This is a genomic window from Stagnihabitans sp. (assembly GCF_964946895.1).
On record NZ_CBBQHX010000007.1, the window covers coordinates 1 to 111,747 of the forward strand.

At 61.8% G+C, this 111,747-nt stretch carries 110 protein-coding genes, 1 tRNA gene and 2 pseudogenes (1 of these 113 only partly in view); 41 read left to right on the forward strand and 72 right to left on the reverse strand.

All coding sequences use genetic code 11. The annotated features are described in order from the left end of the window. Positions 1–9: 9 nt before the first annotated feature. The 3 genes from AC1Y2B_RS06130 to AC1Y2B_RS06140 all read right to left on the reverse strand — a co-directional run bounded on the left by AC1Y2B_RS06130 (position 10) and on the right by AC1Y2B_RS06140 (position 1,473). Positions 10–204 carry a hypothetical protein gene (locus tag AC1Y2B_RS06130; RefSeq protein ID WP_482252183.1) on the reverse strand — a complete coding sequence of 65 codons (195 nt, stop codon included), beginning with the start codon at positions 202–204 and terminating at the stop codon, positions 10–12. A gap of 206 nt (positions 205–410) precedes the next feature. Continuing rightward, complete coding sequence (locus tag AC1Y2B_RS06135; protein ID WP_482252184.1) at positions 411–596, reverse strand: hypothetical protein; 186 nt, start codon at positions 594–596, stop codon at positions 411–413. A 268-nt stretch (positions 597–864) separates the two neighbouring features. Continuing rightward, a complete protein-coding gene (locus AC1Y2B_RS06140; RefSeq protein WP_482252185.1) occupies positions 865–1,473 on the reverse strand; it encodes a L,D-transpeptidase in 609 nt (202 codons plus the stop codon). A gap of 189 nt (positions 1,474–1,662) precedes the next feature. Here AC1Y2B_RS06140 and dalA point away from each other — a divergent pair, with 189 nt between their 5' ends. After that, the gene (gene dalA, locus AC1Y2B_RS06145; protein WP_482252186.1) at positions 1,663–2,178 is read left to right on the forward strand and encodes a divisome-associated lipoprotein DalA; all 516 of its coding nucleotides are present in this window, start codon (positions 1,663–1,665) and stop codon (positions 2,176–2,178) included. 56 nt (positions 2,179–2,234) lie between these two features. Here the strand turns inward: dalA and AC1Y2B_RS06150 are convergent, their stop codons facing one another. The 7 genes from AC1Y2B_RS06150 to hslO form a co-directional block, all read right to left on the reverse strand. Continuing rightward, positions 2,235–2,735: a L,D-transpeptidase family protein gene (locus AC1Y2B_RS06150; RefSeq protein WP_482252187.1), complete on the reverse strand. Its 501-nt coding sequence runs from the start codon at positions 2,733–2,735 to the stop codon at positions 2,235–2,237. Positions 2,736–2,808: 73 nt separating this feature from the next. After that, positions 2,809–4,029 (reverse strand): class I SAM-dependent RNA methyltransferase, encoded by a 1,221-nt coding sequence (locus tag AC1Y2B_RS06155; protein ID WP_482252188.1) that lies wholly within the window; start codon positions 4,027–4,029, stop codon positions 2,809–2,811. After that, the gene (locus AC1Y2B_RS06160; protein ID WP_482252336.1) at positions 4,026–5,858 is read right to left on the reverse strand and encodes an ABC transporter ATP-binding protein; all 1,833 of its coding nucleotides are present in this window, start codon (positions 5,856–5,858) and stop codon (positions 4,026–4,028) included. The genes AC1Y2B_RS06155 and AC1Y2B_RS06160 overlap by 4 nt, the downstream gene beginning before the upstream one ends. After that, positions 5,858–7,711 carry an ABC transporter ATP-binding protein gene (locus AC1Y2B_RS06165; protein ID WP_482252189.1) on the reverse strand — a complete coding sequence of 618 codons (1,854 nt, stop codon included), beginning with the start codon at positions 7,709–7,711 and terminating at the stop codon, positions 5,858–5,860. The genes AC1Y2B_RS06160 and AC1Y2B_RS06165 overlap by 1 nt, the downstream gene beginning before the upstream one ends. A gap of 59 nt (positions 7,712–7,770) precedes the next feature. Then, positions 7,771–8,913, reverse strand: a complete 1,143-nt coding sequence (locus tag AC1Y2B_RS06170; RefSeq protein ID WP_482252190.1) for a CCA tRNA nucleotidyltransferase — start codon at positions 8,911–8,913, stop codon at positions 7,771–7,773. Beyond that, positions 8,910–9,500 (reverse strand): CoA pyrophosphatase, encoded by a 591-nt coding sequence (locus tag AC1Y2B_RS06175; protein WP_482252191.1) that lies wholly within the window; start codon positions 9,498–9,500, stop codon positions 8,910–8,912. Before AC1Y2B_RS06175 ends, AC1Y2B_RS06170 begins: the two co-directional genes overlap by 4 nt. Next, complete coding sequence (gene hslO, locus AC1Y2B_RS06180) at positions 9,493–10,488, reverse strand: Hsp33 family molecular chaperone HslO (RefSeq protein ID WP_482252192.1); 996 nt, start codon at positions 10,486–10,488, stop codon at positions 9,493–9,495. The genes AC1Y2B_RS06175 and hslO overlap by 8 nt, the downstream gene beginning before the upstream one ends. Before the next feature lie 76 nt (positions 10,489–10,564). Here hslO and AC1Y2B_RS06185 point away from each other — a divergent pair, with 76 nt between their 5' ends. Beyond that, on the forward strand, positions 10,565–11,014 hold the full coding sequence (locus tag AC1Y2B_RS06185; protein WP_482252193.1) for an NUDIX domain-containing protein: 450 nt from the start codon (positions 10,565–10,567) through the stop codon (positions 11,012–11,014). Here AC1Y2B_RS06185 and AC1Y2B_RS06190 read toward each other — a convergent pair. Beyond that, positions 11,011–12,273, reverse strand: coding sequence for a PP2C family protein-serine/threonine phosphatase (locus AC1Y2B_RS06190; RefSeq protein WP_482252337.1), 1,263 nt, complete (start codon positions 12,271–12,273; stop codon positions 11,011–11,013). The two genes, AC1Y2B_RS06185 and AC1Y2B_RS06190, sit on opposite strands and share 4 nt — an antisense overlap. Before the next feature lie 178 nt (positions 12,274–12,451). Here AC1Y2B_RS06190 and AC1Y2B_RS06195 point away from each other — a divergent pair, with 178 nt between their 5' ends. Beyond that, positions 12,452–12,781, forward strand: coding sequence for an Hpt domain-containing protein (locus AC1Y2B_RS06195; RefSeq protein WP_482252194.1), 330 nt, complete (start codon positions 12,452–12,454; stop codon positions 12,779–12,781). A 79-nt stretch (positions 12,782–12,860) separates the two neighbouring features. Then, the gene (locus AC1Y2B_RS06200) at positions 12,861–14,093 is read left to right on the forward strand and encodes an argininosuccinate synthase (RefSeq protein WP_482252195.1); all 1,233 of its coding nucleotides are present in this window, start codon (positions 12,861–12,863) and stop codon (positions 14,091–14,093) included. Positions 14,094–14,169: 76 nt separating this feature from the next. Here AC1Y2B_RS06200 and AC1Y2B_RS06205 read toward each other — a convergent pair whose 3' ends face one another. Then, on the reverse strand, positions 14,170–14,904 hold the full coding sequence (locus tag AC1Y2B_RS06205) for a sulfotransferase-like domain-containing protein (RefSeq protein ID WP_482252196.1): 735 nt from the start codon (positions 14,902–14,904) through the stop codon (positions 14,170–14,172). Positions 14,905–14,980: 76 nt separating this feature from the next. Beyond that, the gene (locus AC1Y2B_RS06210; RefSeq protein WP_482252197.1) at positions 14,981–15,877 is read right to left on the reverse strand and encodes a D-amino acid aminotransferase; all 897 of its coding nucleotides are present in this window, start codon (positions 15,875–15,877) and stop codon (positions 14,981–14,983) included. 109 nt (positions 15,878–15,986) lie between these two features. Here AC1Y2B_RS06210 and mutS point away from each other — a divergent pair, with 109 nt between their 5' ends. Next, a complete protein-coding gene (gene mutS, locus AC1Y2B_RS06215; protein WP_482252338.1) occupies positions 15,987–18,569 on the forward strand; it encodes a DNA mismatch repair protein MutS in 2,583 nt (860 codons plus the stop codon). 40 nt (positions 18,570–18,609) lie between these two features. Here the strand turns inward: mutS and AC1Y2B_RS06220 are convergent, their stop codons facing one another. Both AC1Y2B_RS06220 and hrcA read right to left on the reverse strand, forming a co-directional pair. Beyond that, on the reverse strand, positions 18,610–19,143 hold the full coding sequence (locus AC1Y2B_RS06220) for a nucleotide exchange factor GrpE (RefSeq protein ID WP_482252198.1): 534 nt from the start codon (positions 19,141–19,143) through the stop codon (positions 18,610–18,612). Positions 19,144–19,162: 19 nt separating this feature from the next. Next, positions 19,163–20,233, reverse strand: a complete 1,071-nt coding sequence (hrcA, locus tag AC1Y2B_RS06225; RefSeq protein WP_482252199.1) for a heat-inducible transcriptional repressor HrcA — start codon at positions 20,231–20,233, stop codon at positions 19,163–19,165. A gap of 105 nt (positions 20,234–20,338) precedes the next feature. On the opposite strand from hrcA, the gene rph reads away from it, so the two are divergent. The 4 genes from rph to hemW are packed head-to-tail and all read left to right on the forward strand — an operon-like array spanning position 20,339 to position 23,191. Next, the gene (gene rph / locus AC1Y2B_RS06230) at positions 20,339–21,052 is read left to right on the forward strand and encodes a ribonuclease PH (protein WP_482252200.1); all 714 of its coding nucleotides are present in this window, start codon (positions 20,339–20,341) and stop codon (positions 21,050–21,052) included. Further along, positions 21,052–21,660, forward strand: coding sequence for an RdgB/HAM1 family non-canonical purine NTP pyrophosphatase (gene rdgB, locus AC1Y2B_RS06235; protein ID WP_482252201.1), 609 nt, complete (start codon positions 21,052–21,054; stop codon positions 21,658–21,660). The genes rph and rdgB overlap by 1 nt, the downstream gene beginning before the upstream one ends. Beyond that, positions 21,657–22,031 (forward strand): RidA family protein, encoded by a 375-nt coding sequence (locus AC1Y2B_RS06240; protein ID WP_482252202.1) that lies wholly within the window; start codon positions 21,657–21,659, stop codon positions 22,029–22,031. The genes rdgB and AC1Y2B_RS06240 overlap by 4 nt, the downstream gene beginning before the upstream one ends. Before the next feature lie 2 nt (positions 22,032–22,033). After that, positions 22,034–23,191: a radical SAM family heme chaperone HemW gene (gene hemW, locus AC1Y2B_RS06245; RefSeq protein ID WP_482252203.1), complete on the forward strand. Its 1,158-nt coding sequence runs from the start codon at positions 22,034–22,036 to the stop codon at positions 23,189–23,191. A gap of 18 nt (positions 23,192–23,209) precedes the next feature. Here hemW and AC1Y2B_RS06250 read toward each other — a convergent pair whose 3' ends face one another. From AC1Y2B_RS06250 to AC1Y2B_RS06280, 7 genes are all read right to left on the reverse strand, one after another. Next, positions 23,210–24,124: a ParB/RepB/Spo0J family partition protein gene (locus AC1Y2B_RS06250; protein WP_482252204.1), complete on the reverse strand. Its 915-nt coding sequence runs from the start codon at positions 24,122–24,124 to the stop codon at positions 23,210–23,212. Positions 24,125–24,127: 3 nt separating this feature from the next. Next, the gene (locus AC1Y2B_RS06255; protein WP_482252205.1) at positions 24,128–24,949 is read right to left on the reverse strand and encodes a ParA family protein; all 822 of its coding nucleotides are present in this window, start codon (positions 24,947–24,949) and stop codon (positions 24,128–24,130) included. Beyond that, positions 24,942–25,571, reverse strand: a complete 630-nt coding sequence (gene rsmG / locus AC1Y2B_RS06260) for a 16S rRNA (guanine(527)-N(7))-methyltransferase RsmG (protein WP_482252206.1) — start codon at positions 25,569–25,571, stop codon at positions 24,942–24,944. The genes AC1Y2B_RS06255 and rsmG overlap by 8 nt, the downstream gene beginning before the upstream one ends. After that, positions 25,568–27,436 carry a tRNA uridine-5-carboxymethylaminomethyl(34) synthesis enzyme MnmG gene (gene mnmG / locus AC1Y2B_RS06265; RefSeq protein WP_482252207.1) on the reverse strand — a complete coding sequence of 623 codons (1,869 nt, stop codon included), beginning with the start codon at positions 27,434–27,436 and terminating at the stop codon, positions 25,568–25,570. The genes rsmG and mnmG overlap by 4 nt, the downstream gene beginning before the upstream one ends. An 11-nt stretch (positions 27,437–27,447) precedes the next feature. Next, positions 27,448–28,734, reverse strand: a complete 1,287-nt coding sequence (gene mnmE, locus AC1Y2B_RS06270) for a tRNA uridine-5-carboxymethylaminomethyl(34) synthesis GTPase MnmE (RefSeq protein WP_482252208.1) — start codon at positions 28,732–28,734, stop codon at positions 27,448–27,450. Positions 28,735–28,743: 9 nt separating this feature from the next. Beyond that, on the reverse strand, positions 28,744–30,015 hold the full coding sequence (gene rho, locus AC1Y2B_RS06275) for a transcription termination factor Rho (protein WP_482252209.1): 1,272 nt from the start codon (positions 30,013–30,015) through the stop codon (positions 28,744–28,746). A 121-nt stretch (positions 30,016–30,136) separates the two neighbouring features. Continuing rightward, the gene (locus AC1Y2B_RS06280; protein ID WP_482252210.1) at positions 30,137–30,586 is read right to left on the reverse strand and encodes a CopD family protein; all 450 of its coding nucleotides are present in this window, start codon (positions 30,584–30,586) and stop codon (positions 30,137–30,139) included. Between the two features lie 396 nt (positions 30,587–30,982). On the opposite strand from AC1Y2B_RS06280, the gene AC1Y2B_RS06285 reads away from it, so the two are divergent. The 3 genes from AC1Y2B_RS06285 to coaE are packed head-to-tail and all read left to right on the forward strand — an operon-like array spanning position 30,983 to position 33,005. Further along, a complete protein-coding gene (locus tag AC1Y2B_RS06285) occupies positions 30,983–31,579 on the forward strand; it encodes a Maf family protein (RefSeq protein WP_482252211.1) in 597 nt (198 codons plus the stop codon). Continuing rightward, on the forward strand, positions 31,576–32,415 hold the full coding sequence (locus tag AC1Y2B_RS06290; RefSeq protein WP_482252212.1) for a shikimate dehydrogenase: 840 nt from the start codon (positions 31,576–31,578) through the stop codon (positions 32,413–32,415). The genes AC1Y2B_RS06285 and AC1Y2B_RS06290 overlap by 4 nt, the downstream gene beginning before the upstream one ends. Continuing rightward, entirely contained in the window at positions 32,412–33,005 is a 594-nt protein-coding gene (gene coaE, locus AC1Y2B_RS06295) for a dephospho-CoA kinase (RefSeq protein ID WP_482252213.1), read from the forward strand. Before AC1Y2B_RS06290 ends, coaE begins: the two co-directional genes overlap by 4 nt. Positions 33,006–33,008: 3 nt before the next feature. Here the strand turns inward: coaE and AC1Y2B_RS06300 are convergent, their stop codons facing one another. From AC1Y2B_RS06300 to tsaD, 5 genes are all read right to left on the reverse strand, one after another. Then, positions 33,009–33,419: a DUF1761 domain-containing protein gene (locus AC1Y2B_RS06300; protein ID WP_482252214.1), complete on the reverse strand. Its 411-nt coding sequence runs from the start codon at positions 33,417–33,419 to the stop codon at positions 33,009–33,011. A gap of 63 nt (positions 33,420–33,482) precedes the next feature. Beyond that, positions 33,483–33,902: an EVE domain-containing protein gene (locus tag AC1Y2B_RS06305; RefSeq protein ID WP_482252215.1), complete on the reverse strand. Its 420-nt coding sequence runs from the start codon at positions 33,900–33,902 to the stop codon at positions 33,483–33,485. Beyond that, positions 33,899–34,171 carry a YciI family protein gene (locus tag AC1Y2B_RS06310; protein ID WP_482252216.1) on the reverse strand — a complete coding sequence of 91 codons (273 nt, stop codon included), beginning with the start codon at positions 34,169–34,171 and terminating at the stop codon, positions 33,899–33,901. Before AC1Y2B_RS06310 ends, AC1Y2B_RS06305 begins: the two co-directional genes overlap by 4 nt. A 1-nt stretch (position 34,172) precedes the next feature. After that, entirely contained in the window at positions 34,173–35,132 is a 960-nt protein-coding gene (locus AC1Y2B_RS06315) for an NAD(P)H-dependent glycerol-3-phosphate dehydrogenase (RefSeq protein ID WP_482252217.1), read from the reverse strand. After that, a complete protein-coding gene (gene tsaD / locus AC1Y2B_RS06320; protein ID WP_482252218.1) occupies positions 35,129–36,226 on the reverse strand; it encodes a tRNA (adenosine(37)-N6)-threonylcarbamoyltransferase complex transferase subunit TsaD in 1,098 nt (365 codons plus the stop codon). Before tsaD ends, AC1Y2B_RS06315 begins: the two co-directional genes overlap by 4 nt. Before the next feature lie 49 nt (positions 36,227–36,275). Between tsaD and AC1Y2B_RS06325 the strand changes: the two genes are divergently transcribed. The 4 genes from AC1Y2B_RS06325 to AC1Y2B_RS06340 all read left to right on the forward strand — a co-directional run bounded on the left by AC1Y2B_RS06325 (position 36,276) and on the right by AC1Y2B_RS06340 (position 39,754). Next, the gene (locus tag AC1Y2B_RS06325; protein ID WP_482252219.1) at positions 36,276–37,001 is read left to right on the forward strand and encodes a uroporphyrinogen-III synthase; all 726 of its coding nucleotides are present in this window, start codon (positions 36,276–36,278) and stop codon (positions 36,999–37,001) included. A gap of 58 nt (positions 37,002–37,059) precedes the next feature. After that, the gene (locus AC1Y2B_RS06330; protein WP_482252220.1) at positions 37,060–38,106 is read left to right on the forward strand and encodes a COG4223 family protein; all 1,047 of its coding nucleotides are present in this window, start codon (positions 37,060–37,062) and stop codon (positions 38,104–38,106) included. Between the two features lie 3 nt (positions 38,107–38,109). Beyond that, a complete protein-coding gene (locus AC1Y2B_RS06335; RefSeq protein ID WP_482252221.1) occupies positions 38,110–39,561 on the forward strand; it encodes a heme biosynthesis HemY N-terminal domain-containing protein in 1,452 nt (483 codons plus the stop codon). A 117-nt stretch (positions 39,562–39,678) separates the two neighbouring features. Next, positions 39,679–39,754 (forward strand) — tRNA-Thr (locus AC1Y2B_RS06340). Positions 39,755–40,144: 390 nt separating this feature from the next. On the opposite strand, the gene AC1Y2B_RS06345 is transcribed toward AC1Y2B_RS06340, so the two are convergent. The 20 genes and pseudogenes from AC1Y2B_RS06345 to AC1Y2B_RS06440 form a co-directional block, all read right to left on the reverse strand. Beyond that, positions 40,145–41,257, reverse strand: a complete 1,113-nt coding sequence (locus AC1Y2B_RS06345) for a Gfo/Idh/MocA family protein (protein ID WP_482252222.1) — start codon at positions 41,255–41,257, stop codon at positions 40,145–40,147. Between the two features lies 1 nt (position 41,258). Next, entirely contained in the window at positions 41,259–42,365 is a 1,107-nt protein-coding gene (locus tag AC1Y2B_RS06350; protein WP_482252223.1) for a Gfo/Idh/MocA family protein, read from the reverse strand. Beyond that, positions 42,362–43,426 (reverse strand): Gfo/Idh/MocA family protein, encoded by a 1,065-nt coding sequence (locus tag AC1Y2B_RS06355; RefSeq protein WP_482252224.1) that lies wholly within the window; start codon positions 43,424–43,426, stop codon positions 42,362–42,364. Before AC1Y2B_RS06355 ends, AC1Y2B_RS06350 begins: the two co-directional genes overlap by 4 nt. A gap of 2 nt (positions 43,427–43,428) precedes the next feature. After that, on the reverse strand, positions 43,429–44,400 hold the full coding sequence (locus AC1Y2B_RS06360; protein ID WP_482252225.1) for an ABC transporter permease: 972 nt from the start codon (positions 44,398–44,400) through the stop codon (positions 43,429–43,431). After that, positions 44,397–45,371: an ABC transporter permease gene (locus tag AC1Y2B_RS06365; protein ID WP_482252226.1), complete on the reverse strand. Its 975-nt coding sequence runs from the start codon at positions 45,369–45,371 to the stop codon at positions 44,397–44,399. The genes AC1Y2B_RS06360 and AC1Y2B_RS06365 overlap by 4 nt, the downstream gene beginning before the upstream one ends. Then, positions 45,368–46,864 carry a sugar ABC transporter ATP-binding protein gene (locus AC1Y2B_RS06370; protein ID WP_482252227.1) on the reverse strand — a complete coding sequence of 499 codons (1,497 nt, stop codon included), beginning with the start codon at positions 46,862–46,864 and terminating at the stop codon, positions 45,368–45,370. Before AC1Y2B_RS06370 ends, AC1Y2B_RS06365 begins: the two co-directional genes overlap by 4 nt. Positions 46,865–46,927: 63 nt before the next feature. Next, a complete protein-coding gene (locus tag AC1Y2B_RS06375) occupies positions 46,928–47,950 on the reverse strand; it encodes a substrate-binding domain-containing protein (protein ID WP_482252228.1) in 1,023 nt (340 codons plus the stop codon). 47 nt (positions 47,951–47,997) lie between these two features. Continuing rightward, positions 47,998–48,909 carry a sugar phosphate isomerase/epimerase family protein gene (locus AC1Y2B_RS06380; RefSeq protein WP_482252229.1) on the reverse strand — a complete coding sequence of 304 codons (912 nt, stop codon included), beginning with the start codon at positions 48,907–48,909 and terminating at the stop codon, positions 47,998–48,000. A 1-nt stretch (position 48,910) separates the two neighbouring features. Then, positions 48,911–50,062, reverse strand: a complete 1,152-nt coding sequence (locus tag AC1Y2B_RS06385; RefSeq protein ID WP_482252230.1) for a Gfo/Idh/MocA family protein — start codon at positions 50,060–50,062, stop codon at positions 48,911–48,913. Between the two features lie 12 nt (positions 50,063–50,074). Then, the gene (locus AC1Y2B_RS06390; RefSeq protein WP_482252231.1) at positions 50,075–50,800 is read right to left on the reverse strand and encodes an SDR family NAD(P)-dependent oxidoreductase; all 726 of its coding nucleotides are present in this window, start codon (positions 50,798–50,800) and stop codon (positions 50,075–50,077) included. Positions 50,801–50,862: 62 nt separating this feature from the next. After that, positions 50,863–51,738, reverse strand: coding sequence for a MurR/RpiR family transcriptional regulator (locus tag AC1Y2B_RS06395; protein WP_482252232.1), 876 nt, complete (start codon positions 51,736–51,738; stop codon positions 50,863–50,865). A 15-nt stretch (positions 51,739–51,753) separates the two neighbouring features. Continuing rightward, positions 51,754–52,518 (reverse strand): SDR family oxidoreductase, encoded by a 765-nt coding sequence (locus AC1Y2B_RS06400; protein ID WP_482252233.1) that lies wholly within the window; start codon positions 52,516–52,518, stop codon positions 51,754–51,756. Between the two features lie 840 nt (positions 52,519–53,358). Next, positions 53,359–53,746 (reverse strand): annotated as a pseudogene (locus AC1Y2B_RS06405) (carboxymuconolactone decarboxylase family protein); the annotation flags it as partial. 30 nt (positions 53,747–53,776) lie between these two features. Next, positions 53,777–54,451: pseudogene (locus AC1Y2B_RS06410) on the reverse strand (ATP-binding cassette domain-containing protein). Further along, positions 54,436–55,215 (reverse strand): hypothetical protein, encoded by a 780-nt coding sequence (locus AC1Y2B_RS06415; RefSeq protein WP_482252234.1) that lies wholly within the window; start codon positions 55,213–55,215, stop codon positions 54,436–54,438. Before AC1Y2B_RS06415 ends, AC1Y2B_RS06410 begins: the two are co-directional and overlap by 16 nt. Positions 55,216–55,233: 18 nt before the next feature. Further along, positions 55,234–55,476 carry a hypothetical protein gene (locus AC1Y2B_RS06420; protein ID WP_482252235.1) on the reverse strand — a complete coding sequence of 81 codons (243 nt, stop codon included), beginning with the start codon at positions 55,474–55,476 and terminating at the stop codon, positions 55,234–55,236. Positions 55,477–55,514: 38 nt separating this feature from the next. Further along, a complete protein-coding gene (locus tag AC1Y2B_RS06425; protein WP_482252236.1) occupies positions 55,515–57,593 on the reverse strand; it encodes an ABC transporter permease in 2,079 nt (692 codons plus the stop codon). Positions 57,594–57,647: 54 nt separating this feature from the next. Continuing rightward, on the reverse strand, positions 57,648–58,220 hold the full coding sequence (locus AC1Y2B_RS06430; protein ID WP_482252237.1) for a substrate-binding domain-containing protein: 573 nt from the start codon (positions 58,218–58,220) through the stop codon (positions 57,648–57,650). Between the two features lie 422 nt (positions 58,221–58,642). Next, positions 58,643–59,032, reverse strand: a complete 390-nt coding sequence (locus AC1Y2B_RS06435) for an ABC transporter permease (RefSeq protein ID WP_482252238.1) — start codon at positions 59,030–59,032, stop codon at positions 58,643–58,645. A gap of 165 nt (positions 59,033–59,197) precedes the next feature. Beyond that, complete coding sequence (locus AC1Y2B_RS06440) at positions 59,198–60,685, reverse strand: alpha/beta hydrolase (RefSeq protein ID WP_482252239.1); 1,488 nt, start codon at positions 60,683–60,685, stop codon at positions 59,198–59,200. 208 nt (positions 60,686–60,893) lie between these two features. Between AC1Y2B_RS06440 and serB the strand changes: the two genes are divergently transcribed. From serB to AC1Y2B_RS06455, 3 genes are read left to right on the forward strand one after another with little or no spacing between them, the layout of a single operon-like run. Beyond that, complete coding sequence (serB, locus tag AC1Y2B_RS06445) at positions 60,894–61,769, forward strand: phosphoserine phosphatase SerB (protein ID WP_482252240.1); 876 nt, start codon at positions 60,894–60,896, stop codon at positions 61,767–61,769. Continuing rightward, positions 61,766–62,236, forward strand: a complete 471-nt coding sequence (locus tag AC1Y2B_RS06450) for a GNAT family N-acetyltransferase (protein ID WP_482252241.1) — start codon at positions 61,766–61,768, stop codon at positions 62,234–62,236. The genes serB and AC1Y2B_RS06450 overlap by 4 nt, the downstream gene beginning before the upstream one ends. Continuing rightward, complete coding sequence (locus AC1Y2B_RS06455) at positions 62,229–62,990, forward strand: TSUP family transporter (RefSeq protein WP_482252242.1); 762 nt, start codon at positions 62,229–62,231, stop codon at positions 62,988–62,990. The genes AC1Y2B_RS06450 and AC1Y2B_RS06455 overlap by 8 nt, the downstream gene beginning before the upstream one ends. Here AC1Y2B_RS06455 and zapE read toward each other — a convergent pair. Next, positions 62,987–64,066 (reverse strand): cell division protein ZapE, encoded by a 1,080-nt coding sequence (gene zapE, locus AC1Y2B_RS06460; protein WP_482252339.1) that lies wholly within the window; start codon positions 64,064–64,066, stop codon positions 62,987–62,989. The two genes, AC1Y2B_RS06455 and zapE, sit on opposite strands and share 4 nt — an antisense overlap. Before the next feature lie 326 nt (positions 64,067–64,392). Between zapE and AC1Y2B_RS06465 the strand changes: the two genes are divergently transcribed. Together AC1Y2B_RS06465 and AC1Y2B_RS06470 are read left to right on the forward strand one after the other, a co-directional pair. Then, positions 64,393–65,331, forward strand: a complete 939-nt coding sequence (locus AC1Y2B_RS06465; protein WP_482252243.1) for a GNAT family N-acetyltransferase — start codon at positions 64,393–64,395, stop codon at positions 65,329–65,331. Further along, positions 65,328–65,855 (forward strand): Rieske 2Fe-2S domain-containing protein, encoded by a 528-nt coding sequence (locus AC1Y2B_RS06470; protein WP_482252244.1) that lies wholly within the window; start codon positions 65,328–65,330, stop codon positions 65,853–65,855. Before AC1Y2B_RS06465 ends, AC1Y2B_RS06470 begins: the two co-directional genes overlap by 4 nt. On the opposite strand, the gene AC1Y2B_RS06475 is transcribed toward AC1Y2B_RS06470, so the two are convergent. From AC1Y2B_RS06475 to AC1Y2B_RS06510, 8 genes are read right to left on the reverse strand one after another with little or no spacing between them, the layout of a single operon-like run. After that, entirely contained in the window at positions 65,838–66,143 is a 306-nt protein-coding gene (locus tag AC1Y2B_RS06475; protein ID WP_482252245.1) for a hypothetical protein, read from the reverse strand. The genes AC1Y2B_RS06470 and AC1Y2B_RS06475 overlap by 18 nt on opposite strands. 27 nt (positions 66,144–66,170) lie before the next feature. Next, the gene (locus AC1Y2B_RS06480; RefSeq protein ID WP_482252246.1) at positions 66,171–66,812 is read right to left on the reverse strand and encodes an ATP-grasp domain-containing protein; all 642 of its coding nucleotides are present in this window, start codon (positions 66,810–66,812) and stop codon (positions 66,171–66,173) included. Next, positions 66,805–67,245: a hypothetical protein gene (locus tag AC1Y2B_RS06485; protein ID WP_482252247.1), complete on the reverse strand. Its 441-nt coding sequence runs from the start codon at positions 67,243–67,245 to the stop codon at positions 66,805–66,807. Before AC1Y2B_RS06485 ends, AC1Y2B_RS06480 begins: the two co-directional genes overlap by 8 nt. 16 nt (positions 67,246–67,261) lie before the next feature. Beyond that, positions 67,262–68,026, reverse strand: a complete 765-nt coding sequence (locus AC1Y2B_RS06490; RefSeq protein ID WP_482252248.1) for a hypothetical protein — start codon at positions 68,024–68,026, stop codon at positions 67,262–67,264. Then, the gene (locus AC1Y2B_RS06495; protein ID WP_482252249.1) at positions 68,023–68,574 is read right to left on the reverse strand and encodes an MBL fold metallo-hydrolase; all 552 of its coding nucleotides are present in this window, start codon (positions 68,572–68,574) and stop codon (positions 68,023–68,025) included. Before AC1Y2B_RS06495 ends, AC1Y2B_RS06490 begins: the two co-directional genes overlap by 4 nt. A gap of 21 nt (positions 68,575–68,595) precedes the next feature. After that, entirely contained in the window at positions 68,596–68,835 is a 240-nt protein-coding gene (locus AC1Y2B_RS06500) for a hypothetical protein (RefSeq protein ID WP_482252250.1), read from the reverse strand. Then, the gene (locus AC1Y2B_RS06505) at positions 68,826–69,797 is read right to left on the reverse strand and encodes an NAD-dependent epimerase/dehydratase family protein (RefSeq protein WP_482252251.1); all 972 of its coding nucleotides are present in this window, start codon (positions 69,795–69,797) and stop codon (positions 68,826–68,828) included. Before AC1Y2B_RS06505 ends, AC1Y2B_RS06500 begins: the two co-directional genes overlap by 10 nt. Beyond that, positions 69,794–70,771: a 3-oxoacyl-[acyl-carrier-protein] synthase III C-terminal domain-containing protein gene (locus tag AC1Y2B_RS06510; RefSeq protein ID WP_482252252.1), complete on the reverse strand. Its 978-nt coding sequence runs from the start codon at positions 70,769–70,771 to the stop codon at positions 69,794–69,796. Before AC1Y2B_RS06510 ends, AC1Y2B_RS06505 begins: the two co-directional genes overlap by 4 nt. Before the next feature lie 266 nt (positions 70,772–71,037). Between AC1Y2B_RS06510 and AC1Y2B_RS06515 the strand changes: the two genes are divergently transcribed. Together AC1Y2B_RS06515 and katG are read left to right on the forward strand one after the other, a co-directional pair. Continuing rightward, positions 71,038–72,840: an ABC transporter ATP-binding protein gene (locus tag AC1Y2B_RS06515; RefSeq protein ID WP_482252253.1), complete on the forward strand. Its 1,803-nt coding sequence runs from the start codon at positions 71,038–71,040 to the stop codon at positions 72,838–72,840. A gap of 164 nt (positions 72,841–73,004) precedes the next feature. Then, a complete protein-coding gene (gene katG, locus AC1Y2B_RS06520) occupies positions 73,005–75,179 on the forward strand; it encodes a catalase/peroxidase HPI (protein ID WP_482252254.1) in 2,175 nt (724 codons plus the stop codon). Between the two features lie 54 nt (positions 75,180–75,233). Here katG and AC1Y2B_RS06525 read toward each other — a convergent pair whose 3' ends face one another. Then, positions 75,234–76,079 (reverse strand): MurR/RpiR family transcriptional regulator, encoded by an 846-nt coding sequence (locus AC1Y2B_RS06525; RefSeq protein ID WP_482252255.1) that lies wholly within the window; start codon positions 76,077–76,079, stop codon positions 75,234–75,236. 75 nt (positions 76,080–76,154) lie between these two features. Between AC1Y2B_RS06525 and AC1Y2B_RS06530 the strand changes: the two genes are divergently transcribed. The 8 genes from AC1Y2B_RS06530 to AC1Y2B_RS06565 all read left to right on the forward strand — a co-directional run bounded on the left by AC1Y2B_RS06530 (position 76,155) and on the right by AC1Y2B_RS06565 (position 82,850). Further along, a complete protein-coding gene (locus tag AC1Y2B_RS06530; RefSeq protein WP_482252256.1) occupies positions 76,155–76,892 on the forward strand; it encodes a 5-formyltetrahydrofolate cyclo-ligase in 738 nt (245 codons plus the stop codon). Positions 76,893–76,914: 22 nt separating this feature from the next. Next, complete coding sequence (locus AC1Y2B_RS06535) at positions 76,915–77,877, forward strand: ABC transporter substrate-binding protein (RefSeq protein ID WP_482252257.1); 963 nt, start codon at positions 76,915–76,917, stop codon at positions 77,875–77,877. Further along, positions 77,877–78,647: an ABC transporter ATP-binding protein gene (locus AC1Y2B_RS06540; protein ID WP_482252258.1), complete on the forward strand. Its 771-nt coding sequence runs from the start codon at positions 77,877–77,879 to the stop codon at positions 78,645–78,647. The genes AC1Y2B_RS06535 and AC1Y2B_RS06540 overlap by 1 nt, the downstream gene beginning before the upstream one ends. Then, positions 78,637–80,196 carry an ABC transporter permease gene (locus AC1Y2B_RS06545; protein WP_482252259.1) on the forward strand — a complete coding sequence of 520 codons (1,560 nt, stop codon included), beginning with the start codon at positions 78,637–78,639 and terminating at the stop codon, positions 80,194–80,196. The genes AC1Y2B_RS06540 and AC1Y2B_RS06545 overlap by 11 nt, the downstream gene beginning before the upstream one ends. A 129-nt stretch (positions 80,197–80,325) precedes the next feature. Beyond that, positions 80,326–80,655 (forward strand): BufA1 family periplasmic bufferin-type metallophore, encoded by a 330-nt coding sequence (locus tag AC1Y2B_RS06550; RefSeq protein ID WP_482252260.1) that lies wholly within the window; start codon positions 80,326–80,328, stop codon positions 80,653–80,655. 47 nt (positions 80,656–80,702) lie between these two features. After that, positions 80,703–81,581 carry an MNIO family bufferin maturase gene (gene bufB, locus AC1Y2B_RS06555; protein ID WP_482252261.1) on the forward strand — a complete coding sequence of 293 codons (879 nt, stop codon included), beginning with the start codon at positions 80,703–80,705 and terminating at the stop codon, positions 81,579–81,581. After that, on the forward strand, positions 81,568–82,359 hold the full coding sequence (locus tag AC1Y2B_RS06560; RefSeq protein ID WP_482252262.1) for an HvfC/BufC N-terminal domain-containing protein: 792 nt from the start codon (positions 81,568–81,570) through the stop codon (positions 82,357–82,359). The genes bufB and AC1Y2B_RS06560 overlap by 14 nt, the downstream gene beginning before the upstream one ends. Continuing rightward, the gene (locus AC1Y2B_RS06565; RefSeq protein WP_482252263.1) at positions 82,356–82,850 is read left to right on the forward strand and encodes a DoxX family protein; all 495 of its coding nucleotides are present in this window, start codon (positions 82,356–82,358) and stop codon (positions 82,848–82,850) included. Before AC1Y2B_RS06560 ends, AC1Y2B_RS06565 begins: the two co-directional genes overlap by 4 nt. Here the strand turns inward: AC1Y2B_RS06565 and AC1Y2B_RS06570 are convergent. The 3 genes from AC1Y2B_RS06570 to AC1Y2B_RS06580 form a co-directional block, all read right to left on the reverse strand. Next, on the reverse strand, positions 82,840–83,475 hold the full coding sequence (locus AC1Y2B_RS06570; protein WP_482252264.1) for an NrsF family protein: 636 nt from the start codon (positions 83,473–83,475) through the stop codon (positions 82,840–82,842). The two genes, AC1Y2B_RS06565 and AC1Y2B_RS06570, sit on opposite strands and share 11 nt — an antisense overlap. Then, complete coding sequence (locus AC1Y2B_RS06575; RefSeq protein ID WP_482252265.1) at positions 83,472–84,029, reverse strand: sigma-70 family RNA polymerase sigma factor; 558 nt, start codon at positions 84,027–84,029, stop codon at positions 83,472–83,474. Before AC1Y2B_RS06575 ends, AC1Y2B_RS06570 begins: the two co-directional genes overlap by 4 nt. A gap of 73 nt (positions 84,030–84,102) precedes the next feature. Beyond that, entirely contained in the window at positions 84,103–85,542 is a 1,440-nt protein-coding gene (locus tag AC1Y2B_RS06580; protein WP_482252266.1) for a xylulokinase, read from the reverse strand. Between the two features lie 107 nt (positions 85,543–85,649). Here AC1Y2B_RS06580 and AC1Y2B_RS06585 point away from each other — a divergent pair, with 107 nt between their 5' ends. The 4 genes from AC1Y2B_RS06585 to AC1Y2B_RS06600 are packed head-to-tail and all read left to right on the forward strand — an operon-like array spanning position 85,650 to position 90,322. Then, entirely contained in the window at positions 85,650–86,594 is a 945-nt protein-coding gene (locus AC1Y2B_RS06585) for a substrate-binding domain-containing protein (protein ID WP_482252267.1), read from the forward strand. 49 nt (positions 86,595–86,643) lie between these two features. After that, positions 86,644–88,140: a sugar ABC transporter ATP-binding protein gene (locus tag AC1Y2B_RS06590; RefSeq protein ID WP_482252268.1), complete on the forward strand. Its 1,497-nt coding sequence runs from the start codon at positions 86,644–86,646 to the stop codon at positions 88,138–88,140. Then, positions 88,141–89,112: an ABC transporter permease gene (locus AC1Y2B_RS06595; RefSeq protein WP_482252269.1), complete on the forward strand. Its 972-nt coding sequence runs from the start codon at positions 88,141–88,143 to the stop codon at positions 89,110–89,112. It begins immediately after the preceding gene. A gap of 37 nt (positions 89,113–89,149) precedes the next feature. Continuing rightward, positions 89,150–90,322, forward strand: coding sequence for an aldose 1-epimerase family protein (locus AC1Y2B_RS06600; RefSeq protein WP_482252270.1), 1,173 nt, complete (start codon positions 89,150–89,152; stop codon positions 90,320–90,322). On the opposite strand, the gene AC1Y2B_RS06605 is transcribed toward AC1Y2B_RS06600, so the two are convergent. Further along, the gene (locus tag AC1Y2B_RS06605; RefSeq protein WP_482252271.1) at positions 90,319–92,460 is read right to left on the reverse strand and encodes a beta-galactosidase; all 2,142 of its coding nucleotides are present in this window, start codon (positions 92,458–92,460) and stop codon (positions 90,319–90,321) included. The genes AC1Y2B_RS06600 and AC1Y2B_RS06605 overlap by 4 nt on opposite strands. A gap of 75 nt (positions 92,461–92,535) precedes the next feature. Further along, entirely contained in the window at positions 92,536–93,738 is a 1,203-nt protein-coding gene (locus AC1Y2B_RS06610) for an MFS transporter (RefSeq protein ID WP_482252272.1), read from the reverse strand. Between the two features lie 84 nt (positions 93,739–93,822). Between AC1Y2B_RS06610 and AC1Y2B_RS06615 the strand changes: the two genes are divergently transcribed. After that, on the forward strand, positions 93,823–94,269 hold the full coding sequence (locus tag AC1Y2B_RS06615; RefSeq protein ID WP_482252273.1) for a MarR family winged helix-turn-helix transcriptional regulator: 447 nt from the start codon (positions 93,823–93,825) through the stop codon (positions 94,267–94,269). A gap of 3 nt (positions 94,270–94,272) precedes the next feature. Here the strand turns inward: AC1Y2B_RS06615 and AC1Y2B_RS06620 are convergent, their stop codons facing one another. Next, positions 94,273–95,127: a 3-oxoadipate:acetyl-CoA acetyltransferase gene (locus AC1Y2B_RS06620; RefSeq protein ID WP_482252274.1), complete on the reverse strand. Its 855-nt coding sequence runs from the start codon at positions 95,125–95,127 to the stop codon at positions 94,273–94,275. A gap of 214 nt (positions 95,128–95,341) precedes the next feature. On the opposite strand from AC1Y2B_RS06620, the gene AC1Y2B_RS06625 reads away from it, so the two are divergent. Genes AC1Y2B_RS06625 through AC1Y2B_RS06635 form a run of 3 tightly spaced genes read left to right on the forward strand, consistent with a single transcriptional unit; the run spans position 95,342 to position 99,209 of the window. After that, positions 95,342–96,328: a glycosyltransferase family 2 protein gene (locus tag AC1Y2B_RS06625; RefSeq protein WP_482252275.1), complete on the forward strand. Its 987-nt coding sequence runs from the start codon at positions 95,342–95,344 to the stop codon at positions 96,326–96,328. Between the two features lie 60 nt (positions 96,329–96,388). After that, positions 96,389–98,215, forward strand: a complete 1,827-nt coding sequence (locus tag AC1Y2B_RS06630; protein WP_482252276.1) for an FkbM family methyltransferase — start codon at positions 96,389–96,391, stop codon at positions 98,213–98,215. A 7-nt stretch (positions 98,216–98,222) separates the two neighbouring features. After that, complete coding sequence (locus tag AC1Y2B_RS06635) at positions 98,223–99,209, forward strand: hypothetical protein (protein WP_482252277.1); 987 nt, start codon at positions 98,223–98,225, stop codon at positions 99,207–99,209. Positions 99,210–99,212: 3 nt separating this feature from the next. Here the strand turns inward: AC1Y2B_RS06635 and modC are convergent, their stop codons facing one another. From modC to AC1Y2B_RS06670, 7 genes are all read right to left on the reverse strand, one after another. Further along, complete coding sequence (gene modC / locus AC1Y2B_RS06640; protein ID WP_482252278.1) at positions 99,213–100,298, reverse strand: molybdenum ABC transporter ATP-binding protein; 1,086 nt, start codon at positions 100,296–100,298, stop codon at positions 99,213–99,215. Continuing rightward, a complete protein-coding gene (modB, locus tag AC1Y2B_RS06645) occupies positions 100,295–100,990 on the reverse strand; it encodes a molybdate ABC transporter permease subunit (RefSeq protein ID WP_482252279.1) in 696 nt (231 codons plus the stop codon). Before modB ends, modC begins: the two co-directional genes overlap by 4 nt. Before the next feature lie 207 nt (positions 100,991–101,197). Continuing rightward, positions 101,198–101,443 (reverse strand): MoaD/ThiS family protein, encoded by a 246-nt coding sequence (locus AC1Y2B_RS06650; RefSeq protein WP_482252280.1) that lies wholly within the window; start codon positions 101,441–101,443, stop codon positions 101,198–101,200. A 1-nt stretch (position 101,444) separates the two neighbouring features. After that, positions 101,445–103,679, reverse strand: coding sequence for a xanthine dehydrogenase family protein molybdopterin-binding subunit (locus tag AC1Y2B_RS06655; protein ID WP_482252281.1), 2,235 nt, complete (start codon positions 103,677–103,679; stop codon positions 101,445–101,447). Position 103,680: 1 nt separating this feature from the next. Beyond that, positions 103,681–104,157 (reverse strand): (2Fe-2S)-binding protein, encoded by a 477-nt coding sequence (locus AC1Y2B_RS06660; RefSeq protein ID WP_482252282.1) that lies wholly within the window; start codon positions 104,155–104,157, stop codon positions 103,681–103,683. After that, the gene (locus AC1Y2B_RS06665) at positions 104,154–105,017 is read right to left on the reverse strand and encodes an FAD binding domain-containing protein (protein ID WP_482252283.1); all 864 of its coding nucleotides are present in this window, start codon (positions 105,015–105,017) and stop codon (positions 104,154–104,156) included. Before AC1Y2B_RS06665 ends, AC1Y2B_RS06660 begins: the two co-directional genes overlap by 4 nt. Before the next feature lie 273 nt (positions 105,018–105,290). Then, positions 105,291–105,677 carry a hypothetical protein gene (locus tag AC1Y2B_RS06670; protein ID WP_482252284.1) on the reverse strand — a complete coding sequence of 129 codons (387 nt, stop codon included), beginning with the start codon at positions 105,675–105,677 and terminating at the stop codon, positions 105,291–105,293. A gap of 697 nt (positions 105,678–106,374) precedes the next feature. Here AC1Y2B_RS06670 and AC1Y2B_RS06675 point away from each other — a divergent pair. Continuing rightward, positions 106,375–108,213 (forward strand): ABC transporter ATP-binding protein, encoded by a 1,839-nt coding sequence (locus tag AC1Y2B_RS06675; RefSeq protein WP_482252285.1) that lies wholly within the window; start codon positions 106,375–106,377, stop codon positions 108,211–108,213. Continuing rightward, complete coding sequence (locus AC1Y2B_RS06680; protein WP_482252286.1) at positions 108,210–110,078, forward strand: ABC transporter ATP-binding protein; 1,869 nt, start codon at positions 108,210–108,212, stop codon at positions 110,076–110,078. Before AC1Y2B_RS06675 ends, AC1Y2B_RS06680 begins: the two co-directional genes overlap by 4 nt. On the opposite strand, the gene AC1Y2B_RS06685 is transcribed toward AC1Y2B_RS06680, so the two are convergent. Further along, entirely contained in the window at positions 110,071–111,534 is a 1,464-nt protein-coding gene (locus tag AC1Y2B_RS06685; RefSeq protein WP_482252287.1) for a multicopper oxidase family protein, read from the reverse strand. The two genes, AC1Y2B_RS06680 and AC1Y2B_RS06685, sit on opposite strands and share 8 nt — an antisense overlap. Positions 111,535–111,582: 48 nt before the next feature. Further along, positions 111,583–111,747: the end of a thiamine pyrophosphate-dependent enzyme gene (locus AC1Y2B_RS06690; RefSeq protein WP_482252288.1), read on the reverse strand. Its footprint extends 1,506 nt past the window's final position; only the last 165 of its 1,671 coding nucleotides appear in the window; its start codon lies off the right edge, out of view; it ends in the stop codon at positions 111,583–111,585.

Genomic DNA, 111,747 nt, shown 5'->3' on the forward strand with positions numbered 1-111,747 from the left:
AGGCCCGTATCAGTTATTGCTTGCGGCGACAGCAGCCACGACCAGCAGCAGCAGCAGCGGAACGACGAGACCACCAGCCGAGGAGGAGTTGGTGGTGGCAGCAGCGACGACCGGAGCGGGTTCAACAACCGGCTGGGCCATGCCGCCAGCGAAAGCGGTGGAAGCAGCCAGCGTCAGGGCAGCGGCGAGGGCGAATTTTTTCATCTTGGTCTCCGTTTTGGTTCATCCGGTCGCTTGACCCGCAAGGGCGCGACAGAATTGTTGCTCGTGGCAGGATAAAAGCATTTTGAAGGCGGATTTGCAACCGCTCCGCGCCGCCTTTGACCAAGTGTTGCCAGATTACCCAGTGAAAGAAAAAGAAAAAGACGGTGGAGACCCACCGTCTTTCCCACGAAATCGTGCAGTCGAACTTAGTTGTTCGAAGCGACGGCAGCCAGAACCAGCAGCAGCAGCAGCGGAACGACGAGGCCGCCAGCGGACGACGAGGTGGTGGTAGCAGCAACGGCCGTCGGGGTGACGGTGGCAACCTTGACGCCGCCGGCGAAAGCGGTGGAAGCGGCCAGCGACAGAGCGGCGGCGAGAGCGATTTTCTTCATAGTGATCTCCAGTTATTGCGCCCAGCCGAAGTTTCGCAGAGGCGGCGGGCGCGCCCAAGACTGTTCCTCATGGCGCCGTAAAAAGCAGGTCAAATCATGCTTTGCAACAGCCTGCTTGAGAGTTCTGGCGGGCCGGGCCGCAGAATCGTCAAATAAGCAACACCTTTCGATCTTGTTTGGGCACCAACCTCCTCTTTAGGTAGGTGCAGGTCGTGCATGCGTCGGGACAAAACCCAACGATTACGACCTTTTGCCAGTCTAATTCCGCCTAGATCAGCAGAACTTGCGTGCCGACTTTGGCCAGATCGAACAGCTCCAGGATGTGTTCATTGTACAGGCCAATGCACCCATTTGACGACCGCCGACCGATCTTGCGGGTGTCATGCGTGCCGTGGATTCGATAGGACGGCCAACCCAAATAGAGGGCGCGAACGCCGAGTGGATTCTCGGGCGAGCCGCCTTCGACAAAGGGCGGCCAGTCGGGATTGCGCTCCAACTCACCCTTGGTTGCAACCCAGCGCGGGTTTACGACCTTTTGCATGACAGCGGTCTTTCCGCGCTTGGTCAGTTCTTCGGTCAAGGGAACCGAAGTGGGATAGAGTTTGTAGATCGTCTGATCTTCTGACCAGAAGTGCAGCGCGCGCGAGGTGATATCGACCAGAATCGCACCCTTCTTGGTGTCGGCGAAATAATCCTGCCAGTCCAGCAACCGGAAGCTGGAGATGTTGGCCCGGGGGTTCGCCTCAGTTGTCGGGGTCTCGAACTCGGTAGAGTTCGCGAAATCTTCGGCTTTGGCGGGCAGGACAGAAGCCCCCAGTCCTGCGGCGGCGGCACCGAGGAACAGACGACGCCCCAACTTCTTGTTCTCGTCAGACATTCTCTGATCTCCGTTGTTTTCGTGCAGACTGCTTGATGAAGGGTTCTTACAGACATGTGCGGTCCGTCGCAATTCACACGCATGTCAATCGGCCACCGATTGCCATGGGTTTTTCTCGCTCCCGTTTTGCGGTAAGGACGATTGATACGGAGTCAGAGGCCCGATCAGGGTCCGATACAGGTGACGAACATGGAACGACGCTCTGCCCTTCTTTTTGGCGCTGCCGCAGCCCTCGCCGCTTGTGCGCCGCCGCCACCGCCCGCCCCGCTTGGGTCGGACGGCAAGCCCTTGCCCAAGGTCTATCACATCAATCCCGGCGATGAATCGGCGATTTCCTACCGGATGCTGGATGCGGTCAACGCCTTGCGCCAAAGCAAAGGCGCGCCCCAGGTGTCGTTCAATGCCGAGCTGATCGCTGCCTGTGCGGCCCATTCGCGGGATATGGCCGTGCAGAACCGGCCTTGGCACTTCGGATCCGATGGGTCCTCGCCACTGGTGCGGGTGCAACGGGTCGGCTTTACCGGCAAACTGCTGGGAGAGTTGATTTCGGAAACCTACGAGACAGAGCTTGTCACCCTGTCGGACTGGATGAACCAGTCGGACACACGCGCGATGCTCTTGGATCCGCGGGCCACACAAATCGGCTTTTCGTGGTTTCAGGAACCATCGGGCAAGCTGTGGTGGACGATGCTGTTAGCGGCCTGACCGTCAGGAGCGTTCCTACAGAGAAAATCGGGGGCCTTTCGGGCCCCTTTTTTGTCTTACGGGAAAATGTGGATCGGCGTTCCGGGGGTAACCATCGAATAGATCTGCTCGATTTCCTTGTCGGACACCGCGATGCAGCCCACTGTCCAGTCACCGCTGACCTTCGTCCAGCCGGGCTGGCCATGGATGAAGATATCGCCACCGGGTTCCTTGTGTGCCGCCTTGGCGAAGGCCCGATCGGCGTCGTTGGGGTAGGAAATCCGCAACGACAGGTGATAGGTTGACCCCGGATTGCGCTGGCTGATCTTGTAGGAGCCTTCCGGCGTCTTGCCATCGCCTTCAAAATGCTTGGTGCCAACCGGGTTACCTCCCAGCTGGATGTCATAGGTCTTCAGGACCTTGTCATCATGCATCAGGAACATCTTGCGGTCGGCCTTATGCACCTCGATCAAGGTGACCGAAGGGCCGGTGTAGGTCAAGAATTTCGAATGCTGACCACAGGAAACCAGCCCCAACAGGGATAGGGTCAACAGAATAGCCCGGAAGAATGCCGTCATGTGCCTGCCTCAGCGTTTTTTGTTGGATTAGCCGATGTTGGATTCTCTGGCCAGCCTGAATTCCACCGGATGCTTAAAGCGAGAAGCGGGCGGCGAGTTCGACGTGCGGCGACCAGCGGAACTGATCAACCGCTTGCACCCAGTCCAGCTTGTATCCGCCCGCGATCAGGATCTTGGCATCCCGGGCAAAGGTGGCGGGGTTGCACGACACGGCGGCGATGACCGGAACCTTGGATTTCGCCAAGGTGTGGCTTTGCGCCTCGGCCCCGGCGCGCGGCGGGTCGATCACCACCGCGTCAATGTGGCGGAACTCATCGGGCTCCAGCGGGCGGCGGAACAGATCGCGGACGTCGTTGGTCACGCGTTTGAGGCCCTCCGCCATCCGGAACCCCTTGTCGAGCGCGAGAAGCATCTTGGCTTCGCCTTCCACCGCGTGAACTTCAGCCTTTTCGGCCAGCGGCAGGGCAAAGGTGCCAATGCCGGCGAACAGGTCAATGATGCGGCGCGCAGTGCCGACGGATTCCTGAACGGCTGCCAGCAGGGCGGCTTCACCCTCGGCGGTGGCTTGCAGGAAGGCACCGAAGGGCAGGGGCACATTGGCCTTGCCCAACCGCAGCGAGGGTTGGGCGCGCAAAGCCACGATCTCGCCGTTCCAGGTCAGGCGCGACAGACCGAATGCCTCGGTCAGGCGGGCAAGTTCCAGTTGCAGGTTGGAATCCGCCACCTTGCCGCCCGATACGGCAACATCAGTGCCAGAGGGTGTGCGGGTGATCTGAAGGTCCAGTTCCGTGGTGCGCGATCCGCCGAGTTTGACGATTTCTTCAAGTGCCGGGAAGGTGGCCATCAGATCAGGGTGGAGGAGTTGGCAATTGGGCACGGCCACCAGCACATCCGACGCGCGGGCATGGAAGCCCATCAAAACGCCGCCCTTGGTGCGACGGGCGGCCAATGTGGCGCGGCGGCGAGAGCGGGCGGGCGAGGTCAGGATTGGCCTCAGTTCGGCCTCCAGCCCCTGGGCCGCCAAGGCCGCTCGGACGATCCCGGTCTTCCAATCCGCGACAAAGCCATCCGAGGCGTGCTGCATCATGCAACCACCGCAGGTGCGGGCGTGGACGCAGGGCGCTTTGACACGGAATGCCGAGGGGGTCAGGATGCGCAGGTCAATCAACTGATCGCCTTTGACCGTACCCTCGACCTCCTCGCCCGGCAGGGTTTGGGGCGCATAGAGTGCCCCCTCTGGTCCAAGGATGATCCCGTCACCCAAATGTCCCAGCCGTGCGATGGTGAAATTCACTCTGCCGCTTCCTTCTCGTCAACGCCGATGAAGCCGCCGCTTTGACGGTTCCAGTAGCGGGCGTAAAGCCCTCCTGCCGCCAAAAGTTGGGCATGTGAGCCTTGTTCAACGATCCGGCCCTCGTCCAGGACAATAATCCGGTCCATTTCGGCGATGGTGGACAGGCGGTGGGCGATGGCGAGCACGGTTTTGCCTTGCATCACCCGGGCCAAGGCGCCTTGCACCGAGGCTTCCACTTCGGAATCCAGCGCCGAAGTGGCCTCGTCCAGCACAAGGATCGGCGCATCCTTCAGGAAGGCGCGGGCGAGGGCGATGCGCTGGCGCTGACCGCCGGAAAGCTTCACGCCGCGTTCGCCAAGGAACGCGTCATAGCCGCTGCGACCCTGATGGTCCTTCAAACCAAGGATGAATTCATGCGCTTCGGCGGCACGGGCGGCGGCGAACATTTCCGCTTCGGTGGCATCAGGACGGCCATACAGGATGTTCTCTCGGGCCGAGCGGTTGAACATCGCTGTTTCCTGCGTCACCATGCCGATTTGCCGGCGCAGGCTTTCCTGTGTCACGGCGCGGACGTCGATCCCGTCAATCAGGATGCGCCCGCTTTCGGTGTCGTAAAGTCGCAGCAGCAGGGAGACGAGGGTGGATTTCCCCGCGCCCGAGGCGCCGACGATGCCGATCTTTTCACCCGGCGTGACGGTCAGTGAAACCTCCTGCAGCCCGCCCTTCTTTCGACCGTAGGCGAAAGAGACGTGGTCCATCTCGATCTTGCCCTTGGCGCGCGGCATCTCGATGGCGTTGGCGGCATCGGTCAGGGAATAGGGCGGCGTCAGGGTCCGCAGTCCGTCTTCAACCTCGCCCAGATTGCCGAAGATTCCCATCAGCGAGAAGCTGACCCAGCCGGTCATCTGCGCCAGACGGAAGCTGACCGCGCCCGATGCGGCGATGTCGCCGGCCGTGGCAGCCCCGGTCGACCACAGCCAAACCGTCGCGCCAACCATCAACACCGGCAAGACGCCCGCCAAGGCCATCAGGTTGAAGCGAAACCACGAGGAAATCGCACCATAGACCATGGCGCTGTCCCGGAAGGATTGCATCGCGTCAAGTGCCACGCGGTCTTCATGTTCCGTATGCGCGAAGAGTTTCACGGTCTTCATGTTGGTGACCGTATCAACAATCTGCCCGGTGACATTCGCCCGGGCCGAGGCACGCATCGCAGAAGCCCCGCGCACCCGGCGCAAATAGTAGCGGATGAAAAGGCAATAGGCGGCAACCCAGGCCAGCAGCACCAGCGAGACGGTGCCATTGATCGCCACCATCAGCGCCACGGACCCGATCACCGAAGCCAGCGCGAAGGCCGCTGTTTCGATGGAGCCTGACACGACATCCGTCGCCGCCCGCGCGGTCTGCATCTGCTTTTGCGCGATACGACCGGCGAAGTCATTGTCAAAGAAGGTGACCGAGTGGCCCAAGGTCCACCGATGCAGGCGTGACAGGATCAACGGGAACAGGTTGGGTTCAATCGTCAACGACAAGGCAGACGTGTTGATGCCGAAAATCAGCGGCCTTGCGATCAGGTAGAAGGCGGCAAAGGTGGCGAACAGATGCCAGTGCAGATGAAACACCTCAGACGGGGTACCAGTGGCGGCGTCAATCACCCGGCCAAGGATGGTGGCACTGATCGCCTCAAGCGAGCCTGCGGCGGCAGACCAGAAGGTGGCCCACAGAACCCCGGCCCAAGCGCCCTGCAGCGCCCAGCCGAAGAATTTCACCGGACGCGCCGGTGGTGGCAGGTTGGTCGGCCGGAATGGCCTGATCGTGGGTCCCAGCATCACTCGGCAGCCTCCTCGATGTCTTCATCGCGCAGGAAACCGCCCGATTGCCGCGCCCAGAACTGGGCATAAAGTCCACCCTTGGCAAGAAGGGCGGCGTGGGTGCCCTCTTCCGCGATGTGGCCGCCCTCCAGCACCACGATCCGATCCATCGCCGCGATCGTGGACAGGCGGTGTGCGATGGCGATCACGGTTTTACCCTGCATCACGCCGAACAGCGCCTTCTGGATGGCTGCCTCAGCTTCGGAGTCCAAGGCCGAGGTCGCCTCATCAAGGATCAGGATCGGGGCATCTTTCAGGATCACCCGTGCCAGTGCAACCCGCTGACGCTGACCGCCCGACAGTTTCACGCCGCGTTCGCCGACATGGGCGTCATAGCCCTTGCGGCCTTGGGGGTCTTCCAGCGTCAGGATGAAGTCATGCGCCTCGGCTTGCTTTGCGGCGGCGATCATCGCCGCATCGCCCGCATCGGGGCGGGCGTAAAGGATGTTGTCGCGGACCGAGCGGTGCATCAGGCTTGAGTCCTGCTGTACCATGCCGATCTGGCGGCGCAGGCTGGGCTGGGTGACATGGGCGATGTCCTGACCGTCGATCAGGATCTGACCCTGCTCGGTGTCGTAGAACCGCAGGATCAGCTTTACGAGGGTGGACTTGCCCGCGCCAGAGCGGCCAATCAGGCCAATCCGTTCGCCCGGACGGACGGTCAGGGACAGGTTCTGCAACCCACCGGAACCGCGGCCATAGTGGTGGCTGACGGATTTGACTTCGATCAGACCTTTCTGGAAATTCAGCGGGCTGGCGTCCTTGGTGTCGACCAACGAAATCGGCTGGGTGATGGTCTGCATGCCTTCCTGCACGGTGCCGAGGTTCTGGACCAGGTTCGTCGTCGCCCACATGATCCAGTAGGTCATCGAATGCAGGCGCAGCACAAGGGCCACCGCCGCGGCCACCAGACCAACCGAGGCCATCCCGTGATACCACAGGTAGATCGCCCAGCCGGACACGCCGGTGACCATCAATCCGTTGATGAAGGTCAGCGCCGTGTCCATCACGGTGACGATCCGCATTTCCTTCTGGAAGGTGGAACGTGCGCCCTCGATCGCTTCCTTGGCATAGGCCAGTTCGCGGTCGTCATGCGCAAAAAGCTTGACGGAATGGATGTTGGTGTAGCTGTCCACCACACGGCCTGTGACGGCCGAACGCGCCTCGGAACTGGCGGTGGAAGCGGGGCCGGCGCGCCGGATCGTCCAGCGCATCAAGGCGATGTAGCCCAGGAACCATGCGACAAGGGGGATCAGCAGACGGGTGTCGGCGTTGGCCAGCATCAGGGCAGCCGCGATCAGGGTGGTGGAAGCGAAGGCCACCGCGTCGAAAACCTGAAACACGGCGTCCCCAGCGGCCGGGGGCGCCTGCATGATGCGGTTGGCGATACGGCCGGCGAAATCGCTTTCAAACCAGCCGACCGGTTGGCGCAGCACATGTGCATGCGCCCGCCAGCGCATCATCGTGCCGAAGTTGGTCAGGATCGTGTTGTGCAGCAGCGCAACGTTGGTGCCGCCGATCAACGGACGGATCAGCACGATGGCGGCCGCCACCAGCATGATTTCCGTGCCATGCGCAGCCCAGACCTGCACGGGGGTCCCCTGACCCAGCAGGTCGACCAGATGGCCCATGTACCAGATCAGGCTGACTTCGGCAGCCGCATTCATCGTCGAGAACAAGGCTGTGACACCGAACACGAAGCGGAATGGGCGAATATAGTCCGCCAGAAAGGGCCAAAGCTGGCGCGGCGGGGCATCAGTCTGGGTATAAGGCGCGTAAGGGTCGACAAGACCCTCGAAGAACTTGAACATGGCGGACCTTTGGATTGCCCGCTGGATATAGCCCGATTTGCCGGAAAGGGAAACGACGGTTACGTCAGCAGGGCTTCCCGGGTCAGCGTCAGATCGCTGGCAAGCCAGCGCGCCTCCAGCGCTTTCAGCGTTAGACCCAGCGCTTCACCTTGCAAGCCGGGCATCAGGTCGGCAGCGGACACCGGGAAACGGCTTCCCGCGCCACGGTCAAGATCAGCGCGCCAACCTTCGGGCAGCGCGCTTTCCAAAAGGGCAGCGCGCGCCAGCACCACATCCCCACCCGGCGTGGCCCCAAGTTTCCACCCCAACGCGGCGGGGGTGAGTGAGGAGCCGATTTCATCGCGGATCCGGCTGATTTCGGACTGCTCTTGCCGAGACAGGCGCAGGTGCGGACCGGGGTCTTCACCGCCCAGCACAGCAAGACGGCGCTGCCAGCGCGGCGTCTGGTCGGCCTCAAGGTGGATCAGAAGAGCCATGGCGCGGGGGTCCGCGCCGGGCAGAATGTGGCGCAGGACGCCAGTTGTGGCCATACTCGCCAAGGCCGGGGCAGGGTCACGGGCAGCGAGAAGCTTGCGCATCTCGGCGCCGACCCTCTCTCGGCTGAGCCCGTCAATGCCCTCGGCAAGGTCGGCGCAGGCAGCCAGGCCTTCAGGATCAATCCCCTCCGTCGGGTCGCCATAGACCGCGTAAAACCGGAAGAACCGCAGAATCCGCAGGTAATCCTCGCGAATGCGCTGATCCGGCTCTCCGACAAAGCGCACCCGGCGGGCAAGCAGATCCGGCAGACCCTGCAGCGGGTCGACAACCTCGCCCGAGGGTTCGGCGTAGAGCGCGTTCATGGTGAAATCCCGCCGCGCCGCATCTTCCGTCAGATCACAGGAAAAGGACACGACGGCGCGACGGCCATCGGTTTCCACGTCGCGGCGGAAGGTGGTCACTTCGTGGGTCATGCCACCTGCAATAACCGTCACGGTGCCATGATCAATGCCCGTTGGAATGACCTTGAAGCCGGCCGCCCCGGCCAGATCAACCACCGCCTGTGGCAAGGCGTCGGTGGCAAGGTCAATGTCGGTGACCGGCAGGTGCAGCAATTCATTGCGCACGCAACCGCCAACAAACAGGATGCGGTGACCGGCAAGGCCCAAGACGGCACACAGGGCCTGTGTCCCGTGATGGTTCAGCCAAGCGCCGCCAATTCTCAACCCTTTGCCCTTTCGGCCAATCCGCGCAGGATGCGCGCCGTCGCCCCCCAAATATAATAGGGGCCCCAAGGCACAGCGTAATACGCCCGCCATTGTCCACGCCAGAGCCGCCGTTCAATGCCGTAACGGGAAAGATCAAGAAGATGCGCCAAGGGGACGGTAAAGACTTCTTCGACCTCTCCCGGGTCACGTTTGGGCATAAATTGGGCAACTTCAGCAAGGATCGGCGTCATTTCAAAGCCGGTGACTGTCTCATGTGCAGGCAATCGGCCGATCACACGAACCAACTGCGGCGGCAGGCCAATCTCCTCGTCAGCTTCACGCAGTGCGGCGTCTTCCAAGGTGGCGTCATGCTCTTCCTGCTTGCCGCCCGGAAAGGCGATCTGGCCAGGATGGTGCTTGAGGTGTGAAGCGCGTTTGGTCAAGATCACCTCGGCCCCGCCGGGCCCTGCCATAACCCCGACCAGAACCGCAGCCGGGCGCAGGGTCCGGCCAGCAGGATAAAGGCCGGGGTTGAGGTCAAAGTCAGACGAGGCGCCGGCTGACCGCGCAAGCGAGGCGGTCAGCCGGGCCAGTTCATCAGGCATTGTCAGCCTTTGAGGCTTCAAAGCCGAGGGTCTTGGGGTCAAACTCGTAATGCGCGCCGCAGAACTGGCAGTCGGCGGTCACAATGCCCTCGGCCGTGGTCATATGCGCAATGTCGCGTTGCGAGTAGATCGACATGGTCTGCCGGACCTTGTCCTCGGAACACGAGCAGCCGAAGTGGACCGGCGTCGCATCGAACACCCGCGGGCCTTCCTCGTGGAACAGACGGACCAGCAGATCCGTGGGGGCAACGGTCGGGCCAATCAGCTCAAGCTCTTCCACGGTGTCCAGCAAGACGTTGACGCGGTTCCAGTTTTCCGCCGGTTCCCCTGCCAGAATGTCGGTGTGCGACAGCAAGCCACCCTCGCCCGATCCTTCCGGGGCGGCGACGCCTTCGCCCACCTGCGGCATGTGCTGCAGCATGACCCCGCCGCCGCGCCAATGCGACGGATGTCCGGGCATCTGGCTTTTGCCAAAGGTCAGCGCGAAACGCGTCGGCAGCTGTTCGGACTGGGCAAAGTAGGTCTGCGCACAGTCGGACAGGGAATTGCCGGAAATCGGTGTGAACCCCTGATAGGGCGTCATCCCGGCGCCCTGGTCCAGCATGACGGCGAAATATCCCTCGCCGATCTGGCTGAAGGCCGGCGCGTTGGGATCAAGCCGATCCGCGTCATAGCTGGCATAGGCGCGAATGCGGGCCGACTGACCCTCTTCGGTCGGGCCGTAGTAGTCGGTCGCAATCAGCCGCGCCGCGCCCTTGCCGCGGATTTGCAGCGACAGTTTCCAGCGCAGCTTGATCGATTGCCCGATCAGGGCGGTCAGCAGTGCGGCTTCCGCCACCAAAGCCTCGATCTGGTCGGGATAGTGGTGCTGGGTCAGCACGCGGTCCAAGACGCCGTCCAGACGGACCACACGGCCGCGGATGTCGCTGGCGTCAAGCTGAAAGGGCAGGACGGTATCGTCCCAGGTGATCTGGTTTCCGGTGACCATGGGGTTTCCTTAAGGTGCCAGTCTTGGCATACCGCGCCTATATTGGCAGAGCAACCGGGCCACCAAGGGGGAAGCCATGATCAGACGGTATGGCGAGGCTGTGAAAACGGGGCAGCGCTACAGGCGGCGGCCGGGGGTTTACGGCGTCCTTCTGCGCGGCCGCGAGATTTTGCTGACCCATCAGGCCGAACCGATCCCGGAATACCAGCTTCCTGGCGGCGGCATTGACAAAGGGGAGGCCCCGATCGCTGCGCTGCACCGCGAGGTCTACGAAGAAACCGGATGGCACATCAGCAGCCCGCGCTGGTTGGGCACCTATCGGCGTTTCACCTTCATGCCGGAATACGACATGTGGGCTGAAAAGGTCTGCGCAATCTATCTGGCGCGGCCCACAATGCGCATGGGTCCTCCGTCAGAGCAGGGACATCGGGCGCTGTGGGCGGATGTTCGTACTGCCTTGGACTTGCTGGACAATGTCGGGGACCGCGCGATGTTGGCGCGCGTGCTGGATCGCGCGGATCTTTAGCCTTCACCGGTAAAGTCGAACAGCACGCCCGACACGTCGTCGGGAAAGTCCTTGCCGCCAGCAAAGGCTGACAGATCCCAGATCAAAGCTTCAAGCAGTTCGGTGCTGGGGAGGGACACGCTGCGGACCAACAGGCGCAACAATCCCTCACTGCCCAGTTCGTTGCCCAGCGCGTCAGGGCATTCGGTGATGCCGTCCGACGACAGGAACAGCCTGTCGCCCGGCGCGAGGATGATCGAACAACGATCATAGACCGCGCCCGGGATCAGGCCAATGGGCATGCCGCCCTCTCCCAACTGTTGCAGATTGCCGTTGGCCCGAATCACGATCGGATGCGGATGGCCGGATTGAACGAAGTCGACCTGCCCGGTGATCAGGTTTATTTCAGCATAGGCCATGGTGAAATACTGATCGACCTGCATTTCCTCGATCATCATCTGGTTGAGACGCGCCGCCACAACCTCCGGCGGCCACGAGTCGCGCAGGCCTTGGGCATTCACGGTCAGGGCGATGTTCTGATCTGACGCGCCGCCCGAAAACAGACCGGCCAAACGCGCCGTCATCATGCCCGACGCCACGCCATGTCCCGAGACATCGACCGAAAAGATCGCAACCCTGTGGGCATCGATGCGAAAGCTGCCGACCAGATCGCCGCCGACATGACCCGAGGGCCGCAACAACACATTGGCCGTGCCACCGCCATAGTCACGCACCCGATCCCGAACGAGGGCCTGCTGCAACTTGTGCGCCTCGATCAGATCACGGTCGAGCGAGTCATAGACCCTTTGCAACTGATCCAGCGTGGTGCCGACCAGACGGTTTTTTTCCACCAAGGCTTGATGCATGGTGACGACCCGCTCGCCCGCCCGCAGGCGGGCGCGCAGTTCGTCGGAGTTCACCGGCTTGGTCAGGAAATCATCGGCGCCGTTTTCCAGGCCCACCGCGATTTCTGTCTTTTCAGATTTTGAGGTGAGAAGAATGAAATAGCCGTAACCTTCCTTTGGCAGGGCACGGAAGGCTTGGCACAGTTCCAGTCCGCTTATGCCGGGCATCATCCAGTCCGACAAGACGATGTCGAAGGTGCGGCGCTGACACAGATCAAGCGCTGCAGCACCATCCTCCGCCTCGGTCACCTCATAGCCCCAGCGTTGCAATTGGACGCTCAGGATCCGGCGCTGCGCCCGGCTGTCATCGACGACAAGCACGCTGACCCGACCCTGCGGGGCCGAGGCCAGAAACGGGTCGCTGGGATGCACCATTGCCAACATTGTCACCTTGAGCGCCAAAGCGCCGGAATTTGCCCTCATGCCCTTGTTCTGCGCGTCAGGGTTTAAGAGAGGATGAAACCTAAAACTCTCATTTCTCGGGTTTTTCGGGATTACCGGTTGTTAAGGGTGAAGCCTCATGCTGGGCCTAGGGTGAAGTTGGGGAACCGTCATGATTGATTGGGACAGAGTGCGCGAGTTGCGGTCTGAAATCGGGCCCGAGGATTTTGAAGAGGTGGTGAGCCTGTTTCTCGAAGAGGCGGATGAGGCGATTGCGCGGCTTTCGGCAACCAACGGCGCCAAGGCACTGGCCGCTGACCTGCATTTCCTCAAAGGTGCCGCGCTGAACCTTGGCTTCGCCAGCCTATCGGGTCTGTGTCAGGATGGCGAACGGCGGGCCACTGCAGGCGATTTGTCCACCGACCTTGACGCCGTGCGCGCCGCCTATGCCGCCTGTCTGGCAGAGTTTGAGGCCGATGCCGCGCAGGCCTTCGCCGCATAAGGCCTGCGGCACCGATGGTTCTTGTTCCGAAGTGAAAAACTGACTAGACCCCGGTCAGTTTTTCCACTGGGAGCGCCCGATGTCCACCTTCAAACCCAAGAAAGTCGTCCTTGCCTATTCCGGTGGGTTGGACACCTCGATCATCCTGAAATGGCTGCAGACCGAGTATGGCTGCGAGGTGGTGACGTTTACCGCCGACCTCGGCCAAGGCGAAGAATTGGAACCGGCGCGGGCCAAGGCGATCCTGATGGGGATTGCGCCGGAGAATATCCATATCGTGGACGTGCGGGAGGAGTTCGTGCGGGACTTCGTGTTCCCGATGTTCCGCGCCAATGCGCTGTATGAAGGGCTGTATCTGCTGGGCACGTCGATTGCCCGCCCGCTGATTTCGCAGCATCTGGTGCGGATTGCGCATGAGGTTGGCGCCGACGCCGTGGCGCATGGCGCGACGGGCAAGGGCAACGATCAGGTGCGGTTTGAACTTTCGGCCGCTGCTTTGGACCCGGCGATCAAGGTGATTGCGCCGTGGCGGCTGTGGGACCTGACCTCGCGCACCAAGCTGTTGGAATTTGCCGAGAAGAACCAGATTCCGATCGCCAAGGACAAGCGCGGGGAAGCGCCGTTCTCGGTGGATGCGAATTTGTTGCACACGTCGTCTGAGGGTAAGGTTCTGGAGAACCCTGCGGAGGAAGCGCCGGAGTTTGTGTATCAGCGCGTGACGCCGGTCGAGCAGGCGCCGGATGTGGCGGAATATGTCGAGATCACCTTTGCGAAGGGCGATGCGGTTGCCATCAATGGCGAGGCTTTGTCTCCGGCCACGATCCTGACGCGGCTGAATGAAATTGGCGGCAAGCATGGCGTGGGGCTGTTGGATCTGGTGGAAAACCGGTTTGTCGGCATGAAGTCGCGCGGGCTTTATGAGACGCCCGGCGGGACGATCCTGCTGGAGGCGCACCGGGGGATCGAGCAGATCACGCTTGATAGCGGGTCGGGGCACCTGAAGGACTCGATCATGCCGCGCTATGCGGAGTTGATCTACAATGGCTTCTGGTTCTCGCCGGAGCGGGAGATGCTTCAGGCTTTGATCGACAAGAGCCAGGAGCATGTGTCCGGCACGGTGCGGGTCAAGCTGTACAAGGGCTCGGCGCGGACGGTGGCGCGGTGGTCGGATGAGTCGCTGTATTCTGAAAAGCACGTGACGTTTGAAGACGATGCGGGCGCTTACGATCAGAAGGACGCGCAGGGGTTCATCACGTTGAACGGGCTGCGGTTGAAGCTGATCGCGACCCGAAATGCCCGGGTGAAAGGGTAAGATTGCACGCGTGCAATGTGATCTAACCTGTTGATTATGAACGGTATTGGAAAAATCCTTTACCGTTCATTCATTTTTAGCGCAGGGCGAAGGCGGCCAGACGGTCGTAGTAGGGCTGGGCTTCGTCGGCTAGCTTCTGAAATTCAGGCGTGAGGGTCGGCAGCGGGCCTTCGGGTTCATCCAAGCCGGAAGACTGGTGGACGGCGTTGTACCAATGCGGGGCCCAGACGCCGTCGTAGGGTTTGGGGCCGGCGGGCCAGTGGAGCATCTTTTCCGTGAAGGGGATGTTCAGGGCGGCGCAGAGTTTTGTCAGGGTTTCCAGAGGTTTGGCGCGAATGTCGTAGCTGTCTACGACGATGGGCGGCTCTCCGAGCCAGTCGGCGACCTGATGGAACAGGTGGGCTTGCTGAACGTAGCCTATGTCGAGGAGCGTCGGGCTCTCGCGCTTCTTGGAGTAGCTGGCGACGACGCGGGCCGGGTGGCGGATCAGGAAGACGTTGGTCAGGCCCAGCATGAAGCCACGTTCGAACTCGGGGATCATATGGAGGGTCATGTGTTTTTGGTAGAAAAACGATTGGCCGCCCGGGATCTCCCCGAGGCACTGGCTTGCGACTTTAGCGGGGTCGGGTTCGCCGGCGGCAATGACGTCCTCGGTCATCGGGTGCACGATTCCGGAGTGTTTGAGGTAGGCGGCGTAGAAGGGTTCGTCCCAGACGGCGCAGTCGCCACGAGAAGCGAAGGCGTACATCATGGCGGTGGAGAGGTTGCGGGGGCCGCTCCACATGGCGATTTTGCGGGGATCAGGGGTCATGCCGGTCTCTGGTTGAGAGGAAGAGCGGGGGTTTCACACCCCCGCGCCCCCGTGGGATATTTATGAACAAATGAAATCACGCGCCGACGAGGGTTTTGTAGAGGGCGCGGATGCGTTGGGTGACGGGGCCGAGTTCGCCGGTGCCGATCTGGCGGCCGTCGATGCTGCTGACGGGGGTTTGGGCGCCGAAGGTTCCGGTGAGGAAAGCCTCGTCAGCGCCGTAAGTGTCGACCAGCGAGAAGTTGCGCTCGTAAACGGGGATGCCATTCGCTTTGCAGAGGTCGATGACCTTTTGGCGGGTGATGCCGTTCATGCAGTAGTCGCCGGTGGAGGTCCAAACCTCGCCCTTGCGGACGATGAAGAAGTTGCAGGCATTGGTGGTGTTTACGAATCCGTGGACGTCAAGCATCAGCGCCTCGTCTGCGCCGGCTTTTTCGGCGGCGATGCAGGCGAGGATGCAGTTCAGCTTGGAATGGGAGTTCAGTTTGGGGTCTTGCGTCATCGGCAGGCCGCGCATGTGGGGGACTGTTGCCAGACGGATGGGGCGGGGGAGTTTTTGGCGGGAGTGTTCCATGATGATGACCATCGTGGGGCCGCGTTGGGAGAGTTTGGGGTGTTGGAAGGGGCGGGTCTTGACGCCGCGCGTGACCATCAGGCGGGCGTGGGCGTCGGTGGTGAAGCCGTTGGCGGCTTGGGTGTCGAAGATGGCTTGCAGGACTTGTTCGCGGGTCAGGGCGATGTCGAGGTCGATGGCCTTGGCGGCCTCGAACAGGCGGTCGATGTGTTCGTCTAGGAAAGTCCATTTGGTGTTGTAGAGACGGATGCCCTCCCACACGCCGTCGCCGAGCATGAAGCCGGAGTCGTAGACCGAGACGGTGGCTTGGGCTTTGGGGACGATCTGGCCGTTGACGTAGATCAGGATGGATTCGTTGCGGATATCGTCTTCGGCTTGGTGGGTGGAAACGTCGGTCATGGGGGCCTCCTGCATGGGGGCAGGTTAAGGGGGGCTTTCGGGGAAGGGAAGGCTTGGATAGGGTCTTGAGGTTAGCTTGGGGGCCGATGTGCAAGACGACGTGACACCGATGATGGCGCAGTATCTGGAGATCAAGGGGCGCTATCCTGGGGCGCTGTTGTTCTACCGGATGGGCGATTTCTACGAGATGTTCTTTCAGGACGCGGTGGAGGCGTCCGAGGCGCTGGATATTGCTTTGACCAAGCGGGGGACCCATGCCGGGGCGCCGATCCAGATGTGTGGGGTGCCAGTGCATGCAGCGGAAGGGTATCTGCTGGGGCTGATCCGCAAGGGGTTCCGGGTGGCGATTGCGGAACAGATGGAGGACCCGGCGGAGGCGAAGAAGCGCGGGTACAAGTCCGTCGTGAAGCGCGATGTGGTGCGGCTGGTGACCCCGGGGACTTTGACCGAGGACAGCCTGCTGGAGGCGCGGCGGTCGAATTATCTGTGTGCGTTTGCGGAGGTGCGGGACGAGGGGGCTTTGGCCTGGGCGGATATTTCGACGGGCGAGTTCCGGGTGATGGTGTGTCCGCCGGCGCGGTTGGCGGCGGAGCTGGCGCGGCTGGGGCCGAAGGAAGTGCTGGTGTCGGAGAGCCGCGAGGGGGTTTGGGCGGAGGTAGTGCGAGAGGCGGGGGCGGCGATTACGGCGCTGTCGCGCGGAAGTTTTGATAGCGGGTCGGCGGAGGTGCGGGTTTCGGCGCTGTATGGGGTGGCGGGGCTTGCGAGTTTCGGGAGTTTCGGGCGGGCTGAGGTTTCGGCGATGGGGGCCTTGGTCGATTATCTGGAGCTGACGCAGCGGGGGAAGTTGCCGTTGCTCAGGCCTCCGGTGCGGGAGGCGTCGGGTGGGACGGTGCAGATTGATGCGGCGACGCGGCGGAATTTGGAGCTGACGCAGGCTTTGTCAGGGGGCAAGGAAGGGTCCTTGCTGGCGGCGATGGACCGGACGGTGACGGCGGCGGGGGCGCGGTTGCTGGAGGTGCGGTTGAGCAGTCCATCGCGGGACTTGGGGGTGATTGGGGCACGGCTGGAGGGGGTGCGGTGGCTGGTGGACGGGCCTCGGCATGAGTTGCGCAGCGCGTTGCGCATGGTGCCGGATATGGATCGGGCGCTTTCAAGGCTGGCGTTGGAGCGCGGGGGGCCGCGGGATTTGGCGGCTATTCGGGCGGGGTTGGGTCAGGCCTCGCGGATTGAATTGGCGGGGGCGCCGGAAGGATTGGCTTTGGCTTGCGCGGTGTTGCGGGGGCAGGAGGACTTGGTCGATCTGCTGGACCGGGCGTTGGTCGCGGAGCCGCCGCTGTTGGTGCGGGATGGGGGGTATATCGCCTCTGGCCATGACCCGGAGCTGGATGCGACGCGGCGGCTGCGGGATGAAGGGCGGGCGGTTGTCGGGGATATGCAGGCGGAGTTCATCCGGGATACGGGGATTTCCAGCCTGAAGATCAAGCATAACAATGTGTTGGGGTATTTCATCGAGGTGACCTCGGTCCATGCGGAAAAGCTGCTCGGCGGGGGGCGGTTCATCCATCGGCAGACGAATGCGAATGTGATGCGGTTTTCCACCGTTGAGTTAAGCGAGATGGAGACGCGGATTCTCAATGCGGGGAATTTGGCGTTGGAGCAGGAGAAGGCGCATTTTGATGCGCTGCGGGCGGAGGTTCTGGCGCGAGCGGCGGCGATTGCGGCGGCGGCGCGGGGCTTGGCGGAGTTGGATTTGAGCGCGGCGCTGGCGGATCTGGCGGTGGCGGAGGATTGGGTGGCGCCGGTTGTCGATGACTCCCGGGCGTTTGATGTTGTGGCCGGGCGGCATCCCGTGGTGGAGCGGGCGCTGAAGCGGACGGGGACGGCGTTTGTGCCGAATGACTGTCGGCTGACGGAGGGGGGGACTCCGGCGATCTGGCTGCTGACTGGACCGAATATGGCGGGTAAGTCCACGTTTTTGCGGCAAAATGCGGTGATTGCGCTGCTGGCGCAGATGGGGAGTTTTGTGCCAGCGCGCTACGCTCGGGTCGGGTTGGTGAGCCAGTTGTTCAGTCGGGTGGGGGCGGCGGATGACCTCGCAAGGGGGCGGTCGACGTTCATGGTCGAGATGGTGGAGACCGCCGCTATTTTGAATCAGGCGGATGATCGGGCTTTGGTCATTCTGGATGAGATTGGGCGCGGGACGGCGACGTATGACGGGTTGTCGATTGCCTGGGCGACGTTGGAGAACCTGCACGATGTGAACCGCTGCCGGGCGCTGTTTGCCACGCATTATCATGAGATGACAGCCTTGGCGGGCAAGCTGAAGGGGGTGAAGAACGCCACGGTGACGGTCAAGGAATGGGAGGGGGATGTGATCTTCCTGCATGAGGTGCGGGAAGGGGCGGCGGACCGGAGTTACGGGGTGCAGGTGGCACGGCTGGCGGGTCTGCCACATGCGGTGGTGGAGCGGGCCAAGGTTGTGCTGGAGGCGCTGGAGAAGGGCGACCGGGAGCGGCCAGGGCAGAGGGCGCTGATCGACGACTTGCCGCTGTTTCGGGCGGTGAGGCCGGAGCCTGTGGTGCGGGTGGCGCCCTCATCCGTGGAGACGCGCTTGTGCGAGATCAGCCCTGATGATCTGTCGCCGAAGGAGGCGTTGCAGTTGATTTATGAGCTGAAGGGATTGGTCAGGTAGGGTGGGGTTGTAACCCCACCCTACGTCCGTCCCCGTGCGGTCAGCCTTGGGTGTTGGATGAGACACCGACTTGCGCGGGGCGCAGGAGACGGTCGTGCAACATGAAACCCTCGGTCATCACCTGAATGATCGTGCCGGCTTTGGTGCCGGGCAGGGGGGCTTCAAACATCGCTTGCATGGTTTGGGCGTCGAAGGCGTCGCCGTTTTGCGGGGTGATGGGCTTGACGCCGTGTTTGGTCATCACAGAAGTCAGTTCGCGCAGGGTGAGGTCGACACCTTCGAGGAGGGCGGCAGCGGGGGCCTTGAGATCTTCCGGCACGGCGAGAAGGGCGCGCTTGAGGTTGTCGTAGACGGGCAGAAGATCGCGGGCCAGACGGGTGGAGCCGTATTGCTCGGCCTCGCGGCGGTCGCGTTCGCTGCGCTTGCGGGCATTTTCCGCATCCGCCAGGGCGCGCATGTAACGGTCGCGCATCTCTTCCTTCTCGGCCTTGGCGGCGGCGAGTTCTTCGCTTTCCATGAAGGTTTCAAGCTCTTTCAGGTCGATCTCTTCAGGACCGGATTTGTCGTCTGCCATGTCATTCACCCTTTTTAGTTCAGCCTTTGCCCCGTCCGGAGACCATACGGCCCACCAGTTGGGCGGTATAATCCACGATCGGGACGATCCGCCCGTAGTTCAGACGGGTCGGGCCGATGACGCCGATGGCGCCAATGATCTTACGGTCGGTGTTCATATAGGGAGAAACCACGAGAGTGGAACCCGAAAGTGAGAAAAGCTTGTTCTCAGACCCGATAAAAATGCGGACACCTTCGCCGGTTTCCGTCATTTCCAGAAAATCGGCGATATCGCGCTTGCGTTCCAGGTCATCGAACAGGGTGCGGATGCGGTCGAGGTTGAGGGATTCGGGGTCGGATTCGATCAGGTTGGCTTGGCCCCGGACAATGAGACGCTCGCCGCGTTCGCCAGCGTTTTCCCAGAGGGCGAGGCCGTTCTCGACGAGGTTCTGTGCGAGGACGTCAATCTGCTGGCGGTTCTGGGCGATTTGCGCGGCAATCAGCGGGCGAAGTTCCGACAGGCGGCGGCCTTCGGCGATGGCGTTGAGGAAATTCGCCGCCTCTCGCATGGAAGACGGGGTTTGGCCGGGGGGAGGGGTGAAGACGCGGTTTTCAACATGGCCGTCGACGAAGACGAGGACGACGAGGGCGCGTTCGGGGGAAAGGCTGACGAACTCGATATGGCGGATGGCGGTTTCTTGTTTGGGGGCAAGCACCAGTGAGGCGGAACGGGTGATGCCGGAAAGCGCGGCACCGACATGGTCGAGGAGGGAGGTGACGTCAGGCTCATCCCGCTCGACCGAGGATTCGATCTTGGCCCGGTCAGCGGAATCGATCGTGCCGACCTCCATCAGGCCGTCAACGAACATGCGCAGACCCAGTTGGGTGGGGATGCGGCCGGCGGAGACATGGGGGCTGTCGAGCAAGCCGAGGTATTCCAGATCCTGCATTGTGTTGCGGATCGTGGCGGCGGAAAGCTTCTCGGTCATCGAGCGGGTGAGGGTGCGGGACCCAACGGGGTCACCGGAGGACAGGTAGGATTCGACCACGCGGCGGAAAACCTCGCGGGAGCGGTCATTCATCTCGGTCAGGAGGGAGGGTTTGTCTGCCATGCCCCCATTTAGGGACGCGAGCGCCGGGGCGTCAATCGGGGTTGCGTCGTGGGCGCGCTGCGTCATATCTGGCTTTTAGATACTGATGCAGCAAAAGGTGCTAACATGCGTCCCTCTGGCCGGAAATTGGATGAATTGCGGGCGGTTTCGATAGAAGCCGGGGTGATGAAACACGCGGAAGGGTCTTGCCTGATCAAGATGGGCGAAACGCATGTCCTGTGTTCGGCCACCATCGAGGACAAGGCGCCGAGCTTCCTGAAGGGCACAGGTCTGGGCTGGGTGACGGCGGAATATGGGATGCTGCCGCGCGCAACCAATAGCCGGACCAAGCGGGAGGCCGCGATGGGCAAGCAATCCGGGCGGACGCAAGAGATTCAGCGGCTGATCGGGCGGGCCTTGCGGGCCGGCGTGGACCGTTCGGCCTTGGGGGAGCGGCAGATCGTGGTGGATTGCGATGTGATCCAAGCGGATGGCGGGACGCGGTGCGCCTCGATCACCGGGGGATGGGTGGCGTTGCGACTGGCGATGAACAAATTGCTGAAGGCAGGTACGATCATCAGCGATCCGATGATTGACCATGTCGCCGCGGTGTCGTGCGGGGTCTATGCCGGGCAAGAGGTCTTGGATCTGGATTACGCGGAAGACTCGGTGGCTGGGACGGATGGGAATTTCGTCATCACCGGGCGAGGGCGCATGATTGAGGTTCAGATGTCGGCCGAGGGGGCGACGTTCTCTCGCGATGAGATGGGCAAACTGCTGGATCTGGCGGAAGCCGGGGTCAAGGCCTTGGTCGCAGCGCAGAAGGTGGCGGTGGGCTGATGCGGATTCTGGCGGGAGAAAAACTGCTGGTTGCCACCGGAAACAAGGGCAAGATGGCGGAGATTTCGGCTCTGTTATCGCCTTTCGGCGTATCGGTCTTGGGTTTGGCTGCGTTTGGTCTGGCGGAGCCGGAAGAGACCGAGCGGAGCTTTGCAGGCAATGCGTTGCTGAAAGCGCGGGCCGGGGCCAAGGGATCAGGGCTGCTGACCTTGGCGGATGACTCTGGGCTTATGGTGGACGCCTTGGGCGGGGCGCCGGGGATTTATACGGCAGATTGGGCGGAGGGCGCCAAGGGCCGCGATTTCGGCCGGGCCATGGAAAAGACGTGGGGACTGCTGCAGGGGGTAGCGGCCAAAGCACCCCGGACGGCAGAGTTTTGCTGCACGTTGGCACTGGTGCGGCCTGACGGGGAAGAGCGGGTGTTTGAAGGGCGTGTGGCGGGGCAGATTGTCTGGCCGCGACGCGGCACCCTTGGCCACGGCTATGATCCGATCTTTGTGCCCAATGGCTATGAACAGACCTTTGGCGAAATGGACGAAGCGATCAAGAACAAGATCAGCCATCGCGCTGATGCGTTTGGCCAACTGATGAAGGAATGTTTCACGTGAAACACATCTCTACCGGATCACCATTCGAGGCGACGATGGGATACAGCCGCGCCGTTGTAAAAGGCGGGTGGTGCTTTGTCTCAGGTGTCACGGGCTATGACTATGCAACGATGACGATGCCTGAGACGATTGCCGACCAGGCACGGAACTGCTTTTCAACGATTTCCGGTGTTTTAGCGCAAGGTGGCTTTGACGTGGCCGACATCGTGCGCGTGCAGTATACGGTGACCGACGCGGCTTTGGTGGAGGCCCTGGTGCCGGTTCTGGGTGCCGCACTTGGCGAGATCAGGCCGGCAGCGACAATGGTGATTGCAGGACTGATCCGGCCGGAGATGAAAGTCGAAATCGAAGTTACGGCCTTCAAGGGGTGATGATGGAAGATTGGCGGAGCGGTGGCTTTGGACTGTATCTGCATTGGCCATTTTGCCAATCGAAGTGCCCTTACTGTGACTTCAACAGCCACGTGGCCGCCCATATCGACCAAACGCGGTGGCAGGCGGCCTACTTGGCGGAGATTGCCCGGGTTGGAGCCGAGACCCGGGGGCGCGTTCTGAACTCGGTCTTCTTTGGCGGGGGGACGCCGTCTTTGATGGACCCGGCGCTGGTTGCTGGAATTCTGGAAGCGGTGCGCGCGACATGGACGCTGGCCAATGATATCGAGATCACGATGGAAGCCAATCCCAGCTCGGTGGAAGCCGGGCGGTTTGCCGGCTATCGCGATGCCGGGGTCAATCGCGTTTCGATCGGGATGCAGGCGCTGAACGACAATGACCTGCGCAAACTTGGCCGCATGCACAGCGTTGCCGAAGCTAAGGCGGCTTACGGAATTGCGCGCCATACCTTTGACCGGGTGAGTTTCGATCTGATCTACTCCCGTCAGGATCAAAGCGAGGCGGCGTGGCGCATTGAATTGCGCGAGGCGCTGGCGATGGAACCGACGCATCTGTCCTTGTACCAGTTGACGATCGAGGACGGGACGGTTTTCGGTGCACGTCATGCCTTGGGCCAATTGCGCGGGTTGCCCGATGAGGATTTGTCTTCGGACATGTATCTGATGACGCAAGAGATGTGCGAGGCTGCGGGGTTGCCGGCCTACGAAGTCTCTAACCATGCAAAATCGGGACAGGAGTCGCGGCACAATCTGATCTATTGGCGGCTGGGCGACTATGCCGGGATCGGGCCCGGCGCGCATGGACGGCTGACGCTGGACGGCGTGCGATGGGCCACCGAAGCCCCAAAACAGCCGGGAGCTTGGCTGGAAGCGGTGGAGCGCCGGCGGCCTGGCGAGTTGCCACGCAGCACAAGCATCGCGGCGGACCAAGCGGCTGAATATTTGCTGATGTCGCTGCGGCTTGGTGAGGGAAGCGACATGGCACGGTTTCGCGCCATGTCCGGTCGGGAATTGCCAGCCGCAAAATTGGCTGAGTTGGTCGACGACGGCTTCCTGACAATCAACGGGCCAAGGGTGAGCACCACGACGGCAGGGCGCTTGCTGCTGAATGCGATCTTGCGTGAACTGCTGGTCGACTGAACGTCCCGAGCCGATTGGTCAGAACGTCCGGTCTGGCATCATATCGCGCGGGATCTTCGACAGCACATCGCAAAGCAGATCAAGATCCTCAAGCGTGCGATAGCTGATGCTGAGAACGCCACCCTCATCCACGCCGCGATGGTCGATCCGGACCACCATACGCAGATTGGCTGACAGATCGGCCTCGATGGCGCGGGTGTCGGCGTCTTTCTCCGACCGGGCACCGCTGCTGCGCGGTTGCTTGGTGCCGACCGTCTTCGCCAGCTTTTCAGTCTCTCGCACGGAAAGGCCGCGACGGACCACTTGCGCGGCCAGAACGGCGGGGTTGGGTGCCGTGATCAACGCGCGGGCGTGGCCCGAGGTGAGATCGCCCTTGCGCAGCATGTCTTGCACGGAATCGGGCAAGGTCAGCAGGCGCAGAAGGTTGGTGACATGGCTGCGGCTGCGCGACATGGCCTCGGCAAGCTTTTCTTGCGTATGACCGAACCGCTCAATCAATTGACGATAGGCCATGGCCTCTTCGATTGGGTTGAGATCCTCGCGCTGAATATTCTCGATGATGGCGATTTCGAGCACTTCCACATCGGTGAACTCGCGCACAACAATCGGAACCTCGTGCAGACCCGCAAGCTGCGCGGCACGCCAGCGCCGTTCGCCGGCGACAATTTCAAACTGGCCCTCAACCCCGATAGCCCGCACGATCAGGGGCTGGACGATGCCCTTCTGGCGGATCGATTGCGCCAGTTGTTCCAAAGCCTCCGCGCCGAATTCCCGGCGCGGTTGGTTCGGGTTGGGTTGGATCCGCTCCACCGGCAAGACTTGTGTCACGCGCGGCGGTTCGGGGCTGTCACCGGCGGGTTCGGACATGTTGATGTCTGCAAGCAGCGATGAAAGCCCCCGGCCCAATCCGCGACGGTCCAATTTCTTTTCCATGGCTCAGGCCTTCTGTTTTGGTGTCTTGAGGGGATGGCGGGCCAAAATCTCTGCCGAGAGATTGCGATAGGCGTCGCTGCCCTTGGAAGCGCTGTCATATTGCAAAACGGGCAATGCGAAGGACGGCGCCTCGCTGAGCCGGACGTTGCGGGGCACGACGGTCTTGAACACAAGATCGCCCAGCGTCGCCCTCGCGTCAGTTTCGACCTGCTGGCTCAATCGATTGCGGCCATCGTACATGGTGATCACCACGCCTTCGATACGCAGGTTCGGATTGGCTGTCGTGCGAATTTTGCGAATGGTGAGCATGAGTTGCGAAAGCCCCTCCAACGCGAAGAATTCCGCCTGAAGCGGGATGAGGGCGGATTGTGCGGCCACCAAGGCGTTCACCGTCAGCAGGCTCAGCGAAGGCGGACAATCGATCAGGATAAAATCGAAGCCAAGATGCTCGGCCGCGGGTTGCCGAAGCGCGTCATGCAGCAGGTAGATGCGCTTCTCGTTCGCCACAAGGTCGATGTCGGCGGAGGCAAGATCCGAATTGGCAGGGCAAATCATCAGGTTTGGAATCGAGGTGGCCTGGATGACTTCGGAAATCGGCCGCTCTTCGATCAGCAGGTCATAGGTGGTGGCGCGACGCGATTCTGCGGCAATGCCGAGGCCGGTGGAGGCATTGCCCTGCGGATCCAGATCAATCAGAAGCACTTTCGCACCAAGGCCGACCAAACCCGCCGCCAGGTTAATGGCAGTCGTCGTCTTGCCCACGCCGCCTTTCTGGTTCGTGATGGCGATGATGCGGGGCGCATGGTCACGGCTGAAATCATGCATGGTGAAGGTTCTTCATGATGACGATGCGTCCCGCGGGGTCCGTCTGGCTTTGCAACAAGGTTGCGTCAAATTTCCAGTCGCGCCGGGCCGCCGCCACTTCGGATTCGGCTTGCGCGCCCTTGGGGAAGATCGCGACACCGTCCGATTTCAGATGACGCTGGGCCAACGGACAAAGTTCTGACAGCGAAGAAAGCGCCCGGGCGGACAGAACATCGGCATTCAACGGGTCCAGCCCCTCAGCTCGTTGGCTAAGGAGCATGATCTGCAGATCCAGCAATCGGGCCGCCTGCATGAGAAATGCCGACTTCCGCTTGTCTGATTCAACCAAGGTCACCCGCAGATTTGGCAATTTGCTCTTCGCAAGCAGAGCAACAACAATGCCGGGAAAGCCAGCACCGCTGCCCAGATCCACCCAGAGTCTTGCATCATTCGGGCAAGATGCGAAAAGTTGCGCAGAGTCCAGCACGTGCCGCTCCCATGCGAGGGGCAGCGTGCCCTTGGCAATCAGATTGATCGCCGGTTGCCACTTCTCAACCAAGGCAAGGAACACCTCAAGCTGTGCCAATGTTTCACGTGAAACATCGAGCCATGACGGGGTTTCTCCCCTGCTCCGCGCTGTCATTGACCGACCGCCCGGGCGTGCGCGGTCTTCCGGCAATGCGCCAGGATCAGAAGCAGAGCAGCGGGAGTCATGCCCTCAATCCGTTCGGCTTCTGCCAGGTTCGTCGGCTTTCGGCGCTGTAACTTGGCGACGAGTTCATTCGACAAGCCAGGAAGCCCCGAAAACTCAAGCTCAGGAGGAATGCTGACCAATTCATTGCGATGTAGCGTTTGTGCTTCAGCGTCCTGACGATGGAGGTACTGCGCATAAAGCGCGTCGCGCCAGACTTGCGTTCGGGTGCCCGGGTCAATCTCGGCGCAGCGCGGTTCCAGTTGCGCGATGTGATCCCAGCTTGCGTCAGGTCCTGCCAAGACTTGCAGCAGGTTCCGGCGCGCACCATCCCGGCTTGCCGGCAGGCCAACCGCGATAAGTTCCTGGGGAGCACAGTTGCGGTCCGCCAGTATGGCGTTCGCGGCATCAAGGCGGCTCATCTTTTCGGCAAAGAACGTCGCGCGGCCCGGCCCGACGAGACCGGCTTCGACACCCTTCAGAGTCAAGCGTTGGTCAGCGTTGTCGGCCCGCAGATGCAGACGGAATTCCGCGCGAGACGTGAACATCCGGTAAGGCTCTGTCACGCCACGCGAAATCAGGTCGTCCAGCATTACGCCGATGTAACTGTCCGTTCGCGAAAACATCACAGGCGCACGGCCCAAAACTGTGGCAGCCGCGTTGGCGCCGGCAGCCAACCCCTGGGCCGCGGCCTCTTCGTATCCGGTGGTACCATTGATCTGACCCGCGAAGAACAGCCCCGGCACGCGGCTTTCCAAAGTTGGGCGCAACTCGGACGGATCGAAGTAATCATATTCGATTGCGTAGCCGGGCTGCAGGATATCCACCTGTTCCAAGCCCTTTATGCTGCGCACATATTCAAACTGGACCTCGGCCGGAAGCGATGTGGAAATGCCGTTCGGGTAGACGGTATGATCATCAAGTCCCTCAGGCTCCAGAAAAATTTGGTGACCGGTCTTGTCGGCGAAGCGCACAACCTTGTCTTCGATGGACGGGCAATATCGCGGCCCGACGCCCTCGATATGTCCGCCATACATCGCCGAACGCCCCAAATTCGCACGCACAATGTCGTGCGTCCGCTCATTGGTGTGCGTGATGCCGCAGGCCACCTGCCGCACGGCTGGGGACGAGCTGCGAAAAGACAGCATGACCGGATCCTCATCACCCGGCTGCGTCTCCAGTCCAGACCAGTCGATGGTCCGGCCGTCAAGGCGCGGCGGTGTCCCGGTCTTTAGCCTACCCCGCTTCAGACCAAAGCTGCCAAGCCGGTCGCCAAGACGAACGGAGGCGACATCGCCCTCTCGCCCTCCGGATCGGCGGCGATCCCCAACGTGAATGATACCGTTCAGGAAGGTACCTGCCGTCAGAACCACAGCCCCCGCCGAAAGGCGCGTTCCGTCCAGAAGATCAACTCCAGTGATTCGTCCACCCGGGCCTTCAATCAGATCGACAACTTCCCCTTCGACAATTTGCAAACCCGCTTGCGTCGCCAACAATGACTGCACCGCCTCGCGGTACAACTTGCGGTCGGCCTGCGTACGTGGGCCTTGAACGGCCGGACCTTTGCGACGGTTCAACAAGCGGAACTGTATGCCCGAGGCATCCGCTGCCAAACCCATGATGCCATCCAAGGCATCGACTTCGCGCACCAGATGACCCTTGCCCAAGCCACCAATGGCAGGGTTGCACGACATCACGCCGATACGGTCTTTGCGCATCGACACCAGGGCTGTACGTGCCCCCATCCGCGCCGAGGCAGCCGCCGCTTCCGCGCCTGCATGCCCGCCCCCGATTACGACCACATCGAAATGTTTCACGTGAAACATCCTCACTTGCCTATACAAAAACTGGCGAATATTTCGTCCAGCAGATTTTCTACATCCAGGCGGCCCACAAGCATATCAAGGGCCCGCATCGCCTGCCTCAGTTCCGCCGCGACCAGCTCAGCCGCGCCTCCCGGCCTCTGTAGCTGACTTCTCGCCGATTCCAAAGCCTCAACGGCACGCAACATTGCAACCCTGTGCCGCTCTCGTGTCATAGCACCGGCTGACGCTGCCATCTTCTCCAAACGGTCCGAGATTCGGTCGATCAGCGCATCGATTCCCTGCCCCGTCCGACCGGAAATCGCGTCCGGCGAACCAGGATGCAGGTCTGCCTTGCCCAAGACCACAATATCGTCAGGCTGCGGCGTCAAGAGCAGCTCTTCGCCCGGATGCGACAGAAGAAAGACGCGAAGCTCGGCAGCCCGGGCCCGTTCAAGCGCCCGCGCGACCCCAATCTGCTCAACCAGATCAGAGGTTTCGCGCAAACCCGCCGTGTCCAACAGCGTGACGGCCAGCCCCGCAAGGTCCATCCGGACCTCAATCACATCCCGCGTCGTCCCCGCCACTTCAGAGGTGATTGCCGCCTCGCGGCCTGCTAACGCATTGAGAAGCGTGGATTTTCCGGCATTTGGCACGCCAATGATCGCCACCTCGAAACCATCACGCACACGCTCTGCAGCGCCGGTTCCGGCAATCTCGCGCTGCAGATCGGCTGCCAAGTCGTCGATCAACTGCAAGACCTCTGGTGTCACATCAACAGGAACATCTTCGTCAGCGAAATCGATCGTCGCCTCAATCAACGCTCCGGCGCGGATCAAATTCTTCCGCCATCCTTCCGCACGGCGCCCGATCGCACCCGACAAAACGCGCATGGCCTGACGGCGCTGAGCCTCCGTCTCGGCATCAATCAGGTCAGCAAGGCCTTCAACCTGCGCCAGATCCAGACGACCGTTTTCCAGTGCTCTCCGGGTGAATTCTCCGGCCTCGGCCAATCGAAGTCCGGGTATCTCGGCCAGGGCCCGCGTCACGGCCTTCAGGACAGCCTGGCTACCGTGCACCTGCAATTCGGCGGCGCATTCGCCAGTAAAGCTTGCACCGGCGTCAAAGGTCAGGACCAAGGCTTCGTCAAGCACCTCATCGCGCCACACCAGCCTCCGCAAGGCGGCACGTCTGGTCTGAGGCGGATGGCACAGCGCGGCCACTGCCTCATGCGCTGCTGGCCCCGAAATACGGAACACCGCCACACCCGCTTTGCCCCGTGCCGAGGCCAGGGCAAAGATCGTGTCGCCCATGTCGCCCTCTTAGGTGTTCATCGATTCGAAGAATTCGCCGTTCGTCTTGGTCTGCTTCAGCTTCGACAACAGGAACTCGATGGCATCCGTCGTCCCCATCGGATTCAGAATGCGACGCAGCACATAGGTCTTCTGCAGATCGGTCTTCTCGACCAGCAGCTCTTCCTTCCGCGTGCCGGACTTGAGGATGTCAATCGCCGGAAAGGTGCGCTTGTCCGCCACTTTGCGGTCCAGCACGATTTCGCTGTTACCAGTGCCCTTGAACTCTTCGAAGATCACTTCGTCCATCCGGCTGCCGGTATCAATCAGCGCCGTGGCGATGATCGTCAGGCTGCCACCCTCTTCGATATTCCGCGCCGCGCCAAAGAACCGCTTCGGCCGCTGCAGAGCATTCGCGTCCACACCACCGGTCAGGACCTTGCCTGACGACGGCACCACGGTATTGAACGCCCGTCCCAGACGCGTGATCGAGTCCAAAAGGATCACAACATCCCTCTTGTGCTCCACCAGCCGCTTGGCCTTCTCAATGACCATTTCCGCCACAGCAACGTGCCGTGAGGCCGGTTCGTCGAAGGTCGAAGACACAACCTCCCCCTTCACCGACCGCTGCATGTCCGTCACTTCTTCCGGCCGTTCGTCGATCAGCAGCACGATCAGGTAACATTCCGGATGGTTCGTCGCGATGGAATTGGCGATGTTCTGCAACAGCACCGTTTTGCCCGTCCGCGGCGGCGCAACGATCAGCGCGCGCTGACCTTTCCCGATTGGGCAAACCAGGTCGATGATCCGCGCCGACTTGTCCTTGATGGTCGGGTCCTCGACCTCCATCTTCAGCCGCTCATCCGGGTAGAGCGGCGTCAGGTTGTCGAACAAAACCTTGTGCCGCGCCTTCTCGGGGTCATCGAAGTTTATCTTCGTGACCTTGGTGATCGAGAAATAGCGTTCCCCATCGCGCGGCGCCTGCATCAGGCCTTCAATCGTGTCCCCCGTCCGCAGGCTGAACTGCCGCAGAATATCTGAGGACACGTAGATATCATCCGGACCTGGCAGATAGTTGGCCGAGGTCGAACGCAGAAAGCCGAACCCATCCTGAAGCACTTCCAGAACGCCATCGCCGCCGATTTCCCAGCCTTCCTCGGCATGCTCTTTCAGGATCGAGAACATCATCTCGCCCTTGCGCATGGAGGGTGCGTTCTCAATCTCCCATTCCTCGGCCATCGCCAGCAATTCAGCCGGTGTCTTGGCCTTCAGATCAGCAAGATTCAGATGTTCAACAGTCATGGAAAACCCTTGGGTAGGTCGGCAGGACCGACTCAGTGCAGCAATGTCAACGGAATGCGTTTACGGCCGGACGGCCCCGCAGATCGCCCATTAGCCCTGGACCCCGCAAAAGTCAACCTTCTCAGAATTTGACGATGACCGAGGCCACGATGACAAGCATGAGCAAGGTCGGCACCTCGTTCATCATCCGGTACTGGCGGCCGGTCACCGTGTTGCTGCCGGCCACGAAATGCTTCCGCTGCATCCCCAGCCAGTGTTGAAACCACGTCATCACCAGCACCGAACCGGCCTTGGTCCACGGCCACACCATGCCCCAGTCGACAATCCCCGGTGTGAACACCAGACACAGACCAAACACCCAGACGGCAACGGACGCTGGTCCGATGATCCCCTTCAGCAACCGCCGCTCCATCGTCTGGAACATCGTGTCGGTGGCAGAGCCCTTTTCCACCTGCTCCACATGATAAACGTAAAGCCGCGGCAGGTAGAACAATCCCGCCATCCACGCGATCACGCTGACCACATGCGCAGTTTTGATCCACGGATACCATTCTGACAAAAAGTCCGTCATCGCCTTCCCCCTACTTCTTTATAGATAAGATAAAGAAAGGAATGATGATGTAATAGAGGTCGTGGATAACTGGATAGACGCTTTCCTCCCGCATCTTTCCCACAGGGACAAGGCTGTGGAGGAATCGAGAGCGTTCTTTTGGCAAGATGGAGTCAACCCTGGAAAATGTGCCGATATCTCAGCGCCTTGGCTGCCTGAAGTTGCGTCTTTGAATCTACCCCCATGTCCGTCGCACAAGACTTCTCCCCAGCGTGCCCAAGCTGTCGTCCCCATGGGGACAGTGCCTTTTCGTTCTCAGGGCGCATGCCGTGAAATGTTGGGTCCCGGTTCCACGCCCCCTTTTCACCGCAGGAACAAACCAGCATTGTCCACAGACCCACCCCCAAGGGAAATCGCATGACCCCGCTGCTTCTCGCTTCGCAATCCGCCATCCGCCTGACCCTGCTGCGCAACGCGGGCCTGGTCGTCGAGGCGCACCCTGCCCGCATCGACGAAGAAGCCCTGCGGGCCGCCTTGCAGGCCGAGGCTGCCACCCCGCGTGACATCGCCGACGCCCTGGCAGAGGCGAAAGCCCTGAAGCTGGCGCAGCGTCATCCGGGCAACCTTGTTCTGGGATGCGATCAAATTCTCGCCCTTGGTCCGCGCCTCTTCGCCAAGCCTGAAACGCGCGAAGAGGCCCATCAGCAGCTGCAAGACCTGTGCGGCCACACCCACCAACTGCTTTCCGCCCTTGTCCTTTACGATAAGGGCGAACCGATCTGGCGCCATGTCGGGGTCGCGCGCCTGACCATGCGAGAGGTTAGCCCGGCCTATCTTGACGCCTACCTTGACCGGAACTGGCCTGAGATTGGTCATTCGGTCGGTGCCTATCAGCTGGAATCCGAAGGGATCAGGCTTTTCTCCAGCATCGAAGGCGACTACTTTACCATTCTGGGTCTGCCCCTTCTGCCCCTCCTCACCTACCTGTCCTTGCGAGGTTTCATTCCGTCGTGACCGAGTTGCCCCGCATCCCCCTGGCCGGCGTGATCGGCCATCCCATTGCCCACAGCCGGTCCCCGGCGCTGCACGGTTTCTGGTTGAAGCGCTATGGCATCAAGGGCCACTACATCCCGATGGACATCGCCCCCGGAGATCTGGGCGAGGCGCTGAAAATGTTGCCAAAACTGGGCTTTGTGGGCATAAACGTTACCATCCCGCACAAGGAAACCATCCTCAAGCTGGCGGATGTCGTCACAGACCGCGCTGCCCTGATCGGGGCAGCCAACACCCTGATCTTCCGCAAGGATGGCAAGATCCACGCTGACAACACCGACGGTGCGGGCTTCATGGCGAACCTGCGCCAGCATGCACCCTTGTGGCAGCCTTCTCGCGGGCCGGTTGCGCTTTTCGGTGCCGGCGGTGCCGCCCGTGCCGTGATCGCTGCGCTGATCGAGGTGGGCGTTCCTGAAATCCGGATTGCCAACCGCACCCGTCTGCGGGCCGAGGTGTTGCGCCATGACCTTGGTGCCAAGCTGGTGGTGTATGATTGGGTTCACGCCGTCGACATGCTGGACGGTGCCGCGCTTGTGATCAACTCCACCTCGTTGGGCATGGCGGGCAAGCCTGACCTGCGCCTGCCCCTCGACCTGCTGGAGGCGGGGGCGGTGGCGACCGATCTTGTCTATACACCCCTGATGACGCCCTTCCTGCTGGAAGCGAAAGCCCGCGGCGCGCAAATTGTTGACGGTCTTGGCATGCTGTTGCATCAGGCCGCGCCTGGCTTCGAGCGTTGGTTCAATCACCGGCCCGAGGTTGACGAGGCGACGCGCGCTGCCGTCCTATCGGCATGAGTGGGCCTTTCAAGCTGGGGTTGACGGGCTCTATTGGCATGGGAAAATCCACGACAGCGGCCATGTTCGCCGCCGAGGGGATTCCGATCTGGGATGCAGATGCGGCTGTCCACCGTCTTTACGCGACAGGTGGCGCCGCCGTCGACCAGATCAGCACCCTTTGCCCCGAGGCGCTTCAGGGCGGCGCAATTGATCGCGCCGCCCTGAAACACTGGATCGCGCGCGACATCACTGCGCTTGCCCAGATCGAGGCCGTCGTGCATCCGCTCGTCTCGGCCGACCGTGCGGCTTTCTGCACGCAGATCGGCTCTGACATCGCGCTGTTCGACATTCCTTTGCTGTTCGAAAAGGGCACGGAGGCCGAGATGGACGCCACCCTTCTGGTCACCGCCCCGCCCGAAGTTCAACGCGCCCGCGTCTTGCAGCGCCCCGGCATGACCGAGGCGCAGTTTCAGTTGATCCTGTCGCGGCAGATGCCAGACAGCCAGAAACGCGCGCGGGCGACGCATATCGTTGAAACGCTCGATTCCGCTTCGGTCCGCGCCTATGTGAACGCCCTTCTGGCCCACATCCGGTCGCGGAACGACTGAGCTTTACAAAACAGCCAGAACAAGACCCATCAGGGTGCACCCGACGACACTGTTCACCCCGTCGATCAGCGTCAGCTTGAATGGCCGGCCGGCAAAGGCGTAGTTCATCGCAACCCAAGGCGTGATCAGGAAGGTCCCGATCCCAAAGCCGCCCATCACGCCCAAAACAAGCATGTTGAAATTCGGGTCCAAAGCGTGGGCTTGATACAGGATATGCCGCATCATTCCGGCGACCAGAACCTCTGCGACAAAACCGATGATGAAGGGCAGGGGACTGCCGCTGCCTTGTGGTTTGCCGGCAGCATCCACCGGAATTCCGGCAGCCGCCATCCACGGTTTTGACATCTTGATGTACCAAAACGCCCCAAAGCCATAAGCCACGGCGGCAGCAACAATCACGGCTAGAAATTGCATCGGTTCCCTCCCGTCAGGTTTTTCCGAAAGACTAGCCGCAACTGCGCTTTCAGCAATAGGATTTCAGGCGTCCACCCCGCCCAGATCGCAAATGATGCGCCATTCTTCAACGCTGACCGGCTGAACCGACAGACGCGAGTTGTTGATCAGCACCATGCTTTCCAGACCGGCTTGCACCTTGCACATCTCTAGCGTGACCGGCCTTTGCAATTTGGCGACCGGACGAAAGCAGACGCAATCCCAACGCGGATCGTCCGTCCGGCTGTCTTGTTGCGACAGGCGCGTGACCTCAACCACACCGACGATCTCTTTGCCGATGTTGGAATGGTAAAAGAACCCGCGTTCGCCCAACTGCATCAGCCGCATGTTGTTGCGGGCCTGATAGTTGCGGATGCCATGCCATTCCTCGTCAGCGGGAAGTTTGTCCCACAGGCTTTGAAAGCTGATGACATTGGGTTCGGATTTGAATAGCCAGAAGCTCATCCGATCACCTTTTTCCATTCACGGATATCGACAGAGGCGAACAGACCCGCCTTGGTATAGGCATCCTCGGCCACCCAAGCCTTGGCAGCGGCAAGATCCTCAACCGTGAGGACAATCATCGAGCCGCACATAGCCCCATCGACATCCAGAAACGGTCCGGCGAGTTCAACGACACCCGAGGCGTTCAGGTGTTCGACATGCGCGGGCCGGTTGGCCATGCGGATGTCCAAGGAGTTTGGCTTGTCGATACAAATCAAGGCAACGCGCATGTCATTCCTCTTTCAACGGGCGGGACATCAGGCTGCGGATGGCCTGATCCAGCGGGATTTCGTGGGCAATCAAGCGGGCCACCATTGTGGCGATGGGCATGTCGATCGCTTGTGCTTCTGCCAGTTGGCGGATGGCTTGCGCCGTGGTCACGCCCTCCACTGTCGTTGCACGATCGAAGGACTGACCCGCCCCCAAGGCCAGGCCATAGCGCAGGTTGCGCGATTGGGTCGAGGTGCAGGTCAGCACCAGATCCCCAAGCCCGGACAGGCCTGAAAGTGTCTCTAGTCTGCCGCCAAGGCGGAGGGAAAAGCGCTGCATCTCGGCAAAGCCCCGGGTGATCAGGGCTGCCCTGGCGGAGTCGCCCAGACCCGCGCCAATCACCACGCCTGCAGCTATGGCAATCACGTTCTTCAGCGCGCCCCCCAGTTCGGCACCCACAACGTCGCTGGTCCGGTACAGGCGCAGGGTCGGCGTGGACAGCAGGTGTTGCAGCTTTTCCGCTTCGGGCGCTGCGCAGGCGAGCGTCAACGCCGTGGGCAGGCCCCGGGCGATGTCAGCGGCAAAACTGGGCCCGGTCAGGATTGCGGCAGGGCTGGCCGGACAGAACTGGGCGATCAGTGAGGTGGGGCCCCGCAGGCTTGCCAGATCGACGCCTTTGCAGCAGGCCACCAAGGCCGTTCCGTTCAGCGCCACGTCATGTTCGGCCAGAAAGGCTGCCAAAGCCTGTGTTGGCAGGGCGAGCAATATTGCCTCCGCCCCATCGAGGTCCGTCAGATCGGCTGTCATAGAGACGGTTTCCGGCAGCGCAATCCCTGGCAAGCGGCTATTATTGCAACGCGCCAGCGCCATTTCGGCCACATGGCGCGCATCGCGCGCCCATAGCCGGACATGACGCCCCTCGCGCCCCAGAGCCACGGCCAGGGCAGTGCCAAATGCCCCGGCGCCTGCCACCCCGATCATGCCTTGGCCCCCTTCTTGCCCGACCCGATCATCGGCGCCGCACTGCCGTCAAGCGGCCAGCGCGGTCGTGCTGTGAGGTTGCTGCCCGCGTCGGCTCCCATCTGGTGCCGCTCGATCCCGGCCCAGGCGATCATCGCGGCATTGTCGGTGCAAAGCTTCAGCGGAGGGGCGGTGAAAGCGACGCCCAGTTTGGCGCAAACGGTCTGCAATGCAGTGCGAAGCGTAGAGTTTGCAGCAACGCCTCCGGCAACAGCAAGGGTTGGCGTGCCCGGGGCCTCATCTAGATAGGTCTCCAGCGCGCGCCGGGTCTTTTCGGACAAAACGGCTGCCACTGCCGCCTGAAAGCCGGCGCAAAGGTCGGCGCGGTCCTGCACCGTGATCCCGCCTTTTTCGGCCATTAGCGCGTCGCGTGCGCGCAGGACGGCCGTTTTCAGACCGGAAAAAGACATGTCGCAACCGGGACGGTCCAGCAGGGGCCGGGGCAGGGGAAAGCGTTTGGCATCGCCTTTGGCGGCCTCCGCCTCGACCCAGGGGCCGCCCGGCTGCGGCAGGGCGAGCAGTTTGGCGATCTTGTCAAAGGCTTCGCCCGGGGCATCGTCAATCGTGCCGCCAAGGCGCTGGAACTGGTCCGGGCCGCGCACGATCAGGAACTGGCAATGCCCACCCGAGACCAAAAGCATCAGATAGGGAAAGGCCAAGCCATCCGTCAGCCGGGGCGTCAGCGCATGGCCCGCAAGATGGTTCACGCCGTACAGGGGCAATCCCGTCGCTGCGGCAATCCCGCGCGCCAGCATCACGCCGGACAGCACCCCGCCGATCAACCCCGGACCCGATGTCACCGCAACCGCGTCCAGATCCGACAGCGTGATTCCGGCCGCAGCCAAGGCCCGTTCAACACAATGGTCCAGGCGCTCGGCATGGGCGCGGGCTGCGATTTCGGGGACCACCCCGCCGAAGGCGGCATGCAAGGCGGACTGGCCTTCAACCTCTGAGGCAAGCACATGGCCGCGCCCATCGGCCATCAGGCGCACCACGGCAGCCGCCGTGTCATCGCAACTGCTTTCGATGCCAAGAAAGGTGAGTGATCTGTTCATCGACCCATCAAGATTGCCCAAGACCAAGTGTCGGGGTAACACCTTGGCCATGGCCGCACAATCCTTTGCCCCCGTTGTCCTGTTGACCAGACCCGCCGCGCAATCGGCGCGTTTCGCTGAAAGTCTGCGTGCGCGGGTGCCCGGCGTGCGGATCGTCACGTCTGCCCTGATCGCGCCGGTCTTTCTGACGCCCGCCTTGCCGACGGGGCCGTGGCGCGCCGTCATCCTGTCTTCGGAAACCGGGGCCGAGGCCGCGGGCCGGATGAAGGCGTTCCTGCCGACCCAAGCCTTCTGTGTCGGGGACCGGACCGCGCAGGCGGCGCGGGCTGCAGGCTTTGTCCCGCAATCGGCGCAGGGCGATGCCGAGGCGCTGCTGGCCCTGATTCTCTCGCAACCCCTCGCCCCTTTGCTTCATTTGCGCGGGCGCGAGGCGCGGGGTGACCTTGCTAAGCGGCTTTCGGCCAATGGCATCGCAACGGACGAGGCGGTGGTTTACGCTCAGGAGGAACAGCCCCTGACGCCGGAGGCGGTTGCGCTTCTGCGCGGCCAAGACTCCGTGCTTGCGCCTGTATTTTCACCGCGTAGTGCCGAGATTCTGGCCTCAGAGTACCAAAGGGTCAAAGCCACCTGCCCCGTGACCCTTCTGGGTATGAGTGCTTCCGTCGTCGCGGGCGTGGGGCGAACCTTCGGCAACAGCCTTGTGGCGGCGCGGCCAACAGCGGAAAGTATGCTGGAAGCCGCGGTCACCCATTTGGCCGCAGGGCAGGGCACTTGAACAGAGGCTCATTGCCGCATTACCTTGCGGCATGATGCGCCGCACGGAAGGATCGACCATGGCCGACACGGATGACACGGGCACCACTGCTGCACAGCCCAAGGTCGCAGAGGCCACCGTTGCCCCACAAATTCAGGATCCGCCTCGTCCGCGCTCGGCGCTTGGTCCGGTTTTGGGCGGCGTTGTGGCGGCCTTGGTGGGATTTGCCGTGGCGCAATTGGTGCCGCATGGCTGGCCCCTTGGCAGCACCTCGACGATTGAGGCGGATATCAAGGCGCAGATGGCGCAGGTGGACGCGCTGAAGACGCAGGTGCTTGACCTGAGCCAGAAGCTGGACTCTTCCAAACTGGCCGAACGTGTCGCCAAGCTGGAGGCGACGCCTGCCCCGACCGCGCCCGCGGATATCTCTGGCCTTGAGGCAAGGGTGGCGGCTCTTGAGGCCAAACCGGCGGGCGCCAGTGCGGATCCGGCCGCTTTGGCGCAGATCAAGTCCGACATCGAGGTGCTGAAAGCCAATGGTGCCGGTGAAGTGTCGCCTGCCGTGCAGGCCAGTCTGGATGCCAAGGTTAAAGAGACCGAAGCCCGGCTTGCCACGATCGAAGAGACTGCTAAGGCCAGTGCCGCAGCCGCCATTTCCCGCGCGGCAGTGCGCCAGATTGCCGCTGCGCTGGACAGCGGTACGCCCTACGGCGCGGCTTTGGCGGACTTGGGCGGCGCCAATCTGCCGGCCGTTCTGACCGATCATGCGGGCACCGGGTTGCCGACGTTGCAAGGTCTGCAGGCCGATTTCCCCGACGCCGCCCGCGCCGCCCTTGACGCCTCATTGCGCGCAAACATGGGAGCCACATGGTCCGAGCGGGTGACCAACTTCCTGCGCACCCAAACCGGGGCGCGGACCCTGGCGCCCCATGCAGGCTCTGATCCCGACGCCGTGCTGTCGCGGGCACAAGACGATACGGCGAAGGGCGACCTTGGGGCTGCGTTGAAAGAGATTGCGGGCTTACCCCCAGAAGGTCTGGCTGCCTTGGCCGATTGGCAGGCCCGGGCGCAACTTCGCTTGAATGCCGCCGCGGCGGTTCAGGCCCTTATGGCGCAGGCGGGATAAATCATGCTGTTTTCGCTATTTCGCATCCTGTTTTTCGTCATCGTGGTTCTGGCCCTGACCTTCGCGGCCACGGTCCTCATTCAGGCCGACAGCGTGATGCGCATCGCCTTCGCCGGGTGGGAGTTCAGCCTGCGCCCCCTGCAACTGGTGATCGCCGCCCTGGTTCTTGTGCTGGCGGTATGGATACTGCTGAAATTGGTTGGCCTGCTGGTCGCCGTGTTGCGCTTTCTCAATGGCGATGAGACGGCGATTTCCCGCTATCTTGACCGTGACCGCGAGCGGCGCGGCTTTCAGGCGCTGACTGACGGCATGATGGCCTTGGCCGCTGGCGAGGGCCGGCTGGCGCTGATCAAGGCGCAGCGGGCAGAGGGATATCTGGACCGGCCCGAACTGACCAACCTGCTGATGGCGCAGGCGGCGGATGTGGTGGGCGATACCAAAAGGGCTGAAGCCGCTTACAAGGCCCTGCTGGTGGATCCCCGGACACGGTTTGTCGGCATCCGGGGTCTTTTGAAGCAGAAACTGCAAGAGGGCGATACCGAAACCGCGCTGAAGCTGGCCGAAAAGGCCTTCGAACTGAAGCCGCGCCACGCGGAATCGCAGGACATCCTGCTGAAGCTGCAATCGGGTGCCGCCGATTGGAAGGGTGCTCGTGCCACCTTGACCGCTCAGGCCAAGTCAGGAGCCCTGCCGCGCGATGTTTACCGCCGCCGTGATGCCGTCATGGCCCTGCAAGAGGCCAAGGGCGTGATCGACGAAGATTCCACGATCGAGGCGCAAGAGGCCGCGATTGCCGCCAACAAGCTCTCGCCCGACCTGATCCCGGCCGCCACGATGGCGGCCCGCAGTTATGTGCAAAAGGGTGACAAAAAGAACGCCACCCGGGTTCTGAAGAAGGCATGGGAGGCCCGCCCGCACCCCGACCTCGCCGCCGCCTTCGCCGAGATCGAGCCCGAGGAAAGCCCGGAAGCCCGCCTGCGCCGTTTCAAGCTGTTGACCGCAATCCATCCGGACGATCCCGAAAGCAAACTGCTGACGGCCGAGCTTTGCATCGCCGCCGAAGATTTCCCGGCCGCGCGCCGCGCCTTGGGCGATCTGGCCACCAGTCATCCGACGCAGCGCAGCCTTGCCATCATGGCCGCAATCGAACGCGGCGAGGGTGGCGATGATGCCACGGTACGCGCCTGGCTGTCCAAAGCCCTGATCGCCCCGCGCGGCCCGCAGTGGTGCTGCGACAAATGTCAGGCTGTCCACTCGGCTTGGGCGCCGATCTGCGAGAATTGTCAGGGTTTTGACACGCTGAGCTGGCGTGAACCCAGCGAAACCCGGGGTGCCAGCGCGACAGGTGCCGAACTTCTGCCGGTGATCGTCGGCGCACCCAAACCCTTTGTTGCCCCGACCGCACCCGCGCCTGAGCCGATTGACCTTGAAGCGATTGGCCGTCGGGCAAACTGAAGCCTGTCGTCGCAATGCTGTCGACACGCAAGGCCTTGCCTGCAAATGGCAATATCCCGCTCTCTCCAGGGGTTGACTTCTATCTCGCTGGCTCATAGTAGGTGCGGGCCAGAAAGTGCCGCTGTAGCTCAGCTGGTAGAGCACGTCATTCGTAATGATGGGGTCGGGAGTTCGAGTCTCTTCAGCGGCACCACTATTTCCAAAATAGTGATCCGAACCTGTGCGCAAATGAGCGCATCAACGTGCCGGATCATCTTGTCTTACCCTGGCTTGGGTGTTGCATGGCGCAGGCTTGGATCAACAAATTGGCCAAGAAGCCGTCCGTCCAATGCCGGACGGCATGACTTTGAACCCATCAGTGGCCCGGTGTGTGCTGGACCCGGCGCTTGGTGCGCTGGGCCAAGGCAACCTGCCCCCGATGTTGCTGCGTGGGGCTTTGCGGCGGCATCGTCTGATGGAAGCTGACAGATTTGTACGATGAGGGCCTTCGTGCCCGTCAAGCGTGGGCCCGGATGCAGTCTGAAGCCGTGTAGGTCGGGCGTTTAGGCGGAAGGATTGGGACGGCGCCAAGTCATTCGCAACCTCAACTGGATTTGTCGGCGCTTACGGCTGGAAGCCACACATTCTGCGGCTTGCACGGCACGTTCTGCGATGAGGCAGGTACATCCGGCTTGCCCGGGGCCTGCAAGACCTCGATTCGACCACTGCGGATGCTTGCATCGGCGGCAAGGCAGATGCGCAGGGATTGCACCGCGTCCTGCAGGTGGCGGCTCAGGTCAATGTCTTCGGCAATGGCGCGCAGAACATAGGCCTGTTCGGCGTCGCAAAGATCCTGATGGCTGGGATCATCGGGCATCCGGATCAGGTGGTCGCCTCCCGACCGATGCAGAAGAATTCCACCCACTTTCGTGTGCCCTTCAATCTGGGACGAGGCCGCCTTGTCGCTGTCCACGATCGACACCGCCCCCTTTGGGCTGATGATATCCTTCACGAAGAACGCAGTTTCCGACATCATCGGCCCCCAGCCGGCTTCGTACCAGCCAACTGACCCATCATCGAAGATCACCTGAAGTTGGCCATAGTTGTACATGTCTGACGCAATTTCATCCGACAGGCGCAGGCCTATGCCCTGCACACTCAACGGCACGGCATCTGTGATCTGGCACATCACGTCGACATAATGCACGCCGCAGTCGACAAGGGGCGAGGTGGATCGCATCAGCGCCTTGTGCACCTCCCACGCATGGCCTGTCGATTGCTGGTTGAGGTTCATGCGAAACACGTAAGGCCCGCCCAAAGCCCGCGCCTCGGCGATCAGCCGCTGCCAGGAGGGGTGGTGGCGCAGGATATATCCCACCACCAGCTTGCGCCCGGTCAACCGCGCCACCTTTGCCACGTGTTCGGCATCGGCCACCGTGGTCGCGAGGGGCTTTTCCACAAACACATGCGCGCCATGGGTCATGGCCTGAATGGCAAGTTCGGCGTGGCTATCGGCATAAGTGGCAATCACCACCAGATCGGGATTGGTGGCAAGGCCGTCCTGCAGGCTGCGAAAGCGGGGATAGTGCCGCAACTCCGGCGGCAGGGTCACCTCTGACCGATTGACCAACCCCACGATCTGCGAGCCGAACTTGTGATGCGCCAAGGCATGCGAGCAGCCCATGTTGCCCAAGCCAACGACCAGAACGCGCGCCATTTCACACCTCCAACCGCGTGACAGAACCCACCGCAACCTCGCGACCGGTTCGGCGCGACTGGATCGCCGCGAAGGCAAGGGCAAGGCTGCGCAGGTTCTCGGCAGCGCCGTTTTGCGGTTCGTTGTTGTCTTCGATCGCGACCAGAAGCGCGCCCATCGCGCCGCGAAAGCCGTCGTTGAACCAAGTGCCCACCAGATCAGGCTGCGCTCTGCCTTCGGGCGTTGTCAGGGCGACGGACTGTTTGCCAAGGTCAGGACCGCTGCTGTGCAAGCTGCCCAGCGTGCCGCCGATGAAGGTTGTGTCAGTGGCGCCAAATGGCACCCCGCCATCAAAGACCAGCGAGGCTTGACCACCCTGCATCCGCACCAAAGCCTGCGCCAGAAGCGGTACGGTTGCCTTTTGGCCGGGGGCCCGGCTGGTCGTGGCGAAGACGCTTTCCGGGTTGGGGATAACAGAGGCGATGAAGTCAAACCAATGAATGCCAAAATCGTAAAGAATCAGATCCTCGATCCTGTCAAACGGCGTGCCGGCAATCCAGCCGTGATTCCAGTGAATGGCGACGTGGGCCGAAATCACATCCCCCACCAGCCCAGCTTTCACCGCCGCGCGCATCCATGCCAAATGAGGGGCCCATCGGCCGTTCTGGTTGACTGCCAGCTTGACCCCCTTGTCGTGGGCCAGGTCGACCAGGCGCTGTCCGTGATCAAGATCCAGTACGAAGGGCTTTTGCGACAGAACATGCTTGCCCGCCTTCAACGCCGCTTCGATCAGCGGCAGGCGGTCGGCCGGGTGGGGGGTGATGTCGACCACGTCGATGGTGGGGTCGGCCAGAACGTCTTCAAGGCGGTCGGTCACAAGGGCTGTTGGGGCATAGATCTGCGCCAAAGCCTCGGCCTTGGCGCGGGTCCGGTTGCAGATCGCGGCAACCTCCCACCCTGCCGTGCGATAAGCGTCCAGATGGGCAGAGGCGATGCCACCCGCGCCGATCAGGCCGATCCGGGGGCGATAGCTGCGCGGAGTTGGGGGCTGATAGGGCAGGTTGGGGGCGGGGGCGATCCCCGTCTCGGTGGTGCGCAGGGCGTAGGTGTCGGCGTCAGGTGCCGTCATGGGACAAGCGCCACCGTTCGCTTCAGCTGTGCTGACAAAACGGCGCTGTCGACGATGCGCTGGCCCAGAAGGCTGACTTGCGGATCGAGCGGGCCGCTGATCTTCTCGCCCTTGGTCAGGCAATCCAGAACGAAGCCAATTGCATCCTGTCGCCCGTCTGGCAGCTGTTCAGCGGGGAGCGGATGCGGTTCGGGCCGTGTTCGGGTCTGTACCGTCACGTGATCGGCATAGTCCCGGCTTTGGATCGTCCCTTCGGTCCCCACAAACACAAACCCGCAATGCGGCTGCGGCTGGATTGTCCAGGGGTCGGTGAAGGTGCCCCAGCGCGTCTCCATCTTCGACAGACCCCGGGCGTAGCGCAGAATGGTGATGGAATGCTGGTCGACCTCGATCCCTGCGGTTTCATCTACAGCACAGGTTATCTCCAGCGGTTCTTGCCCGTTCATGTACCATGTGCCCAAAGTTGCGCCATAGCCGAGGTAATCCAGCAGACTGCCCCCGCCCGAGGCGCGCTTGTACCACCAGGACGTGGGCTTCTGTGCCTCGACTTCGGCGGGCGAAACCTTGACCTTGTCGGCGAGGTGATACAAAGGCCCACGGTTGCCGTCATAGAAATGCACCTCCAGCAGGTCGCCGATCATTCCCTGATCAATCAGCCGCTTGGCGGTGACATGAGCGGGCACCCAAGCCAATGGCCAGTTGACTGCCAGAACCTTGCCCTCCATCGCGGCGATCATCCGGCGCGCGTCCGCGACAGAGGCGGCAAAGGGCTTTTCCACGAAGACGTGGCAGCCATGAGTTGCCAGCCGTTCCGTGTAGCGGGCGTGGTCCGCGGTGGCTGCGCAAAGGATGGCAAGGTCCGGTTTGGTTGCCATGCAGGCGTCGAAGTCGGTAAAGACCCGCTCCGGCGGGATGGCGAAATTCGCGATGGCGCGGGTCATCTTGGCGCGGTCTGGGTCGAAGATGCCAACAAGTTCGGCTTTGGGGTGGTCATGCACAAGGCGCAAAAGGTCGCCCATGTGCATGTGGTCAAAACTGATGCCGACGATGCGGAAGGTCATGGTCATCCTTTCTCGGTCAGGCGGATGTAAAGGGAGGTGACGGCCAGAATGATCAGGCCAAACAGGATGCCGCGCGCGCCCTCGGGCATGTGCAGCAAGGTCAGCATGGTGGTCAGTACCGTCAGGATCAGCGCGCCCACGATCGTACCGCCATAGCCCCCGCGTCCGCCGAAGATCGAGGTGCCCCCGACCACCGCCGCCGCCACCGAGGGCAGATCGAACCGCAGTGCCAGCGACAGCGAGGGTGTTTTCACGAGGCCAATCAGGATCAGTCCTGTCAGCCCGGCGATCAGGCCCGAGAGGGTATACAGCACGAAATAGACCTGCCAGCTGCGTACTCCTGAAAGCCGCGCCGCAGGCTCGTTGCTGCCCAAGGCATAAAGCAGCCTGCCAAAGCCGGTGCGCTTCTGGCCCCAGATCAGCAAGGCGGCGAAGGGAAGAAATATCACCAGACCGTTTGGGACGCCATAGCTGCGCCCGGTGCCAAGCCAGACCAGCAGGTCAGGGATCAGCGTGCCGGTGGCGATGACATAGCGCTGATAGACCAGAAGGCAGCCATTCGCGATCAACCCGGTGCCAAGGGACATGATCAGGGGATGCACCCGGCAGATGGCAATGCCAAACCCATTCACCATGCCGGCCAGCAGCGCGCAGCCAAGTCCGATCAGCACCGCCTCTGGCACGCCCAGAATGGGCGACAGGGTGGCCATCACAAAGGCGGTGATCGTGGCCACGGTGCCTGCAGACAAGTCGATCCCGCCGGTCAGCATGGTCAGGGTCTGGCAGGCCGCCAGCATGGCCAGCGGAATGGCAACCTTCACCGTGTTGCCGACCCAGAAGACGCTGACAATGCCGGGTTGCATGACCTCAAGCGCCAGAACCAGCGCCAGAAGCAGAAGTGTAAGCGGGATCAGCGGATTTTCCGCCATCAGACGGGTCACACGGCGCGTCGGGGGGGCCTCGGTGCTGCTCATGCGCGCCGCCCCCGCATGGCCACAACCCCGCCGAACATCACGACGACGACCATGATGGCGCCCTCGACGATGGTCGTGACATTGGGGTCAACCGACATCAGGGTCAGGTCCATCCGCACCAGCCGCAAGACAAAGACTGCCAGGATCGGGCCCAGCAAGCCACCCCTGCCGCCGCCCAGGACGACACCGCCCAAGACCACTGCCGCCACCGCCGCCAGAAGATAGGGGCCCGGGATCGGCTCGCCAATGCCGGTGCTCATCGTCACGGCAATCCCGCCAAGCGCGGCAAACAGCCCGGTCACGGCATAGGCTGCAATCTTTGTCCGCCCGACCGGAACACCCGACCGAAACGCCGCCAGCGCATCGCTGCCGATGGCGTAAAAGCGCAAGCCAAGGGTCGACCGGCGAATTGGCAGCCAAATCGCGGCCAGACAGACGAACAGACACACCACCGACTTGGGCAGCCAGACCGTCAGCGCCTCTGGCACCAAGGGCAAGGTGACGCCGCCGACGCTGAGCGCCCGCAGCCATGGGGCTGCGGCGCCTCCGGGCGCGTTCAGGATCAGCAAAGCCACGCCTTGCCAGACAAACAGCATCGACAGTGTCACCACGATATCGGGCACGCGGGTCACTATCACCAGTGTGCCATTCACGGCCCCCATGGCTGCGCCCAGACCCAGCACGAACAGCACCACCAGAACCGATTGCCCGTCACTTGCGCCCTCCATCAACGTCGCTGTGGACACGCTGGTGACCGCCATCATCGAGGCCAGCGACAGATCAATTCCGCCCGCAATCACCACCACAGCCATGCCAAGCGTCGCCAAGGCAAAGGGCAGCGCTGCGCGGCCAAGGGAATCGAGGCCTGATACCCCGAAATCCGGCTGGATCAGCTTGGTGGCGATCAGCAGCAGCGTCAGAAGCGCCGCCAGTCCCAAGGTCCAGCCGTTTCGGGACAGGATTCGGTTCATGCCGTCACCTGCTTTTCGGTCAGGCCATAAGCGGCGCGCATCAGGGTCGGCTCGTCGGCGTCAAGGGCGTCGATCACATCGACAACGCGCCCATTGAAGATCACCACCGTCCGGTCGCAGGCCAAGCGCACCTCGCTGAGTTCCGATGTGTAGTACAGCACTGCCGCCCCCTGCGCGGCAAGTTCGCGGACCAGGGCATAAATCTGCCGCTTGGTGCGGATGTCGATGCCGCGCGTGGGATCGAACAGCAGCAATGTCTCGACCCCCTTGGCGATCCAGCGCGCAATCGTGACCTTTTGCTGGTTGCCGCCCGACAGTCGCCGCACCTCGCCTTGGGCGCGGGTGTCGATCTGCAGGCGTTCGATGGCGGTTGTCACCCGACGGGCCTCGTCCCGCATCGGAATGACGCCCCAATCGCGAAGACGCGCCATCAGAGGCAGTGCGATGTTTTCCCGCACTGACCGCGACATCAGCAGCGCTTTGGTGCGGTCACCGGGCACGAAGGTCAGGCCCGCATTGATGGCATCGGCAGGATGTCGAAAGCTGGCGCTTTGGCCGTCTACCAAGACCGAACCTGCCGCGGCGCGGCGATTGCCGGCCAGAACATCGAACAACTCGTCCTGACCCTGCCCTTCCAGCGCCACGACGCCCAAAACCTCTCCAGCATGAAGATCAAAGGACGCATCGGTCAACCGATTGCCTGCCGCAAGGCCGCGCACGGCCAGACGCGGCGGGCTTTGCGCAGCGCGCTTCACGATCCGGGCGCTGGGCACTGCCTGCGTATGATCCGCCCCCAGCATCATTTCGACAATACGCTCTTCGATGCCGGGTTCGATGTTGACGCTGCCCACCGTCGCCCCGTCGCGCAGCACCGTGGCGCGGTCGCACAGGGCTGCGATCTCGGCAAAACGGTGCGAGATATAGATGATAGACCGCCCGGCATCGGCCTGCTGGCGTGCAACCTGCAGCACGCGGGCCACCAGATCGGTCGGCAGGGCGGCGGTCATTTCATCCAGCAGCAGCACATCGGGTTCTGCCGCCAAGGCACGCGCCAGATCAAGGATGCGCAATGTGGCCAAGGGAAGACGCCCGATCATGTCATCCAGCCGCAGATCGTGGATGCCCAAGGCCTCCACCCAATGCCGAAAGGCCGCGACTGGCGTCTTGCCCAGCCGCAGATTGTCCGCCACATCCAGATCCGGGATCAGCGAGGGTTCCTGATAGACCGGCACCAACCCTGACCGACGCGCTTCGGCCGGCGAGGAAACATGGGCGTCTTGCCCCCGGATCAGCACATGCCCTGTGTCGGGTGCCAAAGCCCCGGTCAAGATTTTGACGAAGGTTGATTTGCCCGCCCCATTGGCCCCCATCAGGGCCACCACCTCGCCCCGGTGCAATACGAGAGACGCGTCGCGCAGGGCCACGACAGAGCCAAAACGTTTCGACACGCCTTGCGCGTCCAGAACGGGCGCAGTGGTTTCCAGAAGGGTCATAGGGCCTGCAATTCGGTTGAACGGGCCCCCGACACATGCCGGGGGCCGCTTGGTCTTGCCCTGTTATTCACCCGGGCCTTTGCACGCGATGACCTGGTCCATCGTGTAGGTGGTCCAGCCCGGGATCGAGACGGAGACCGGCCAGTCCGGGTTGAGGCTGGGATTTGCCGCTGCCTTCAACAGCGCCTTGCCCGCGTCGCTGGTGTTGTCCCAAACCACCGGATCGACCAGCGTTGTCTTGTCGGCGGGCTTCTTGCCATCCAAGATCTGCAGCGCCAAAGCGACGCCCGCCCCACCCACCGACCCTGGGTTGGTCACGGCAGCGCCTTTCAGCCCGGCGACCGACGACAGCTGGCCAACGAAGCCCGCGTTGTCAGCCCCCACCACCGGCACCAGCGGCGCGCCAGATTCGGTCAGGGCATCCACGATCACGTTGTCGATGCCCGAGGTCCAGATGCCGTCGAACTTGGTGCCAGCCGCGATGATGTCGTTGATCTGCTGCTTGCCCTGATCTTGTTGCCAGCCGGTGAAGACCTCTTGCGCGACCTTGATGCCGGGGTATTCGGCCAAGGCCTTCTTGAAACCCTTGTCCCGGTCATTGTCGGCACCGGCACCTGCGGCGCCGCGCATGTAGACCACGGAACCTTTGCCGCCCAGCGTGTCAAACAGCCATTTGGCACCCAAATAGGCATATTTCTCTTGGTTGTTCGAAATGATGTAGGCCGAAGGCTCGGTCACGGCCTGGTCCACAGCCACGACGACGATGCCCTTGTCCGTTGCTTCCTTGATCGCGGCGTTGATGCCATCGGCGTTGGCGGGGTTGACCACGATGGCGTCCACGCCCGCCTGGGCCAGGTTGCGGATGTCTTCAGACTGGCCTGCGGCGTCGGTATTGCGGTGGGCGATGTTCAGGCTGGCAACCTCGCCCGAGGCCAAGGCCTGCGCTTTCATCGCGCAGACCATCTCCTCGCGCCAGCCATTGCCTTGCACGGTGTTGGAAATGCCGATCTTGTAGGGCTTGGCGTCAGCCATTCCCCCGAAAGCGGCCAAAGTCAGGGCAACGGTGCCCAACAGAAGTGTCTTCATCGGTAGTCCTCCCTAGTGTCTTTGTTTTCCGTCTGTTCGTTCTCGTCCTACTTCACAAAGGGGCGAAGGACGTCTCTCGCCAACAGGAACCCGCGTTTGATCTTGTCGTCCGATCCTTCAAAGTTCCGATCTTCATGTTCAATGATCACTGGGCCGTCGTATCCGGCACGGTAAAGGCCCGAAAAAACCTCGGACCAATTGATGTCTCCCAGCCCCGGCATGCGGGGGACTTGCCACCCGATTCCCAAGGACATGATACCGTTTTCATAGAGCCCGTCGCGGTCGATCATCAAATCCTTGGCATGGACGTGCACCATTTTCGCCCCGAACTCCCGGATGAACCGAGATTGGTCGATCATCTGCCAGACCAGATGGCTGGGATCGTAATTCATGCCAACGCCGTCGAAGGTCTCGAAGATCCGCCGCCAGATCTTGGGAGAGTAGGCGATGTTGTGTCCGCCGGGCCATTCGTCCTTCGAGAAGATCATCGGGCAGTTTTCAAAGGCCAGTGTGACGCCGTTGTCGCGCGCGAAGGCCACGACGTCAGGGAAGATCTGCGTCGCCCTTGTCCAGTTCTGGTCCAGGGTCAGCATACGGTCGCCGCCGATGAAGGTGTTCACGACGTTCACGCCCATCAGGCTGGCCGCTGCGATGACCTTCTTGAGATGGCCAATGACATTCTCGCGGTGCGCGGTCTCGGCGTGCAGGGGGTTGGGGTAGTAGCCGAGGCCCGAGACGGTCAGACCTTTCCCGGCCAGTTCCGCAACGATTTCGACGGCCTGCGCCTTGGTCATCGCCTCGACGGCCACATGGCTGGTGCCGGCATAGCGCCGCGTCTCATGGCCGGACGAGGGCCATGCGGCAATCTCCAGTGACTGAAATCCGTTTGCGGCGGACCAGTCGGCGACCTTTGACAGGCTGGTATCGCCGAAGGGCACGGTCAAAAGGCCAAGCTTCATGTCATCCCCCAATCGCAACCCATCGCCCCTCGCGGGCGCTGGTCAGCACGGCGTCGCAGAATTCCATCTCGTAGTGGCCGTCTTCAAAGTTGGCATAGGTGGCACCGTCCGAGCGTTGGCCGCGTGCTACGTCGCCGTAGATCTGCGCGAAAAGCGCGCGGAACGTGTCGGCAAACCCCTCGACATGTCCTCCGGGCAGGCGCGTGGCGGCGGACCCTGTTGCGTTCATCAGGCTGGCATCGCGCTGCAGGATCTGATTGGGCGCATCCCGGTGGCCGATCCACAAGTGGTCGGGCGTCTCGGAGTGCCAAGCCGCCGATGCGCCAGAGCCAGAGATTTCCCAGCTTAGCGCATTCTTGCGACCCGCGCTGATCTGGCTGGTGCTCATCACTCCGCGGGCGCCGTTTGGAAAGCGTAGCAGGATCAAGGCGGCGTCGTCCGTTGTGATGGAACGGGGTTCGCCTGTGTTGGTGGCTGCGGCGAATGTTTCGACCGAACCTATGGGTTTCTGGCGCACGGGCACGAAGGTTGAAAGGTCGGCAAAGACCGCACTTGGCTTCTGGCCGATGATGAAGCTGGTCAGGTCGACCCAATGCGTGCCGATGTCGCCGACGGATCGCAGGAGGCCGCCCTGATCGGCTTCCAGCCTCCAATTCCAATCGGTCGGCTTGGCAAGCCAGTCCTGATGATAGTGTCCCGAAATCAGGCGGATGTCGCCCAATTCACCCGCCGCCACCATGCCGCGCGCGTGCTGGTTCAGGGGATAGAACCGCACATTGTAACACACCGCCGCGACCTTGCCCGACGCCTTGGCCAAGGCCACCATTTCCTCGGACTGCGCCGAGGTCATCGCCAAGGGTTTCTCGCAGATCACGTGTCGCCCCGCCGCGAGGATCTGCTTCACCTGAGGATAATGCGATACGTTGGGCGAGGTGACATGGACGACTTGCACCGCCGGATCGGCCAAAAGTTCCTCCAGACTGCCATAAGCCCGCGCTACCCCCAAGGCAGCAGCCCGCTCCTCCCCACGCCGGGCGGAAGACCCAAGAACACCAGCCACAGGGACCCCGATGCGCCGCAGGGCCTCTAGATGAACGGTGCCGATGAAACCGGTGCCTATGACCGCGGCGCCAATCCGGGTGAAGTCGGTCATTCAGGGCACCCCTTACGCAATCGAATAACCTCCGTCGACGGCCAGACAGGTCCCGGTCATGAAGGCGGCGGCAGGCGACGCGAGGAACAAAACGGGCCCCGCGATATCTTCGGGCTGGCCCCATCGCCCCATCGGTGTCCGCAAATTCACGGCAGCCACATGGGCCGGATCGGTGCGGCTTCTCGCCGACTGCATCGTGACGACGAACCCCGGCGCCACGGCGTTCACGCGGATGCCATCTGCAGCCCACGCAATCGCCAGCGATTTGGTCAGTTGCACAACCGCCGCCTTGCTGGCCCCGTAGGCCGGGTTCTTCGGGCTGCCGAACGTCGCATACATCGAGGCGATGTTGATCAGGCTGCCCTTGCGGGCTTTCAGCGTGTCATGGAACGCCTCAGCCGTGCGGAACGTGCCGTGCAGGTTGACGTTGACGACGTGTTCAAAGAACGACGGCTCCATCTCTTCTCCGCGCGAGGTGATCGCGGCGCAGTTCACCAGAATGTCCAGGCCATCGGTTGACGCGGCAAGATTCCGCACGGCCACAAGGTCCGTCACATCCAGCTGGGTATAGTCAAACCGTCCGCGATCCTCTTCCGCCGGCTCGGCCTCGGCCCCAGTGATGGCAACGGCAGCCCCGCCTGTCTTAAACGCCCGTGCGATGGCGGCCCCGATGCCGGCACGGCTTGCACCCACCACCAGAACCCGCGCGCCCGAAAAGTCGAAATTGCTACGCTGCATCTTCGTCTCCTCCAAAGATGATCTTTCGCGCAGACGTGATTCGATGCAATGAAATTTTCAATTCAGCGGTTTTGAATATTCCCTTTCCATGTTGTTCCCAGCCGTCGCCCAAGGCTGACGATGATGGTCTGGCATACGACCATAGCGGGCACCTGACTGCGAAAATGGCCCAAACGCGCTTCGTTGACATAAAGCACATGTGATGCGAGCCCTGCGACCGGGCTGAGTTCATTGTCAGTGATTGCCAGCACCTTGCGGCCAGAGCGGGCGGTCAGCTTTGCGACCTCGACCGTTTCAGGGGTGTAGTCGTCGAAAGTCATCACCAGCAAGGCGTCCTTCGGGCCGATGGCGAAGACCTGCTCGGCCCGCATTGCGCCAATGTTGTCGATCAGATGCGCCCGCTTGCCTATGTTGGCCAGGCCGTAGACCATGTAGGCGCCCAAGCCAAAGGCACCCCGCGCTGCGGCGATGTGAACGGCCTCGCACTCTGCCAGAATATCAATGAATCCGATAAGTTGGCTGCAATCCAGCGCCTGTTCGATGCGCAGAAGCGATTGCACCGCGGCCTGCACGAAACTGCCGAAGACCTGATCCGGCAGGTCCAGGTCGGCATCGCCGATCTTTAGGCCCGGATCAGCCATCCGCGCAGCATAGGGCAGGCGGGGGCCCAGAAGGCGCTGGCGGAACACAGCCTGCAATTCGGCAAAGCCGGCAAAGCCGATCTCCCGGGCAAAACGGGTGATCGTGGTGGGCGGCACTTGCGCCTGATCTGCCAATTGAACGAGTGTGTTGATCGCCACTTCCTCGGGATGGTTGAGGAAGAACCGCGCCACCTGGGCCAAGCGTTTTGAAAGCGTGCCTGCCCGTGCGACAAGCTCGGTCCGCAGCCGGTCATAATCTTGCGCGGCAGGCGATGGGTGGGGGTCAGCTTCCGTCAAACCACACTCCTTCCGTCAAAGGGCACCCGCCACCTTCTGTTCAAAATCGATAATCGAGCCGCTCATCGGGGCAGAGGCTTCGCCAAGCAGAAACACCGCCAGACGTGCCGCTTCTTGCGCCGTCACCAGCCGCCCCAATGGCATGTTGGCGGATTCTTCTGCCAGCCAGCCTGGGCCACGCCCCAGAACCTCGGCCTGCATCCGATGCTCGGATGGCGTGGCAATCCAGCCAAGGTTGATGCCGTTGACGCGGATATGGTCGGCCATGTGGGCGCGGGCAGCATTGCGGGTCAGGGTCGTCATGGCACCTTTGCTGGCGGAATAGATTGCCAGATCTGGGGCGCCGCAATAACCGTTCATCGACAGAATATTGACGACCGAGCCCACTGCCCTTCGCGCCGCCATGTCGGCAATCGCGTTTTGCATCAGGAAGAAGGCCGCGCGGGCATTGACCGTGAAAAGCTGATCCCAAATCAGAGGTGTGCCTGACAGAACCGAGCCGCGCGTTGTCAGCCCGGCGGCATTGACCAGCCCATCCACCCGGCCGTGGCGCGCCTTGACCGCATCCAATATCACCTTGGGCGCTTCGGAGTCGGACAGGTCTGCGACCACAACCGAACAGGTGTCACCCAATTCGGCTGCGGCAAGGGCACACCCCGTGGCATCACGGTCGCTCAGAACCAGCGCCCCTGCACCCTCTTCTGCTGCCTGACGGGCGATGGCCAATCCGATGCCACTTGCCGCGCCGGTGATCAGGATCACCTTGTCGGACAGGCCCATATTCATCTGTCGGCACAGGCCGATCCACACGACCGAGTTTGATCGAACGCGCATGCGGCAGGATGAGGGCGGCGGGGCTGGTGACACATTGGCGGGCAGGCCTTGCTGTGGACCCATCCAGTTCCGCCGAATCCACGGGTGGTGTCAATTGGCTTCTCATGCCGACCTCTGCGGGGCCGCAGGACAGCAGAACCGTGGCAGGCGTGGTCCGGCGCCCCTCCAGGTCAGCATGGGCCTTGTCCGCCTCTTGCAACGGATGGCAGTGTGGCACCTGCTTTTGCAGCCCCCGCTCGTCAGGCGTGCGAACAAGTCGCCTCCCCGCGCCAGATCTGTCAACGAAAAGCGGGTGATCATGCCTGAGGATTGCCCGAAGTTCACGAAGATCCCCCACCGCTGCAGGCATTTCAACGACCGGGCCCACGTGTCCTTGCCCACCGGGTCCTAGACCACCAACCCCCTGTGCTCCCGTCAGCTCGCGCATCTGGGATACGAAATTCTGGCAACGGTAATTGATCACATTGCCATAGCCATGCTGAAGTGCCAGCGCGACCTTCTCGTCAGAGCCGGCTGTACCAATTGTCCCAGCAACAGCCCCCCGGTGCCAATGCGCAGACGCCCGCGCCCACGGCCTCCCCCACACCGGCCGCCTCTGCCCCCGGGATCATGGTGGGCGTGGTCCAATGGTAAAGGCCAAAGCGGTTCTAGATGTCCAGGAAGTTGACCCCGATGGCCGTCTGCTGCAACAGCACCTCGCCTGAAGCAGGGTCTGGCGTGGCGATGTCTTCTCACTGCATGACCTCGGGTCGGCCGGGGCCGTGGGCGATCAGGGCCTCGTCCATGTCAGCTTTCGATCAGGAAGACCGGATAGACTGGCACCTGCATGGCGGTGACCAGATGGTTGGTCTGCGCCGCCAGCCCGATGATCGCCATCAGCTCGGCGTGCTGGGCGTCCGTCATGCCCTTGGCCTTGGCTGCGGCGGTGTGGGAATGCACGCCATAGCTGCAGCCATTGGCGGTCGAGACGGCGATGTAGATCATTTCCTGCACCACCCTGCCCAGTACGTTTTCCCCGGCCATCACTGCCGTCAAGCCGCCCCAGGGTGCGCTCCAGCAGTGCAGGGTCAGCCGTCGCCCCCCAAAAGTTGTTCACGAAGTCCGATTTTTGGGGGGCGCGGATGTCGTCGAAGACGGCTTTGACGCGGGGGTTGGCTTCGGCATCAGTCCAGAGTTTACGGTAGCCATGAGTTCTCCTTTGCGGTCAATGCACCGCTGAGTACATGATCTTTTCCTCGGTCGCCTGTGTGGGGCACAGTTCTTCCACAATGCGACCCTGACAGTAGACAAGGATGCGGTCCGACAGGTTCAAAACCTCGGGCAGATAGCTGTAGATCACCACGACCGCCAAACCCGCATCCGCCAGACCCTTGATGATCTGATGAATTTCGCAGATCGCCGCCACGTCGACACCCAGCGTGGGTTCATCAAAGATCACCCCGCGCGGCGTTTGCACCAGTCCCTTGCCGATCACCACCTTCTGCTGGTTGCCGCCCGACAATTCCATCATCCGTGTATTTTCGTTGATCGCACGGATGTTCAGTTTGGCCGTCCACTCTTCCGCCCAGGCCTTAATATCGGCGGCCCGCACGTTCGTAGCCGACTTGCCTGCGGCGAGAAGGCTGAAACACCATCGCTATGCCGACTTCCAGCGCGTCATTCGGCGTGGCGAAGGTGGTTTCCTTGCCCTTCTGGTACATCTTGCCGGATGTCGCCGGTACCACGCCGGCATGATCTTGGTCAGGGTCGACTTCCCGGCCCCGTTCTCCCCAAGCAAGGCGTGGATTTCGCCCGGCATAAGGGTGAAATCCACCCCGCTGACAGCAGGCAAGCTGCGGTAAGACTTGGAAATCGATTCCAGTTTCAGGATTGGTTCCATTCAGGCGCTTCCTGTTTCGGTATGGCCGCCGGTGATGATGCAATCGCCCCCCCCTTGGAGGCGATATGAAGTTGACCCCGATGCTCCAGCGCCGAGGTCACGCCGTGACGTGTTCCATTGGCCCGGCTGTGCAGGCTGAACAGGGGCGAGAAATCGGCTCCAAGTAGCCCGAACGACCGCGTCGGCGACCATGCCTTGTGGACGCCCAGCATCCGGATGCCAGCGCATTGCAAAGGCTCCGGAAAGCTGCGGCCAGAAGAGAGGGCCGGGGCAATCCAGAACTCGGGCTTCACCTCGGTCATCATCGCCAGGCGATAATGGGTTTCCTGTAGAACGAATTCGATGAGGCGGTTGCGCGGGGCAAACAGCGCCAGCCATGCGCCGCCGTCTTCCACCGGCGCGATCCGCGCGGGATAGCCCGGCAGGCTTTCCAGTATGGGCTGCGGACGACTGCCGCCGAGGCGCAGCAGCCGGTGTCGCCAGCTTTCCGAAACGATCACGCCCGCGCCTTCGGGCAGCAGGCTGTAGGGCCAGGCGAGGCCGCCCGCCACCATCCGCCAGATGCCATCGTGGACCCAGACCGAGCCCGAGGCGTTCCTCATCATCAAATCGGTCGCCCATTGCGACGGCTTCACCGTTGCCGAGCTATTGGCCACCCACAACCGCCCGTCCGACCCGTTAGCCAGCGCCGTGATGCAGCGCACCTCTGGCGGCAAGGCCAAAGCGGCCGCGGCGAGGGTCAGGCTGCCATCCTCCAGACCCACCGCCAACCCTCCTGCGACCTAGACCGCCGGCGCTGACACATCCGAAGCGAAGTCCTGACGCACCTCGCCATCCGGCGTTCGCAGGGCAGCGCTGGAACTGGCCACGATATGTCCGCGCCACAGCACCAGATTTTCAGGCTGCGGCAAGGCGGCAAAGACCGGCGCATCGTCCAGCGCGGTGTTGGGGCGGAAGGCACCGTCCAGTGGCGGGATCGTCATGGCCTTGCCAAGGAAGATGTCGAGGATGGGGTCAAAGATCATTTCGCAGCCCCCCAGTAGGAGCGTATCCCGCTCCAGCCCTAGTCGGCGCCTTCAATGGTGAAGCGGCCGATCCGATTGTTGAAGATGCCGCCGATGAACAACTGCCCCGTTTGTTCGCGCATCGAGGTCACCATGGCATGCGGGGCACCGGTCAGGTCGCCCATCGTCTGGATGATCCGGCCCGTGTCGTCGAATTTCACCACGCCGCCGGTGTTGATGTTGGGAAAGAGCCAGTCGTCCTGCGGCAACCTGCGCGCCAAGCGCTTCTTCATGCCGGGATGGCGCAGCGACAGGTCGAACGAGGGCGTCCGCATGCCCAGCCAAGCCATCCAGTAGGTGCCGTCAGAGGCGCGGTTGATGTTGTCCGGATTTCCCGGCATGTCGCGGATCACGCATTCTGCGGTCCCGGCCTTCGAACCCTCAAGCCAATAGCGGTGAATCCGGCAGGCCCAGCTTTCGGCAAAGAACAGCGACTTGTTGTCATGCGCCATGCAGACGCCATTGGTGTAGCGGTAGCCGTCGAGCAGCGTTCGCGTGCTGCCATCCTTGGGGTCATAGACCAGAAGCCGCCCTGTCGCGCGGTTCTCGATGCTGTCCAGCGTCCATTCGTGCGCGTCGTAGCGTTTGGTCGAGTCGGTGAAGTAGATCTTGCCATCAGGCGCAATGTCGAGGTCGTTCGGGTCGCGCAGGCGGGCATCGTCGACAATTGATCTGAATGACCGGGCCGTTTCCGCCGAGAGTTTGGTCACCACCCGGTCTGGCGAGATAGAATAAAGCCCCATCGCCCCGACACAGGAAATCAGGTTGCGCTTGGCATCGAAGGCCAGCCCCAGAGGGAAGCCACCGACATGAGCGAAAACCTCGGACCGCGTATAGTCAGGTGCGAAAAAACGGACGATCTCGCCATGCCGGGTGCCACAATAGAGGTGGTCCTCGGCATCGAGGATGACGTCTTCGGGGCCTTCCAACTCGCCCAGGCCTATGGCGTCGGCGCTGGAGAGGCGGTTATTCAGGGCGTAAGGGGTGCCGGAATTGGGTTCAGCCGATTGGGTCGGGCCCATGGCGAGGTAGACAGGGGCGACATAAACCTCGTTCAGCACCTTGTGGCGGTTCTTCAGCCAGCGGATGTCGATGGTGACGGCTGCGGCCAAGAGAAGGCCCAGCACCATCTGGTTGGTGCCGGTGCCGTAGCCAAGCCGGATCAGGCCGTTTGTCATCACCAGGACGATGATGGCCCCCATCATTCCCTTCGCAACTGATCCGCGCCCGCCTCCGAGCGAGTTGCCGCCCACCACGGCAGCGGTGAGCGCTGCAATCTCCAAGCCTTGACCAGTGCCGGGGCCAGCGCCTGAAAGCCGTGTTGCGATCAAAAAGCCTGCCGCGGAAGCGCAAAGGCCCGAGAAGACATAAGTCAGAAAGACCGTCCGGCGGACCTTGATGCCAGCGATATAGGCCGAACGGTGCGAGCCTCCTACCGCCAGAACATGCCAGTCGGGGCGAGAGCGGGTCAGGGCAATATGGGTCACGATGCCAAGGGTCAGCACGGCCCATACGGGGACGGAAATCCCCAAGGCGGTGCCGTCGCCGATGAAATCCCAGATGTCTGATTGCGCCGAGGACGTCTGCACAAGGGATGCGAAGGTCACCACCAGAATATCATAGATCGCCCGCCCGATGATGAAGGTCACCAGCGTGGTCAGAAACGCGCGCAGCCGCAGGTAGCCGATGAGGTAGCCGTTGATCGCCCCGAACACCACGCCGACGCTCAGCGAGGCGAGCAAGGCCACCCAGACCGGCAGGTCGAAGATGAAGAAGCAGGCCACCACCGCGAAGGCCGACAGTGCGAAGATCGAGCCTACGGCAAGGTCGATCCCTCCGCCTAGCATCACGACCGTGAGGCCGGTAACGACCAGCGAGAACTCTCCAAGCTGACGGGTGCTGGCTTGCAGCGAGCTTGGCTTGAAGAAGCCCGCGATCAGGCTACCGAATGTGACCACCGTGATCACCAGCGCCAGAAACGGGATGGCGTTGTCGGTCCAGCGCTTGGTGAGAATCCCGATCAGATAGTCGGGGATCAGGTTGTAGCGCCAGGCTTGCAGCCGCTTGCGGAGTTGCATCGGGTATGCTCGATGTAAGGAGAGGGCGCCGCGGCGGGCGCGACGCCCGTTGGCTTACTTGCCCGCAGCAGCTTGCAGGGCCTTGAGGTCCCAGCAGGTGTCAGGCTTGAGGTCACCCTTGGTCGTGGCCTTTTCCAGTGTGTAGATGAAGGGCGACGAGGTTCCCGGCGGCTGTTTGCTTTGCAGCAGGTACTTGATGGTCGAGACCATGTCGCCCGACCCGCGCGCAAGGTCCGTCATCACGACAGCCCCGTAAGTGCCATCTTCCAGCGTCGCGCAGTCGGCGGTCTTCTCGCCGCCGCCGGTGGTGACAAGGAAGACTTTTCCGGCCAGACCGGCATCACGGATCGCAGCCGAAGTCCCGGTCGCGTCGCCATCCCAGAAGTCGATGATGCCGCAAAGATCGGGGTTCTGTTGCAGGACCGTGGTCGCAGCATTGCGGGCGTTGGTGGCGTCCCAGTTGCTGTCAGGCTTGGCGACGACGGTGATATCGGGGTGCGATTCCAGCACTTTCGCGATACCCGCATATTGGTACAGCGAGGTTGCGTTGACCTCATCCCCTTGAATAAGCGCGATCTTCTTCGAGGTGCCCTCGCCGCATTGCTTGACGACAGCCTCGGCTTCCAACTGGCCCAGACGGTTCCAGTCAGATCCGATTTAGGCGTCAGCCGGAAAATTGGCCGGTTTGTCGACCAGAAGTCGTAGATCACCGCCTGTTGCGCCTTTTTCAGGATCTTGGCGCAAGAGTTGAGGTCGGGTGATATCACCACCAGCACATCGGGATGCGGGTCCGAGGAAATCGCCTCGGTCAGGGCCTGAGCGCCGGCCTCAGTCGACCAGTTCGGTCCGCGCTTCAGGATGGCGGACCAGCCTTGGGCCAGATCGACCCCCATGGCGCGCGGCACCAGAAGCACGCGCTTGCCGGTCAGGGCGGCGGAATAGCCCGCGGGGCCGGGGTCGTCAGCAGCGAGGCCGCGAGGACTGCGGCCCCCATAATCAGCTTGGCAAACTTCATACCATGCCCTTTGCGTCAGCTCTGGTGCGTCAGTTTAAGTGTCACCCTGCTGGGCCGTCTGTTCATAGCGCGCGTTGATCACCCCGTCGAAGATGATGGCGGCCAGCAGGATCTTGGATTTGATCAGGTTCTGGAAGAGCAGTGAAATGTCGACTATTTTAATCCTGTTTAGCATGATGCCGATCAGCGCCGCGCCGTAAAGCACATTGCGCACCCCACCCTTGCCGCCGGACGGGCCGATGCCGCCGATCATGGCGACCAGCACGATGTCATAAAGCAGGGTCGAGTTCACAACCCGGATGTTGATGGATTGCAGGTTGGCCGAGGTCAGCAGGCCAGAAACAAACGCCGCGAGGGCAGAGATCACATAGCACAGCGCCAACATGGGCCGCACCGGAATGCCGACGTCGCCCGCGGAATACACATAACGGCCCCGACGAATGAAGCGCAGGGACAGGACGGCGACGCGCGGCGAGCGTGATGTTCATCGCCTCGGCTGCGGGGACAAATTCCGTTTTGGGCTGAAGGTCCCTCCCGCTGACCGGGGGCCAAACCTGCGCGCGACGGTCAATTCGAGGTGGTCGATGCCTTAGGGCTGCGCAAATAGGGGAAAGCTGACGCCCAAGGCCCAAGCCAGACACAGACCAAGGCCAAGCCCGGCTGCGAGGGCGCCAGATTGGCGGCCGATCCAGCGTCCCATCAACCCGTGGACCACGAAGAAAAGTAGAAACACCGGCAGCACGATCAGCACAAAAGTCAATTGCGCCGGGTCCAGGAGTGCCGCCAGGCCAAGTGAGGTGAACAGGCAAAGCCGCGCCACTACCCGCCGCCACAGGGTACCGCGCCCGGCTTGGGTCACGCAACTGTCGGCGATCATGCTTGGGACGGTGCCAAGGCATAGGGCAGCGATAATCGGCAGTCGCTGCGACGTGGGCAAGAAGCTTGCGGCATAGCGGTCCAGCGCGAGCCCGAACACAAGAATTCCCCATAGGGTCAGGGCAAGAACCGATAGCGCCGGGAAGCGGCCCTTCAGGCCACGCCAGTCGTCCAGCAGCACAAGTTGCAAGATGCCGAACACCGCCAGATGCAGCATCAGATAGTCCGCCACCAAGACCGGCAGGAAGTTGGTGTAGAACGGTGTGATCAGCAGCGGGGTCGCCACGGTAGGCAAAAGCGTCGCCAACACAAAGCGCTGCGCAGGTATATCTGGCATCGCTGGTCGCGTGGGCAGCATCGCGACCAAGGGATAAAACCCCATCACAATCCCCGCCAGCAGCGCCAAAATCCACCAGCCCCGATGACCGGCGGTGCCGACGTTCTGTCGCCCGAAGGTCACGTCCAGCCAGTCCTCTGCGGCATTGACAGCTGCCGGGCTGAACAAAACCCCCACATGTTCGACCCTCGGGGCCACCACCGCGCGCCGGGTCACGCCGCCGGAAGCGGCCAGATCGCCCTCCTCGGCGCTTGGGTCAACCTGATGGACCGCATCAAGGGCGGATCTGCGCAGAAAACTTTCCCATTGCCCTGTGATGACCAGCATGTGTCGAGGCTCTAGCGCCGTCACGGCCTGCGAGAACATCGAGATGGCGACCACCGCATCCACCGGCCTACCTGCCTTGGCCTCGGCAGCGGCGGCGCGAATGATGATGTCAGTTGCCATTGAATGCCCCAGCAAGGCGATCTGCGAGGCCCCCGGCAAGGTACGGGACGCAGCGATGATGCCACGGGTTTCGGCCACCAGCAGTGCCGTGGTGCCGTCAACCGAGGTCACATCGCCTGACATTGGCACCGGGTTTCTGCCATGCCCCTCGAAATCGAAAGCCAAAACGCGGTAGCCGGACTGCGCCAGATGAAGCGAATAGGCCTGCATGATCTGACGGGACCCGGCAAACCCATGCGCCACAACGACAATTGGTCCCGACGCGTTGGGCTTTTGATACAGCGTGACCGGCGTGGTGCCGACGTTGAAATCGGATATGTCCAGCCCGCCGCGTTCCCGTTCCAGCATGACAACCGAAAGGACAACCAGAACAAGTGCGGCGAGTGCTATGGCCAATCTGTTTGGGGACCGCGTCAAAGATCAGCTCCACGTCCAAGACCGGGTATTTGCGGCAGTCTGTGACAGGATTACGTTTGACGCGCTGCCGTGGATCATTCTGCAAGGCTTTGGCGGCGACCGCACCTGTTGGGATGGGTCTTCCCCCGCTGGCGCATGGCGGAAATTCGGCGTAAAGCGCCGCATCTGCGCGCAAATACGACCCACCCAAACCGTCGGAATTCCGTCCATGTTCATTGCCACCCTGCTGACCCATCCCGATCACCCTGTTTTGGAACGGGTGACCGTGGAATCCCTGCGCAATGCATGGGGTGGCGGGGATGCTGTCTGGCTGGATCCGGGCGTGGCGGCCGAGTTTCCGCTGGAAGCGATGCCTGCCAACCGGTGGGAGGTTTGGCAGGCTTTGCAAGGCCTTAAGATCGACCTGATCCTTCAGCCCGCCGTGGGGCGCAAGAAGCGCCTTTTGCTGGCCGATATGGACAGCACCATGATCGAACAGGAATGCATTGACGAACTTGCGGATGAGGCGGGCGTGGGGGCCTATGTCGCCGCCATCACCGCGCGAGCGATGAATGGCGAGCTCGATTTCGAAGCCGCCTTGAAGGAACGGGTCGGTCTGCTCAAGGGCCTTTCCGCCAGCGTAATCGATCAGGTGATCCGGGATCGGATCACGCTGATGTCGGGCGGCAAGACCCTTTTGGCGACGATGAAGGCCGATGGGGCCTATTGCGCCCTTGTCTCTGGCGGGTTCACCGCCTTCACGGGCAAGATCGCCGAGGTTCTGGGCTTTGACGAGAACCGCGCGAACACCTTGCTGATCGAAGATGGCAAGCTGATCGGTGAGGTCGCTTTGCCCATTCTTGGCAAGCAGGCCAAGGTCGAAGCTTTGCAGGACATCTCTGCGCGGTTGGGGATCGACACGGCGCAGGCCTTGGCCGTGGGGGATGGTGCCAATGATCTGGGCATGCTCGCCCTGTCGGGAACCGGGGTGGCGCTGCACGCCAAACCCTCGGTCGCAGCGCAATGCGATGTGCGGGTGAACCATGGCGACCTGACAGCGCTGCTGTTCCTGCAAGGCTACGCGCGTGAAGATTTCGTGGCATGATCATCCGGCCCGCAAAGGCCGCCGACGCCCCGGCCATGACCGATATCCTGAACGTCATCATAGCGATGGGCGGAACGACTGCCCATCAAGTCCGGAAACCGGCAGAGACGGTGCAGGCGGACTATGTCGATGGCTCAGAAGTTCTGGCCTCTGTCGTGGCGGAGGATCAGGGCCGGGTGATCGGCTGGCAGTCCGTAGGTCTTTGGCAGGGCGAGGCGGATATTGGCACCTTCGTGCAGCCAGGGGTGCAAGCCAAAGGTGTGGGAGCAAGCCTTTTCGCTGTGACCTGCGATGTGCTGCGCAAAGCGGGCGTCAGAAGGGTGATCGCCAGCATCAGGGCTGACAATCTGCCGGGGCTGGCCTATTACGCCCGGATCGGCTTTGTCGACACCAGCTTCGAACCGGACTTTGCCTTGAACGACGGTCGCATCGTGGGGCGCATCCACCGGAGGTTCGATCTTGTTTGAAATCGCCCCGCATTTGGCGCTGATCCTGATCGGCGTGGGTTTCGTCGCGGGGTTTGTCGATTCCATTGCCGGGGGCGGTGGGTTGTTGTCGGTGCCCGCCTTGCTGCTGTGCGGGGCCTCTCCGATGCAGGCCTTGGCGACGAACAAGGTGCAGGGTATGGTCGGCTCTGGCACCGCCTTGCTCAACTACGCATTGGCCGGTCAGGTGAAACCCCGAGAGCAGATGGGGATGGCGCTGGTCAGTCTGGCGTTTGGCGCGGCCGGGTCCTTGGTCGCAGGGGCGATGCCAGCCGGACTGTTGCGCCTGATCATGCCCCCGATCCTGATTTCCATTGCCTTGTTCTTCGCTTTCCGACCGGGTCTTTCCGACCAACCCCGCGCGGCGCGCATGACCTCTGCCGTCTTCACGGCGGCGGTTGTGCCATTGATCGCGGGATACGATGGGTTCTTTGGTCCCGGCACAGGGTCTTTCTTCATGATGGCGCTGGTCTTGCTGCTGGGCTTTGGGGTGTTGAAGGCCACAGCCCAAACCAAGGTGCTCAACTTCGGCTCCAACCTTGGGTCTGTCGCGGTGTTTGCGTTTTCCGGGGCAACATGGTGGTGGGTGGCCGGCGCCATGGCTTTGGCGCAGATCGCCGGAGCCACGTTGGGATCGCGGTTGGCCGTGCGGGTTGGCGCAAGGCTGATCAAGCCGCTGCTGGTCATAACCTCCACGGGAATGGCGTTGCGGTTGCTGTATCAGGTCTGGGGCTAAGCGCCCCAGCCCGCGCTTTGCATTTCACGCAAGCGGCTGGCGGTGCGGGCGAATTCGAAGCTGCCCTCGCCCTCGATATAAAGCCGTTCGGGTTCGTCCGCGGCCGAACAGATCAGGCGGACGTGCCCCTCGTACAGCGCGTCAATCAGGGTCACAAAGCGCTTGGCCTCGTTGTAGTTCGAGGACGAAAGTTGCGGGATTTCCTCCAAAATCAGCACCCTAACTGCCCCTGCAATGGCCAGATAGTCGGCCGGACCCAAGGGGCGGGCGCACAGCTCCCAGAAGCTGGCCCGGGCGACACCGTTGGCGTAGCGCGGCAGTTCGACCTGACGACCATTGACCGCCAGATGCAACGGGCCGATCTGTGCCCCCGCCGTCATGTCACGCCATATAGCGTCAATCGCGGGGCCTGATTTGCCCGACGGATGGAAGTAGACTTTGGCTCCGGCCAAGCGATGCTGACGATAATCCTCTGGGCTTTCCAGCTTCACCACATCAAGCCGTTCGCGCAGCAGGTGGATGAAGGGCAAGAACAAGGCTCGGTTCAACCCGTTCTTGTAAAGATCCTCGGGCGGGCGGTTGGAAGTAGTGACGATCACCACGCCCCCCGCCAACAGTTTTTCAAACAGCCGACCGACGATCATTGCATCCGTGATATCAGTGATCTGCATCTCGTCGAAGGCCAGCAGGCGCAGATCGGCGACAATCTCGGCCGCGAAGGGGGCCAGAGGATCCTCCTCGCCCTTTTGTCGGGCAGCGTGGATGGCGCGGTGGGTCTCCTGCATGAAGGCGTGGAAATGTACCCGGCGCTTGCGTGAAATCTGGGTGGCCTCTGTGAACAGATCCATCAGCATCGACTTGCCGCGCCCGACCCCACCCCAAAGGTAAAGCCCCTTGGGCGCAGCGGCAGGTTTGGAGAATAGGCCCGACAGCAATCCGGTCCGACGCAGGGCCTGCGCCTCAAGCCAAGTCCGCAAAGGCTCCAGCAGTTCGGCCACCGCGGTTTGCTGCGGGTCTTGGCGGATTGCGCCTTCGGCCACGCGGCGGGCCAGAATTTCGGGAAGGGTTTCGCGCATACTGTTGTATACCAAAGCCATCATGCCGAGGAAAGCCTGCAGCGCTGCGAGGTAAAGCCGCATCGGTTGCCTGATGGCAAGACCTTTCTCAACCACCCCTGCGACGGCAGTCGCGGGGCCGAAGCGAGTGGCCTGTTTCATGTCCGGCTTTGCGCAAGGCAAGCGCCTGTGGCAGCCTGCCCCCATGGTGACGAACCGCACAGACGCAGCTTTGGCGTTGCAGGGCCTTTGGCAAGGTGCCGCAGCGCCGCTGATTGCCAATTTGCGATGTAAGATTGACGCCATGGAAGCCGCCGGCGCGATCTTGCCGCTGACCCTGTCCGACCGTGCCCAATTGCTATATCTGCTGCCCCAGCGTCGCCTATCGCGACTACGGCATTGAAGAGACCCGGCATTTTGCACGCTTGCCGATCCTGCGGGCCATTCTGACCGGTCTTTTGCGCGCCAGTGGTCCGATCCTGCGGGCCAGTGGGCTGGATCACCAGTGTCAGGTCAACAACTGGCTCTTGGCGACCAACCCACCACTTGGCCTCGACCCGTCGGATGCCGTGGTCGCCGTGCGCAGCTTGGCCGCACGCTATCCGGACCGGGCCATCGTGGTTCGCTCGTTGAATGACCGTGCTGATGACGCATTTCAGGATGCCTTTCGCCGGGGCGGTGCCGCCTTGCTGCCCGCCCGTCAGGTTTGGGTCATCATGCCAGACGCCCCCTGGACGCTGAACCGCCGCCGCGATGCGCAGCTTCTGGCGCGTACCGCTTTGACCGTTGTTGGAGATGATGGCTTTGCAGAAGACGATGTCGCTGAAGCCGCCCGGCTATATTGCCTGCTCTACCTGCAGAAATACACGCCGCTGAACCCGCAGTATTCGCCGGAATTCCTGAGTATTCTCCGCAAGGCTGGGATCCTGCGGTTGCAAGGCCTCAGGCAGGCGGACGGCAAATTGCTGGGGGTGATCGGAACCGTGACGCTAGGCGGTTTGCTGACGGCTCCAGTGGTCGGCTACCGCACGGATCTGCCGAAAAGGCTTGGGCTGTACCGCATGCTGATGGCCCTTGCGATGGCCGAGGCTGCGGCGCGGCTTCTGCCATTCAACATCAGCGCGGGTGCAGCAGGGTTCAAGCGCAGCCGGGGCGCCTTGCCGGCTATCGAATACACAGCAGCCTTTGTGGCCCATCTGCCATTGCGCGAAAGGTTGGCGACGGCGCTGCTGTCAGGCCTGCTAAATGCCATTGGAGTGCCTATCATGCGGCGGCACGCACTTTGACCTGGCAGGCCATAGCCTTGTCAAAGACGCTGCGAAGCAAACCCTTGCGGGCGGTCATGAACGGCGAAGCGCTGGTCTTGTTTCGCGCCGAAGCAGGGGTGCGGGCGCTGTCTGACCGCTGCCCGCATCGGATGGCACCCTTGTCGGCGGGTCTGGTGGTTGATGAACTGCTGCAATGCCCCTACCACGCCTGGCGTTTTGATGGGGAGGGCCGCTGTCGCGCGATACCTGGACACCTTGGTCCGGTGCCGGCTGTGCATCTGCGCCGCTGGAAAGCTTGCGAGCGGGGCGGCGTGATCCTTGTGGCGCCTTGGGATGAGGTGTCAGAACCCTTCCTGCACGGCATCACATCGCCGGACCCGGTGCTGCGCCAGTCTGAGAGCCGAAGCACCGCGGCCGTGGCCGACGTGGCCGAAAATATCCTGGACGCCAGCCACGCCCATTTCACCCGTCGTGGCATCCTGCGCGGCCTGTCTCAGCGCCGCTATCGGGTGCGTGTCGATGTGTCATGGGGCCCCGATTAGGTCGAAGCCCGCTATACCGGTGAGGCCCGGCAACACGGGCTGGTCAGCGCCCTTCTGGAACAGGATCGCGGGTATTCTCTCGGCCGGTTTCGGGCGCCAGGAATTGCCGAACTGGAATTTTGGCGGCCCACGGGCCTGCGTCTGGCGACGACGTTTCACCTGCGGCAGGAAACGCCAGAAACGGCGGCGGGCATCGCCATCCTTGCCGGACCGCGCGACCGGGGTCTTGGGCTTTTGAAGGCGGTGGCGTTCAACCCGCTCTTCAGGGTGGCGCTGCGGCAGGATCAACGCATTCTTGCCGCCTGTGCCACGAATTCACGCGGTCAAAATCCGGTTATTGGTCCGCTGGATTTCCTGCGCGAAGGCACAGATCTCCCGTCCCGGCAGGAAGTCTTGCGCGACCCAAGGTTCGGCATGGGTGGGCGTGATTGAGGCCAACTGATGCAGGCTCGGCCGGATCAGGGTTCGGGTGGCAAAGCGCGAGAAGACCGGTTTGAAGACCAAGGACGCCATCCCTTCTGCAGCAGAGTGCAGATCCGCGCGGCTTTCCAGCCGGCGGGTTCTGGGCAGATGCGGCCAGAAGCCTTGGCCAAGGCGGATGAAGGCGTCCTTGTCATACGCCGTTGTCAGCAAATCAGTGGAAGGGGCGAAGAGGGTGACACCCTGTGCTGCAAGGTCGGGCGAAATCTGTGCCAGCCAGAACACCTCTTCGCAGGTTGGCACGGTCATCGTGATGCTGTGGCGGCGGCATAGGGTCAGAATATCCCGACGGAAGGCTGCGAAATCGTGGCGCGGTAACGCAAAGCGAAGATAGCCTTCTGAAAGGTCGTTACTGCTGCCAATAGGATGGCGCGATACGTCAGCCAGATGAACGCGGCGGCCGCTGGCCCGCAACGCCCAAGCCCAATGCACTGCGACGGGCGCGCGGGCGCCGGTGACCATCACGACCTCAGCCATCGCGGACCACTCGGCTTTCCACGCGGCGCAGTTTTGCCTGCATATGAGTCTCCATCATGGCAGATGGCACCACGATCCGCGCTGATGCGCCGTGTCGCGCCAGCACTGCGGCCAGCGCGTCAGCCGCGGCGTACTGCTGCGCCAAGGTTGTGCATTCGGGCAAGGTCAACTGAAGCGTTTCCGGCGTCAGTTGTACGAGCCTGAAATCCGCTATCCCCCGATCGGCATGCAAAATGGCGTTGCGCAGGATGTCGGGCGTGATCTGTGTCCCGGGAAAGCGGAAGAAGTCATCCTTCCGGCCCACCACCTCTGCCACGGCCCGCAGTGGGGAGCCGCAGGGGCAGGGTTTGTCGGACAAGCGCAAGAGATCATTCATCCTGTAACGGGAAACGATCTGCTGGTGCCTGGTGAAGCTGGAGATGACCGGTGCCACCAGATCTCCCACCTGTTCAAATTCGAACCGGATGACGTCCTCGGCAAGATGCAGCGTCCCGTGACGGCAGGTTACCGCCAACAGTCCCTCGGTCGCCATGTAGATCTGCCCCAGCCGCGGGCCAAAATGCGCCTCGATCCGTTGACGGTCTGGAGGGTCGAGCGTTTCGGCGGCCGAATAGAGCGTATGGGGGGTGCAGGTCCGTTTGCTGTGTCAGCCAGATCAGAACTTTGGGCGGTGCGACGATCACACCCGGATTTTGCAGTCGCAGCCGCGCCAGCCATTCGTCGCGGGGCGCAGTCAGGTCGTAGAATTGCAGGTCAACACAGCGGGTCTGACGGGCCGTGTCATAGAGCGCGGTGTGCAAGGGCAGCATAACCGCCACTTTCTGACCCCAGAACCGTGGCAGGGCCTTGGCCAGTATGACGCCAAGCCATTGGAACCGCTCGGCGTCGGAAAGGATGAAAAGGCCACGGTTGCCACTGGTCCCGGTGCTGGCCCCGACGGTCAGCGCACTGATCTTGCGGGTGGTGGCAAAGGCGGCCCAGCCTTGTGTGGCGGTAATCCCCGCCCGATTGAAATCGGCAAAGTACTGCATGACCAAAGCTTTGTCCGTGAGGGGCAAAGTGCCATTGGCGTAAAACGCCACCTTGGGCAAGGATTTGCGCAGCCAGCGGCCGTAACGCCGATCCTGTCCACGCAGAAAGGCTGCGCGGCCTTGACCGGGGCGCGTCAGCCACAGGGTGCGAAAATAGGCAAGAAGCGTCAACGCCAAGCTCATGCCACGTCCCGTGCTGTCGGGTTGGGATCATGGCACACCATGACCTCGTCGCCCGCTTCTTGCCAGCCGCCGGCCAAAGCAGTGCTGCGCGCGGCAGCGCCCGCATCCTGCAGGATAAACCGCGCCGGAGAGCCCGGTGCCTTCCCCGGCTGGAGCGCCGTCAGAAGCCATTGCACATCGCAGGCGTACAGCAGCGGACGCGGGAAGGTTGGGAAGGCAAGCCCGAAGTGGCCTTGCGCATGGCCCGGCAGATCTACCGTCAGGCAGGTGCCATCGCCGAACAGATCACCCCCGGCACCAAGGCCAAAAGGCAGGGTGCGCTGGGGCAAGCGGGTGACGTCCTCCATGCGTCGGTCCAGATCGTGCGGAAGCAGGCTGGGAAAGATGCCGTGGCGTTGGTTCGCCACGGTCTTGCTGGCGCGGATCTTGGCGAGGGTGCGTCCAGGGCCAAGGATGCGCGCCTTGGGGAATTCATCCCGTCTTGCCACATGGTCCGCATGAAAATGGGTCAGGATCACGCCGGCAACCTCAGTTCTCTGCAGCCCCATCTGGTGCAGAAAGGCTGCGGGCTACTGATCCGCCGCCGGTCGGTAGCCCAGTGCGGCAGCGTAGCCGCGCAGCATCCGGCTTCGGCCGGGCGCTGCGAGGGCCGCGGGGCCGATGCCGGTATCAATCAGGAAGATGCCGTGCCGTGGGTGCAACAGCACGCCATAGCGGACCCGCAGGTGAACCCACCGCCAAGCGCCGCCCCGTTGAAGCACCGCTTCAGGAGCCCGGACAAAAGCGCTGTTGGCGAACCTTACCTCCATGGATTGCCATGCGCGAAGGTACGATCCAACCCTTCATCAAAGCTGATCTTTGGCTGCCATCCCAGAACCGCCTTTGCCTGTGACAGATCCAGTGTCTGCCGATAGGCGAACAGCCCAACCCCATACCGTGTCATCTGCGGTTCCTTGCCGGTGAGGGCTGCCGAAAGCTCCATCCCACGGGCGGCAGCCATGACGAATGGCAGGGGCAGACTGCGCCAGCGCGCTGTGATCCCGCAGCGGTCGGCCACGGCCGCAACGACGTCACGGATCGGTAACGCGGCCCCGCCTGATATGTTGAAGACCCGGCCCTGTGCCCTGCCCACTGCAAGTGCCGCCCAGATACTAGCCACCACATCATCCACATGGGTGAGGTCCGTGGCAGCCCGCCCGTCGCGCAACAAGGGCAGCGGGCCGCTTTTCAGGGCGCGCAGCAAGCGCGGGATCAGCGCGTGATCCCCTGCCCCGTAAATCCCGCGCGGCCGAAGCACCACGCAACCGGCCAGAAGGGCCATCTCTTCGGCCAGCCTCTTGCTGGCAGCATAAGGGTTCACGGGCGGAGGCAAAGGTGCGGTTTCAGGCAAGCTCTCCTGATCCTCAAACCGGAAATAGACCGAGGGGGTCGAGATATGGACGACTCTGTCCGCCCGGATCGCCTCGGCAACCTGCAGGATTGTTTGGGTGCCCATCACGTTGGCGCGGTGGAAGGCCACCGGCTTGCCCCAGGGGGCCGACATCGCGGCAGCATGGACAATGCGTCGCACGCCCGCCGCTTTGGCAACGCGCGTCAGGGTTTCGACGGCATCAGCGGCGGCAAGATCGAGCGGCAGCACCGGAAATCCCAGCCTTTCGGCCATCAGCCCGCAACGCTGCGGGTCGCGCCCCAAGGCCAGAACCTTGCCCTGCGCCGAGGCGGCCAAAGCGCCACCTAAAAAGCCGCTGGCACCGGTAATCAGCGTGGTCATGCCATCACATCCATCACCAGACCACCAAACGACACTCCGGCAGAGGTGCCCGGCATCAACAGCTTGGCGCCCGCGGGCGGAAACCCGCTGCGACGGGCCAGATCCAGCCCGAAAGGAAGCGAAGCGGCAATCTGCTTGCCATGCGCGGCCGCGAAATTGAGCACCTGATCGTCGCGAAACCCGCAGTGTCGGATCATGTGGTCAAGGGCCTTGGGGCTGGCCTGATGCGGCACCACAAGCCCGATGTCATTGGGGCAAAGCCCGGCTTGTGCCAGAACATCGGCGACGAAGGGCGCAAGATGGCTGGCCGTCAGGCGGAACAGGGCGCGCCCGTCCAGCTGGAAGGTCGCGTGGGCGGCGAACGCATCGGGCGCATCGGCAAGGCTGAACCGGGTGGCGCCAGCGCCGATCTGACAGGCACCATAGGCCGAGGGGTAGCTGCGGAACCGTGTTGCCAAAAGTGGCGGACCCTGCCTGAACACCGCCGCTGCCGCGCCATCGCCAAACAGGGCCGCAACCTCGGGCTGGGCCTGCCATGGCAATCCGCCTGAGGCGATTTCCGAGAAGACGATCAACGCCTGATGATAGCGACCGCAAGATATGAGCGCGTCCACCACGTCCATCGCTGTCAGGAATGACAGACAGGTGGAGTTGACGTCGAATGTCGCCACGGCCCCGTCGTCCAATCCCAGTCCAAGTTGGATCAAAGGGGCCGTAGAAGGCAAGGTTTGATAGGGAATGGCTGAGGCGAACACAATGAAGTCCAGATCCGCCGCCGGGATGCCGGCATCGTCCAACGCGGTACGGGAAGCTGTCACGGCAAGGTCGATCTGGGTTTCATCCACGGCAACCGCACGGGATGTGACGCCAGTTAAATCAAAGCTCCACCCCGCAGGTTTGCCCAGAGTGCGGTCAACCTCGGCCGCTGTCATGCGCCGGAAAGGCAAAGCCGAACCTATGCCCAAAAGCTTCATCCAACAACCCGCATCAAGATCAATTCCTTGCCTGAAGTCTGCCTTATGCGGCAATCTGGAACAACCCGGTAAAGAAGCATCTCAGGTTTCACCTGCGTGATCGCCCCGGCGTGTGGTGGAAGCTTTTCTTGCGACCCGCCCGATGCAAAGACCGACGGAAGGCACTAGGTTGGGCGTAGATCTACTGACCCCCAAGACCGAGCAACCTTTTGCCTCCACCGCTTCCCAAGCAACCCCCTGCCAGCTTCGCCGCCCGTTGGGCCGCGTTGCGCAACATCGTTCCGTTCATGCAACTGGTCTGGGGTGCCAGTGGCCTTCTGACCTTTGCTTCCCTCATCCTGCGGGTGGCGCGGGCGGTCTTGCCGATTGCGGCTTTGTGGGTTGGCAAGCTGATCATTGATCAGGTGGTTCATCTGTCTGCCTTGGCGGATCGGCCCGATACGGCGCTGGGCTGGTGGCAAAGTGGCCATGTGACCCTGCTATCGCTTTATGTCGCATCCGAGTTCGCGTTGGCGATCCTGTCGGACCTGCTGGGCCGTGTCGTTGGCCTTGTGGATTCGCTGCTGTCTGACAAGCTGACGATGCGGTCCTCGATCCGGCTGATGGAGCATGCGGCCACGTTGGACCTTGAAGACTTCGAGGATGCCGATTTTCAAGACAAGCTGGAGCGCGCCAGGCGGCAGTCGTCAGGCCGGATGACGCTGCTGGGCCAATTGTTCGGCCAGATGCAGGATACTTTGACTGTCGTCACCTTTGCAGCCGGGCTTTTGATCTATAACCCGTGGCTGATCCTGCTGCTGGTTGTGGCTTTGGTGCCGGCTTTCATCGGCGAAGCGCATTTCAATGCACAGAACTACATGCTCGATTTCACGCGAACGCCAGAGCGGCGTGAATTGGACTACGTGCGCCAGACGGCGGCGAGCGTTGAGACCGCAAAAGAGGTCAAGATATTTGGCCTGAACGCTTTCCTGACAGATCGTTACAAGACCCTGTCGGAAAGCTTCTACGCCGCCAACCGGCAGATAGCGCTGAACCGGGCTTTTTGGGGCGGTGTATTCACGGCTGTAGGTACTTTGGGTTACTATGCCGCCTATGTCTGGATCATCGCCCGCACGCTGACCGGAACGCTGACGCTGGGGGATTTGACTTTCCTTTCGGGATCGTTCCTGCGGCTGAGAACCTTGCTGCAAGGCCTGCTCTCCAGCTTCTCGTCCACCGCAGCGCAGGCGCTGTATCTGGATGACCTGTTCGGCTTCTTCGATGTGAAGCCCAATATCCTGTCGCCCGCCAACCCCCGCCCCTTCCCAAAGCTGATCAAGCGGGGTTTTGTCTTTGAAGATGTCGGCTTCCGCTATCCGGGTACCGAGAGTTGGGCGGTCAGGCACCTGTCTTTCGAACTGCGCGCCGGTGAGACCCTGGCGCTGGTTGGCGAGAATGGTGCCGGCAAGACGACGTTGGTCAAGTTGTTGGCCCGGCTTTACGACCCGGTTGAAGGGCGGATCACGCTCGATGGCCACGACCTCAAGGACTATGACCTTGAGGAGTTGCGCGGCGCGATTGGCGTGATCTTTCAGGACTTCATGCGCTATTCGCTGTCCGCCGCCGACAATATCGCCGTCGGCCGGATCGAGGAGCGTGCAAACCTTGCCCGCATCATCGACTCGGCGCAGCGCAGTCTTGCGGACCGCGTGATTGACGGCCTGCCGGGGCAGTATGACCAGATGATCGGCAAGCGCTTCAAGAACGGTGTCGAGCTATCTGGGGGCGAGTGGCAAAAGTTGGCCATCGCCCGGGCCTACATGCGCGGAGCCGAGGTGCTGATTCTTGACGAGCCCACCGCCGCGCTGGATGCGCGGTCCGAGTTTGAAGTGTTCCAGCGGTTCAAGGAATTGAGTGTCGGAAAAACGGCCATCCTGATCTCGCACCGGTTTTCGTCAGTTCGGATGGCGGACAGAATTCTGGTGCTGTCAGGGGGCAGGGTGGAAGCTTCGGGCAGCCATGACGACCTGCTGGCGCAGTCTGGCCGCTATGCGGAACTGTTTGAACTACAGGCGGCGGGCTATCGCTAAGGTGACATCGAGCTGGCGGTCCGCCACGAAAGCCCCTTAAACTCGTAGCTTGCATTTGTTAGACAGATTCTAAGTTGGCGCTGAACTTCTGGTTTCCGCAGCGATGCTGTGGACAACGAACACTTGGCGCTTACATCACGATCCAGTCACGAACGGAGAGAGCGATGAGCGGAACTGAAGCCGGTAAGTGCCCGGTAATGCACGGGGCAGGCAGCCACACCACTTTTGCAGCACGGTCCAACCGCGACTGGTGGCCGAACCAGCTCAACCTGAAGATCCTGCACCAACACTCGGCCAAGTCGAACCCGCTGGGCGCGGAGTTTGACTATGCAGAAGCCTTCAAGAAACTGGACATCGAGGCTGTGCGGCAAGACCTGTACGCCCTGATGAAGGACAGCCAAGAGTGGTGGCCTGCGGACTGGGGCCATTATGGCCCGCTGTTCATCCGCATGGCATGGCACTCGGCAGGAACCTACCGAACCGGTGACGGGCGTGGGGGTGCTGGCACCGGCACGCAACGCTTTGCGCCGCTGAATTCATGGCCGGATAACGTCAACCTCGACAAGGCCCGCCGCCTGCTGTGGCCGATCAAGCAGAAGTACGGCAACAGCCTGTCCTGGGCTGACCTGATGATTCTGGCGGGCAACGCCGCGCTGGAATCGATGGGCTTCAAGACCTTCGGCTTCGGCGGAGGCCGTGCCGATGTCTGGGAGCCGGAAGAGGATATCTACTGGGGCAACGAGGACACCTGGCTGGGAGATGCGCGCTATGAAGGCGATCGTCAGCTGGAAAACCCGCTGGCTGCCGTTCAGATGGGCCTGATCTACGTGAACCCGGAAGGCCCGAATGGCGTGGCCGATGCCGTAGCCTCTGGCCGCGATATCCGTGAGACGTTTGCCCGGATGGCGATGAATGACGAGGAGACTGTCGCGTTGGTGGCTGGCGGCCACACCTTCGGCAAGGCCCACGGCGCGGGGGATCCCGCACTGGTGGGGCGTGAACCGGAAGGTGCAGGGCTGGAAGAGCAGGGCCTTGGCTGGAAGAACGCCTTCGGCACGGGCGTTGGCATTCATGCCACCGGTTCGGGCATCGAAGGCGCATGGAAGCCCAATCCGACGACTTGGGACATGGGCTACTTCAAGGTTCTGTTCAAATATGACTGGGTTTTGGGCAAAAGCCCGGCTGGCGCGCAGCAATGGCACCCTGCCAAGACCGATCCGGAAGATATGGTCGTTGACGCGCACGATCCCTCCATCAAGCACCCGCCCATGATGACCACGGCCGATATGGCGATGAAGATGGACCCGATCTATGGCCCGATCTCGCGCCGTTTCCTTGATAACCCGGACCAGTTCGCCGATGCCTTTGCCCGCGCCTGGTTCAAGCTGACCCACCGCGATATGGGGCCGAAGGCGCTGTATCTGGGGCCGCTGGTGCCGGCGGAAGACCTGATCTGGCAAGATCCGATCCCGGCCTCGACCGCGTCGAACATTGACGCCGCGGATGTGGCGGCGCTGAAGGCGAAGATCCTCGCCTCCGGTCTGTCGGTGTCGGAACTGGTGTCGGCAGCGTGGGCCTCGGCATCGACCTTCCGTGGCTCTGACAAGCGCGGCGGGGCCAATGGCGCCCGCGTGCGTCTTGCCCCGCAGAAGGATTGGGAGGTCAACCAGCCGGTCCAACTCGCCAAGGTTCTGTCGGTGCTGGAAGGCATCAAGGCGGGCTTTGATACGGCAGCCAAGCAAGTCTCCCTCGCGGATTTGATCGTGCTGGGTGGTTCTGCCGCAGTCGAAAAGGCCTCTGGCCTTGCTGTTCCCTTCAGCCCGGGCCGTGCGGATGCGTCGCAAGGGCAGACGGACGTCGAAAGCTTCTCGGTTCTGGAACCGGCTGCGGACGGCTTCCGCAACTATCTGAAGGGCAAGTACACCGTTTCGGCGGAAGAACTGCTGGTCGACAAGGCGCAACTGCTGACCCTGTCGGCGCCGGAACTGACCGTTCTGGTCGGCGGTCTGCGGGTTCTGGGGGCGAATGTCGGCGGTGCCAAGCATGGCGTCTTCACCTCGCGCGAAGGCACGCTCAGCAATGACTTCTTCGTCAATCTTCTGGATATGGGGACAGCGTGGAAGGCGACCTCTGACGCTCAGGACCTGTTCGAAGGCCGTGACCGCAAGACGGGCGCCGTCAAGGGTACCGGCACCCGGGTTGATCTGGTGTTCGGATCCAACTCGCAACTGCGGGCGATTGCCGAGGTCTATGCGCAGGCTGACAACGAGGCCAAGTTCAAAGCTGACTTCGTGGCGGCTTGGGTCAAGGTGATGAACCTCGACCGTTTCGATCTGTGATCTGACAAGACGGCAGAAACGCCCCGGCTTCGGCCGGGGCGTTTTGGTTTTGCATTAGTCGAACAGGTCAATTTCCTCGTTGATCTCGTCAATGACGGACAGGCGCTGCTGCGCAACCTCACCCGACTGGCCGATGAAGGCGATGGCCATCAGGCGCAAGACGGACAGCAGCGTGGTGTGGCTTGGAATGCTGCCAAAGCTGGCGACGTGGCAGCCGACCACAAGCTTGGAAAACCGCTGCGCGCGGGCGAAATACTGGTGGTCTGTGAGCGTGATCACATTCATCCTGGTGGTTCGGGCATAGGCCATCAGTGTGGCAAGTTGCTTTGGCCGAGGTTCCAGCGTCAGCAGCAGCAGGACATCCCGAGGGCCGGTCATCGCCAAATCCTCGGCCCATGATCCCTGATGAGTGCCCAACATCTGCACATCGGCCCGTAGCCGGGCGAACATCAGCCGGGCATAGCGCGCCAACCCTTCCTCAGCCCCAAAACCCAGCACCCAGACGCGAGGGGCAGCGGCGATCAATTTCGCGGCCTCGGTCAAGGTATCGGACTGCATCTCCTCAAAGGTGCGGGTCAAGTTCAGCAGTTCAAGGTCCAGATGGTTGCCGATTGACCGCCCCAGAACGGCACTTTCCGGAGCGGCCGAGTAGGCATAGGGCTGCGTCCGGTTGCGTTCTTCGCGGGCCTGAGTCTTGGCCTCGTCAAAGTCGGCGTAGCCCAACGACTGGAAGAACCGCGCCGCCGTTGCCTTTGAAACACCGGACAAAGCGGCCATCTCTGTCGCTGAATGGGTTTCTATAAGTGCATGATTCTCAAGCAACAGCGCCGCGATTTTTTGCTCGGCTTTGGTCAGGCGGGAAATCCTTTCCTGAATCCGAAGGGTTAGCCGAGTTGCCATTTCCTGCCCATATCACTTGCTTTGATGAAACCTTTGTTTCAGTATCGTGAAACACCGAAACGGTTCAGGTCGATCATGTCCAAATCCAAGATCATACGCCAGCAAATTTGGTCCAAGCTGAAAGACGTGGCCAAGCCCGACACGCGCTTTCACCTGAACTTTGCCGAGGTGATCCCGGATTTCGAAGGCTCTGAAGCCGCGACTGACCATCTGGTGACGATGCCGGCTTATGAGGCCACCAAATTTGCCTTCATCACCCCCGACAACTGTCTTGTCGACCTGCGCCGCAGGATGATCGCCGAGGGCAAGCCCTTCGTCATGTCGACCTACGGCATCTATCGGGGCTTCCTGCTGATTGAACCCGGCATGGTTCCCGCAGGCGCCGAGCTTTATGCGGCGTGGCTGGACGGCATGGAACATTTCGGTCGCCCGATCTCGCTGGAGGAAATCGCCAAGCGCGGCAGGTTCGATTTCATGGTGACCGGAGCCTCCGCTGTCTCGATTGACGGCGTGCGCTTTGGCAAGGGGCATGGGTTCTTTGATCTGGAATGGGGCATGTTCACCGACCTTGGTTTGGTGGACGAAACCACCCCGGTTGTGGCGGTCGTGCATGACTGTCAGGTCGTGCAGGAGAACCTTACCCCCTCTGAAACCGATATCCTTGTCGACTACATTGCCACCCCAAGCCAGCTTTACACTGTGGGTCGCCGCGCCAAGCGCCCGTTTGGCGTGAAATGGAACCTGCTGGACCCCAAGCAGATCGAAGATACCCCACCGCTGCAGGAGTTGCAGCGAATCCAAGGCCTTGCATAACAACCAAACAGGGAACGCTGACATGAGACTGACGCTGAACCGCCGCTCCTTCCTGACGGCCGCCGCTGCCCTGCCCCTGATGCCGCGCATGGCTGCCGCCGGCACGCCGCTGAACTTCCAGGCGTCGTGGTTGAACGATGCCGAGTTCTCGGGCTACTACGTTGCCATGGATCAGGGCTATTACAAGGCCGAAGGGCTGGATGTGGTCTATGCCGCCGGTGGCCCGGATGTCATCCCGGAATCGACGCTGATTGCGGGCAAGGCAGATCTGACCCTGACCACGCCCGACACCACAATTCAGGCCATCACCAGCCAAGGCGCCAAGTTCAAAATCATCGGCACGCAGTACCAGAAGAACCCGGTGGGAATTGTATCCTTGGCCAAAAAGCCACTGAAAACCCCCGCCGATCTGGTGGGCAAGACCATCGCCGTGCCGCCAGTGAATACGATTTCGGTTCAAGCGATGCTGAAGATGAACAAGATCGACCCGGCCTCAGTCAACATCGTGCCCTACGAATACGACCCGACCCCACTGATCAAGGGTGAGGTCGATGGAACGCTCGATTTCGTCACCAACGTGCCCTATTCGATCAAACTTGCCGGTGAGGAGGCGACCTCTTTCCTGCTGTTCGACTTTGGCTACACCCTTTTCAACGATACGGTCGTGGTCACCGAAGACACGCTGAAATCCAAGCGCAAGGAACTGGTCGCTTGGCTGCGCGCCTCTCGCAAGGGTTGGACCGAAAACCTTGCCGACCCGGCCGTCTGGCCGCCGAAGTGGAAGGACACCTATTTTGCCGGCAATGGCCGCGAGATTGCCAACGAGGTCTTCTACAACACGGCCCAAAAGCCGCTGATCGACAGCGACAGGGGGATTTTCTCGATGAGCGAGGAGGCGATTGCCGCCAATATCGCCGCCCTGTCCGCGGTCGGCATCGCGGCAACGCGCGATATGTTCGACACCACGCTGCTTGAGGAAATTTGATGAATGCTCCCGCAGGGATTTCGCTGGCCGGGCTGTGCAAGACCTATCAAGGTCGCGGTCAGGTGGTGGAAGCCCTGCGGGATGTGACGCTCAACTGCGCTCCGGGAAGTTTCACGGCGTTGATCGGGCCCTCGGGATGTGGCAAATCGACGGTCCTGCGTGTGGCACTGGGACTGGAGCCTTTGAACTCCGGCTCAGTTCTGATTGCCGGAAAGCCGCCCGAAGTGGCGCGGCGCGAGGGGATCACCGGTGTGGCTTTTCAGGACGCCGCCTTGCTTCCGTGGCGCACGGTCGAGCGCAATATCGCCTTGCCGCTGGAAGCGTTGGGACGCGACATCCGTCCATATCAGGGCCGCATTCGTGACCTCATTACGTTGGTTGGCCTGAAGGGCTATGAGGCGTCGTTGCCCGGCGAATTGTCCGGGGGCATGCGGCAGAGGGTGGCCATTGCGCGGGCTTTGGTGACGGAACCTCAGATCCTTTTCATGGACGAACCCTTTGGCGCACTGGACCAGATTCTGCGCCGCCAGATGAACATCGAACTCCAACGCATCTGGGCTGAAACCGGGGCCACCGCACTCCTGGTGACACATGGCATCGACGAGGCGGTGTTCCTCGCGGACCGTGTGGTGGTCATGCAGGCTGGACCGGGACGCATTGTCGAAGAGGTGCCCATCCCGTTCGGGCGCCCACGGCTGCCCTCGCTGTTTGCCGATCCGGAATTTCACCACATGGAGGACCATATCGCCGGGGTTTTGCATGGAGGGTAAGCCGCATACCCTGCGCAACCTCGCGGTTCTGGCCCTGGTTTGGGAGTTTATTGGCCAGTTGCACCTGATCGCCGGCGGGGCCCTTCCGGCCATTTCCGCCATTTTGATCAAGCTTTGGGCAGACCGGGCGGACTATCCCAATCACGTCTGGGCGACACTGGAAGCATCTGGACTTGGCTTTCTGATCGGCAATCTGGTGGCCATTTTGGCCGGCGTCCTGTTTGTGCTGTCGCCCGGCCTGTTGCGGCTGGCGCGGGGGGTCAACATTGCCATCTTTGCCCTACCACCGATCGTCATTGCGCCAATCCTTGCCCTTGTTCTGCAAGGGATGACCCCGCGCGTGACCCTTGCCGCCATCGGGGTCTATTTTGTCACGATGAGCGCCACGGTCGTCGGCCTGACGCAATATGATCGCCGCGCTGCAGATGTCGTGCTGGCTTATGGCGGAGGGCGGGCCAAGGTGCTGACGCTTGTGCAATTGCGCGGGGCGGTTCCTGCCATCCTGTCCGGGCTTCGGGTCGCTGCGCCAAACGCGGTTTTGGGTGCCATTCTTGCTGAGTTTGGCGGTGGTGGACGCTGGGGCCTTGGCGCCTATCTGCTGGGATCGCTTGGACGGGCGGACCCGCCGCGGTTGTGGGGCATCGGTCTGGTGGCCACGGCCATTGCCGGCCTCAGCTACGCTGTCTTCGCGCTCCTTTCGGCCCGGATGCTGGGTGCAAGTCGGGCGATCACGCTCAACCCCGCCCCGCCCGCGGCAAAGCCAACAACGGAGGTTTGGTGGCTGAAGGTCGGACTGGCGATGGGATCGCTGGGATTGCCCTTTGTGATCTGGTGGGGTGCCTTAAAAGCGCTTTCGGCCCCGGAGATGATCGCAAAGACGCCTTGGGCGGTGCTCTCCTATCTTTTTCTGTCGGACAACGCGGCATTGGCGCGTGGAAAGCTGATTTTGGCCTTGTCAGAGACGCTTCCGATCACTGCGATGGGCCTGATCTGCGGGTTGGCCTTTGCCTTCGCGCTGGCCGTATCGGGCCGCCTGTTTCCGAACTTCAGCCGCGCCTTCTTGCCGGTCGCCCTTGTCACCCAGACGATGCCCCTGGTTGCGCTGACGCCGTTGCTGGTCTTGATGCTGGGGCGTGGAACGGTCCTGACGCTTTGGGTAACGATCTCTGTCACCTTCTTTCCGGCCTATGTCATGCTGGCGCAGGGTCTTGCGCAAGTCCCACAAAGCGCCATGGAACTGCCAAGGGCCTATGGCTCCTCGGCCTGGCGAGAGTTGCGGCTTGTTTCGATCCCGGCTTCGATGCCCTGGCTATTTGCCGCGACACGGCTGACGGTGCCCCGCGCCTTGCTTGGGGTCATGATCGCCGAGTGGCTGGCCACCGGCAAAGGCCTTGGCAATCTGTTGAACCAATCGCGCGGGTACCTCGACTTTGGCATGATCTGGAGTGTCGCTGCCACCACGGTTGTGCTGTCGGTCGTGTTCTATCAGGCCGTGCTGATCTTGGAACGGCATGTGCTTGGGCGGATGGGCATGACCCCCGCCGAGTAAACGTTCTGCAAGATTCTTTGTCTGATCTGTAACGCAAGCCCCTTTTGCGGCGAACCGTCCTAGGCAAGCTCATGCGAGCTGCCTTGAAGGCGACCACCCCGGTCGTTGCGCAACAGGAGAGGAATTCCCATGTCCAAGCCCCTTACCAAAGTTATCTTCGCTTCGGCCCTTGTCACCGCATTCGGAGGCGTTGCGACCTATGCAGAGACGATGAAGATGTCCGATGCCGACATGATGAAGGCGCAGGAAATGACCAAGGCCAGCCTGAAGACCGGCAAGTTCGAACAGTGTTTCGGCGTGGCGCTGAAGGGCCAGAACGATTGTTTCGCGGGTGCCGGTACGAGCTGTGCGGGCTCGTCGACCGAGGATTATGCCCCGAACGCCTTCAAGCTGGTTCCGACCGGCACCTGCGTCGGCATGATGACGCCCAAGGGCCATGGCTCGCTGACCTCGATGTAAGCAAGGTGGGCGGCTTTCGGGCCGCCCCTTTCAGAAAGGTTCGCCCCATGGATGGCTTCCCCCACTTCAATCGCTTCGGCATCCCGCCCCGGGCCGGTCTGGGCCTGAAGGCGCAGCACTACGCCATGATCCTGAAGACCCACCCGGATGTCGGGTTTTTCGAGGTTCACGCAGAGAATTATATGGGCGCAGGTGGTCCGCCGCACCGCTATCTGACAGCCATTCGGCAGGAATATCCTTTGTCTTTGCATGGAGTTGGCTTGTCGATCGGCGCGGACCGGGCGCTGGATAAGGACCATCTGACGCGGCTGCGTGCGCTGATCGCTCGCTATCAGCCGGGCCTGTTCAGTGAACATCTGGCATGGTCGACCCACGACTCAGGCTTTCTGAACGACCTGCTGCCGGTGCCCTACACTGACGAGACGCTGGCCCGCGTTTGCGACCACGTCGATCAGGTGCAAGACGCTCTGGGCTGTCGGATGCTGTTGGAAAACCCCACGACCTATCTGGCTTTCGCCGAAAGCACTTATGCCGAGGTGGATTTCATTGCCGAGATCGCTCGGCGGACCGGATGTCATCTGCTTCTGGATGTGAACAACGTCCATATCTCGGCCACCAATCAGGGCTATGACCCGTTCGACTACATCTGGCGCTTTCCACATGCTGCGGTGAAGGAGATCCACCTTGCGGGTTTTACACCACGTACCGATGAGGCGGGACGGCCGCTTCTGATCGACACCCATGACCGCCCGGTAGATGCCCTGGTCTGGCAGCTTTATGCCCATGCCATCGGGCTGATCGGGCCAGTGCCGACCCTGATTGAATGGGATGCCGATGTGCCAGCGTGGGAGGTTCTGCATGCCGAGGCGCAGCGGGCCGAGACGGTGATGGCGCAGGCGCAGAAGGTGTCCCATGACGCTCGCTGAGACGCAGCGCCGTTTTGGCGCGGCTTTGCTGGACAATCGGATGCCGGCGCCTGCGGGTCTTGTCGGGCCGGACGGCCGGCCCTCGGCCAGCCGGTTCGCGGTCTATCGCAACAATGTCATGGTCGGGCTGATCGACGCGCTGTCGGACACTTTCCCGACGGTAAAACGCCTTGTTGGACACGAATTCTTCCGCGCTATGGCGGGTGTCTATGCCCGACAAGAGCCGCCCTCTTCGCCCATCTTGTTGGAATATGGGGCGGGGTTTCCCGATTTTCTGGCCGTCTTTCCGCCACTGAAAGACCTGCCTTTTCTGGCAGACGTCGCCCGTATCGAACTGGCCTGGGTCGAGGCCTATCATGCAGCCGAGGCTGCCCCGGCTGACGTCGCCCCCTTGCTGCAAATGTCGCCCGGCGAAATGGGCGCGCAGCGCCTTTGCGTTCATCCCTCGGTCAGGGTGCTGCAATCGGCTTTTCCTGCCTTTGGCATCTGGCAATCCAACCAGCCCGGGCAGATGGCCGTCGTGCCGGACTTGACCGTCGCGGAGGACTGTCTGATCCTGCGCCCTGATGCCGAGGTTTCGGCACAGATGTTGCCCCCTGGCGCTGCCACCTTTCTGCTGCGCCTGATGTCCGGGGCACGCCTGTCTGACGCAGCGACGGCGGGATTTCTGGCCACCCCACAGTTCGACTTCCCCAGCGCGCTGTCGAATCTGCTGCTGTCAGGCGCTGTGATCGGGTGGAGCCGCCAAACCAACCCCATTTCAGGATCAAAGACATGACCATCCTCCCGTCCTCCAGCACCTCCTCAGGCCTTGTCGAGACGTTTCGGCAGGGTCTGAGGCTTTTATCAACCTTGGCGCGTGCGGCTGCTCAACCGACCCTGCGCGTGGCACTGGCCTTGCCGTTTCTGCGATCGGGCATGACAAGGTGGGACGGTATTCTGAATCTGGCGCCGACGACGACATTCCTGTTTGAAGAGCAATTCAAGCTGCACATCCTTGGCGGGGAATATGCCATTCCGTTTCCGGATCAAGTGGCGTTCCTGACAGCTTGCGCCGAGATTGGCCTGCCAGTGTTGCTTTTGGCCGGTCTTGCGACGCGGCTGTCGGCCGTTGGGCTGTTGGCAATGACGGGGGTCATTCAGCTTGTGATGCCGGACGGATGGCAGAACTTTCATCTTTATTGGGCCGCCATCGCCGTGGCCATTGTCGCGGTCGGTCCCGGGCCTTTGGCGCTGGACCGGTTCTTTGCACCCGGCGCTACCAGCTGAGCATCCGCCGACCGAAATGCCGAGCGATCACGGTCACGATCAGGATCGCAACGCCATACCACGTGATAAAGAACAACGGGTTGTCGCGGGTACAAAACAGCGAATAGCCCGTCGCCGCGCCCGATGCTGCCGTCAATCCCGCCAGCATCGCCGACAAAGCCGGAGACGTGCTGGCGCCTTGCCGAAGGATGCGTAGCGCGGCGATGGTCGGGATGATCGACAGCAATGGGATGATTCCCAGACATTCGGCCAGCTCTTTCGGGCCAACCTCTGCAAATCGGGCCTCTGGCGTGCGCAGGAAGAAAGTGCCGATCCACAGGGCCAAGGCGATGCCTCCGGGCAGCATGTAAAGCAGGGGCAAGGGTCCCGCTGTCCCCTCGGGCCGGGCAAGGCGCAGCAGCCATGCGCCGGACAGCAGGCAGACCACGAAGGGCAGAACAGTCTTGAAGGGCACCACCGGATTGGCCCAAGCAACACCGATATTGGGCCGCAGGCCGCACAGGGCCAGGAAGATCGCCAGCGGGATCACGATCGCTGCTCCAATCATCGCGGCCATGCGGCTTGTGTTCATTGGTGCCTGCGGGGACGAGGCGGACAGCTTGATGATCAGATCGTCCGTCTTCACTGCTCCCCCTTTCCGGCGATGGACGCCAGCCGTTTCATGGCCCGATGCAGGGTGACGCGCAAATGAGTTGGCGTCATCTGCAAGCGGGCGCCCACTGCGGACTGAGGCTCTTCGCGCAGTTCCACGGCCCTGATGATTTCGGCGGAGCGCGGGTCAAGCTGGCCAATCAGCCGCTCCACCTCGCGGGCGTCGTCGCGGGCGGTCAGCGGGTCTGCATCGGCGAGGGCTTCCAGCGTGTCGGTGAAGTCTTCGATGGGCAAGTGGACCGAGGTTCCGCGCCTGCGGAAGGCGTCAATCACCTTGTAGCGGGCGATCGCATAAACCCAGGGCCGCACCGGAAGATCGGGCCGCCACGTGTGGCGTTTGAGATGAAGGCCAAGCAGGACGTCTTGCACAATATCCTCATGCTGATCGGGCGGGAAGCTGCGCCCGCGGGCGCGGACGATGCCCCGGATGACGGGTGTCACGGCATGCAGGAAACGGGCATAGGCCTGCCCATCGCCCGCATTTGCCGCCACAAGCAGCTTGGCCCAAGGGTCTTCCGTCTGCTGCATTCTTCCATTCAGTTCGTTGACGCCCAGCCGAGTGTTACAGGCCGCGCGCGCTTTCGTGAAATCAATCTTTCACTCAGGTGTAAATGGCCAAGGCGGCATTTATGGCCCGGGTTCGGGCGATCAGATCCTGCCATAACAAGTAGCGCCGTTCTTCCACATCCGCGCGGAACGGATCGGGTCGGAATACCTGATCGCAGCGCACCAACCGCTCTGCCGCAGTCGCCAGATCAGCCATCGCGCCGCAGCCCACGCCTGCCATCACGGCAGCACCCATTGCCCCTGGGTCCATCCCCTTCACGCGGACAAGCGCCTTGCCCAGCACGTCCGCCCGGATCTGACACCAGCGGTCCGATGCGGCACCGCCACCGCCGACCTGCACTTGCGCTGGCACCACGCCGGCGGAGCGCTGCAACGCCTCCATCGCGAGCCGTGCCGAGAAAGCCACACCTTCCAGAACCGCCGCCGCCATCTCAGCTGGCCCGGTCGAGGCTGTCAGGCCCGCGAAGGTTCCCCGCAGATCCGTCTCCCACAGCGGCGCGCGCTCGCCCTGCAAATGGGGCAGGAACAAGGGAGAGTGCGCCATGATCGGGGCCGCACTTTCGGCCAAGTCTGCCGCCCCGCGCCCCAGAAGCCGCGAAAGCCATTCCAGCGATGCCCCGCCGGCCTGCGTTGGTCCGGCGTGCAGGGTGATCCCGGCCCAAGGTGGAAATGTGATCACCCCCGCCGTCGGCGTCACACTGGCCGAGATCAGCCCGGTCACCTCTGACGTGCCGGACAGATACATCGCCTGACCCTCGCGGACCACGCCAAGGCCTAGAAGGCTGGCCCAGGCGTCCATCATGCCAAGCACCACAGGGGTGCCGGCGAAAGGCAGCCCAAGCTGAACGGTGCCGGCCACTGACAAAGGGTCGGCCAAGGGGGCCAGCCGCTCTGCCGCGCCCGGCATCAGGTTGATCAGCCCCAAGGCATAGGTCAGATCGGTGCCCACCAACCCGACCGAGGACATAGGGTCGCTGACAACCCGCCCTGTCAGTCGTGCCACCAGAAAGTCGCGCGGCAGCAGAACATGGGCAGTCTTCGCCCACAGGTCAGGACGCCCCTGCGCCAGCCAATTCATCCGCGCCAGCGCATGGCTTGCATCCACCGGGATCGGAGCGCCGAGGAGTCGGATCTTCTCTGCAATCGTCACGCGCGCCTCAAGTTCAGCACCAGCTGCCGCCGCCCGACCATCCTGCCAGACGATGGCGGGATGAAGCGGCTGGAACGCAGTATCGACAAAGACATGTGTATTGACTTGAGAGGTCAGGCAAATGGCACGCACGGTTCCTTTGCCTTGAAAGGCATTCAAGGCTGCAAGCACCAGTCGCCACCAGTCTTGCGGGTCCTGTTCGACCCCAAAGGCACGTTGGGTGGGGTAGCGGGCGGACGATTCCGCCACCCGTTCGCCCTCCAAAGTGATCATCACCGCCTTGACCGAGGTGGTGCCGACATCGATCCCGATCAGACATTCCAATGCACGGTCCCCCCGTCAAAATGCTGGACGTGTTCAGACTGGCCTGACAATCTGTCCCCTGCAAGAGCAAGGCCCAAAAGGCATCCAGCATCTGGGAGAGAGACAGCATGGCACATGAAATGACACGGCGCGGCTTTGGCCGCACGATGGTTCTGGCGGCCGGAATTGCGGCCTTGGGCGCAGGGGCCGCTTGGGCCAAGGGTGAGAAGATTGCGGTGATCACACCCTATCTCTCGCAACCCGGCACACAGTTCTATGTCGAGGCGTTTCAGGCCCGTGCCAAGGAGCTTGGCTGGGAGGTCAACGTCATCGACACGCAGGGTGATGTGGCAGCCGTGATTTCGCGGATCGAGGATGTCGTGGCGCAGGGCGTCAATGGCATCGTGATCAACGTCGACCCGGCGCAGATCGGGGCGGGCCTTGACGCGGCTGCGGCGGCGAAGATACCTGTGATCGGCATGGATGCAGGGTCTGATCCCCGCATTGCCGCGAATGTCACCTCGAATGGCTATGCGATGGCGGCCGAGACGTCGGTCTATGTCGCCAACCGGATTGGCGGGTCTGGTGGCGTGGTGATGTTCACCTTCGACGCCTTCCCGCCGGTGCAGGTGCGCGGCGTGATCGCCGATGCCGTGTTCAAGAACTTTCCCGACATCAAGGTTCTTGACCGGATCACACCGGACGTGAAGGACGGCGGCATTGCGGACAGCCGCGCCAAGATGGAGGCGCTTTTGGCCGCCAATCCGACCCCGGGCAGCATCAAGGCCGTCTGGGCGGCGTGGGACCAGCCGGCATTGGGCGCATTGCAGGCCATTGAAGCCGCCGGACGCCAGAACGAGGGCATCGTGATTACGGGCATCGACGCCAACCCACAAGCGCGGGATGCCATCGCGGCGGGCGGCAATTTCGAGGCTTCCGTGGCGCAAGACTTCAAGGGAATTGGCTCGACCGCAGCCGATACTCTGGCCCGGGTGCTTGGAGGCGAAACGCTGAAATCCAACGTCATCTATGTGCCGACCAAGTTGATCACCCAAGCCAACGCCAAGGAATAAGCGCCATGGCGGCGCCCACCATGGCGCCGCCCCGTCGCCCGGAATCCCGATGCCTGAAATTATCCTCAACGGTCTGGTGAAAACCTTCGGCCAGACCCGTGCCCTTTCCGGCGCGGCCTTGACGTTGCGGGGGGGTGAGGTTCTGGCGCTGATGGGCGAAAATGGCGCCGGCAAAAGCACTTTGATCCGCATTCTGGCCGGACTGGAACTGCCCGAGGCTGGATCCGTCCTGCTGGACGGCGCTGCCCTGCGCCTGACCTCTCCGGCCGATGCCGAGGCGGCTGGCCTGCGCTTCCTGCATCAGGAGTTGCAGGTCGTCCCGAGCTTTTCGGTCGCCGAGAACATGCACTTGGCTCTGCCTTATCCTTCTCGTTTCGGCCTTGTGCGCTGGCAAGCGCTTGCCGCTTCCGCACGGGCCGCGCTGCTTCGCCTTGGCGTCACCCACATCGACCCACGTCAAGACATGGGCGCGCTGGGGCCGGGGGACCAGATGTTGGCCCGCATTGCGGCGACTTTGGTCAAGACCACCGGGCCGGAGCCGTGGGCCTATGTCATGGACGAACCCACGGCCGCGCTGACCGGTGCCGAGGCGGAGCGTCTTTTCACAGCGATCGACAAGTTGAAAGCATCTGGCAAGGCGATCCTTTACGTCTCGCACCGGATGGATGAGGTTCTGCGGCTGTGCGACCGCGTGACCGTGCTGCGCGACGGGGCGCATGTTTCGACCCGGCCGTTGGCACAGACGTCGCGCGATCAGATCATCAGGGACATGACGGGACGGGATTTCTCCAACCTGTTTCCGCCGGCTCTTGCGCCAGCCACCGAGGTGCCCTTGCTGCAGGTGCAGAATATGGTGGCGGGCCCGGTGCAGGGTGTTAGCTTCACCGTCACGGCAGGTGAAATATTGGGCATCGCCGGCCTGTCCGGATCAGGTCGCAACATGCTGCTGCGCGCCTTGATCGCTGCGGTGCCGAGGGCGGGGAAGGCCGCTTTGAACGGGCGGGACTTAGGCTCTAGCCCTGCGGAATGTTGGGCGCAGGGTTTGGCTTATGTGCCCCGCGAGCGCCGGGCCGAGGGGTTGATGCTGCAACGTCCGCTGGCCGAGACGATTGCGCTGCCACACTTGGCCAAGCTGTCTCAGACCGGGTTCGTCAAGACGCGGCAGGTCGCCGGAATGGTGCGCCGTTTCGCCGCCGAGGTCCGCCTGAAGGCGCAGGGCGGGCACCAGCCGACGGCAGAACTGTCAGGCGGCAATCAGCAGAAAGTCCTGTTTGCCCGCGCGCTTGCGGGTGACCCGAAGGTCCTGTTGCTGGATGAGCCGACCCGAGGTGTGGATGTCGGCGCCAAGTTCGACATCTATGCCACCATCCGTGCGTTGGCGGCGAAAGGCGCCGGCGTCGTCATGGTGTCCTCTGATCTGCCAGAACTGATCGGCCTGTGCGATCGGATCGCCATTTTGCATGCAGGGCGCCTGACCCGGATTGTTTCGGCCAAGGGGCTGACAGAGGCGGCCCTTTTGGCCCATTGCTATCAGAAGGAGGCCTGAATGGCCCGGTTCCTGCGCCATTACGGCACGTTGTTCGGCATGGGGGCCATCGTGGTCGTCTTTTGGGGCCTGCTGCCTGATACCTTCATGACGGTGCGCAACTGGCTGAACATCACCCAGCAGATCTCGATGCTGACGGTGGTGGCGGTGGCCATGACGGTGGTCATGGTGATCGGTGATTTTGACCTGTCGGTGGGCTCGATGGCTTCGCTGGCCGGGGTGTTTGCCGCTGTGCTGTTCACCTTTGGCTGGCCCGTTTGGGCAGCCGTCTGTGCAGCCCTTGTTTTGGGCTTGGTGGGGGGGCTGATCAACGGCGTTCTTGTCAGCCTGATCGGCATTCTGCCCTTCGTGGCCACCTTGGCGACCCTGACAATGTATTCCGGTGCCGCCTTCATTGTCTCGGGTGGCAAGACGATCTTCGGGCGCGACATTCCCCAAAGCTTCGGCGATTTCGCCAAATCTGGCATCCCGTTGGGCACTTTGGCGGATAAGCCCTTGGTTCTGCCTTGGCTGTCCATTCTTGCCCTGCTCATCGCGGCGCTGATTGCCATAGTGCTGGAGCTGACGACCTATGGCCGCCGTCTTTACGCCATCGGTGGCAATGCCGAGGCAGCGCGGTTGGCCGGGGTCAAGGTCTCGTTTCTGCGGCTGACGGCCTACGGCTTCACAGGCGTCGGGGCGGCTGCTTCCGGCCTGATGTATGCTTCCCGCGTGGCCTCGGCCAACCCGACACAGGGTGAGGGGTTGATGCTGAACGCCATCGCCGCAGTCTTTTTGGGCATGACGGTCACCCGTCATGGCCAACCCAGGGTTCTTGCAACTCTGGTCGGCGTGGTGGTGCTTGGCGTCATGGACAATGGGCTGACGCAACTGCAGGTCGACAGCTATGTCCGGCAGGTGCTGGTCGGCCTTATCATCCTGCTTGCTGTCTCTATCAGCGCCCTTGGCCGCCGCGCCGTACTGCGACGCTGACCACGTTGAAACGCCCTCTCACCGCGAAAGGTGTCCCATGCCTGACCTGTTCGGAGAAGAACTGACCCGCCTTGACCTTGCCCGCCGGTCCGGCAGCCTTGGCGCCTATGGCGGTGTGCGGCTGATGGAGTTGTCGGATGGCCTTGAGCGCGGCATCCGGATGCTGGAGTTTCGCACCGGCACGGGGCTGCGTTTCACGGTTCTGATCGACCGCGCTTTTGATATTTGCGAGGTCGAGTTCAGGGGCCAGTCAGTCGGGTGGCACGGTCCTTCGGGCGTTCGTCACCCTGGCCTGCATGAATATGCAAGTGAGGGTGGCTTTTCCTGGGGCCGCAGTTTTTCAGGATTTCTGGTGACCTGCGGGCTGGATCACATCGGGGGGCCGCAAACGGTTCCGGCAGAGAATTACAACTACCCCAACATCCCCACCAACATGCACGGGCTGCATGGCCGGATCTCTACCATCCCCGCCAAGTTGAGCGGCTATGGAGAGCGGTGGGAAGGCGATCGCTGCATCCTTTGGGCGGAAGGGCAGGTTCGTCAGGCTGCCACCTTTGGCGAACAATTGACCCTGTTCCGGCGGATCGAAGTGGATTTGGGCTCGAACCAAATCCGTTTGTCTGACCGCGTGCAGAATACCGGCTTTCTGCCCACGCCGCATATGTTCTTCTACCACATCAACATCGGCGCACCGTTGCTTGCCGAGGGGGCCCGCTATCTTGCGCCAATCACGGACGTTGTCTGGGCTGCCCATGCCGATCGCTATCGCACGCAGGGGGTTGGCTACCAGAATGTTCCCGCGCCGCAGGATCACTTCACCGAGCAGGTCTGGCAGCACGAAACCGCTGCCGACGCGGCGGGACTGGTGCCTGTCGCACTGGTCAATGATCACCTTGGCTTCGGGGTCGAAGTGACGACCCGCGCGGACCAGCTCCCATGCCTTTACGAATGGCAGCATTTTCAGTGCGGTGGCTATGCCTTTGGCATCGAACCCGCCACCCACCACGTTCTGGGTGACCTAGCTGCGCGAGAGCGGGGCGAGATGATCTGGCTGCAGGGCCAGGAAAGCCGATCTTACGATACGAGCTTCCGCATCCTCGACGGCGCCGCGGCCATCGCAGCTACGGAAGCCCATATCCGGGCGATTGCCGTGCAGCCAAACGATGATTACCCCGAACCCTCGGGCGCATTTTCCCGCCTGCGGGGCTAGGCCACCTTCACCACCGCGCAGCCATAGGCGGTCAGGTTCAGGCTGCCCGCAATCCCCTGCCCTGTCAGCAGATCGGTTCCCACAGGCAGCGCGCTAAGGTGAACAGCCGCATCGGTGGTGTTCTGGATGAAATACAGCACCCGATCCGCAGCTTGCCGCACCGAAACCTCCACGCCGTCTGGCAGGTCCGGCAACAGGGGGGCCGCGCCTGCAGGCAAGCAGACTGTTTCAACCAGTTGCGCGGCCAGGTCCGGCGTGAGGTAGGTGCCGACATAAATCACCCGCCCCTTGCCGTTTGGCCGCGCCGTGATGGCGGGGGAGCCTACCAACCAGCGGTTGGTCCATTGCCCCAGCACTTCGGTGCCCGGCGCAAGGTCCAGCTTTTCATAAAGGTGGCCAGCGGTGAACTCATGATTGCCGAAGCTGAAGCGGTACTTGCGCGCGGCCGAGGCCGCATCCGGCACTGACCCCGGCACATGGGCGCCGACATAGCGGTCGGGCCAGGCTGGGAACAGGCCGGTCGCGTCGGGCCCGGCGAGTCGGCCAAATTCATAAACTTTGACGCCCGCCAAGGCGGACAGACCACCGACGGGCGCCTGTTCGGTCGGAATGTGGTTGTTCGCGTCCCGGGTGGCTGTCAGGGCCGACAGGATCAGTGTGCCGCCTTGGGCCACGAAAGCCTCTACGCGGGCGGTCCATTCCGGCTTCCACATCGCCCAATGGGGCACATAGAGGACCTTCAACCGGGTCAGGTCATCTTCGGGATGGATGAACCCGCAGGCGATGCCTTGGGTATAGCACCGCCGGTGCAGATGAATGGCATCCTCTAGGGGTGAGGGCATGCCCATCGGGTAGGTCTTGTGCGCCTCTTGATTGTCGAAGTCTGCGCCAGCAATGCCGATATCCATGCGGACGTGGGTGCCAAGGATTTCCGGGGCCAGACGGTTCATTTCGCCGAAGAACTGCGTCGCCTCTTCATAGCGGCGGCGCGGGACGTCGTCGTGGTCAATGACGCCCATCCAATAGATCTCGGCCCCAAAGTGGGCGGGGCGCCAGCGGAAGAACAGCAACCCGTCGGCACCGCGCGCGACAGAGGACAGGGCCATCCGCCGCATCTCGCCGGGTTCGGGGGTCATGGTGGAAAAGCCTGGTTGGCTGCCGAAACCCGAGGCCTGCTCCGGCACAATGAAGTTGCCGGAATAGGCGCGGCAAAGGTCAAGGTGCAGGGCTTGCGTCGGGCCGAGGCCGCCGGTTCGGCGGAACTCGTCATACAGCATCGGGTAGATGTCGAAGCCGATGAAATCAAGATCTTGTCCAAATTGGCCGCGGAAGTCGATGTCGGCTAGGTTGCCAAGGTTGTGGAAGATGAACCAGTCGGGGTTGGCCGCCCGCAGGAGTTCGACTTGCTCGTGCTGGAACAGTGCCGTCGCATGGGCAAGGAAGCGGTGGTAATCCTGCAGATGGCCTGGAGAGAGGAAGCCGGGGGCCATCTGACGTGGCAGATCGATCTGGCTGAAATTGTCATAGGCCAAAGCCCAGAAGTTGCCGCCCCATGCATGATTGACGGACTGGATGTCAGGATAGGCGTGACTGAGGTACTTCTGGAACTCCAACCGGCAGGACGGCGAATAGCTTTCCGAGGCGGTGGTGTTCAACTCGTTATCGGTCTGCCAGCCGATCACATAGGGATTATCCCGGTAGTGATCTGCCATCGCCCTTGTGATGCGGCGCGAATGGGCTCGGAAGACCGGGCTGGTGGTGTCGGCATGTTGGCGCGATCCGTGGCCTGCGACGCGTCCATTGACGTCTAGGCGCAGAACCTCGGGGTAATTCACGGTCAGCCAGCGCGGCGGGGTGGCCGTGGGGGTGCACAGGATGGTTTTGATGCCCACCTTGCCCAGAACTGCAATTGCACGGTCGAACAGATCGAAAGAGAATTTGTTCTCGACCGGTTCCCAGATATGCCATGCGAATTCCCCCATGCGCACCGTATTGGCCCCCGACGCCGCCAATCGTTCGGCATCGCGCTGCCAAAGGCCTTCGTCGACATGCTCGGGGTAATGCGGCGCGCCAAGCAGGAACTGGTCCAGGTTCAACGGGCGCCAGACGGACAGCGGTGCAGGGATTTTGCGGTTCATGATGGAGCTTTCGCGCGAAGGATGCCCCATCACGTTAGGCAAATTTTACTAAAATGCCACCAAATTATGCGAGGATCAGACGGCCCGTGCTGCCAGCTTTGGCGTTTGGAACGGGCGGAAAGTCATCGAAATCACGAAAGCTGCCAAGCCAAGGCCGCAGCAGGTGATGTACAGTGCGCCATAGCCTCCGGTTGTGTCAAAGATCCAGCCGCCCAGAACTGGCCCCGTGGCCATGCCAAGACTGCCTGCCATTCCCGTGCCGCCCATGATGGTGCCAAGCATCTTCATCGGGAAATTGTCGCGCACCAAAACCGCGTAAAGCGGCATGATCCCCGCATAGATGAAGCCGAACAGCGCTGCCACGGCGTAAAACTGCGCCAATTCATGCGCGAAGTAATAGCCAAGTGCGCCAATCGCCTGCACCAGCAACCCGGCCACCAGCACAGGCTTGGCACCGAAGCGGTCACCCATCAATCCAAAGCCGATGCGGCCGCCCATGCCGGCAATCCCCTCGACCGAGTAGATCGATACCGCAGCCAGGGCTGAAATCCCGCAGATCTCGGCATAGCTGACCGTGTGGAAGATCGGGCCGGAGTGGGTGGCACAACAGAAGAAATTGGTCAGAACCAGCACAATGAATTGCGGCGAGGTCACCGCCTGCCGAACTGTCATGTCGGCCTGCATGGCCCCGGCGCCTTGGCTTGACGCGGCTTGGGCGGGTGGGCGACGCAACAGCAGGGCGGTCGGAATTGTGACCACAGCGACGATCACTGACAAGATCGTCAGAACCATGCGCCAATCGTAGGTGCCAATCAGCCGCGCCACCAGCGGTGACATGGTCACGGGCGCCAGCCCCATCCCGGCTGAAACCAAGGACACGGCCAGGCTGCGCTGCGTGCTGAACCAACCCGTCACCGTGGCCATCATAGGGGCGAAGAATGCCCCCATGGTGCCCCCCACCAGCAGCCCGAAGCTGGCCTGAAATGCCACAAGGGAGGGCGCATGCCCCGCAAGCCAAAGACTGGCCGAGAACAGGATGGCCCCGGCCATCACCACACGTCTTGCGCCATAGCGGTCCGACAAGGCGCCCCAGATCATCGCTGTGACGGCCATCGACAGAAAGCCGAGCGTCATGGCGGCAGAAATCCCGGTGCGCGACCACTGCGTCGTTTCGGCCATCGGGGTCAAGAGCACCGGCAGCGAGAACATCGCCCCCATCGCCACACATCCCATCAACCCGCCAGCCGCCACGATCACCCAACGATATGCAGAGTCCATATGCGCTCTCCCTGCGACCACGCGCCGCTAAGTCTTGGGCAGGTCGCCGTTGTTCCTGATCGGATAGTTTGATATCAAGCTAATATGACTGAGACAAGCCTGACCATCGAAGCGATCCACGAAATTCGCGATCAATGCCTTTGCTTTGCATCGCAGCGGGCTGCCCGGCTTCTAGCTCGGCGGTTTGACCGTCTTTTTGCCCCTTTGGGGCTGACGAACGGGCAATTCTCTATGTTGGTCCCGTTGGTCGGGCCTTGGCGACCGCGTCTTGGCGAACTGGCCGAGTTTCTGGCGATGGATGCGGCCACCATGACGGCCGCAATCAAGACGTTGGAACGCCGCGGCATCGTGACCCTGCAGCCCGATGAGTCGGACGCCCGCGTCCGCAAGCCTTCCCTGACTCAGGCCGGACAAGACCTGATGGCCCAAGCCGTCCCCCTTTGGCGCACGGAACACGCTTTGGTCCAGGCTGACATCCGCGGAGTCGACGCCGCAGCATTGGCACATGTTCTGGCGCAGTTGGGAAAATAGCAGTCAGGCACTCCAACCGGCCCGAAGGCCAAGCAGGCTGCGCGCCTGTGCCGGCGTGGCAACCGGACGCTCGTACTGGTCACAAAGCGCGACCACCCGGCGCACCAAAGCGGCGTTTGAGGGGGCAAGCGTCGTGCGATCCAGCCGAACATTGTCCTCCAGCCCGGTGCGGGCATGCCCTCCCGCACTGACCGACCATTCGTTCAAGGTGAGTTGCGATTCGCCTATCCCTGCCGCACACCACGGCACATCCGTGCCAAACAGGCGACGCACCGTGTAAATATAGTAATCGAACACATCCCTGTCCGCCGGCATGGCATTCTTGACGCCCATCACGAACTGCACATAGGGGACAGCCGCGATCTGGCCCTTCCGCCACATGTCGTGAGCCTTGAGTATATGGGAAAGATCAAAGGCCTCGATTTCTGGCTTGACGCCATGGGCACGCATTTCAGCCGCCAGCCAATCCACCAGATCAGGCGGATTTTCGTAAACCCTGTTGGGAAAGTTGTTGGACCCCACCGAAAGGCTCGCCATATCCGGCCGTAGCGGCAGCATCCCGCCGCGGGCGGCCCCCGCCCCGGATCGTCCGCCCGTGGAAAGCTGGACGATCATGCCCGGGCAATGCCGCTGAACGCCTTCCATCAAGGCTGCAAAACGGTCCGGATCAGAGGTGGGCCTGCCGGCATCATCGCGCACATGGCAATGCACGATACTCGCGCCCGCCTCGAAGGCCTCCTGGGTGCTTTCAACCTGTTCGACGATGGTGATCGGCACGGCCGGGTTGTTCTCTTTGGTTGGCAAAGAGCCCGTGATGGCCACACAGATAATGCACGGCTTTCCGGCGTGAAGGGTCATAACCTGTCATCCTTGACGTCACCCTTGCAAAGATGACCTCCTAAGTGTGCCTTCAAGCGATCCCACTGGCAATGCGCCAAGCAGCCCGATACGCATCGTTTGAACCATCGCCAACAACAACATGGACAAAGTGGCGAAAGTCGTCCTTAGTGACGCCCCGTTACCAAGGCAGATGACAGGCTTCGGAACCAGATTTAACTGCGGACAACTTGCCATGCCACGATTGACCTGCATCACGACCACTTTCAACGAGGGACCTGCTCTCTTGCCCAGTGTCCGCTCTGTCCTGTCGCAAAGCTTCGGCGACTTTCAGTATATTATCGTTGACGATGGTTCGATGCAGGAAACCCGCACTGTTTTGGACGGACTGGCTGACCCGCGCCTTCTGGTCATCAAGCAGGCCAATGATGGCCTGTCAGGGGCAAGAAACAAGGCCTTGGAACAGGCGACCGGTGATTACGTGTGCTTTCTTGATGCCGACGATATCCGGCCCAACTGGTCTTTTGCCGCAATCATCCGAATGTTGGACGCGTATAGCCCGGATGTCCTGTTTTGCCCCGGTGTCTTGCAGGATGTTCGGGGTGATATAAAGCCTTTCTATGATTCCAAAGTCTTTGATGACATTTACCGTCTATGCCCGGAGCGCACGATTCAGCGGGGGGTAGAATCGTTTTCGAATGTAAAATATCTTGCGCAAAAACTAGAACCCCAGTCAGCCAATAAAGTCGTGCGAAGCGCATTCCTGAGAGAGCAGGGTATAGGATTTCCCAATACGCACTTCTTTGAGGATATCTTCTTTCACACCGGCGTGGTGACGGCCGCAGACAGAATAGCATTCCTGAATACCCCGGCATTCGCCTATTTCAGGCGGTATCTCAAACCACAAATCACAGCGACGGCCGGTGATTTACGTTTTGATATCATCGCCGTGTCAAAGCTGACTCTCGAATTTTTCGCGCGCCGCCCAGAGTTTCATGATCCCGCGCATCGATCCGCAGTGTTGGCATCATGCCTCAAGATCATAAAATGGTGCGAAGCGACGATATCCTTGCGACACCGCCAAGGATATCGTGAATGCGCCCAGGTAATGCTGCAATTGATCGACAAGGCTTACCTTGGCTTCGGAACACATGGTGCCGAAGGTGAGGAGGGTGCCGAAACCCTGCATGACTATTTGATTGCCTTGATAGATGCGGCTTGAAGCGATGAGCGACCGTTCCGCAAATGTACTTCAACCCTTTCTTCGCCTGGGAAGCCTGAAATGACCGAAGTAAGCGCCTTCGGGCAGACGTTCGAGTTGAATACGACAGGGATTGAATTTCTGAAAGATGATTCCCTCTGGCGGCTGCGAAACATCTATGAACCTGCACTGGCGACGCAAACACTGGAAAAGACCGGTGTTGCACTGGATATCGGCGCAGGCTTTGGCGCTTTTGCGGTGCCTTTTGCTGCAACATTTCCTGATTGGCATATCTACTGCTTTGAACCAGACTCTGCCAGTTTCAACGCGCTTTGCGAGAATATCGCGGCGCATCATCTTTCTAATGTGACGGCGCTTCCTTTCGCAGTTGGGGCCGAGACGCAGGATCAGGCAGATGATCCGATTACCATTCGACATATCTTGGCAGCTTCGGCGCGATCCACCGAAAATTCGGTTGATCTATTGCGCAGCTTGTTGCCCATCCGACAGCACAGTCGCCACAAAGTTCACGTCGGATACTTGCATCGTGGCGCTACACCTGCACATGACTTTGAGGTGTTTTCCTATCCGACGATTGCCGCGAAATATCTGGATGCGGTTCACCCTCGGTTCCTGAAGATCGTCGCACCGCAAGCTGAAGCTGCAATCCTTTCCGATATGAAGGACTTCCCGCTGGATCATATTATCGGGGAAACCTGGGGCCATGTTCCGGCACATCTGATCTATGAGAACTGCTCTGGCCTGCGCCAAACCATTCTTCCGTTGGTCGGCCCTCCTTTGGTGAACTTGCGGCGATCGCAGGACCTTGCGGGCCGAATCCCGCGATTGGATGTGGTTGTCGCCATGTACAATTCACGACCCTTCATCCTCGATTGCATTGCTGGAATCCTGAATGGTCAAGGTTCAGAGGTTCATGTGTTGGTCGTTGATGACGGTTCCACAGATAATGCCAAAGAACTTGTTCAAACGCATTATGGCCGCGACCCGCGTGTCACGGTGCTTTGGAAGCCCAATGGCGGCTGTGCCTCGGCGCGAAACTTTGGAAGACTGCATTCTAACGCTAGTCACATCGCTTTTGTCGATGCTGACGATATCCCTGGCCCAGAGCTTTATTCGGGCCTGTTGGATCTGGCGCGGCATACTGGGGCCGAGATGGTTCAAGGCGGTTTCGAAATGCTGCATGACGATGGTGCCGGCGGCCTTCGGACAGAGCCCTCTTATGAAGGCAGTGACGCCATTGTGCTTGGCGCCCATCGTCACCATTTTGGAAGCCGGACCTGCCACTTGCTGTCATCCGAGTTTCTGATGAAAGGGCAACCGACCATCTGGCGTCGGGTTTATCGCCGCGACTTTCTTGAAAACCGCAACATCTGGTTTCCGGAACATATCCGGGCCTTCGATGATCAGATATTTCAGGTTCTGACGTTGCAAGCAGTTCACAATGTTCCGGTGCTGGATGGCGTGGCTTATGGATATCGGCAGCATCCCGGCCAAGACATTCGGCAAGGAGATGAACGCAACTTCTACTCATTGGAAATGTTTCGCCTGATCCTCAAACGCGGTGTAACGGAAGGGTGGGAGCGTTTTGATCACATATTGGAGTCGTATATCAATACGGTCAATTGGATCAGCGCAAAGTTGCGCCCGGATCTATATGCGCCATTCGTGAAAGGGGCGGCGGAGTTGTGGGTCTATGCCCAAAAGAGTCTGGGCGATAGACCTTTTGACAAGCTTCCGACCGCCATGTTTGAACCCGCAGAGTTCGCTGACCATGTGACGGATTTGAAAGAGAAATTGAAACACTTTCCGACATCGTATGCCTGGACCTATCTGGACGCTTTCGAGATGCAGGTTCCACTGATGAAATCCCTTCGGGTGAAGGGTTGAGTCTTCCATGAAAAAGCGCCTGTTCCTGCACATTGGTTCGCACAAGACAGCGACCACATTCCTTCAAAACAGCTTTGCGAACAATTCCGCAGCGCTTTCGGAACTGGGCGTCCTCTATCCACGATCTGGGATGATCTACCAGGCGCATTTCAAGTTGTCCGGCGAATTGCGGGACCGCGCTTTGTTCGATCGTCCATTGGAATTGTTGCCGGAATGGGCAGCGGTCTTGGCGGAAATTGATGCCTCGCCCCTGCCGATGGCACTGATCAGTTCCGAGGAGTTTGGCTGGGGTATGGACCCGGAGCGACTTTCGGCTCTCGCCGGCCGCTATGACGTGCAGGTGATCTTTTATCTGCGCAGTCCCGACAGTTATATGGAAAGTTTCTACAATCAATTCGTCAAGGATTTCATCACCCGGGAGGCGCGCACGATCGAGTCCTATATTGCCGAAGAGCCTCTGGGGTTTCTGGATGCTTCAAAGCTTCTGCGACCTTGGGCTCAGATATTCGGCGAGGATGCGATAAAGTTGCGCATTTTTGACAAGGCGTTTCTGCCAGATGGGATCCTGCCAGACTTCTTGCGCGCTCTTGGCGCGAAGAAACATCCGGTATTTCGCGCTCCGGATCTGTCGGTTCTGCACAAGGTTTCACTGCCGCCTGATGCGTTGGAGTATTTGCGATTGTCAAACCCCTGGCTGGTGCGGCAGGCGGGCCACCATGATTTTGTGCTGCGGTTGGTTCAGATTGCCCAGCAGCAGGCCGAAATGCTGCAAGAGACGCGATCGGGTCTACTGTCCCTGAAGGCGCGGCAGATGTTGCGGACACGCTTCAGGCAAAGTCATGCTGCCGCCGCCAAGACCTTTCTGGGTGCCGAGCGGACGCCGTTTCCTGCAGTCGATGCCCCGTCGCCGCCTGAAGACTTCGATCGCCGCAAGCCCGAGGCGGATGCCCGGGTGATGGGCAGGATTGCAGCCATGCTGCGAAATGCGGGGTGATGGTCAGACGACGCCGATATCGCCCGGAGCTACCGCGACGGATTTCAGCACCGCATAAACCTTGGCCCCAACGGTAAGGTTCAAAGCCAACGCCGATCGGCGTGTGATGCGCGCCAGCAACAGACTGTCGCCGATCCGTATTTGCACGAGGGCACCCGGCCCCTCACCCAACCGGAGGGTGAGGATCGTGCCGGGCAAGATATTCAGGGCGGAAAGTCCCTCGGGGCGGTTGCGGGCCAGAATGACGTCTTGCGCGGCAATGCGGACCCGGACCTTCGCCCCGACAGGGGCGTCGATGCGCGGTAGCCAGATCGGCCCCGCTGTGGTGCGAAGGCAGGTCAGCCCGTCCTCATCCTGCCGTTCAAGGCTGGCGTCGATCACCGATCCGGCATCGCGCAGGCCGACCGCGCTGACCACGCTTGGGTCAGAGAACACTTCCGCAGCGCTTCCGGTGCGTAAGATCCGCCCGGCGTCCAGCAACACAACCGCGTTGGCCAATCGCGCCACTTCAGTGACGGAGTGGCTGACGTACAGGATCGGGATCTTGGTCTGATCGCGCAGATGCTCCAGATAGGGCAGGATTTCGGCCTTGCGCGCCTCGTCAAGCGCGGCAAGCGGTTCGTCCATCAGCAGGATCTGAGGATTGGCCAGAAGTGCGCGGCCAATGGCCACCCGCTGTTTCTCGCCGCCAGACAAGGTGCCGGGGCGGCGGTTCAACAGGGCTGCGATGCCCAGCATCTGCACCACGCCGTCGAAAGATGCAGCATTCTGGTGGGACGAGAACCACCGTCCGAACAAAAGGTTCTGCTGGACGGTCAGATGCGGAAACAGGCGGGCGTCCTGAAAGACATAACCGATGCGGCGGCGATGCGGAGGCAGGTTGATGCGCTGGTCGGTGTCAAGAAGCGTCTCTGATCCGGCCGTAATCTTGCCGTGATCCGGGCGCAGCAGGCCAGCCACCGTGTTGATGATGGTGGATTTCCCGGCACCTGATCGGCCAAACAGGGCGGTGACGCCGGCTTGCACCTGAAAGCTCAAATCAAGGTCAAAGCCGGGAAAATGGTGCAAAAGGCTGACCGAAAGCGTCATAGGCCCGATATCCTGCGGGCAATCGCCTTGCTGACCCATTCCGACAGGATCAGCGCTGACATGGCTACAAGGATCGAGACGAGGACGAGCCTGAAGGCCTGCGGGTCCCCGCCCGGGATTTGCAGGAATGAGTAGATTGCAGAGGGCAAAGTTTGGGTTTGGCCCGGGATGTTCGAAACGAAGGTGATGGTGGCCCCGAACTCTCCCATCGCTTTGGCGAAGGCCAAGACTGCGCCGGCAAGGATTCCGGGCAAGATAAGGGGTAGGGACACGGTCAGGAACACCCATAGCGGTGAGGCACCAAGGGTGCCTGCGGCTTCTTCCAGCTTGGGATCGACCGCCTCAATCGACAGGCGGATGGCGCGGACCATCAGAGGAAAGGCCATGACGGCGGCAGCCAGGACCGCGCCCGTCCATTTGAAGGCAAGAACGATACCGACCATGTCGAGATACTGGCCGACAAACCCTTTGCGGCCAAACGTCAGCAGCAAAAGGTAGCCGGTTACGACTGGCGGCAGGATCAGCGGCAGATGCACCAGCCCGTTCAGGATTTGCTTGCCCCGGAACTGTCGCCGCGCCAAAACTTGCGCCACAAGGATGCCCAACGGCAGACTTAACACGGTCGCCCAAAAAGAGACGCGCAATGACAGAGCCACCGCGCGCCATTCATCAGGTGAAAACCAGTCAGGCATGAAGATCCAAACCCTGGCCGAAGCGTCCGGGTTGAACAACATTCTTCAGGGGCCTGCGCGAAAGCAGCCTGAGGAAAAGATTTTCTGTTCGGCGCTGGATCAAAAGGGTCATCGTGTCCTGCGAAAGCCGATGTGGTTTGCAAGACATATCACGCAGCACCGTGCCATCATGCAAGGGTTATCTCCGTGCACAGATTTCGCGGTAGGCTAGCCGCCCTGCATGAAGGGCATCAGCACGACCTCGCTGTCCGGTTTGATTTCCTGAAACCAGGCCTCGCGGTAGATCACCCCGTCGAGCGACATGGAGACCCCGCGCCGAAGTCGTGGCGCGAGGCCGGGGTAGGTTTCCGACAAACGGTCCAGCAGTTCCTTGAAGGTTTTTGCCTCCACTTCAACGACGGACTGCCCGTCGGTCCAGTGGCGCAAGGTCCCCCAAAGCTTGACCTTGACCATGTCAGCCTTTCATCGCCTTCAGGATGCGTGGCGGGGACATGGGAAGTTCTGTCATCCGCACGCCGGCTGCCCGGCTGACCGCGTTGGAGATGGCAGCAAGGGGGGGGACGATCGGCGTTTCCCCAACGCCACGCACACCATAGGGGTGGCCGGGGTTGGGGATTTCAAGGATCACCGTTTCGATATTGGGCAGGTCCGAGGCCACCGGGATGCGGTAGTCCAGGAAGCCCGGGTTCTGCAGCCGGCCATCCTTGCCGTAGATGTATTCCTCGTTGAGTGCCCAGCCGATGCCCTGCACCGCGCCACCCTGCATCTGACCCTCGACATAGTCCGGGTGAACCGCTTTCCCGGCATCCTGAAAGATCGTGTAGCGCAGGATCTTGGTGAAGCCGGTTTCCGGGTCAACCTCGACATCGACAAGGTGAACGCCAAAGCTGACGCCTGCGCCGTCGACATTGGTTTCATAGTGCCCGGCGATCGGCCCGCCGGTCTGCGGTGAGGTGGCTGCAATCTCTGCCAAGGTCAGGGGTGGGAATTTGCCCGCGTTGGGGCCTGCAGGCACCGCTGCGCCTTCGACCCAATCCACGGCATCTTCCTCTATGCCCCAGAACTGCGCCGCACGCGCCTTCATCTTGCCCACTGCATCCCGCGCGGCCTTGATGGTTGCCAGACCCACGGCGAAGGTCACACGGCTGCCGTCGGTCACATCGTTGTAGCCAAGCGAGTTGGTGTCAGCGACGATGGTCCGGATGTTTTCGTAAGGTATCCCCAACTCCTCTGCGGCCATCAGGCTGATGGACGCGCGGGAGCCGCCGATATCCGGGTTGCCCTCTGTCACGCCCACTGTGCCGTCGGTGTTGACGTTCAAGGACACACAGGTGTTGCCGCCAAAGTTGAACCAGAACCCGCAGGACAGACCGCGGCCTTGGTTCTTGCCCAAGGGCGCCGTGTAATGCGGGTGGGCCTTGGCTGCTTCCAGCGTCGCAATCAGGCCGATCTCGTTGAAGGTCGGGCCATATGAGGACAGGGTCCCCTTCTTTGCCGCGTTCTTCAGCCGCACGGCCAGCGGGTCAAGTCCCAGCTTCTGGCACAGTTCGTCCACCACGCTTTCCACGGCGTAGATCGCTTGCGGGGCGCCGGGTGCGCGATAGGCGGCTTCTTTCGGGCGGTTGGTCAGGACGTTCCAGCCGTAGGTGCGCACCGCTTCAAGTTCATAGGCGGCGAAGGCGGCTTGTGCGCCCATGTCGCAGGTGCCGGTGGGGAAAGCCCCGCCGGAATAGCGCAAGTTTGCCTCGCCAGCGGTGATACGGCCGTCTTTGGTCATGCCGATCCGCACGTCCATCGAGGAGGACACAGTCGGTCCGGTGGCCTTGAACACTTCATCCCGCGTCATCACCAGCTTGACCGGACGACCGGCCTTGCGGCTAAGCGCCAGCGCCACCGGTTCGATGAACACGGTGGTCTTGCCGCCAAACCCGCCACCGATTTCCGAGGCGGTGACGCGCAATTGGCTCGCCTCCATCCCCAGCATCGCGGCGCACAGGGTGCGAACGAAGAAGTGGCCCTGAGTGCAGCACCACAGATCCGCCTTGCCGTCTGCTGTGGCCGATGCAAGGCAGGCATGCGGCTCGATATAGCCTTGATGGGTGGCAGCGGTCTTGAAGGACCGTTCAATCACCAGATCCGCCTTGGCGAAGCCTGCATCCAGGTCGCCATGGCCGAATTCGCAAGCGTTGGTGACATTGTCCGACATACTTGCGGGCAGATGTTCCAAGGCGCGATCGGCCTGTACGACCGGGGCCCCGAGTTTGACGGCGGCGTCAACGTCGGTGACATGCGGCAGCGCCTCATACACCACCTTGATCGCTTTCAGCGCGGCCTTGGCAATCGCCGGAGAGGTAGCTGCAACGGCGGCAACTGCGTGGCCATCATACAGGGCCTTGTCGCGCGCCATGCAGTTTTCCTGCACGTCACGCAGGAAGTTGTCCTCTGCCTTGGCGAAGTCCGCGCCAGTGATGACAGCACGAACGCCGGCAATGGCCTCTGCCGCCGAGGTGTCGATCGATACGATCTTCGCGTGGGCGTGCGGAGAGCGCAAAACAGCCCCCGTCAGCATTCCCGGAGCCGTCATGTCAGCGCCGTACTGGGCGCGGCCAGTGACCTTGTCGACGCCATCGGGGCGGTTCGGACGGGTGCCGACGTAGCGGAATTCGCGCTTTGCTTGGTCCAAGGCCATGTTACGCCCCCCTCATTTCGGCAGCAGCCACCTGAACGGCGGCGATGATCTTGTCATACCCAGTGCAGCGGCAGAGGTTCCCCGCCAGCCAGAAGCGCACTTCTTCATCGGTTGGGCTTGGGTTCTTGGCCAGCAGGGCTTTGGCCGCCACCAGAATTCCAGGCGTACAGACGCCGCACTGGAAGGCAGCGCCGTCGATGAACGCGCGTTGCAGCGGATGCAGCTGGTCACCCTGGGCCATGCCTTCGATGGTGGTGATCTCTGCTCCCTGCGCCTCGGCCCCAAGCACAAGGCAAGAGCAAACCAGACGCCCGTCCAGCGTGATGGAGCAGGCGCCGCAATCGCCGGTGCCGCAACCCTCTTTCGCGCCGGTCAGGCCAAGGCGGTTGCGCAGAACATCCAGCAGGGGTTCATCCGGGTCACAGATGAATTCAACCGGGTCGCCGTTGATTGTGGTGGATACGTGAAGCGATTTCATTTGGACTCTCCGGCGCGCGTGTAGGCGATCTGGGCAGCACGGCGGGCAAGAACGCCTGCCGTGCTGGTACGGAATTCAATGGTACCGCGCTTGTCGTCGATGGGATTGCAGGCAGCCTCACAGGCGCGTGCAAGCGCCTGCAGGGCAGCGTCGTCAAGCTTGGTGCCCGTAATGGCCTTGGCGGCGGCTTCGACCAGCACGACTTTCGGCGCAACCGCGCCCAAAGCGACGCGGGCGGCCGTAACGGTGCCTTCGGCGTCAAGGGTCAGGCTGACGGCTGCAGAGGCGACCGCGATGTCCATTTCCGTCCGGGGAATGAAGCGCAGATAAGCGTCACCCGATCGCGCCGAACGGCCGGGCAGCAGGATCGAGGTGATGATCTCTCCCTTCGCCAAGGTCGTCTTGCCAGGGCCCGCCGGGATATCGAGAACTGCGGCATCGCGTGTGCCGGTTGGCCCTTCGATCCGCACTTGGGCACCTGCCGCCACCAACGCCGGAACCGCATCCCCTGCCGGCGACCCGTTGCACAGGTTGCCCGCCATCGTACAGCGGCCCTGCACCTGAGTCGAACCGATCAGGCCAGCCGCTTCGGTGACGCCGGGCCACAAGGTGACAACACCTGAATGTTCACGCAGTTCCGAATTGGCAACAGCCGCCCCAATCCGGAAACCACCTGCTTCGGCCTTGATGTCGCGGATCCCGGGGATTTTCTTGATGTCGATCACCAGATCGACTTGGAGGTTGCCGGATTTCAACTGCACCAGCAGGTCTGTTCCACCCGCCAGAACCCGGGCAGAGCCCGGCTCTTCGGCAAGGGCTTGTGCAGCCGCCTTTGCGCTTTGCGCTGTCATGTATCGCATGGTTTGGCCTGTCCGTCGTAAAGGAATCATAGCGTCTGCCCGCATTTGCATTTGGACACACGCTCCATCTGGCACACGTTAAGCGCCGGTAGTGCCACGGTTCAAGCGATGCCTTCCGCGGGGCAGGCGGTTTGCCGCCAACGTTTCACCCAAACCATATAGCCCAAGAAACACATCGCTTCGGAACGTTGCTCTTCTTGCGAACCGTCGTCCTTGCCAGCGCCGCCACCCGGATCCCCGCCCATGTCACCGCTGCTGCTGTCTGACGATGCTTTAACGCAGGGCTCTGTCCACGACTTCGCCAGTGCATTCTTCTGGCGGCATGTCGGGGCTCGCCGTCTGATCTTCGGGCGTGCTGCCCGGTGAGGCCGCCTTTGATGCCGTCGCGCGTGCATCGTCGTACAGCGCCGCATCAGAGTTGTTACCCGCAGGCACTTGCGCTGTTCGAGAATCTGGATCGCCCTCATAGCCAATAAAGGGGTCAACCTTAGTGGAGGAATCGTCCTGCGGAACGTCTAACGCCATGGGATCTTCTGCGGGGTCCCAGACCACCTTGGCCTCGGTGTCCTGCCACACCCCGCCAGCGCCCCCTTCGGCGTCGGCACCATCGAAGATCTGTTCGTCATATGTCGCCGCGTCGTCACGCGTCTTAGCCGTCATCTTGGCAACGAAACTGGAGTTGAAAATCGCATCCTCGATATCGGTGTGTGACCGCTCAGACGAGGTGAAGATGCCCTGTTCGTCGTAAGCGACATGTTCGCTGTAGCTGTCGGTATCATTGCCAAAGCTGGTCCAACCCGCCAGACTTCAAAGATCCATCGGGTCGTGGAAGTAGGTTGGCGTGATTTTCGTGGCTGCACGATCAGTTCGGCCGTTATGCGGATGCCGCCGATCTTATACTGTAAAGCCAAAACAAGGCCCAAAGCCAAAACAAGGGCCATCGCCAGTGCAAGAAATTGCGACTTGCAAGACATCTCGATGCGACCTTCTTGATACCAATGGTCTATTCCCCACGATCCCGCTGCGACAAATGAATTGTACGTTTGTACAATATTCTCTTACGCCCAAACGGCCCCGTCGACGTGACTGAAGGATTATCGACGTCAAAGACTGCAGTTTGGCCGACTCTTGCAGTTGAAGACGGGGCTTGGTCCTCTTCGAACTTCGCGAGGTCTGTAAGAACTGTGTCCGGATTGCATCTGCAGCAATGGGCGCCGGCATCAGGACCAGACCGCATATCAGGAAAATTTTACTCGCTTCAGGTGTTATGGGCTGGTTCGTCTCAAAGGAATGGCGTTATCTGCCGGTCAAAGGCCTGCGCCACGAAGCGGGGTCACAGGCATCACGGACCATCTCAGTGACGACCGAACGCCACCACATTCGACGACCGCTGGAGGTCATGGCGATCGCCGACGCGCATACAGTGCGCGGCGGTTTGCGCACGCTGTGGCGTATGACGCGGATTGCCTTGCTGACGCCGTGGCAGGTGCTGTTCGCCGTCACCGCCACGCTGATTTCCGCGGTGATGCAGTTGACCATTCCAAGGCTGCTGGGGCAGGCGATTGACCAGACCCAGCTCTTGGCCTCTGGCGCCGACGCCGCGCGCAGTGCCTTGTGGACGACAGCGCTGCTGGTTCTTCTGGTTTCGGCGGTGCGGGGCGTCTTCACCACCTTTCAGAACTATTTCTCGGAAGCGGTGAACCACCATACCGGGGTTGAACTGCGGTTGCGGTACTACGAACAGGTGCAGCGCCTGAGCTTTGGCTTTCATGACTCGGTCCATTCTGGCGACCTGATCACGCTGGGGCTGCTGGACCTTGACGGAGCACGGCAGTTCTTTTCGACCGGGCTGGTCCGACTGGTTCTGCTGACGGTGCTGATTGGCTTTGGCGGGTCTATGTTGTTGCGGATTGATCCGGTGCTCGGGCTGATGGCATTGAGCTTTGTGCCCGTGGTGGGCTGGTTTTCGTCGGTATCTCAGTTGCGGCTGCGGTTGACCTGGCGGGACCTGCAGGACCGGATGTCGGTTCTGTCGCGCGTAATGGAGGAGAATCTGGCGGGCATCCGCGTGGTGCGGGCCTTCTCTGCCGGGGCGCATGAATTGGCGAAGTTCGATGTGGCGTCAGAATCCGCCCTTGGGTTGGCGCATGAACGGGTCGATATCCGCGTCCGCTCCACCGGCATCATGACGCTTTCGTTTCTGGCGGCGATGGGGCTGGTGTTGTGGGTGGGCGGTGAGAAGGTGATGGCAGGGCACATGTCGGTGGGCACGCTGACCTCGTTCCTGACCTTCATGACCATCCTGCAAATGCCGGTGCGGCAACTGGGGTTGTTGGTGAACTCTTTTGCTCGAACCTCGACCTGCGGCGCACGTGTGTTTGCTTTTCTGGATCTGGACCCTGCCATTGCGAACCGGGCCGAGGCGCAGGATCTTGTGGTGGGCGAGGCCGCGTTGCGCTTTGAGGGCGTCGATTTCGCCTATCCCAATGCGCCACAAGCAAAAGTCTTGTCCAATCTGAGCTTCAGCGCCAAGCGGGGCGAGACCATCGGGATCATCGGGCCGCCGGGGTCAGGGAAGTCCACGCTCGCCCATCTGATCCCGCGCTTTTATGACGTGACAGGCGGCCGGATCACCGTCGATGGCCAAGATATCCGGGGGGTGACGCTGGCGTCGCTGCGTCGCGCCGTTTCTGTGGTGGCGCAGGATGTGTTCCTGTTCACCACCTCGCTGGAGAATAACATCGCCTATGCCGAACCCCTGGCCGAGGATGAGGCAATCGAAGAGGTGTCTTCCGACGCGCAGATCCACAGCCACATCACAGGGCTGAAATCCGGCTACCGTACCGTGGTGGGTGAACGTGGCAGCTCTTTGTCCGGCGGGCAGAGACAGCGGATGGCGATTGCGCGGTCGCTGTTGCCCCGACCCTCGGTTCTGATCTTTGATGACAGCACGGCGGCGGTTGATGCCAATACCGAAGCGCGCATCCGCACGGCCTTGGTCGATGGCGCCGCTGACCGTGTAACGCTGATCATCGCGCACCGGCTGAACTCTTTGCTGCACGCAGACCGGATCCTGTTCCTCGACAAGGGTCAGGTGATCGAGCAGGGAAGCCATGCAGAACTTCTCGCCCTGGGGGGGCGGTACCGCGCGCTTTATGACCTGCAGACCAATGCCTCGGATCGGGAGGGGCTATGACAGACCAATCCGATACCGAAGACTACCAATCTGACCGGGAATCCGCGCCGGGTGCCCCGACATTGCGGGCCGTGGTCGGCAGTCATCGCATTGAAGAAGAGATGTTCGGCAAGGTCTTCGACCCGCAGATCATCCGGCGTATCGGGGCTTTCGTGCGTCCCTTCCGGCGAGAGTTCCTGATCTCGGTCGTGGCGGTGCTGGTCTTCACGCTGACGCAGCTGATGATCCCGATGATCATCCGATTTGCAATCGACCGCGGCGTTCTGGCCGGCTCCTCCAGCGTCTTGCATGCCGCGCTGATCACTTTCGCCGTCGTCATCGGCCTGAACTTCGCCGCCAGCCATGTGCAGGAAACTGTCGTCGGCAAGGCGGCGGAGAATGTCCTGTTCGACATCCGCCGCGCCATGTTTGCGCATCTGCAGGACGTCTCATTGTCGTTCATGGACAAGACGGAAGTCGGCCGCCTGATGTCGCGCCTGCAGGGCGACGTCGGCTCCATGCAAGAGTTTCTGGAAACCTCTGTCCTGTCGGTCGGTGACATCGTCCTGCTGTTCGGCATCATCACGCTGATGCTGTATCTGGACGTCGAACTGGGTCTGATCACCCTTTCGGTCATGCCCGTGCTTTTCGCCGTGCGCATCTTCTGGCTTCCCCTGGCGCGCGAGGCCTTCATAAAGGCGCATGAGACGAACTCGGCCGTGAACGGCGCCTTGGCCGAGGGGATCCACGCCGTCCGCACCGTGCAAGGCATGGGACGCGAGACGCTGAACGCCCGGCTTTACCGCGACAAGGTCATGGCCAACCTGGCCAGCAACCTTTGGGCCTCGAAGATCGCGCAGGTGCTGGTCCCGGTGGTTGATACGATGACCGGGCTTGCGATGGCCCTTGTCGTCGTGCTGGGCGGGGCGAAGCTGCTGGGTCACACGTTGGACGTGGGGGTCATGGTGGCTTTCCTGTTCTTCATCCAGCGGTTTTTTGATCCGATCCGCTCCCTCACCATACAGTATTCCGTGATGCAACGCGCCATGGCGTCCGGTCAGCGGCTGATCGAGGTGCTGGATGTCGACGTTTCGGTCAAGGACAGGCCGGGCGCTGTGGATATGGGCGAAACCGATGGCTCGGTTGAGTTCCGTCATGTCACCTTCGGGTATGACAGTCGGCAGATGGTTTTGAAGGACGTGTCGTTCCGGGTCGAACCGGGGCAGACGGTGGCCCTGGTTGGTCCGACAGGCTCTGGCAAATCCAGCGCCATGTCGCTGATCCATCGGTTCTATGACGTGACCGAGGGGCAGGTCCTTGTGGGCGGCCATGATGTGCGGGACGTGACACAGGCCTCGCTAGGGCACCAGATTGCCATGGTATTGCAAGAGCCGTTCCTGTTCACCGGCACGGTTCTTGAAAATATCCGCTACAACAAGGCCGATGCGACCCGAGAGCAGATCATCGCCGCCGCGACGGTGCTTGGCGCAGACGACTTCATCCGCGCCCTGCCCGGCGGCTATGACTCGATGCTGGGCGAGCGCGGGGGCAGTCTTTCCACGGGGCAGCGCCAGCTTCTGAGCTTTGCGCGGGCGTTGGTGGCGGATGCGAAGATCCTTGTGCTGGATGAAGCAACAGCAAGCATTGACAGCGCCACCGAACAGGTGATCCAGCGTGCCTTGGCGATCCTGCTGAAGGGGCGCACCGGCTTGGTGATCGCCCACCGTCTGGCCACGGTCAGGAATGCCGACAAGATCATGGTACTGCAGGCCGGCCGCCTCGTGGAAAGCGGCACCCATGTCGAGTTGATCAGCAAGGGCGGTCTTTATGCGGGTCTGTATCGCGCCAACTATGCCAGCTTTGACGATGTGGAAGCGCCTAACTGACGACGAACTCGGTCATCATGCCCGAGGCGAGGTGGGGCATGTGGTGGCAATGCAGCATCCACGAGCCGGCTTCGCCAGCATCCAGTGCCACTGTCACGCTGGCCATCGACGGCACAAAGACCGTGTCGCGCAGCGCGCCAGCGAAGCGGCCCGACCCCGTATCGACCACCTGAAAGGAGTGGCCATGCAGGTGCATCGGGTGACCCATCATCGACATGTTCCGAAAGGTCAACTCAAGCCGTGCGCCACTTCTGGCTGGAATAGGCTCATGATTAGCCCAGGTTGCCCCGTTGATTGTCCAAACATAAGGCTGCATGGAGCCCCGCAGCATCAGTACCTGCGTTTTGACAGGGTCCTTGACGGCCAAGGGAGTGGCAGCCCGCAGGCTTGATTCCTGCGACAGATCCGGATCGAAGGCCGGTGACGGTGCCTCGCTGACGGAAGCCAGTTTGGGCACTTTGGCCCCCGGTGTGGCAAGGATCAGTCCGGTGCGTTCCGCGGCTCCCTCGCGCAGGGCGAGGATCGGGAAGGCGCCGCTGCCTTGCAGGTCCAGTTCGATATCCAGCCGTTGACCCATGGCCAATCCGAAGCTGCGGCCTGTCAGGGGCTGGATATCGTGGCCATCGACAGCGATCAGGCGCGCATGATCTATCCCAGTGTCGATCCAGAACACTGTTGCCGCTGCGCCGTTGATAATGCGCAGCCGGATGCGTGCATTCGCTTCAACCTGCACCACCTCGGGGTCAGACAGGGTGCGGTCGTTGGCAAGATAGACGTCAAAGTCGTAGTCGTTCAGATCCATCATGCCGGGCATGGTCATGGCCGGCGTGGCTGTGCCCGACATATCCATCCCCTTCATCGCGCCCGCAGTGGACATGTCCATACCAGACATCCCGCCTTTGGCCTTTCCCCCGGTGATCTCTGCCATCACCTCCTCGGGCGATTTGAACGAGAAATCGTGCAGCAGCATCACGACCTCTTGCCGGTCAGCCTGCACGTCTTCAGCCGTTCGTACGATCAAAGGCGCGGCAAGAAGGGCCAGTTCCTGCAGGGGCACATGCGAATGCATCCAATGCGTGCCGGGCTTGGCGGCGAAATCATAGCTGCGAACCTGCTTGGGCTTCAGCAAGGGCGCAGGCATTCCCGGCACCCCGTCCTGCGCATTCGGTGGTATCTGGCCGTGCCAGTGGATCAGGGTCTCGACGTCCAGCGCATTGGTCAGGTTCACCGCAAAACGCTGACCGGGGTCAAGGATCAAACCGTTGCCGCCCGAAGCGTTGACCAAGCCATAGACGCTCGCCGCCTTGCCGTTGATCTCAAGACTGCGCTTGGTGGCCGTCAGGGCCATCGGAGCGGCATCGGCGACAGCAATGCACGGCAGCGCGACCATTGCGGCGCTTGTCGCGAGGAAATGGCGGCGGTTCAGGGTGCGGGGCGTGTCAATGGGTTGGGTCATGCCGAAGACCTAGGCCGTCCAACCCGTCTGTTCAAGCGTCGCGATGTCTCACCCTTTTGCGGCAAGCGAGGCAGCCCGCAGCGTGCTGATGCGTTGGCGCGGGGCAATCGCCTCGGCCGCGATGGCGAGGCTGAGGACCGCTCCAATGCCTGAATGTGCTGAAGCTACGGCGCGTTCAAAGGCGGGAATGAAATCTTCAGTCTTCTCTACCCG

Bases quoted from the DNA above. Each gene is read 5' to 3' on its own strand.
- AC1Y2B_RS06200 (WP_482252195.1), top strand. From the start codon at position 12,861: ATGTCCACCTTCAAACCCAAGAAAGTCGTCCTTGCCTATTCCGGTGGG.
- AC1Y2B_RS06335 (WP_482252221.1), top strand. From the start codon at position 38,110: ATGCTGTTTTCGCTATTTCGCATCCTGTTTTTCGTCATCGTGGTTCTG.
- AC1Y2B_RS06390 (WP_482252231.1), bottom strand. From the start codon at position 50,800: ATGCAGCGTAGCAATTTCGACTTTTCGGGCGCGCGGGTTCTGGTGGTG.
- AC1Y2B_RS06635 (WP_482252277.1), top strand. From the start codon at position 98,223: ATGAAAAAGCGCCTGTTCCTGCACATTGGTTCGCACAAGACAGCGACC.
- AC1Y2B_RS06280 (WP_482252210.1), bottom strand. From the start codon at position 30,586: ATGACGGACTTTTTGTCAGAATGGTATCCGTGGATCAAAACTGCGCAT.
- AC1Y2B_RS06365 (WP_482252226.1), bottom strand. From the start codon at position 45,371: ATGAACCGAATCCTGTCCCGAAACGGCTGGACCTTGGGACTGGCGGCG.
- mutS (WP_482252338.1), top strand. From the start codon at position 15,987: ATGATGGCGCAGTATCTGGAGATCAAGGGGCGCTATCCTGGGGCGCTG.
- AC1Y2B_RS06630 (WP_482252276.1), top strand. From the start codon at position 96,389: ATGACCGAAGTAAGCGCCTTCGGGCAGACGTTCGAGTTGAATACGACA.
- rho (WP_482252209.1), bottom strand. From the start codon at position 30,015: ATGACTGTTGAACATCTGAATCTTGCTGATCTGAAGGCCAAGACACCG.
- AC1Y2B_RS06540 (WP_482252258.1), top strand. From the start codon at position 77,877: ATGAATGCTCCCGCAGGGATTTCGCTGGCCGGGCTGTGCAAGACCTAT.
- AC1Y2B_RS06345 (WP_482252222.1), bottom strand. From the start codon at position 41,257: ATGGCGCGCGTTCTGGTCGTTGGCTTGGGCAACATGGGCTGCTCGCAT.
- AC1Y2B_RS06130 (WP_482252183.1), bottom strand. From the start codon at position 204: ATGAAAAAATTCGCCCTCGCCGCTGCCCTGACGCTGGCTGCTTCCACC.
- AC1Y2B_RS06300 (WP_482252214.1), bottom strand. From the start codon at position 33,419: ATGCAATTTCTAGCCGTGATTGTTGCTGCCGCCGTGGCTTATGGCTTT.
- AC1Y2B_RS06285 (WP_482252211.1), top strand. From the start codon at position 30,983: ATGACCCCGCTGCTTCTCGCTTCGCAATCCGCCATCCGCCTGACCCTG.
- AC1Y2B_RS06660 (WP_482252282.1), bottom strand. From the start codon at position 104,157: ATGAAATCGCTTCACGTATCCACCACAATCAACGGCGACCCGGTTGAA.
- AC1Y2B_RS06205 (WP_482252196.1), bottom strand. From the start codon at position 14,904: ATGACCCCTGATCCCCGCAAAATCGCCATGTGGAGCGGCCCCCGCAAC.
- AC1Y2B_RS06360 (WP_482252225.1), bottom strand. From the start codon at position 44,400: ATGAGCAGCACCGAGGCCCCCCCGACGCGCCGTGTGACCCGTCTGATG.
- AC1Y2B_RS06530 (WP_482252256.1), top strand. From the start codon at position 76,155: ATGTCCAAATCCAAGATCATACGCCAGCAAATTTGGTCCAAGCTGAAA.
- AC1Y2B_RS06305 (WP_482252215.1), bottom strand. From the start codon at position 33,902: ATGAGCTTCTGGCTATTCAAATCCGAACCCAATGTCATCAGCTTTCAA.
- AC1Y2B_RS06590 (WP_482252268.1), top strand. From the start codon at position 86,644: ATGCCTGAAATTATCCTCAACGGTCTGGTGAAAACCTTCGGCCAGACC.
- modC (WP_482252278.1), bottom strand. From the start codon at position 100,298: ATGACGCTTTCGGTCAGCCTTTTGCACCATTTTCCCGGCTTTGACCTT.
- AC1Y2B_RS06375 (WP_482252228.1), bottom strand. From the start codon at position 47,950: ATGAAGACACTTCTGTTGGGCACCGTTGCCCTGACTTTGGCCGCTTTC.
- AC1Y2B_RS06330 (WP_482252220.1), top strand. From the start codon at position 37,060: ATGGCCGACACGGATGACACGGGCACCACTGCTGCACAGCCCAAGGTC.
- tsaD (WP_482252218.1), bottom strand. From the start codon at position 36,226: ATGAACAGATCACTCACCTTTCTTGGCATCGAAAGCAGTTGCGATGAC.
- hslO (WP_482252192.1), bottom strand. From the start codon at position 10,488: ATGGTCACCGGAAACCAGATCACCTGGGACGATACCGTCCTGCCCTTT.
- AC1Y2B_RS06255 (WP_482252205.1), bottom strand. From the start codon at position 24,949: ATGCATGATTTCAGCCGTGACCATGCGCCCCGCATCATCGCCATCACG.
- serB (WP_482252240.1), top strand. From the start codon at position 60,894: ATGTTCATTGCCACCCTGCTGACCCATCCCGATCACCCTGTTTTGGAA.
- AC1Y2B_RS06135 (WP_482252184.1), bottom strand. From the start codon at position 596: ATGAAGAAAATCGCTCTCGCCGCCGCTCTGTCGCTGGCCGCTTCCACC.
- AC1Y2B_RS06175 (WP_482252191.1), bottom strand. From the start codon at position 9,500: ATGCCTGATGAACTGGCCCGGCTGACCGCCTCGCTTGCGCGGTCAGCC.
- AC1Y2B_RS06680 (WP_482252286.1), top strand. From the start codon at position 108,210: ATGACAGACCAATCCGATACCGAAGACTACCAATCTGACCGGGAATCC.
- AC1Y2B_RS06600 (WP_482252270.1), top strand. From the start codon at position 89,150: ATGCCTGACCTGTTCGGAGAAGAACTGACCCGCCTTGACCTTGCCCGC.
- AC1Y2B_RS06420 (WP_482252235.1), bottom strand. From the start codon at position 55,476: ATGATCTTTGACCCCATCCTCGACATCTTCCTTGGCAAGGCCATGACG.
- AC1Y2B_RS06665 (WP_482252283.1), bottom strand. From the start codon at position 105,017: ATGCGATACATGACAGCGCAAAGCGCAAAGGCGGCTGCACAAGCCCTT.
- AC1Y2B_RS06185 (WP_482252193.1), top strand. From the start codon at position 10,565: ATGATCAGACGGTATGGCGAGGCTGTGAAAACGGGGCAGCGCTACAGG.
- AC1Y2B_RS06385 (WP_482252230.1), bottom strand. From the start codon at position 50,062: ATGACCGACTTCACCCGGATTGGCGCCGCGGTCATAGGCACCGGTTTC.
- AC1Y2B_RS06525 (WP_482252255.1), bottom strand. From the start codon at position 76,079: ATGGCAACTCGGCTAACCCTTCGGATTCAGGAAAGGATTTCCCGCCTG.
- AC1Y2B_RS06545 (WP_482252259.1), top strand. From the start codon at position 78,637: ATGGAGGGTAAGCCGCATACCCTGCGCAACCTCGCGGTTCTGGCCCTG.
- AC1Y2B_RS06350 (WP_482252223.1), bottom strand. From the start codon at position 42,365: ATGACGGCACCTGACGCCGACACCTACGCCCTGCGCACCACCGAGACG.
- rsmG (WP_482252206.1), bottom strand. From the start codon at position 25,571: ATGACAGCGCGGAGCAGGGGAGAAACCCCGTCATGGCTCGATGTTTCA.
- AC1Y2B_RS06325 (WP_482252219.1), top strand. From the start codon at position 36,276: ATGGCCGCACAATCCTTTGCCCCCGTTGTCCTGTTGACCAGACCCGCC.
- AC1Y2B_RS06615 (WP_482252273.1), top strand. From the start codon at position 93,823: ATGACTGAGACAAGCCTGACCATCGAAGCGATCCACGAAATTCGCGAT.
- AC1Y2B_RS06190 (WP_482252337.1), bottom strand. From the start codon at position 12,273: ATGGTGCATCCCAGCGACCCGTTTCTGGCCTCGGCCCCGCAGGGTCGG.
- AC1Y2B_RS06500 (WP_482252250.1), bottom strand. From the start codon at position 68,835: ATGGAGGTAAGGTTCGCCAACAGCGCTTTTGTCCGGGCTCCTGAAGCG.
- AC1Y2B_RS06425 (WP_482252236.1), bottom strand. From the start codon at position 57,593: ATGCAACTCCGCAAGCGGCTGCAAGCCTGGCGCTACAACCTGATCCCC.
- modB (WP_482252279.1), bottom strand. From the start codon at position 100,990: ATGCCTGACTGGTTTTCACCTGATGAATGGCGCGCGGTGGCTCTGTCA.
- AC1Y2B_RS06355 (WP_482252224.1), bottom strand. From the start codon at position 43,426: ATGACCTTCCGCATCGTCGGCATCAGTTTTGACCACATGCACATGGGC.
- AC1Y2B_RS06490 (WP_482252248.1), bottom strand. From the start codon at position 68,026: ATGAGCTTGGCGTTGACGCTTCTTGCCTATTTTCGCACCCTGTGGCTG.
- AC1Y2B_RS06370 (WP_482252227.1), bottom strand. From the start codon at position 46,864: ATGACCCTTCTGGAAACCACTGCGCCCGTTCTGGACGCGCAAGGCGTG.
- AC1Y2B_RS06595 (WP_482252269.1), top strand. From the start codon at position 88,141: ATGGCCCGGTTCCTGCGCCATTACGGCACGTTGTTCGGCATGGGGGCC.
- coaE (WP_482252213.1), top strand. From the start codon at position 32,412: ATGAGTGGGCCTTTCAAGCTGGGGTTGACGGGCTCTATTGGCATGGGA.
- AC1Y2B_RS06510 (WP_482252252.1), bottom strand. From the start codon at position 70,771: ATGAAGCTTTTGGGCATAGGTTCGGCTTTGCCTTTCCGGCGCATGACA.
- AC1Y2B_RS06565 (WP_482252263.1), top strand. From the start codon at position 82,356: ATGACCATCCTCCCGTCCTCCAGCACCTCCTCAGGCCTTGTCGAGACG.
- AC1Y2B_RS06670 (WP_482252284.1), bottom strand. From the start codon at position 105,677: ATGACGGCTAAGACGCGTGACGACGCGGCGACATATGACGAACAGATC.
- AC1Y2B_RS06505 (WP_482252251.1), bottom strand. From the start codon at position 69,797: ATGACCACGCTGATTACCGGTGCCAGCGGCTTTTTAGGTGGCGCTTTG.
- AC1Y2B_RS06575 (WP_482252265.1), bottom strand. From the start codon at position 84,029: ATGCAGCAGACGGAAGACCCTTGGGCCAAGCTGCTTGTGGCGGCAAAT.
- AC1Y2B_RS06400 (WP_482252233.1), bottom strand. From the start codon at position 52,518: ATGGGCCTGTCCGACAAGGTGATCCTGATCACCGGCGCGGCAAGTGGC.
- AC1Y2B_RS06150 (WP_482252187.1), bottom strand. From the start codon at position 2,735: ATGACGGCATTCTTCCGGGCTATTCTGTTGACCCTATCCCTGTTGGGG.
- AC1Y2B_RS06220 (WP_482252198.1), bottom strand. From the start codon at position 19,143: ATGGCAGACGACAAATCCGGTCCTGAAGAGATCGACCTGAAAGAGCTT.
- AC1Y2B_RS06165 (WP_482252189.1), bottom strand. From the start codon at position 7,711: ATGTTCAAGTTCTTCGAGGGTCTTGTCGACCCTTACGCGCCTTATACC.
- zapE (WP_482252339.1), bottom strand. From the start codon at position 64,066: ATGCGCGAAACCCTTCCCGAAATTCTGGCCCGCCGCGTGGCCGAAGGC.
- AC1Y2B_RS06315 (WP_482252217.1), bottom strand. From the start codon at position 35,132: ATGATCGGGGTGGCAGGCGCCGGGGCATTTGGCACTGCCCTGGCCGTG.
- AC1Y2B_RS06625 (WP_482252275.1), top strand. From the start codon at position 95,342: ATGCCACGATTGACCTGCATCACGACCACTTTCAACGAGGGACCTGCT.
- katG (WP_482252254.1), top strand. From the start codon at position 73,005: ATGAGCGGAACTGAAGCCGGTAAGTGCCCGGTAATGCACGGGGCAGGC.
- AC1Y2B_RS06535 (WP_482252257.1), top strand. From the start codon at position 76,915: ATGAGACTGACGCTGAACCGCCGCTCCTTCCTGACGGCCGCCGCTGCC.
- AC1Y2B_RS06380 (WP_482252229.1), bottom strand. From the start codon at position 48,909: ATGAAGCTTGGCCTTTTGACCGTGCCCTTCGGCGATACCAGCCTGTCA.
- rph (WP_482252200.1), top strand. From the start codon at position 20,339: ATGCGTCCCTCTGGCCGGAAATTGGATGAATTGCGGGCGGTTTCGATA.
- AC1Y2B_RS06140 (WP_482252185.1), bottom strand. From the start codon at position 1,473: ATGTCTGACGAGAACAAGAAGTTGGGGCGTCGTCTGTTCCTCGGTGCC.
- AC1Y2B_RS06250 (WP_482252204.1), bottom strand. From the start codon at position 24,124: ATGGAAAAGAAATTGGACCGTCGCGGATTGGGCCGGGGGCTTTCATCG.
- AC1Y2B_RS06585 (WP_482252267.1), top strand. From the start codon at position 85,650: ATGGCACATGAAATGACACGGCGCGGCTTTGGCCGCACGATGGTTCTG.
- dalA (WP_482252186.1), top strand. From the start codon at position 1,663: ATGGAACGACGCTCTGCCCTTCTTTTTGGCGCTGCCGCAGCCCTCGCC.
- AC1Y2B_RS06495 (WP_482252249.1), bottom strand. From the start codon at position 68,574: ATGGGGCTGCAGAGAACTGAGGTTGCCGGCGTGATCCTGACCCATTTT.
- AC1Y2B_RS06480 (WP_482252246.1), bottom strand. From the start codon at position 66,812: ATGGCTGAGGTCGTGATGGTCACCGGCGCCCGCGCGCCCGTCGCAGTG.
- AC1Y2B_RS06605 (WP_482252271.1), bottom strand. From the start codon at position 92,460: ATGAACCGCAAAATCCCTGCACCGCTGTCCGTCTGGCGCCCGTTGAAC.
- bufB (WP_482252261.1), top strand. From the start codon at position 80,703: ATGGATGGCTTCCCCCACTTCAATCGCTTCGGCATCCCGCCCCGGGCC.
- AC1Y2B_RS06210 (WP_482252197.1), bottom strand. From the start codon at position 15,877: ATGACCGACGTTTCCACCCACCAAGCCGAAGACGATATCCGCAACGAA.
- AC1Y2B_RS06560 (WP_482252262.1), top strand. From the start codon at position 81,568: ATGACGCTCGCTGAGACGCAGCGCCGTTTTGGCGCGGCTTTGCTGGAC.
- AC1Y2B_RS06650 (WP_482252280.1), bottom strand. From the start codon at position 101,443: ATGGTCAAGGTCAAGCTTTGGGGGACCTTGCGCCACTGGACCGACGGG.
- AC1Y2B_RS06160 (WP_482252336.1), bottom strand. From the start codon at position 5,858: ATGCTGGGACCCACGATCAGGCCATTCCGGCCGACCAACCTGCCACCA.
- hemW (WP_482252203.1), top strand. From the start codon at position 22,034: ATGGAAGATTGGCGGAGCGGTGGCTTTGGACTGTATCTGCATTGGCCA.
- AC1Y2B_RS06620 (WP_482252274.1), bottom strand. From the start codon at position 95,127: ATGACCCTTCACGCCGGAAAGCCGTGCATTATCTGTGTGGCCATCACG.
- AC1Y2B_RS06610 (WP_482252272.1), bottom strand. From the start codon at position 93,738: ATGGACTCTGCATATCGTTGGGTGATCGTGGCGGCTGGCGGGTTGATG.
- AC1Y2B_RS06195 (WP_482252194.1), top strand. From the start codon at position 12,452: ATGATTGATTGGGACAGAGTGCGCGAGTTGCGGTCTGAAATCGGGCCC.
- AC1Y2B_RS06310 (WP_482252216.1), bottom strand. From the start codon at position 34,171: ATGCGCGTTGCCTTGATTTGTATCGACAAGCCAAACTCCTTGGACATC.
- AC1Y2B_RS06450 (WP_482252241.1), top strand. From the start codon at position 61,766: ATGATCATCCGGCCCGCAAAGGCCGCCGACGCCCCGGCCATGACCGAT.
- mnmE (WP_482252208.1), bottom strand. From the start codon at position 28,734: ATGGGCGACACGATCTTTGCCCTGGCCTCGGCACGGGGCAAAGCGGGT.
- rdgB (WP_482252201.1), top strand. From the start codon at position 21,052: ATGCGGATTCTGGCGGGAGAAAAACTGCTGGTTGCCACCGGAAACAAG.
- AC1Y2B_RS06550 (WP_482252260.1), top strand. From the start codon at position 80,326: ATGTCCAAGCCCCTTACCAAAGTTATCTTCGCTTCGGCCCTTGTCACC.
- hrcA (WP_482252199.1), bottom strand. From the start codon at position 20,233: ATGGCAGACAAACCCTCCCTCCTGACCGAGATGAATGACCGCTCCCGC.
- AC1Y2B_RS06685 (WP_482252287.1), bottom strand. From the start codon at position 111,534: ATGACCCAACCCATTGACACGCCCCGCACCCTGAACCGCCGCCATTTC.
- AC1Y2B_RS06655 (WP_482252281.1), bottom strand. From the start codon at position 103,679: ATGGCCTTGGACCAAGCAAAGCGCGAATTCCGCTACGTCGGCACCCGT.